Source organism: Bacteroides sp. 11BF, from assembly GCF_019633765.1.
GTDB lineage: Bacteria > Bacteroidota > Bacteroidia > Bacteroidales > Bacteroidaceae > Bacteroides > Bacteroides hominis.
This window is the reverse complement of record NZ_JAFKPJ010000003.1, coordinates 57,672-173,014: the sequence shown is the minus strand read 5'-3', so window position 1 is coordinate 173,014 and position 115,343 is coordinate 57,672. Positions and strand designations below refer to the sequence as shown.

The following is a 115,343-nucleotide window of genomic DNA, read 5'->3' as shown; positions in this document are numbered from 1 at the left end:
TCAAAGCTACCATAGGCATAACAAAAAATGTAACAAGAACTTCAGTTACCATAACCCAACTGACTCCTTTGTTGCGCATGATGACATTAAACCCATCTCGCATATCATAAAGCACATTCTTAGCAGAAGCATTTTCTTTTTTAGGATTAGGAATATACACAAAAAGTAAAGCTGTACAAGCTATTATGGCTCCAAATACATCCAAAAGCATAACAAGGCTCATATCGAAGGCAAGCAGTAATATAGCCCCGAGAGCCGGTCCACCGATGTTACATACTGACTGAATCGCCTGGTTGATACCCGCAATGCGCATAAGCTCTTTCTCGGGTGCCAGCAATGGCACAGACGATTTCATGGCAGGCGTATGAAATGCACCACCAACAGAGCGCAACATAAGCAAAAAATATATATGCCATAGCTCAACTGTATCAAGATAAAACAACAATGCAATTATACCGGAACAAAGGGCGACGAAGCTATCTGCTCCAATCATAGTCCACTTACGATTCCAACGATCGACAAATACACCGGCAAAAGGACCTAATACCGCCTGTGGCAATAGGGCAGCAATTGTTGCAAATGACAATACTTCTGCAGAACCAGTTTTAAGACTAATCCACAAAACAATAGAGAACTGGGCAATAGAACTACTTAGTATAGAGAATAGCTGCCCGGTCCATATAATAATAAACTTTTTCTTCCAATTATTCATATTAAAGTTGAAATAAGATAAAGAATGAGATCATTCCTCTGTTGCATTTATACAGGAGGAAAGAAGAATGAGATATACCATTACGAGAAAAGGCATATCAAAATAAGGTGAAACCGTAGCTAAGCCAGTTCCAAATAATCGACAAGTATGTCAAACAGATAAGTTGTTTTCATCAATTTTATTCTTTGCGGCGACAAAGATAAGATAATATTTCAAAATGTCACAAAAACAAAAAGGAGATTATTTATAATCTCCTTNAAAACAAAAAGGAGATTATTTATAATCTCCTTTTGTACACCCTCAGGGACTCGAACCCTGGACCCATTGATTAAGAGTCAATTGCTCTACCAGCTGAGCTAAGAGTGCTTGTTTCTCGTTTGCGGTTGCAAAAGTAGGGCTTTTATTTCATATTGCAAAACAAATAGGAAACTTTTTTATTCTTTTTTTCTCACACTTACTCAAATTCATAGAGCTCTGATGGCGTATTTCTCTTTAAAGCAAGCAGTTGCACATCCTTCCCAACAATGACGCCTTTATTCTTTAATTTCCATTCAACCGTTTTATAAGCCAGTTCCGGATGATTATTATCTTTGCTCAGATGACAAAGCCAGATATAACGAAGATGTTCCGTGATATTCTCAGCAAGAAAATCGGCAGTATCTACATTACTCATATGGCCTGTACTACTTGAAATACGTTCTTTCAGATATGTAGGATAAGGTCCCATACGAAGCATTTCTTCATCATAATTAGCTTCAAGAATCAAATAATGGGCTTTACAGATATATCGGGCAGCAGTCGGAGTAATCTCTCCCAAGTCTGTTAGAAAAGAAAAGACTTTACCATCAACTTCTATACAATAACCCACATTGTCTGTTCCGTCATGTGGAACTTCAAAAGACTCAATGCGGAAGTCTTCCAATTGCATAGGCTCTTCTTTCTCCAGATAGCGTACAGAAGCATGCAATTTTTCTGTCATACAATAACTTTTATTAATCCCCGCATGTATACGTGCTGTGGTATATACCGGAATATTCAACTTCTCACCTAAATGCCCCACAGCTTTGATATGATCAGCATGATCATGCGTTATAAACACTGCGCGTATCGAATCCATCGTCACATTTATATCTCTCAACGTTTTTTTTATGGTACGAATTCCGATACCTGCATCAATGAGTATGCCGTATTTTTCGGTACCCAGATAATAACAGTTTCCGCTACTGCCACTTGCCAGGCTTATAAATCTAATCTTCATTATTATTCTCTTCTTTTAAATGCAAATTGCCGTCAACTTTTATGGCAAAGTGACGGCAAATATACATAAAAAAGGAAACAATCAGGTGTTAGCTTTCTTCTTTTTATCGATGAAATCGGTGATTTTTGCAAAAATAAGCAATGCAATTGCTGCAATCAAACCGATTGCTGCAAAGTAATACCAGATGTAATGAGCATTTACACTGGCGGCTTCCCAAGCTTCTCTGGATTCAAACAGGGCAGGATCCGGACAATACTTGGTCAGCAGCACCCCTGCGAGCCCAAAGCCAAAAATAGAAGACAAAAAAGAGTGAAGATGGCTAAAACCTAAGTACATGCCTTCTTCACCTTTAGGAGCTTGTAAAGAGAAATATTCCAGATAACGCGGAGAAATAAAGCATTCTGCCAAGCCTTGTACCACGATGCCGGCAATCATCATCAACGTAATATTACTCATTCCCGAGATAACTTCATTGCCCAAGAGATTACCACATGCCATCAACAGCGCTGATATCGGAATCAGAAACATACCAATATTCATCGAAGTGATAGCACTTCGTCTGGCCATCCAGCGAGTCACAAAGCTCACACAACAAACAACGACAAAAGGATTTACATTGGCAATCCACCCCGGTTTTGCAGTTTCACCAGCCATGCGAATAACATACTTAGGCATTGTAGCATAAAGCTGATGTTGTACCATCCAGAATCCCGTAATAATAAGGATTAAGATCAGCAAACGCCAATTAGTGACAATACGCAAGAAACCTTGTCCGATCTCACGCATACTCTTTCCTTCTCCTACGGTATGAGTCGATTTATACAAAAAGAAAACAGCCAACAAAGCGATGAGAGTCATGACTCCTGAGAAATAGTTAATATAGATATAAGCTTGGTCACCAATAACATTCCGTAGAGGATCGATAACCGTTTTACCGGTAAAGGCACCGATATTAACCATCATATAAAAAATAGAATATCCGCGTGCTCGAGTCGCTTCAGTTGTTTCCTTGGCAACAGAAGCTGAAATAACCGATTTAATAAATGCGCCGCCTATCATAATTATAAATAGAACCGGAACTATCAACCAACGGGAGGCACTATCCGTCAGTCCATCGAAATGAGTGTTTTCTCCATAAGTCACTAATCCGGCGCTTTCAAGTAACGTGGGTAATACTCCCAGGCCCAAGTATCCGGCTGTCAATAATGAAAAAGCAACAAGCATTGATTTGCGAAAACCGATTTTATCGGCATACGCTCCGGTAAAAATAGGAAGCAAGTATAATCCACCGGAAAAAAGGCCGGAAATCATACTTGCTTCAAAATCATTAAAACCTAAAATTGTAGATAGATAAATAGTGAGAACGATAAACACGGCATAGTAAGCCATGCGTTCAAACAGTTCGACTGTGTTGCTGACATAAAAGGCTCTTGTGAAACCTTTAGCAGCAGGCTGAGGGGAATTGTTCATTTATGTTTTTCTTTTTTTAATTGATAATCGAACGCAAAGATAAGATTTTTTGCCAATCCGACCAGCCACTCATGAAATAAAAGCCGGAAAAAGGCTTGGAAAACCAGTTTCCGACTTAATTATAACAGTTAAATAAACAGGTAATTAAAACTGAAAAAAGTTTTTAGCATTAAAATAGCTGATATCTTTAACCATCTGACAGACACGGTCCATCTCAGATGCCGGTATTTCACCGTTTTCCACATCACGCCCCAATAGATTACACAATGTACGGCGGAAGTACTCATGACGAGGGTAGGAGAGGAAAGAACGAGAATCCGTCAGCATTCCTACAAAGCGACTCAACAATCCAAGTAAAGAAAGGGCGTTCAATTGTTTTTCCATTCCATCCTTCTGATCAAGAAACCACCACCCCGATCCAAACTGAATTTTTCCGGGGATACTGCCATCCTGAAAATTACCTATCATAGTAGCAATCATTTCATTTGCACAAGGATTCAGATTATATAGAATTGTTTTGGCCAGTCTACCTTTTGAATTCAGACGGTCCAGAAATTTACTCATTGCTTTAGCGGTCATAAACTCACCAATGGAATCAAACCCAGTATCAGGTCCCAGCAATTTAAACATCCGACTGTTGTTATTGCGAATTGCACCATAGTGAAATTGTTGTGTCCATCCCTTCTCCCAATCCATTTCACCCAGTATAATCAACATAGCCGATTTAAATTTCAGAACCTCCTCTTTTGTTAGTTCAGATCCACCATAAATTTTATTGAAAATAGCTTTAATCTCGCCATCCGTATACTCTTCAGCATAAAATTCTTCGATTCCATGATCAGACAGCTTACATCCCTGATCGGCAAAGTAATCGTGGCGTTTACGCAAGGCTGTTATCATATCGTCAAAATCAGAAATATCGACCTCACTTATTTCCGATAGTTTTTCAACATAAGCACGAAAGTCTGATGGTATTTCTACAGCCATCACTTTATCCGGCCGCCAAGTGGGTAACATCTTTATTTCAAATCCACTTTCACGTGTTTTAATGTGATACTCCAATGAATCGATAGGATCATCGGTCGTACAAACGACTTCCACATGATAGCGACGCATCATTCCACGGGCAGAATATTCTGGAGAAGCCAGTTTATCGTTACATTCATCATAAATTTCACGTGCTGTTTTGGGGTTCAATATTTTATCAATACCAAATGCTGTTTTCAATTCCAGATGAGTCCAGTGATATAAAGGATTACGTAAGGTATATGGAACTGTTTCCGCCCATTTCTCAAATTTTTCCCAATCTGATGTGTCTTTTCCTGTACAAAAACGCTCCTCCACACCATTTGAGCGCATGGCACGCCATTTATAATGATCACCACCGAGCCAGATTTCGGTTATAGATTTAAACTGGTAATCGTCCGCTACCATCTGGGGAACTAAATGACAGTGATAATCAATAATCGGCATCTTAGATGCATGTTCGTGATATAATTCCTGAGCCGTTTCTGTTTGCAGCAGGAAGTTCTTACCCATAAATTTTTTCATTTCTTTGTGTTTTTATTGTACAGAATAGTTATTTGTATTAAAGCCAAGGTATATTGTTGATTATAAATACAATATATTCTATTTATATTTCGATTTTATTTATCGTTATCGAACACAAAATTAAAAAAATTACTTAGAGATGCAAAGACAAACCAGATATTTATGAATTTAAACTTTAAAATAATATGGGAAAAACACTCTTTTAAAGGGAGGGGTAAGATATTAACTTCATAAAGGATAGAAAGTTAATATCTTGTTTGCAAGAAGTTAACTTCCTGCCTTTACGATATTAACTTCCTAAAAATACTGTTTTTCAGATTATTAGCATGAAAAGTATATCACTGTTCATACTCTATTGAGAATTCAGATTTCCTCTCTTTTTCTTGCGGAACGGAGAATAATAGTAGTAGCTCCAATAGTAATGATAGCTCCGTCTTCAATACGAATACGGTCTTTATCACCCAAAATTTCGTTCATAAGAAAAGTACCTGTCAGACTCGGGGCATCACGTAAAGTATAAACTAATTCCCCCTGCTTGTTACGTTTTACATTGATAATGCAGTGACGTCTGTCCATACTCATATCGCCGGTTTCAATCGGAGTATTGATATTTGTACCGATACATCGACGCCCAATGATGTTATCACCTTCCTGCAGGGGTAGAACTTGTTTGAAACCAAATACGTTCTCAATCACGACGATACAGCCATATTCTTCTTTATATACCTCCTCGTCCAATTTCTCTTCCTTACGGGAAGCTTTTATTTTGCTCTTTCCCAGTCGGATACTAAACTGTTTACCACAATGTTCACATACAAAAACCAATGATTGGCCTTCGCTATATTTGGTTTCATCAAAAGAAAGGTAATTTTCACACTTAGGGCAAAGAATTCTTTTCATTATAAAAATATTTATTTAGCCAGCATCCAGGCATTCTTATAAGCCTCGTTCTCTCTTAATTTCAACAATTGACGGTTAGCGTCTTCACGATTGGCACATGACATTATGCTAACACGAATTTTGCCGTCACCTGTCAATACACTGGCACCTGCATAACCTTTAGTTTTCAATTCGGCAGCCATTAACTCAGCATCCTTGGTATTAGCTACACTGGCTATGATTATATGATATGGAAAAGAAGCTTCTGTAACCTTTGCATCAGCTGTTTTCATTGGCTTTTCCGGATGGGCAACTTTTACTTCTTTTACTGCAACCGGTTTTGTTACAGACGCTTTATAGACAGTCGTCGTTTTCTTCTTTGTAGTTACCGGTTTAGCTTGTGGAGTAGCAACGTTTGCTTTCAGCATAACCGGAGTCATTGCTACCGATTGTTTTTCTATCTTCTCAAACAGATCAGTAGGAAGCAATCGAGCATAATTACCCTTTTCTACATATGTATTTTGGACAGGAGTAGACATTAGAAAAAACAATGCAACCGCAGCAATCATTGCTACTGCATTTCTTAAAAATGCCCAGTTTACGCTGATTTCACGATTTTTCTTTTCTTTAGGAATGAGCGGAAGAATTTTCTCTCTTTCCGGACGTCGTAAAGACGTTAACTCTTTTATCTCAAACGAATCGAGTCCGTAAAGATAAGGAGTAGTAATTTTATTGTCGTATGGAATAAACTCGTAAGTGTTATGAATAGTATAACGGATTTCTCCAATATTAGGTAAATCAGTTTTTCCTTCTTCATGGAGAACGGCAATAAGCTCTGCCACTTCTCTTTCCACCATTTTTGTGGCATCCGAGAAATTGGTATCATACACAGCCATATATGATTGCACTAATACTCCGTCATTCAACCTCAATTGGGGATTGAAACCGATAACACGGGTAGGAGGGAGAAATATATTTTCTTCAGCCACTCTCATAGCAGGAGCGTAGTGAGCGATAAATCCACCAAATCCGGGAACAATTACACAATCATTCTCCAATAATAATACTTCAATATGCTGTGCCAATTCAATCATGTGTGCAAAATTAACAGATTAATTCAAGATATGCCATAAAACTGCACATTTTATTATTAACAAATGCTAAACTCAACCTTCCTTTCTTATCTATCTATACCTGTCATATTAGAAAAAATGCCTACTTTTGCGCTACTTAATAATATCATCAGAAACGAATGAATTATATACAAACAGAAATAGATGGTGTGTGGATCATTGAGCCGAAGGTTTTTTCTGATCCGCGCGGATATTTCATGGAAGCATTTAAGCAGCAAGAGTTTGATGCTACTATCGGGCAGATAAATTTTATACAGGATAATGAATCCAAATCTTCATTCGGCACGTTGCGCGGACTCCATTATCAGAAAGGAGACTATTGCCAGGCTAAACTGGTACGCGTCATTAAAGGCGAAGTTTTGGATGTAGCTGTTGATTTAAGAAAATCGTCTCCCACGTTCGGAAAACATATCAGCGTATTGCTAAGTGATGACAATAAGCGCCAGCTTTTTATTCCTCGTGGTTTTGCTCATGGATTTCTGGTGAAAAGCGAAGAGGCCGTTTTTACTTATAAAGTAGATAATATATATGCTCCTCAGGCGGAAGCCTCCATAATATACAATGATCCGGCATTGGGCATCGACTGGCCTATTGCCGATTCACAACTCGTCATGTCGGAAAAAGACCGGCAGGCAGGAAATTTCCGAGCAGCAGAGTATTTTGAATAGAAACCCTCAATAATCAAAAGAATATGAAAATTGCAATTGTCGGAACCGGATACGTAGGTTTGGTCACAGGAACCTGTTTTGCAGAAATAGGTGTGGATGTCACTTGTGTTGACACGAACAACGAAAAAATAGAAGCACTTAAAAAAGGTATTATTCCCATTTATGAAAATGGGTTGGAAGAAATGGTTATCCGTAATACCAGAGCTGGAAGACTGAAGTTTACAACTTCATTGGAAAGCTGCCTGGATGATGTAGAAGTGGTGTTTTCCGCTGTTGGAACCCCTCCCGATGAAGACGGAAGTGCCGACTTGAGTTACGTACTTGCAGTAGCACGCACTATCGGACAGAACATGAAAAAATATAAACTGGTAGTTACCAAGAGTACCGTACCCGTAGGTACAGCCTGTAAAGTTCGTACTGCCATTCAGGAAGAACTGGACAAACGGGGAGCCAAAATAGAATTTGATGTGGCTTCGAATCCTGAATTCCTGAAAGAAGGTAATGCTGTTAATGATTTTATGAGTCCTGACCGTGTTGTCATTGGCGTCGAGTCGGAACGTGCAGAGAAACTAATGACCAAGCTTTACAAACCGTTTATGCTAAATAACTTTCGTGTGATATTCATGGACATTCCTTCTGCTGAGATGACTAAATATGCTGCCAACTCAATGTTAGCTACCCGGATCAGTTTCATGAACGACATTGCGAACTTGTGTGAATTGGTAGGGGCCGACGTCAATATGGTACGCAGTGGTATCGGTTCGGATACCCGTATCGGACGTAAATTCCTCTATCCGGGCATCGGTTATGGCGGATCATGTTTTCCAAAAGATGTAAAGGCTTTGATTAAAACGGCTGAACAGAATGGATATCAAATGCGGGTATTACGGGCTGTAGAGGATGTGAATGAAGCTCAAAAAAGCCTGTTATTCGATAAGTTAGTAAAACAGTTCAATGGAAACCTGAAAGGCAAAATCATTGCATTATGGGGACTGGCATTCAAACCCGAAACAGATGACATGCGTGAAGCACCTGCACTGGTATTAATTGATAAGTTGCTTAAGGCAGGATGTCACGTACGTGCTTATGATCCGGCAGCGGCAGATGAGTGTAAAAGGCGGATTGGCGACTCCATATATTATGCACGCGACATGTACGATGCCGTTTTGGATGCCGATGCGCTGATGCTGGTTACCGAATGGAAAGAATTCCGTCTGCCTTCATGGGCTGTTGTGAGAAAGACAATGTCACAACAGGTAGTCATGGACGGTCGTAACATTTATGATAAAAAAGAAATGGAGGAACAAGGCTTTATATACCACTGCATCGGTAAATAATATCCAATATCCATATCCTCAAAAAAGTAATAACGGAGCTGAAAAGTCAGGAGTTTTTTTGTAATCCCCGACTTACTTTTCAGCTCCTTTTTATATCTTTATCGATATAAATGAGTAATTTTGCACAAAATTAAACAGATGATAAAGTACATTGCAACATTGTTACTGATGGTCTTATTCGTAGCATGCAATAATGGCAAAGGACAACAGCCCTCTGAAGACAATGAAGACCCCAAAGCTAAAGAAATCCTCCAAGGCATTTGGCTTGATGATGAAACAGAAACTCCCCTGATGCGCATAATCGGAGATACTATATATTATGCCGACACTCAGAGCACTCCGGTTTACTTCAAGGTTTTAAAAGATACTCTTTATACATATGGCAAAGATATAACCCGATACCAGATTGACAAACAGAGTGAATACTCTTTTTGGTTTCATTCTCTGGCTGACAACATTGTCAAGTTGCATAAATCAGAAGATCCGAATGATACATTGGTATTCTCTCGCAAATCTGCAGAAGTTATCCCAACTTATACGGAAGTTACTAAAAAAGATAGTGTAGTAATATACGATGGTGTCCGTTACAGAGCCTACGTATACATTAATCCGTCACAAATGAAAGTAGTGAAAACAACATATTCAGACGATGGTATCAGTATGGACAACATTTACTATGATAACGTGATGCATATATGTGTGTATGAAGGCAAAAAGAGTCTATATGCCAAAGATATCACCAAACAAATGTTTGTTGATGTGATTCCTGCGGACTTTTTGCAACAAGCCATTTTGTCCGATATGAATTTTACAGGAATTGATCGCAAAGGTTATCATTACCAAGCCTTAGTTTGCATTCCGGAAAGTCCGGTATGCAATCTTGTGAATTTGACCATTAGCTTTAATGGACAATTGAATATAGCAGCTGCTAAATACAAATAAGCATCTGATTGTAAAAGATATCAAAGAGACATATTTTAGAAAAAAAGGGTAGGGGGCAGAAAGCATACGCTTATCTTCTGCCCGATCTGGGTGATGCAGAGCGTCCCCCATTACTGTTTCTTCTACCTCCATTCCGAAAGTTTCTTCCTCCTCTTCCACCACTATTATTCGAACGAGGGTTATATTGGGGTGCTTCTCCTAATTCTGGAGGTACAGGAATCTTATAAATTTCCTTCTCAAGAAAGTTCTCGATATTTTTAAAGTTTGTCTGTTCTTTTTCATTAACAAACGTAAGAGCGACTCCATCATTATTTGCACGCGCAGTACGCCCAATGCGGTGTACATAATCCTCACTGTCATGCGGTACGTCGAAATTGATGACTAAACGGATATCATCAATATCAATACCTCTGGATACGATGTCCGTAGCAACCAGAATATTAATACGTCCCGATTTGAACTCATGCATAATAAACTCACGTTGTGCCTGCTCAAGATCCGAATGCATCTCTCCGACATTCAATTTCATCATTTTCAAGGCTTTTGCAACCTCCTTTACCTTTAATTTGGAAGATGCAAAGATGATCACTCTTTCAGGAACTTCCTCCGCAAAGAGACTTCGTACAATGCCTAATTTCTGATTCTCGTAACAAACATAGGCAGCCTGAACGATTTTTTCAGCCGGTTTTGATACTGCCAGTTTGACCTCCGCCGGATTATTAAGAATAGTATTGGCCAATTGCTGTATCTTGGAGGGCATGGTAGCAGAAAACATAATGGTCTGACGTTCCTTAGGCAAGTATTTTACAATCTGCATTATATCTTCATAAAAGCCCATATCAAGCATGCGATCCGCTTCATCCAGAATAAAATAAGAAACTCGGGATAAATCAACGTAACCCAAACTCAGATGTGCAATCAAGCGTCCCGGTGTAGCTATAACCACATCAGCCCCGAGCATCAAGCCTTTCTTCTGTTGTTCGAAAAGTATTCCGTCATTTCCACCATAGACAGCTACACTTGAAACAGGCATAAAATAAGAAAATCCTTCCATTTGCTGGTCTATTTGCTGAGCCAGTTCACGAGTAGGGGACATGATCACACAGTTAATAGCATCCTCCGGGTGTCCGCCTTCGGACAATCTATTCAATATAGGCAACAAAAAGGCAGCCGTCTTTCCGGTTCCCGTTTGCGCTACTGCTATTAAATCTCTACCTTCAAGTATTACAGGAATCGCTTGTTCTTGTATGGGAGTACATTCCTCAAAACGCATAGCGTCGAGTGCTTCAAGTACATTGTCATTTAATTGTAATTCGGAAAACTTCATCGTTTCTTTTTATTTGCTCGCAAAGATAGAAAATTCACTACGTAGTACAAATTTTTCGGGTTCTTTTATTATTCCCACTCTTACATATTCAGATATGAGTCTTTAAAGCCCAGAAAATAGAGTACCCCATCAAGCCCAATTGTATTAATAGACTGCTTGGCATTGGCTACTACTTTAGGTTTTGCATGAAAGGCTATGCCAAGACCTGCAATCCCCAACATTGGCAAATCATTGGCTCCGTCACCCACGGCAATGGTTTGAGCAATATCCACTTTTTCTACCTGAGCAATCAGCCGGAGCAATTCCGCCTTACGCTTTCCGTCCACTACATCTCCCAGATAACGGCCTGTCAGTTTGCCATCGACTACTTCAAGTTCATTAGCATATACATAATCAACACCATATTTTTTCTGCAAGTATTGTCCGAAATAGGTAAAGCCTCCCGAAAGAATAGCAATTTTATAACCATATTTCTTCAGTACATACATCAGACGATCGACTCCTTCGGTAATTGGTAAACTCTCGGCAATCTCTTGCATAACAGACTCGTCCAGCCCCTTCAACAATGCAACCCGTTCGCGAAAGCTTTCCGTAAAGTCAATCTCCCCGCGCATGGCACGTTCGGTAATTGCTTTTACTTCGGCCCCTACACCTGCACGCATAGCCAGTTCGTCAATCACTTCGGTTTCTATTAAGGTAGAATCCATATCAAAACAGATTAGACGACGCATACGACGATACATATTGTCGAGCTGGAAAGAGAAGTCCATTTCAAGTTCACTGGCCAACTTCATCAATTGTCCCTGCATAGCTTCTTTATCCCGAGGGGTACCACGAACTGAAAACTCAATGCAAGCACGAGTGTGCATTTTCCTTTCGTCCAATGGAATACGTCCGGTCAGACGTTTGATAGCATCAATATTCATGTCCTGTTCAGCTAAGATACGGGTTACCGCTGCAATCTGACGAGCAGTGAGCTTACGTCCCAACAAAGTAAGAATATAACGGTTCTTACCCTGCAGATTTACCCAGCTTTCGTATTCTTCCGCAGAAATTGGATAGAAACGAATAGTCACTCCCAAAGAAGATGCTTTGAATAGTAACTCTTTCATCATAAATCCCGAAAGTTGCTCCTCAGTCATACAAAGAATACCCAACGAAAGAGTATTATGAATGTCTGCCTGACCAATATCCAAAATAGTAGCATCGTATTTTGCCAATATTTCTGTTACGGAAGCTGTGAGTCCCGGACGATCTTCACCGGTGATACGGATCAGAATTAGTTCTGTTTTTGATGGTTGCATAGCGGATTGTTCATTAAGTATCCTGCAAAAGTAGGAGAAAATTCCCAGTATTTATGCTAAATAACATAAAAAACTACACCTAAAAAGTGAGAAATTTACTTGTTTATTTGGAAGTTGAAATAATATTTACTTACCTTTGCACCCGGTTTCTGAATTAAAGGCCTTGACAGTCAACAGATTCCTCTCTGTTGTGCCTAAAAAGACGATGTTTCGGGGAGAGACCACTGTTTAGAGGACAGTCCCGGATAGTATTAACTAAAACCGAATTACATGAGGCATGTAAAATGGATTTTTGTTGTATTACTAATTAGTTCCTTGACTTCTTTCGTAGAAAAAGACAAACCCACCGGAGGTTTGAACGTGGGTGACGTAGCCCCTGATTTCAGAATCGAAACTACGTCAGATGTACAGCACAATCTTGATTTAACCGATTTGAAAGGTAAATATGTGCTGCTTAGTTTCTGGGCAAGTTATGATGCGCAGTCCCGGATGCAAAACGCAAGTTTAAGCAATGCGCTTCGATCAACTTCTCAAGATGTGGAAATGGTTTCCGTTTCGTTTGACGAGTACCAGTCGGTATTTAAAGAAACCATTCGTAAGGACCAAATAGTTACGCCCACTTGTTTCGTGGAAACTAAAGGCGAAAGCTCCGGCTTATTTAAGAAATACCGTTTGAACCGGGGTTTCACTAACTATTTATTGGATGGAAATGGTGTGATTATAGCCAAAAACATCTCTGCTGCAGAACTTTCTGCTTATGCAAACAAAATCAAAGGTTGATTTTAAGGCGTAAGAAGAGAGTGGGGGTTCCCTACAGGACTTCGGTCTTGGGAACGAGACAAAAGAGGAAATGAATACAACAAAAAATTCCGCCCGCACTTGTGATTTCACAGGAGCAGGCGGAAATTCTTATTTTTAGACCTTTCATATTCAGATGCACTCCATTATTTGGGAGCCTTTCTATATAAGTAAAATGCAATCAGTGCATATAGTAAGTTAGGGATCCACATTGCGATCACCGGAGGCATATTTCCATTCACTGCGAAAGTGGATGCTACGGTCTGGAACAGGATGTATGAGAAACTCAAACCAAGCCCGATTCCCAAATGTAACCCCATTCCCCCTTTTGTTTTTCTTGAAGAAAGAGATACTCCGATTACAGTCAGGATAAACGATGCAAATGACATGGCGATCCGCTTATGATACTCGATCTCGAACTCTTTGATATTAGCGATGCCTCTTTGGCGCTGTTTATCAATATAAGCGCTTAATTGCGGACTGGTCAGCATTTCCTGTTGATTACGCATGATCATAAAATCGGCAGGTTCCATCGGTATGATGGAGTCCAGTTTATCCCCACGGATAATTGTCTCCTTCAATCCGTCCAAATTACGAATCATATAATCCTTGATCGTCCATTTATTAACAGCTGTAGTGTCATAAGTTATACTGCGGGCGGTCAAATGAGACACCAGCTTCTTATCCACAAACTTATCCAGCGAAAAGCGGTTTCCCGTTTTGTTATAATCCTGATAATTATCAATATAAGCAATCACGCCTGTGTCGATCTCCAACTGTATGTTATGTACATAAGTAGTCTTTTTTTTCTTTACGTATTTATCTTCAAAATCCAAACGCGTCACACTTCCCCTCGGGATAACATACGATCCTAATATAAAGGTAGAGATCGCGATGATACCGGCCGATATCATATAAGGACGTAGCATGCGTTTAAAACTCATACCGGTAGAGAACATCGCGATAATCTCAGAGTTCTCGGCCAACTTTGAAGTAAAGAATATGACAGCAATAAATACGAACAACGGACTGAACAGATTTGCGAAATAAGGAATGAAGTTCATGTAGTAATCGAAGATGATAGCCGACCACGGCGCACTTCGCTCCATAAACTTATCCATTTTCTCGTTAAAGTCGAATACTACTGCAATAGAAATAATCAATGCAATAGCAAACACGTATGTCCCCAAGAATTTCTTGATGATATACAAGTCCAGGCGTTTAATAAACCGATTGCTTCTCATAAGTTTATAGTCTTGTTGACACTCTTTTCACCATCATAGGTTTCCAGGTTGAAAAGTCCCCTGCAATAATGTGCTTGCGTGCTTCTCCCACCAACCACAAATAAAACGCCAGATTATGGATAGATGCTATCTGCATGGCCAACAGTTCCTGAGCATGAAACAAATGGCGCAGATATGCTTTACTGTACAAGGTGTCCACATACGAAGCACCATCAGCCTCAATAGGAGAGAAGTCTGCTTCCCATTTTTTATTACGCATATTCATGATACCATCTTTCGTAAACAGCATTCCATTTCGCCCGTTACGGGTAGGCATTACACAGTCGAACATATCAACTCCACGTTCAATGCCCTCAAGAATATTAACCGGCGTGCCCACACCCATCAGATAACGAGGTTTGTCCTTCGGAAGTATTTCATTCACTAACTCTATCATCTCGTACATCTTGTCTACAGGCTCGCCTACAGCGAGTCCGCCTATGGCATTGCCATCTGCACCTTTAGAAGCTATATACTCTGCGGATTGTTTACGTAAATCAGGATATACGCATCCTTGCACAATTGGAAACAAAGACTGATTGTAGCCATATTTAGGTTCCGTCTCGTTGAACCGTTGAATACAACGGTCAAGCCAGCGATGCGTTAATCCCAATGACTTTTTGGCATATTCATAATCCGAATCTCCCGGCGGACACTCATCAAATGCCATCATAATGTCGGCACCGATAATACGTTCGATGTCCATTACTTTTTCGGGAGTGAAGATATGCTTACTTCCATCGATATGTGAACGGAATTCAGCTCCTTCTTCACGCAATTTACGAATTCCGGATAAAGAAAACACCTGAAAACCACCGCTATCGGTCAGCATCGGACGATCAAATCCATTGAACTTATGCAACCCACCGGCCTTCTCGAGCACGTCCAGTCCCGGACGCAAATAAAGGTGATACGTATTTCCCAGAATAATCTGAGCTTGAATATCCTCTTTCAATTCAGTCTGATGTACTCCTTTCACACTGCCGATTGTACCTACCGGCATAAATATAGGGGTTTGTATTTGCCCGTGGGCTGTCGTGATCAGACCAGCACGGGCATTACTTTTTACGTCTGTATATTGTAGTTCGAATGTCATTCCTGGCTGGCTTTCTTTACGGATAAATCAATGGCATCGGCAACCTTCTCCTGGGTCAACGCAATAGCAAAAACTTCTTTTACATCATTCACATAATGGAAAGTCAGTCCTTTCAGATATATATCCTGTATTTCGTCAATATTCTTTTTATTTTCGGCACTCATGATGATCTCTTTGATACCGGCACGTTTAGCAGCCAGAATCTTCTCTTTAATACCACCCACCGGAAGCACCTTACCACGTAAGGTAATCTCGCCAGTCATAGCCAGGTTAGCCTTTACTTTACGCTGTGTCAAAGCAGAAGCCAATGAAGTAGCCATTGTGATACCTGCCGAAGGACCGTCTTTGGGAATAGCTCCTTCGGGAACATGGACATGAATATTCCAGTTATCAAAGATTTCTTCATTCAGATTCAGAAGTGAAGCGTGTGCTTTGATATATTCAAGTGCCAACATTGCAGACTCTTTCATTACTTCACCCAAATTTCCGGTTAAAGTAAGACGACCGCCTTTGCCACGGCTCAAGCTGGTTTCGACAAACAAGATCTCACCTCCTACAGCTGTCCATGCCAAACCTGTCACCACACCGGCATAATCGTTGCCCTGATATTTATCACGTGTATATTCCGGAGCCCCCAGGAAGTCGTACAAATCAGCCGGTTTAATTTCGGTTTTGGAAAAGAAACCATCCGTAGCATATTGACGGGCGGACTTACGAAGGATCTTACCGATCTTCTTTTCCAGTTCGCGCACGCCGCTTTCACGTGTATATGATTCGATAATAGCCTCCAAGGTGTCTTTTGGAATCTTGATATCGGTTTTCTTCATACCGTTTGCTTCCAATTCTTTCGGCACTAAATGTTTCCGTGCGATCTCCACTTTTTCCTCGGTGATATAACCACTGACTTCGATTAACTCCATACGGTCGAGCAATGGTCCCGGGATAGTATTTAAATTGTTTGCCGTAGCGATAAACATCACTTTAGACAAGTCATAATCCACATCCAGAAAATTATCATGGAAAGCCGTATTCTGCTCCGGATCAAGCACTTCAAGCAAAGCAGAAGAAGGATCTCCCTGACGATCGGCACTTACTTTATCAATCTCGTCCAAAATAAACACCGGATTAGAAGATCCGGCTTTTATCAGGTTTTTGATGATACGTCCCGGCATTGCACCGATATAAGTTTTACGATGTCCGCGGATTTCCGCTTCATCGTGCACACCTCCCAATGACATACGGATATATTTCCGTTTCAATGCAGCGGCAATGGATTTACCCAATGACGTCTTACCGACTCCCGGAGGACCATATAAACAGATAATAGGAGACTTCATGTCACCTTTCAACTTCAGTACCGCCAAATGTTCCAGAATACGCTCTTTCACCTTTTCCAGACCGTAATGATCTTTATTAAGAGTCTTTTCCGCATTCTTCAGATTCAGATTGTCAGTGGTATATACTCCCCACGGAAGATTAAGCATCGTCTGCAGATAATTTAACTGCACACTGTAATCAGGTGACTGAGGATGAGTACGTTCCAGTTTAGCCAATTCTTTCAGAAAAGTCTCATGCACCTCGGAACTCCACTTCATGTGTTCTGCTTTCTGACGCATTTCCTCTATTTCTTGTTCCTGGCCTCCGCCACCCAATTCGTCCTGAATGGTTTTTATCTGCTGTTGCAGGAAATATTCACGTTGTTGCTGGTCAATATCTTCACGAGCACGCATCTGGATAGATGCTTTAATTTCGGCCAGTTGTACCTCGCGGTTCAAAATTTCAAGTAACCGATAGGTACGTTCGCGCAAAGAATCGATGCGTAACAATTCTATTTTCTCGTCCTTCTTTAATGGAAGGTTCGTGCAGATAAAATCTACCAGGAACATGTGATTCGTCAGGTTCTTGATGGCAAACGCCGATTCCTGATGTAAAGAGTCCGATGACTTAATATATCGTATTGTTAGGTCTTTGCAGGTTTCTACCAATGCCTGGAACTCCTTATCGTCTTTCGAAGGTATCTCTTCGTCGATAATGTTCACTTCTCCCTTCAGGTATGGATGTGTTTCTGTAATGTTCTTCAACTCCAGGCGTTTCATCCCTTGGATAATGACTGTTGTCGTCTGGTCAGGCATTTCAAGCACACGTACAATCTTACCTATCGTTCCGATTGGATGCAAATCTTCGAATGCCGGTTCGTCTGTTTCTGCCATTTTCTGGCAAACTACTGCAATATAGGATTTTTTCTTATCAGCTTCCCTCACTAATCTCAAAGATGATTTTCTACCTACAGAAACAGGCATAAATACTCCGGGAAACAATACCATATTACGGAGGGGGAGAACCGGAAGAGTTTCACCAACCTTAATATCAAACACTTGATCTTCATTTCCGTCAAAATCGGCAATCAATGAAAATGCGTTATCATTCTGGTCATCCATCTCTCTTAAATATCTTTCTTTCTTCATTTCGTATAAATTAGTTTATGTCATATCAGCGAGCATAAAACGTTCGCAAAGTTAATCGATTCTTCATTAAGAATAAAACATCTGTTCGATAAAAACACAAAAACAATGCCAAATAATAATACGGACGGAATGTCATATCACAATATTTACCTATTTTTGGCGAACTTAATTATTTATTAGCTAAATGAGCCAACCTTATTTTCAGTTTAAACAGTTTACCGTTTGGCACGATAAATGTGCCATGAAGGTAGGTACAGACGGCGTCCTGCTCGGGGCATGGACTCCCGTAAAATCCTCGGTCCGCATTCTCGACATTGGTACCGGCACAGGACTGGTGGCACTTATGTTAGCCCAGCGCAGTACAGCTTCCATTACAGCCCTTGAGATCGATGAAGCCGCTGCTGCCCAAGCAACAGAAAACATAAACCGCTCGCCCTGGAAAAATAGGATAGAGGTAATCCAACAAGATTTTAAACATTATAGCAGTAAAAATGGTATTTCTAAATTTGATACAATAGTTTCCAATCCTCCTTACTTTAACGCTTCATTAAAGTGTTCTGACGAACAACGTAATAAAGCCCGTCACAACGACAGCCTGACATATGAAGAATTATTAGCAGGTGTATCCGGACTACTTTCGCAAGAGGGAACATTCACTATAGTGATACCAATGGATGTCGGTGAGCAAATTAAAACACTTGCTCATAAATATGGGCTATATCCTTCACGTCAACTCTTTATCATAACCAAGCCCGGCGGAGCTCCCAAACGAACTCTAATTTCATTTAGATTCACCAAACAGACATGCGAAACAGAAGAATTACTGACTGAAACCTCCCGTCATCAATATAGTGAAAAGTATATAGAACTCACCCGGGATTTTTATCTGAAAATGTGAAAAAACTAACACAAGTTCCATCTATAAAGCCGTGCAAGCGTTCTGTCACAGATGGTATTCTTGGTATTATACGATGTACATCAACAATTACATAACCAATTCACCATTGAACCGCAAGAAACCATCAACAAGAGCACTATTACGGAGTTTGGCAATAATTCTACAAATTATTCCCTTCTTGTATCCCATTTTAGAAGAGAAAGAAGGCATTTAAGTTTATCAGTGTAAATTGCTGCATGTACGATATGCTAATTTTCAATGGGAGCTTCTCATCTTTCTGTTTCACAGGTTGGCATAAGTAGAATTATATGGATAACATTTTAAAATTTGCGTTTTTTGCAGTATTTTCATTCTTGAAGAATCATAAATCCTGGTTCTTCTTCAAATTTGGTGCTAAATTCTTTATTTCTTTATTTTCAAGTTGATAATTGTCCTTTTTGCTTGCTTCAATAAGAAAAAGTAGACACCGGCTGAATAAGATAACTCGAGTTTCGGAAATGAATTTGCGCCGTCTGAACCGGTATCTTCATCCTTATACCTTTCTTTAATTAACATTGTTAACGCCTTTTGCAAGTTGTCAGGTTCTTGTGCGCAAATAACAAGTCTTTTGCATTTAAAGAACTTGTTATTCACATCCAAAGAACAAGCTTTAACTCTGTGTTAAAACAAGCTTTTGAGAACAGAAATCTTACTTTTTAAAGATATTGATTTTCAGATGGTTTATCCTAAAATTCGCTTCTTCACCTCACGGATGGACTCTTCGGGAAAAAACCGGGATACTTGCTTTTTTGTCAACTATAAGCGAGGGCTTACACTTCCGAAAAATGAATTAGATTCCATGAGTAAAAGAAAACTTACCACCTAATTTAAAGAAGAACCTAAATCCTTTTTTTAATCCTTTTAATACCCATCTGATAAATAAAAAACACTGATAGTTAAGTTGCAAACTTAATTACCAGTGTTTTTTTATTGTCGGGGTAGCGGGATTCGAACCCACGACCCCCTGCTCCCAAAGCAGGTGCGCTAACCGGACTGCGCTACACCCCGAAAACTTTTAATAGAGAACTTCCTTTGACTTCGTCGGGGTAGCGGGATTCGAACCCACGACCCCCTGCTCCCAAAGCAGGTGCGCTAACCGGACTGCGCTACACCCCGAAAACTTTTAATAGAGAACTTCCTTTGACTTCGTCGGGGTAGCGGGATTCGAACCCACGACCCCCTGCTCCCAAAGCAGGTGCGCTAACCGGACTGCGCTACACCCCGAAAACTTTTAATAGAGAACTTCCTTTGACTTCGTCGGGGTAGCGGGATTCGAACCCACGACCCCCTGCTCCCAAAGCAGGTGCGCTAACCGGACTGCGCTACACCCCGTTCTTACAGGGAAGTTCCTTTCAAAAGCGGTGCAAAGATAGGGACTATTTTTAAATATGCAATAGTGAAAGAAGTATTTTTTCATATTTATTTTTTAACATCCTATCAGTCACATATTTGGATATATAAGAAAAATAGAAGCTATTAACCTAAAAAGTCCCGATTCCGTCAGAATCAGGACTTTTATGCTAAACACACGACAGAGACAAATTATTCAAGATCCTCTTTGATAACTTCATCTATTTCCTTGATCTTCTTTTCTCTTATCTTTTTGCTTTGGGCAGGCTTTTTTTGGGTATCATCATACACATTGTCTGCACGATCCACCATCTCTTCACTCCAGTCATCATACATGTTCGATGCCGGCTGACCGGTCAAGGTGGTATTTTCTTCTGCGATAGGTACATCCCTATTAATTACTTTAGCCATATGTTCTACGTTTTATTGTTATGCTATAATGACAATAAAACATAGAAAAAGTTCTCTCTGTTAATGAAGTTTGATACTATTAGATAGATTTTAAACGGTACTTTCCGGCAATATTTCCGAAAGCAGTGAACTAAATCCCGTTTCAAACGTATAATACAGAAACATCACTATAAAAACAAATATCATGAAATTTAGAATTCCTAAACCTATGTATTTCATTGCTTTTGCCGGTATGGCTTTGTTTATAGGCGGCTGTGCCAAAAATACCACCATTATTTATGGCAACGGAGAAGATAACCTTCCCGAAACTCCACAAAAGGAGACGACACTCGTCACTTTCAATGCTTCTGTCGAAAGCCGAAATCTGACCCGTGCCATGTCTCCTATGAAAAAAGGAATCAAAAGCACTTTGTACGCTTATCAAGAGACACAGAGTACCACCAATCAGGAAACTCTGTTTGCCGAAGGATTGTACATCACTTCCTCACCGGGGGTATTATCCGGAAAAGACGGGTATAAAATGTATCTTGCGAACGGTATCTATAATTTTTACGCCGTATCCGACAACTTCTCAACCATACCGCCTTCTTTTACCGGACAAGAGTCAGAACCTTTATTCAATGGCATCGATTATCTTTGGTGGGGTAGTACCGACCAGGATGTAAGCAGTGCACAGATCAATATTCCCATTGTATTCCAGCATGCCTGTACACAAGTTGTTGTTGAAGTTTCTGCCGGAGATGGTATTCAATTAAGCAGGCTACTATCAGCTACTATCACTCCGCCGGTTCCAGGAGCAAACATGACACTCTCCACCGGAGTTATTCCTCCCGCAACATCATATGACAAACCCGATAAAATGGGCATTAATGGATTTCTGGCGCAATATATCATGCTTCCACTGCAGACCAATGATCCGATGACACTTACGCTTGAAGTGGAAACAGATGGAAACAACAATTCGAAAACTTATAGCGTTCAGATCTCTGTCCCAAGCGGAGAGCTGAAAGCCGGAGATTCTTACTTATTCAGTGCTGTGATCAATGGCAGTTCCGTTTCTATTCCTTCCGTCAGTGTAAAGGATTGGACGGAAGTAGACGAGACAGGTAACCCGCTTTATCCATCACAAAAATAACAACTTTTATGCTTACACAATTTTTAAGTCTACTGGCTACTATTATCAGTGTCATCAGCTTGCTGATTGTCACTTATGGGGCGCTGATTGCTATCCTCTCTTTTATCCTCAATGAACTGAAGAGGATAACCGGCACCTATACCCCAACTAATATACGGAAGTTGAGAGCCGTATTCGGAACCTATTTATTATTGGGGTTAGAATTTTTGATTGCTTCGGACATCCTGAAAACTGTATTGGAGCCTACAATGAACGAACTGATTATTTTAGGCGGTATCGTTGTCGTAAGAACCATATTATCGGTATTCCTGAACAAAGAAATCAAAGAATTAGAAACAGAAAATAACTAAAATGTAATGAACCATCCATCTGTGGGGGTGTTTACATTATTATTAACTAAATAAAGGAGATCGGACTTATGAATACTGAAAAAGAGAAAACTTCATCGGAAGAACAGAAGAAGGCTGAAAAGGTACTTAAAGACAAAGTACCCGTACAGCAAACCGGAACTTACAGCGAAGCCACCAAAAAAGAAGTGCGCGATGCAGTAAAAGAACTCAATCCGGACATGAGCGGATTGGATAGGGGTTAACAGCCCCTATCTTCCCGGAAACATCAGTGTAAAACAGCTGCCTTTACTTATCTCTGAGGAAACAGTAATAGTGCCCCCATGCAGATTCATAATCTGTTTACACAAACTGAGTCCGATGCCGGACCCCGAAGGTTTCGTCGTAAAAAACGGAACGAATATTTTATCCATCACTTCCGGAAGAATCCCCTCACCGTTATCACGGACCGTCAAACTGCAGACTTTTCCGGGTATTTGTTCCAATTCCACTTCAATCTGCGGAGCAGTACTTTGTCCACAGGCTTCTTTTGCGTTTTTAATCAGATTAATCAATACCTGTTCTATCTGTGCACGATCGATGTAGAGAGTAGCACCTCTATGTGTCGCCGCAAAATGGATAAACGCATCCGGAAATAGTTTCCTCAGATCAGAAAAGAGTTCGTCTACTATCACCAACGCACAGACAGGAGTAGGAATACGGGTCAGCCGACGATAGTTTTCCACAAACCCGAGCAGTCCCTTGCTTCTCCGATGAATGGTCTGCATAGCCTGCAACATGACACCGTATTCTTTCTCGCTAAGCCGTTCGGGTATTCCACGTTCACTCAATGTTTCAGACAGAGAAATAATAGGAGTAATAGAGTTCATAATCTCATGAGTCAATACTCGTATCAATTTTTGCCAGGCCTCCATCTCGTTACGCTCCAATACCGAATGGATATTTTTCAGACTAACCAATAACCTTTCCTTGTTTTGTGCAGCAAACAGGGTGCAGGACACAGCCATTTCGACAGAAGTTCCCTGCTGCCGGATGCGTACTACTTGCGTCTCGTTCCAGGAAGCGGTAAGCCACTCCTGAGGCAATTGGGCTTCTTGCCCGACCAAAGCCACAGCCGCATGGTTCATCCATTCTACCCGGCCTGAGCGATCGGTCACCATCACAGCCGTATCTACCTTACTTAACAGATTCTCATAATATTGATGCTTTACTTCTTCCTCAAGCAGTCTGCCTCGGAACAATTTCAGCGTTTGCGAGAGTTCATCCGCCAGTTCAATCATCATCCTGCTTTTAAACGGCGGCTGAAAACTTTGCGTCATATCATTGAAGCGGATGCTATCCGTCAGTCGCCGCATCATGCCTGCCAATCTCATCTGAATGGAATAGAGGTGCACTCCTGTGGCAATCAGCAAGAGTGTCACAATCAAAGTGCTAAACCACAATTCGTAATGGAAGAGCAGATATCCTCCGATGGAGAGTACTACCAACAAAAGGATGTGCAGCACTACACTGATAGAATAGCGTTTCATAAGCCGAGTTTTTCGAGTTTACGATAAAGAGCAAAACGGGTGATTCCCAGATATTCGGCCGCCCGGGTGATATTGCCTTCGCTCAGGCGCATGGCTTTATCTACGGCTTGCCGTTCCAACTGTTCCAGATTGAGTACTTCCTCTTCTTTTTTCTGCCGTACAGAAGAGTGGAAAAGGAAATTCTCCGGCTTCAGCAGAGAGCCGTCGCCCAGAATCACAGCACGCTCTATGGTGTGTTGCAACTCGCGCACATTGCCGGGCCAGTTATATTTCAACAATTTATTCTTCGCCTCACGCGTCAGCCCATGCATATCCTTTTTATACTTGCGGGCATAACGTTCCAGAAAGAACTCGGCCAGCAAGATGACGTCATTACCACGTTCACGCAGGGGAGGAATATGGATTTCTATCGTATTGATGCGGTAAAGTAAGTCCTGACGGAAGTTTCCTTCATCCACCATTGCCCGGATATCCGCATTGGTTGCACATACCAGACGTACATCGATAGGCACCGACTGAGTGGAACCCAACCGACTGATTTGCCTCTTCTCAATCGCAGTCAGTAACTTCGATTGCATTGGAAGTGAAAGATTACCTATTTCATCCAGAAACAAAGTTCCGCCCGTAGCCACTTCCATCCGCCCGGCTTTCGCTTTCCGGGCATCGGTGAAAGCACCCTTCTCATAACCAAACAATTCACTTTCAAACAATTGTTCGGGGATGCTGCCCAGATCAATTGTCACAAAGGGCTTTCCGTAACGGGGAGAACAACGATAGAGCAAACGGGCAATCACATCCTTTCCGGTACCATTCTCGCCCAAGATCAGGATATTCGCATCCGTTTCACTCAATTTATTAATGGTAGCAAACACTTCTTGCATGGCTGCCGACTCACCGATGATCTCGTTCTCTGATCCTCCCTGTCCGCTCAATACTTCCACCTGTTCCTTCAGCATATTCACTTCGTGACGTGACTGTCGGAGTTTCATACCCGAAGACAAGGTTGCCAGAAGTTTCTCTTTCTCCCATGGCTTGGGAATAAAATCTGTTGCACCTGCCTTGATGGCCCGTACAGCTTTGTCCGTATCGGCATATGCCGTCATAAAAATCACGATTGCCTGCGGGTCAATCTTCAGAATCTGTTGCAGGCTCTCAAATCCTTCCTGCCCACTGATGGCGTCACGGCTAAAATTCATATCGAGCAGAATGATGTCCGGGCCGAAAGTAGTCATAAAATATTCAATGCGATCGGGGGTAGTAGCCACTTTAATCTTTTCGGTATAAGGTTCGAGCAAAAGATTGAGGGCAAACAATACATCTTCATTATCATCTACAATTAATATCTTTCCAAGCTGTTCCATATTATATTATGAGCTAATTTATGTTCCTTTAAAAGATAAGATATACCAGTTATACAACTCGTCATATCCGGGTTATACATCTCGTACATCTTATCTCATTATGCAATGATACCAATATAAGCCAGATACAACTGCTTACCTTTAGGCTGAGGGCAAAGATACAGATTATATTCATGCATTGTGTGTGCTAATTCGCACTATTTTTGTGCGTATATGCACACGAAAGCAAGGAAGCATTCACATATAAATCGCTATTAAAAAGCAACTTACATCCATGGCACACCTTTTGAATGATTTATATAAAAAGTAAATACACAATGAATCTGAAAACGATATTTATTATTGCCGGATGCAGTTGCATCTCATTGGTCGCCGCACAGGAACACACGATGGAGCTCTCTTTGGACGAAACCGTGAAGCTTGCCAAGCTTCAGTCGCCGGACGCACAAACGGCACGCCATAGTTTCCGTTCGGCTTACTGGAATTACAAATATTATAAAGCAAACTATTTGCCTGCTTTGAGCCTGACTTCGGATCCCAATTTAAACCGGGCCATCAACAAAGTAACACTGGGAGACGGAACTGTAAAGTTCGTAGAACAGAATATGCTCAGCACAGACCTCACCCTAAGCCTGACTCAGAATATTCCTTGGACCGGAGGTTCACTTTTCATAGAGACGGCAGCGCAACGCATGGATCTCTTCAGTGATCATACAACGGCTTGGCAGACTTCACCTATTAATATAGGTTACCGCCAGTCGCTCTTCGGATACAACAGTTTGAAATGGGACCGCCGCATTGAACCGGTACGTTACCGGGAAGCAAAAAAATCGTATGTAGAAACACTCGAATTGGTAGCTGCACGGGCTACACAGAAGTTCTTTAACCTTGCCACCGCACAAAGCAATTACGAAACCGCCACCACCAATTATGCCAACGCAGACACACTCTATCAATATGCCCAGGGGCGCTATAACATCGGTACCATTACCGAAAACGAAATGCTGCAACTGGAACTGAACAAACTAACCGAAGAAACCAACCGGATGAATGCCCGTATCGAGATGGACAACTGCATGCAGGAGCTACGCTCGTATCTGGGCATTCAAAGTGATGAAGAACTAAAAGTGAAAGTCAATGACCATGTGCCGGACTTCAGTGTAGAATTGCACGAAGCGTTGTTGCTGGCCAACGAGAACAGCCCGGAGATACAGAACATGATGCGCCGGAAACTGGAAAGTGAAAGCAATGTGTCGTATGCCCGAGCCAATGCCGGACTGAAAGCGGATATTTATCTGCGTTTCGGATTGACACAGACAGCCGATAAACTGGGGAGTGCATACAAACGACCTTTAGACCAGCAATACGTCAGTTTGGGCATTGCGCTTCCCATTCTCGACTGGGGACGCGGCAAAGGCAAGGTGCGTGTGGCACGTTCCAATCGCGATCTTGTATACACACAGGTGGAACAGGACAAAACCGACTTCGAACTAAATGTGCGCAAACTGGTGAAACAATTCAACCTTCAGGCGCAGCGGGTACGGATAGCCGCACGTACCGACGAAACTGCCCAACGGCGTAGCGACGTGGCACGCAAGCTCTATCTGCTCGGTAAGTCGACCATTCTCGACCTGAATGCTTCCATCACAGAGAAAGACCAGGCACGCCGTAATTATATAACAGCCCTTTATAACTACTGGAGTTTGTATTACACCTTACGCAGCCTCACTCTCTTCGACTTTGAAGGAAAGGCACCACTCACCGAGAATTATGATCTGTTGATAGACTGATCCGAAACAAAAATCGTTAATCGAAAAAAATAAAAATAATATGGATATTAAAATTGAAAAGAAACCCTGGTACATCCGCTATAAATTCTACATAGCCGGAGGCATTGCATTCGCCGCTTTCCTTGTTTACGTCATTACTTTGTCGGTCGGTCCGCGCAAGCTCCGCATCGAATCGGAAAACATACAGATAGCCGAGGTCAAAGACGGTAAGTTTATGGAATATGTAGATGTGGAAGGACTGATCCAGCCAATTCTCACTATCAAAGTGAACACCCGCGAAGCCGGCAGCGTAGAGCGTATCATCGCTGAGGAAGGAAGCCTGCTCCAAAAGGGAGATACGATCCTTACCCTTTCTAATCCGGATTTGTTGCGCAGCATCGAGGACCAACGGGACGATTGGGAGAAGCAGCGCATCACTTACCAGGAAAAAGAGATCGAAATGGAACAGAAAAGCCTGAACCTAAAACAACAAACGTTGGAAACCAATTATGAACTGGCGCGGCTCAAAAAGAGCTTTGCGCTGGATAAAGAAGAATTTCGTATGGGCATCAAGAGCAAGGCACAACTTGAAGTATCGGAAGACGAATATAACTATAAGATAAAAAATGCCGAACTACAACGTGAAAGTCTGCGCCACGACTCGGCTGTGACCATCATCCGTAAAGATCTGATACGTACAGATATGGAACGCGAACGCAAGAAATATGAGCGAGCCACAGAGCGTCTGGGCAATCTGGTAGTGAAGGCACCCCTCGGCGGACAACTCAGTTTCGTCAAAGTGACACCGGGACAGCAGGTAAGTTCAGGTGAGAGCATTGCCGAAATCAAGGTACTTGATCAGTACAAGATTCACACTTCATTAAGCGAGTATTATATTGACCGCATCACCACCGGACTACCTGCTACCGTCAACTATCAAGGCAAGAGGTATCCGCTTCGCATTACTAAAGTCGTACCCGAAGTGAAAGACCGCATGTTCGATGTCGATCTGGTTTTCACCGGTGAAATGCCCGATAATGTACGTGTAGGCAAGAGTTTCCGTGTACAGATCGAGCTGGGGCAACCAGAACAGGCCATTGTCATCCCACGCGGTAATTTCTATCAGGCTACCGGAGGACAATGGATCTACAAAACCAATGCATCAAAAACAAAGGCAGTACGTACGCCCATCACCATCGGACGCCAAAATCCTCAGCAATATGAAATCACCGGAGGATTAGAGCCCGGAGATTATGTCGTTACGACAGGATATGATACCTTTGGGGAGGCGGAAGAATTAATACTGAAGTAATATAAAAAATGGATCAAACTCACCACAGAGTAGCACAGAGATAGTTTTCTTTTAATATCCTATAAACAAGAGATTAAAACTCTGTGAGACTCTGTGGTGCTCTGTGGTGAAATCAAACTCAAAACCATTACAAACATGAAAACTATAAAGCTGGCCTGGAAAGCCTTGGCACGTTTCAGGACATATACATTTATCAATATACTGGGCCTCGCCTTGAGTCTGGCTTGTGTACTTATCATCCTACGGTATATCCATCAAGAGGTTACTGTAAACCATTTCTGCAAAGACCTTGAAAACACCTATCTGCTATATTGCGAGTATGAAGATGGAACGCGGACAATAAGCAGCAATGAAGATAGAAATAACGACCCCAACTTTATCGATCCGCTGAAAGATCCGTCTGTTCTGAAAAGTACCCGGTGGATTAATTTCTCGGAAGACAGAATTACAGTCGGGAAACAGATATATAATGTGAAAACCGTGGTGACAGACAGTGCATTTCTGCAAATACTGCCATATCCGTCTGTATCCGGTATCTCCTCTCTGAAATCTCCGAATGATGCCATCATCACCCGGCGATTGGCTGAAAAACTGTTCAAAGGAGAGAATCCGATTGGGAAAACAATGACTTACAGCACAGGAGACATCATCACGATTACGGGAGTAATAGGGGAGCCGCCTACGAAAAGCTTTTTAGATTTCGACCTGATTGTATCCGAACAATTGCAACATTCATGGTCGCGTTCAAGCTATAGCTTGATACAACTGATGCCCGGAACGGACTTTAAGAAGCTGAACGTCAAGAACGAAAAGTTTATGAAGTTAAGGTGCTATATGGACACACCGACTCGCCTGCAATTTTTTCCATTAAAAGATTTCTATTTCGACAAGACCATTCGTATCTATGATAACGGTAAGAGTAATTTCCAAAGAGGCAATTATAATAATATCTTAGTACTTGCTGTTGTCACCATTGCTTTGTTGATAATCGGTTTGTTCAATTTCATCAATATCTATACGGTAATGATGCTCAAACGCGCCAGAGAGTTTGGAGTTAAAAAGGTATACGGTGCCGGTACAAAGGATGTATTCGCACAGATTTTCACTGAAAACTTTATCCTGACAGGCATGGCTCTATGTATATCCTGGTGCATCATCGAAATAACCGGTGGTATGATGGAACATGTGCTCCGGATACCGCAAATCTCCAATACGGAATTCAGTGCCATACTTTCTGTCGGAGTATTGATTCTGTTGCCATTATTGACTTCTATTTATCCATTCATCAGATACAATTACGTTTCGCCTTCCGTATCTATCCGTTCGGTGAATGCAGGAGGACATTCCATCGTATCCCGTGTGCTATTTTTATTCGTTCAGTACCTCATCACCTTTGTGCTTATTATTGTTTCTCTCTTTTTTACAAAGCAAGTGCGTTTCATGTTGGCTGCCGATTTGAACTATACTACCAAGGACATCATTCAGTGTCAGTTATATGCCGAACGTTCTTCATATGATCTAAATATGTCGAACGAAGAGTGGGAGAGACGTAAACAAAGAGAGAAAAGTAATCTGGCTTACATCAAAGAAGAAATGGACCATTCTCCGCTCTTTATCCGTTGGGAGTATGGAGAGAACCCGAATCAATTGGACGGTAATTATAATAATGTGCGGAATGTGCAGCGGGACGAGTTCAAGCCAGTTATTTATAGCAGTCTAAGCAACAAATATATTGAACTGTTCGGCTTTCAGCTAAAAGAGGGGCGCCTGTGGAATGACTCTGTTGATCAATGGAGTGATTATAAAATGATCATTAATGAATCGGCCAAATCACTCTTAGAAATAGATAATATAGAAACGGCCCTGATTCAACCCGAAAGAAGATTGTGGTGGTCTTCTTCAAAATCCGAAGAAATGGAGAAGAATCCTCCATATCAGGTTATCGGAGTGATCAAAGACTTCAAGATCGGTCACTTATCGAAAACCACTCCTCCGCTCTTCATTGTTTACGAAGATCCGCGGGGCAGTTATAGAGATCGACTGATGGCACAAATCATTCCCGGAAAAAAGCAAGAAGCCATTGCCTTCCTGAAAAAGCTGCATGATGAAATACTGGGCGAAGGTGAGTTTGAATACAGCTTTTTAGAAGACGAGATAGCGACCATGTATCAAGAAGATAAGCGAACTGCTGAGATATACTCCTTGTTCAGTGTCATTGCCATTCTTATATCTTGCCTGGGGTTATTCGGATTATCTATGTTCGACATCCGTCAGCGATATCGTGAAATTGCACTACGTAAAGTGAACGGAGCCACCCTAAAGGAGATCTATCCGCTCCTGTTAAAGAAATACTCGATTATTCTGGGAGTGGCATTTGTCATCTCAGCACCTCTATCCTGGTATATCATCTCAAAATATCTGGAAGGATTTGCCAACAAAGCTCCTATATCCTGGTGGCTGTTTGCTGTTGCCGCCATAGTGACTTCCTTCATTTCGCTGGCCACTCTGATATGGCAAATACGAAAAGCTGCCAATATCAATCCGGCCAAAGTGTTGAAAGGAGAGTAGTAAATTTGTATTTTTGTGCGCATGCGCACTATGATCGTGCAAATTCACACGGTGTATCTATACATCATAAGCACATAAACAATAGTGTTTCAACAAGTTGCTTCTTTGGCATACTTCTTGAAACACTATTTGTAAAAACAAGAACCAAATGATACGACACTATTTTAAAATCGCATTCCGAAATCTGCAGAAATATAAAACTCAGAGTATCATCAGTGTTATCGGATTGGCTGTAGGAATCACCTGCTTCACGCTTGCTACCTTATGGATACGCTATGAAATGACATACGATACTTTTCATAGAAAGGCCGACAATATCTATATGGTTAGAGCACAGCTCAAATCGGCAACCGGTGTACTAAGCAATTCACTGCCATATCCTGCCATAGAATATCTGAAAAAGAATTTACCCGAGATAGAAGACATCTGCGGAATCTCTCCCATGAAACGGAAACTTCAGTTCAATGACAGGAGTGAGAATCTGCTGACTGTCGAAGTAGACTCTGCCTTTATCAACATGTTCGATGTACGTCTCCTAAAGGGAAATGTCAACTTTCTTAAAGAAAGAGGAAAAGAAATAGCCATCACCGAATCGCTTGCTAAAAGTTGGTTCGGAGAAGAAGACCCTTTAGGAAAAGAGGTTGAGTTGGGAGGGCGTTTTTGCCGGATATGTGCAGTCGTCAGCGATTGGTCACAACACTCCAATCTGGCATACAGTATCTTGCTACCCATCCGCCATTACCCCGACTGGTTAAGTGAAACGGAACAAATATTTATTCGCATACGTTCCAATACGGACATTGAGAGCTTTCAAAAAAGAGTATCTGCTATCAACCTCTCTAAACAAGAAAAAGAGAGCAGTTTGGGCCAATTGACCATAACGCCGATTACCTCACTCCGCTATTCAGATTACTTAAATAGAGACGAAATCGTTATTTCGTTTAATTATATCCGTTATTTTGCCATAGCAGGGGCTCTGGTCATCCTATGCTCGCTATTCAATTACCTGACTCTCTTTATCAGTCGTCTTCGCATGCGTGGCCGTGAAATGGGACTTCGCAAAGTTTGTGGTGCCACAGACCGTTCACTGTTCACACTATTCTCCATCGAATACCTGTTAGTATTGATTGCCGGATCTGCAACAGGAATGGTCCTTATAGAGTTATGTTTATCACGATTTATAGAACTGGCACAAATATCAGAAACAACATCACTATATTCAGAAGCAATGATATACATCATTGCGGTAATTATCCTGTCATTTATCATTTCACAAATCCCTCTGTATTACTTCAGAAAACGGACTTTACAAAATAATATCCAAAACAAAAAAGAGACCGCCCAACGGGGGATATTTCGCAAATCCGGATTGGTCATGCAGTTAATTATCAGCTTAGGCTTCATTTTCTGCACAGCTGTCATGATGAAACAACTTTATTATCTGAAAAACACAGATCTGGGTATGGAACGACACAACTTAGCCAACGTTGCCATCTGGATGAAGGGAGGTGATATCAATGAATGGAATACTAAAATTGCCAGTTTGCCCATGGTTACAGAAACCTTGCCCCCACACTATTTCCCGATCATTCCCACAGGGCCAATGATGTATACAGAGATCAACGGATGGGATGGTCAGAACAAAACAAATGATGAAACATATTCGGTAGGTATCATGCCTTCGGGCGAAGATTTCTTCAAATACTACGGATTGCATTTGTCGGAAGGAGAATGGTTATCTGATAAGAGTATTACAAATGATGTTATCATCAATGAAACCGCCGCATTAAAATTCGAGTGGAAAAGTGCCGTCGGAAAGAAATTCTACTCAGAATACGACGGACAGAAAACATTCTATCATGTGATAGGAGTTGTGAAAGACTTTAGCCATCTTCCCCCTACGGTTGCTCCGCAACCTCTCGCCTTTGTCCGTGCCGAAGAGCAGCAATATTTGTGGGGACGTGCCAGTATCCTATTCAAGTTTAAAGAAGGAAGCTGGAAAGCTTGTCTGGACACAATTCAAAAAATGCAGAACGAAGATTTCCCGTCTTCTTTCATGAGACTGTATAACGAAGAGGAGGAATACAACAAATATCTGCGCTCCGAAGATGCACTTATGACCTTATTGGGAATTGTTTCTTTGGTCTGTGTCATTATCTCCATTTTTGGCATTTTCTCTCAAGTGACTTTGTCATGCGAACAACGACGTAAAGAAATAGCTATCCGCAAAGTGAACGGAGCTACCATAAAGAACATCTTGCAGATGTTCTTTAAAGAGTATTTCATTCTTTTGTTTATAGCCGCCATCATTGCGTTTCCAATCAGCCACATCATCATGCAAACATGGATTGAAAGTTACATCCGGCAAACGACTATTCCGGCCTGGATGTACGTCGCCATCTTTATAGGCATAGCGGGAGTTATTGTCATCAGTATTTTCTCAAGAGTATGGAGTGCTGCCCGGCAAAACCCGGCAGAGGTAGTAAAAACAGAATAAAAGAGGAAAAGTATGATACGACACTATTTTAAGATTGCTTTCAGAAACTTATTGAAATATAAGGGCCAAACTATAATTAGTATAATCGGACTGGCTATGGGATTCACCTGTTTCGCTCTTACCGTTTTATGGATTCGCTATGAAATGACATACGACACTTTTCACGAAGGAGCCGACCGAATCCATCTAATATACAAGAAATCCATACTGGATGCTACAGGATTTGATAAAACGGTGCCATATCCGGTTTCAACTTCTTTAAAAAGAATGCTCCCTGAAATAGAGGATGCATGTGCTTTTGAATTTTATAAATCGGATATAACTGTCAATGACGGTGCCACACAACAGCTATACCGGATCAATGCTGACTCTTGTTTCATGAATATGTTTCGGATACGGGTTCTTGAGGGAAACCTTGACTTTTTAGAATCAGCCAATAAGATAGCCTTGACGGACAAAGCTGCCAACCGTCTTTTTGGAACAGAAAACCCTATCGGTAAAGAAATCAAAGTCTATGGAGACCCCAAAACAGTTTGTGCCATTGTCAACAGTTGGAGCGAACATACTAATTTACCATTCTCCATATTAGGAGGCGGAATACGGCAATGGCAGGACGTCTGGTACAATAATGGATTCTATGTTTTTATTAAACTTCATCAAGGAGTAGATACCAAGGTACTAAGTAATAAACTGAAGCAAACAGAAATAAAGACAAATAAAAACGAGGGGGCTATCAAGGAGTTATTAATGATGCCTGTCAGTAAATGCCATTATACGATATTGGCAGACAATAATGCCATTCAGTTCAACTATATTATTCTCTTCGCTGTGATTGGAGGTTTGGTGATCCTTTGTTCGTTGATCAACTATCTGTCACTGTTTATCAGCCGCCTATGGATGCGGGCCAAGGAGCTTGCATTACGCAAAGTTTGCGGTTCGTCCAATCGGAACCTGTTTGCTTTACTGACCATCGAGTTCCTGGTTATCCTGATTTCGGCCGGATTGATAGGCATGGCATTAATAGAATTAGTATTGTCGGAGTTTAAGGAACTTTCGGGAGTGACAGACGGAAATATATATTGGGAATCATCTCTGTATTTTATGATTATTATTGGATGTTCTCTTTGCCTCTTCATGCCCGTCACTCTCTATTTCAACCGACAGACCCTGCACACCAACATACAGAAGAGTAACACAAACAGACATCGATATTTCATTCGTAAGGCAAGTATCCTGTTTCAGTTATCAATCAGTATAGGATTCATTTTCTGTATCTGCATTATAATGAAACAACTCTATTTCCTAAGTACTACAGATATCGGCATAGAACGTAAAAACATTGCTACCTTAAGCTTGTATCCGCAAGACAATCTACCTCCCGCAGCAGATAAAATAGAGCAGATGCCTTCTGTTACCCAAATACTGAAAGGACATTTCTCTTTGCTCCCGAGAACAGTGTCTATGTCTATGGCTTTCAAGGACTGGGATGGCAAACAACCTTCGGACCCCGATATGAACATGGAAGTACTGATGGAAAGTGAGGAATTGGCCCAATTCTATGGCATCCGGCTTTTAAAAGGGAAAATGCTGAAAGAAGGAGAAAGTGACGCAAGCACTATTGTTATCAACGAAACGGCTGCAAAAGCTTTGGGCTGGAGCGATCCGATTGGCAAGAAATTAATCAGGCCTAACGGAACAGCCACCACTGTCATCGGTTTGGTCAAAGACTTCCACACTACTTCGCCCACTGTTCCTGTAAAACCAATAGCATTCATAGCCAAAGGGTTTTCCGGTTTCTATCTTGGCAAAGGAGATATTCTGATAAAATACAGGGAAGGGGAGTGGCCTAAACTGAAACAGGCTGTTGAAGATCTTTGCCGAAAAGAATATCCGGACACAAAAATCGTATTATCCAACATGGAAGATGTTTATAACGATTATTTAAAATCTGAACATGCACTCTTGAAATTATTAAGCTGTGTAGCAATAGTTTGCATTTTGATCGCAATTTTTGGAATATTTTCGTTAATAACACTGGCTTGCGAACAACGTCGCAAAGAGATAGCTATTCGAAAGGTGAACGGAGCAACACTTAAAAATATACTCTCTATTTTTGCAAAAGAGTACCTCATATTGATACTGCTCTCTTCTCTTCTGGCATTTCCACTCGGTTATGTCGTCATGAAGTCATGGTTACAGAGCTATGTGGAACAAACCTATATAAATGCTTGGATTTACATCGTTATCTTGGCAGGAACTACTATTGTCATAAGCCTTTGTATTGGTTGGAGAGTGTGGAAAGCCGCCCGGCAAAATCCGGCGGAAGTAGTAAAAACAGAATAAAAAAATAGCATGATACGATCTTATTTAAAAATAACATGTAGGAATCTTCTGAAGTATAAAGCTCAGAACATACTCAGCATTATTGGACTCTCCATCGGTTTTATAGCCTTTCTGTTAGGTGGCTACTGGTACTACTGGGAGCACCATTTTGACAGTTTTCATCCACAAAGTGAACATACTTATGCCTTGACGACTACCGGAATATTTAAAACAGCCGATGGGTTGGAAGGAGAACTGAACCAAATACACCAGCTGGCGGAGAAAGAGATAATAGCATTCCCTGAAATAGCTAAGGTATGCCATGTCAGCGATGTGAAATATGAAGCAGATGGTAAAGAAAGAAGTTGGATAGGAATGGCAGTAGACTCCACTTTTTTTGATATCTTCCAATGCCGGATGATCGAAGGAAATTATCATAAAACGCCTTATAACGCAAACTTTGTAATTCTGACCCGGAAAATGGCAAAACATCTTTATGGAGACAGCAGCTGTATAGGGAAAGAAGTGAAAATTAATAAAGAAATATCTTACACCGTTGCGGGAGTAATGGAGAATTATCCGCAGAACAGTGATTTTAAGTTTGAGTATCTCATTCTGAATACCCCCCAAGCCAATATTGTGAAGCGTAGTACCACTTATGTATTATTACACTCCAGTGCCAATGCATCACATCTGAATAAGAAAATAACATCTTTCCGGATTAAAGAGGCAGACACTCAAAGGGATACTTATTCCGAATGGCATTTCCACTTACGTTCATTGCCCGAGGTTCATGTCTACTGTTCTCCGGAACTCAAGGGAAGATTTCAACATATCGGCATTTTGGCAACAGCAGGTTTACTGGCTTTTGTCAGTGCGTTAATGAATCTGCTCGTATTGTTCATCGGACAACAGCAACGAAAAGCACGGTATAATTCAACTTTTTCAACTCTCGGAGCTTCTACCCTGAGCTTGGTAGGTAAAAACCTGCTTGAGCTCATTATACCTTTATTCATCGCTTTTTTGATATCAATGGGAGTTTGTGAGTTCTTATTTCCATATTATAAAGATTATACCAGTCTGGTGGCAGAGAGTAGCAGTTATTATTTTGGCACGATTCAAAGTATCACCAAACAGGAAATATTTGGAACAGCTCTTTGGATTTATCCGTTATGTTGTGTTGTTTTCCTTGTCATAAGTCTGCTTCCCATCATCGGATTGCTGAAACGAAGCAGTCATGGGACTTCAACGTCCTTACGAAACGGATTAATCATCGGACAAATATTTATTGGTGCTTTATTTCTTTTCACTTCATGTATGTTCTACAGTCAATATAGCTTCATGACACACACAGATAAAGGGCTCGTTACAGACCATATATGGCAAATCGATTTAGGATATGATGCGACTTATAATAAAGACTGCAGTCCTTTTATAGCAGCATTAAAAGAAAGCTCTGCTATCGAAGGAGTGACAGCTTTAACACAGCCGATCCTTGTTTTCAGAGGGGAATGGTATTGTACTTTCATTACCAATTTCCCTATTGAAGGACGGAATTCTGATGAATCTGAGGAGGATAACTGCGTCATCGTACAAAAGAATTTTCTCCCATTCTTTGGGATGAAGATGAAAGAAGGAGAATGGATACAAAATCAAGGAACAGAAGATATCGTTGTCAATGAAACCGGGGCACGCCAACTTAATATCCCTTCCTTAACAGGTCGTCCTATTATCAATAATACAGGAACCGATGCAAAGTCTTATAGAATCAGTGGTATTTTACGCGACTTTTACTATTGTCCGATGCAATATCCTCTGTCGAAGACCTTCTTTATGTATAAAAGCAATGCCGATGCTGCGAAAGCTTACAACGGTTTCCGGTACTTCTATATAAAGGTACGTCCGGGAAAAGAAAAGCAAGCATTGGAACATGTCCGGCAGATTTATCCGGAATATAGCAAAGGAGAGATTACCGAAGATGCACAGATCATTCAGCTCTCTACATTGATGGAATTGTTCAACCGGCCGGAAAAGATGATGTTCCGTATTTTCCTGCTATTGGCTATCCTTTGCATTCTCATTTCTTCATTCGGAGTATATTTCCTGGTTTCGCTCTCTACTGAGCAACGCAAGAAAGAAATAGCCATTCGGAAAGTAAACGGTGCACGATTCTCTGATATTTTATGCCTGTTTTTTAAAGAGTATTTATGGCTAACTTTAACCGGTAATGCGATTGCTCTTCCGTTAGGATATATCTTTATCCGCCGCTGGCTGGAAACCTACGCATACCACACAGGCTTCCACGGATGGCTGTTTATATGTGTGTTTCTTTTTACCTGTATTATTGTTATCCTTTCCGTTATAAAACAAGTAATAATAGCAGCTAAAATAAATCCGGCGGAATGTATGAAAAGTGAATAAGCCGTCAGAGTGCGTATTCGCACCGGAATCGTGCAATATCACACACTGTTTTTGAATGAGCAATAGATGTAATATACATGAATACAGTACTATACAAGTTTGGCACATTTATTGAATCTATAATAACAATAAAAGACATAAAAACAAATAATGCAAACGAATTATGATATTACATTATATAAAAGCTACATTCAGGCAATTGATAAAACACAAAACGCAGACTATCATTTCTATATTGGGAATCACTTGCGGATTGCTTTGCTTCAGTGTTTGCAATTATTATAATCGTATTTTCAGTACTGGCAATAAAGATTTAGCAACTTATGAACGTCAGGCTGAAATATGGATAGAGGGAAATGCATACCAAGTAAATATTCCAATACAAGACTTTGAAAAAAAAATCGGAAAAGAAAACTTTGAAGCAGTTGCTTTTTATTTCAACGCTAATGCCAAGATTACTTTGGATGAAACCATTTATTATAAGATAAGCAAAACTGAATGCAATGCCGATTATTTCAAAGTATTTCCTGCCAAGTGTGTGAACGGGTCATTACAACAGTTTGGAATATCATATAATGAGGCAGTAGTAACTACTGATTTTGTGAGAGAATTTTGTGGTAATAAATCTCCGTTGGGAAAGAGCATACTAACTGAAAATGGAAGAAACTATACGATTATTGCCGTCATAGAGCCTTATCCGGCAGGGATGAACAACTACCACAATCAGTATGATGTTTTTCTCCCGTTAGCAGAAAACGCTTCATTTGGAGCACACAAAATCTTATTAAAACATGCAGAAGATGCCGAACGGCTCTCTCAATATCTACAAAAGTTAGAACTTTTTCCAAAATTCCCGGAATGGGTACCTCAAATAGTATTAGAAAGCAAAATGGAGCACAAGTCCGGTGCCGAATTATGGATTGCATTTCTTGGGATATTGGTTCTATTGGTAGGTATGATCAACTATTTCTCGTTCAGCATAGGAACATTTGCCAATCGCTGCAAAGAAATCAGTCTACGTAGTACATTAGGAGCTACTTATTCAGGACAATTCATGCTACTTTTCCTTGAACAAGCTGTCGTTATCCTGATTAGTGGAATAATCACCTTAGCTGTCACCGAAAGTTTCCTACCCTGGTTTATAAGTACGTTTTCGTATGAGATGCAAAAAGAATTGTATATTGATACCTATCGGCTCTGGAAATACGAATGCCAATACTTGATTGGGATACTGTCAATCAGTGCCTTAGTCTCTCTTCTTTCATCATGGTATATTACGCGTAAAACCGCGGCGCAAGGTTTAAAGGGGGGAACTGCTACTGGTCAGCGTCACATCATAAGAAACTCTTTATTGGGTTTCCAACTTTTCTTCTCCCTTTTATTCGTCATTGGAACAGTCAGTATTTGGATGCAGATGCAGGAGTATAACCGAATAGCCAATCCGTACTTGAATGCTAAAGAAAAGAAAGAAATCATGGTATTGGATATTAGAGGATATAACCGTATCGAAGAGAACCGGCAGGAACTTATAAGTTTTCTCCGTTCACGCCACTGGAACGAAAAAATGGCATATAGTAACAGAGATTATGCTCAGGATTATGGGTTCACAGAACTTATTTACGTTTCAGACGAATATTTTGAATTGATGAATATAGATTGTAAACACCAGGCAGGGGAACCATTTTGTTATGTAAACGAACAGCTATATCAGACTTTACAGACAGATTCTACTCCGGAAATCTATCGTTATCAAAACAAAATATATCCAGTGAAAGGTTTGGTACATATAGGTTGTGACTCACCAAGCGCAAAGCTACTCGCTATTCTGCCCATTTCTGCAATGAACAATGAAATTGGAAAAATTTATATCCAGTTAGCCTCCAATGTTTCTCACAAAGATATAGAAGCAGAGATGGCCGGAAAGATAAATCAATATTTGCCGCAAAACGAACCTTTTGAGTTCATCAGCTTATATAAAGAACAAATCGGTCTGAGGAGTATCTCACTTATATGGCTATTCATTGTTTGCTCCTCTATTTGCCTACTGATTACGATGTTAGGAATTTATGGTGCAATCAGTATTGACACCGTACGCAGACAAAAAGAGGTGGCTATCCGTAAAATTAATGGTGCACGCCTGTTGAATATTTATTGGTTATTTGGGAAAACCTACCTGATTTTATTCTTAATATCTTCTATTTTAGGGAGTTTGAGCAGTTTGTTTATCATGATTACAGGTAGCCAACATAAAATCATTCTATTTGATTATGCTAACCCATGGCTCTGGATATATTCTCTTTTGCTTTTGATAATAATTATAGCAGGTACTGTTAGCTGGCAAATATACCATATTGCACGAACTAACCCGGCAGAAGTTATTAAAAACGAATAAAAACAAATTACACAATACACCATTATGATACTACATCATTTAAAAATAGCCATTCGCAGTCTCTTGAAGTACAAGACTCACTGCTTGATCTCAGCTATTTGCCTTTCGGTAGGTATGACCTGTTTCTGTATTGTACATTTCTACATTAATGAAATAGATGGCGCCACTCGTCGTCTGCCCAATTTTGAACAGAGAATCGGACTCCGGATCATGAACCCCAACAATAAGGAAGACAGGGCATGGGGATGGTTTCTCACCCCTTCCCAAATCAAAACATTAACAGATCATCCTATACCCGGAATCAAACAGCTCAGCTGCCGATCCTTTGAAAGTCAATCTGAAGTCGTCTTTATCAATCAAGAACAGGAGGAAAAGCCCTATATTATATCCTATATAAGCACAGACCCCAACTTCTTCCCGCATTATCAAGCGTCATTCTTATACGGGAATACACTTCCTGTTGAACCAGACGAGGTTGTGTTATCCGAAAGTTGTGCCCGCAAAGTTTATGGAGAAAAGAATCCGGTCGGTACTCTGCTGAAAATAGTACAATTCAAAGAAGAAGAAAAGAAAAAAGACATTTATTACAAAGTCGTTAACGTAATAAAAGAGTTGCCGAAAGTACTCCGTGTACAAGCCGACATCTATTTCTCTTATCGCAGAGACGATGCCCAGCAAAATGGATTTATTATGGAAGGAGTGTTAAACACTCCTGACGGACTTGATAAAGCAAATGAAAGCTTAAAAGGAGTCCCTTTTCTGCATCGTGGAGAAATGACATATCTTGTTGCCTCCAAAGAAGCCGATTCATATCAAGAGCCACAACGCCTCATTGCTATGGCATTCATCACTTTCTTATCTTCCTTAATTTTGTTATCAGGCATGATTAACTTTTTAAAGTTTATCATACAATCTTTCTATAACCGAAACCGTGAACTGGCATTGCGCAAAAGTATGGGAGCAACTGCCCGAAGTTTGTTCGGACTATTGTTTACGGAAGTTTTCTGGATGCTTACCTTCTCTTTACTTCTTTCTTTGGTATTGTCTGAATGTGTAAGTGGTCTTCTTGTATATTACATTCCGCCAAAAGAAATGATTCCAATAGATATACAAACGTTATACTCTATCCAATTCCAAGTATATTTAGGTTTACTCATAATTTGTGCAATCATTATTCTCTTTCCAGTCAGACGACTTCAAAGATCCGGACTTGCAAGCAATATTACGGGGAAAAGTCATAAACATATTTTCCGCAATATCATGATGTGCATACAACTATGTGTGTGTATTTTCTTCTTGGGAACAGCCATTGCCGTTCATTTATTCAATAAGGAGGATAACCGTCTATACCTTCCTTTATCCGACCAAGAAACAGACCGTACTTTCTGTCTTCAAATGAATAGCGTTACACTCTATAAAAACAAAGATGCTATCCTCTCACAAATAAAGATGTTACCCGGAGTGGAAGAAACAAGCGCAGCTTTGATGACCGGCTCATTCAACTCTTTCTTGACCAGCAGCTATGAGTCTGCGGATCATCGTACACTTACCATCAATGTCCGGCAAGGTGATCCCAGCTATTTCCAGTTCTTCCGGATTCCATTTCAAGGAGAAACTGTTGATGCTGATGCAAGTAAAGTGGTCTATATCAGCGAAGCTTTCCGGCAACAACTGGACAAAGATTCTATCAGCGGAAACGTGAAATTAGGAGAGGAGAGCTACCGGATTTTAGGAATCTATAAAGCCTGCTACGGGGAAAATCTTTCCGAATATAACCAATACCACATATCCGTATTTTTCCCCACCAACGAAATATCAGTCATATACATTCGTTTTCGAAATGACATTGCCTTTTCTAAAGCGAAAGCACAAATAGAGAAGGTATGCCGTAACTATGTACCAGAATCACTGGCATTAGACATAGAGCCCTTGGACGTAAGAAAAAGTACGACTCAGGGAATTAGGGACATGATGGGTGATATTTCACTGTTACTTGCTATCATTAGTATATTGCTCGTGGTGTTAAGTGTGTATTCTGCGATCTCCATGGATACCGTTAGTCGGCAAAAAGAAGTAGCCATTCGTAAAATTAACGGTGCTACACCTAAAGTGATCGCTTTCATGTTTGGAAGAGTCTACATCATCCAATTCATACTGGCCTATATGATCACTTATCCATTGTTACGGCTACTGATCATTGATATGACCAAAAGTTCTCCAATCAGCAGTGTCAGCGGATTTGCCTGGGGCATTTACCTGTTCATTGTAATAGGTTTGCTTATCTTTGTAACAACGGCATACAAAATATACAGAGTGATGCACCTCAACCCGGCCGATATCATTAAAAATGAATAATATAAACCAATAAAAAATTACCATTATGATTAAAACAGTAAACTTACAGAAAATCTTCAAAACCGAAGAAGTAGAAACCTGGGCGTTAAACAATGTCAGTGTAGAAGTGAAAGAAGGCGAGTTTGTAGCCATTATGGGACCATCCGGTTGCGGAAAATCCACTTTGCTCAATATTTTAGGTCTGCTTGATAATCCTACAGGAGGCGAATATTATCTGAATGGAAAAGAAGTATCCAAGTATACGGAATCGCAACGTACCAATCTCCGCAAAGGAGTTATCGGTTTCGTATTCCAGAGTTTCAATCTGATCGACGAGCTGAATGTATACGAGAATATTGAACTGCCATTACTTTACATGGGTATTCCCGCTTCTGAACGTAAACAACGGGTGGAAAAAGCAATGGAACGCATGGCCATCACTCACCGCAGCAAACATTTCCCCCAACAACTCTCAGGAGGTCAGCAACAACGTGTTGCCATAGCACGTGCAGTCGTTGCTAACCCGAAGTTGATTCTTGCCGATGAACCTACCGGTAACCTTGACTCCAAGAATGGTAAAGAAGTGATGGGACTGCTGAATGAACTTAATAAAGAAGGAACTACCATCGTCATGGTGACACACTCCCAACATGATGCAGGATTTGCTGACCGAGTGATTAATCTATTTGATGGTCAGGTAGTAACAGAAGTAAGTATTTAACTTTAAACAGAATGCAATATCCGGTTATACTGAAACTTATTTTAAGGAGTTGGTGGCGAAATAAACTATTCGCCTCCATCTCCTTATTGAGCTTAGCGATTGGCATTACATGCACTATCTTGCTGATATCATTCGTTACTTATGAGTACACTATAGAATCTTCCAATCCAAGAAAAGAAGATATTTTCCGGCTAACACAAAATGTTCCGGTTATGCAAAAGCAGAAACAAGGGACCTTTGTTTATGGAGGCAGTGTTCCAGACATTGTATCCCAATTCCCGGAAATTGAAAGCTATCTGCGAATGAATGAACTTCAAACGTCAGGTATTCGGGTCGGAAATGAAAAATTCGACAAACAAACAATAGTTAAAGCAGATAGTTCACTACTTCATTTTTTCCCTTTTGAAACAGTATATGGTAATTTGCCTGAAGTATTATCTCACCCCGGTCAAGTAGCCATCAGCGAGAAATTAGCTCGTCTTTATTTCGGAAATGAGAATTATGAAAATCGTACGATTACACTGGAATTGCCCGATACCATTTATACGGTACAAGTAACTGCGATATTCAGACATTATCCACAAGCCATGTTACAAGCTGATATCCTTACCTCGTTGCCAGATCCCGAGCAGGGAAGCTCTTGTATGATTCTCCTGAAAAAAGAAGTCCAGTCAGCCTCATTTCGTCAACGATTTGAAGAAACAGGACTGCCTACTTTGATGGGAAAAGGAAATTATCAGTTGTTAGGTTTGCAAGATTCTTATTTCAATACAGACCTCTCTGATACTTCCCAAACTATGGAACATAGAGAAATTACATTACTCAGCATAGGGTTGTTATCTGCTTTGTTAATATTATCCATAGCCTGTTTTAATTATGTCAATCTTAGTTTTTCACGATTGCTGAAACAGGTTAGAATGCTCCATGTAGAAACATTAATGGGAGCTACCCGTCAATATATACACAAGCAACTATTTGCCGATACTTTTTTGACTGTCATGCTTGCGTTCTTGCTGTCTGTACTGTTGATAAATGATCTTTTACCGGCATTCAACTCTCTTGTAGCAGCGCATTTAACATTCGGTTTCATATTTTCGGGGAAGGTATTGCCATTATTAGCTTTGTTTATTATAATCTTATCTGTCATTCCCGCACTTTACATGAGCAGGAAGATGTATTCTCTGTCAGAAAGTAATTACCGCCTGTTCTTTATTGGTAAAAAAAAGAAGCGCATAGTCTCTATACTGATTATACTCCAGTTCATAATATCTATTGCCTTAATGACAACTTTCTTAATTATACGTTCACAATTAAATATGATAGAGAATGAAGGAAAGCGTTATGAAAATATAATTGAACTTGGAGATAGACAGCAACTATCATTACTCCCAATATATAATGATTTAAAAAGTCTACCTGGAATAAAAAGTGCGATTACTACCCGCGGGAACATTTTTGAACCCTGGAGCATGGCAGTACCTGTGAGCCAGGAAGGAGAGGAAGAAACACTGGTCATGGTTAATTTGTACAATGAAAGCCCGAAGTTTCAGGAACTATATGACATGACTTTACTTCATCCGGAACGTACTAAAGAACTAATAGCCCAAACCGCTATACCGGTTATTGTCAATGAATCCTTCCAACATCATTTTGTACCCGCAGGAGAAGACCCCATTAGTCAGCCACTGAACAAATACAACAAGAATAATACTCAGCAAGGAGCTATTATTGTAGGAGTAATCAAAGACTTTAAACTGACCTCTTTTAATCAACCGGTAGCCCCATTGCAAATGATCTTGCAAGAAGTCCCCGAGAACCAATGTTATTATATATCTTTAAAAATCGATCCGGACCAACGAATTGAAACCTTACAAAAGATACGACAACTATGGGAGACACATTTCCCTAATCGTTCTTTTACCGGTACAGATTTGTACATGAAATACTTGTCATTCAATCAAGAAGTAACTAATTTCTCTCAATTATTATTGGTATACTCAATCATAAGCTTATTCTTGACAGCTTTTGGTCTGTTCGGCATAGCATGGTACGCATCCGAACAACGCACTCGGGAGATAGGAATTCGTAAAGTGAACGGTGCTTCCACCTGGCAAATCGTTTGGTTACTTAATCGTCCATTCTTATGTTATATCTTAATTGCATTTATCATCGCAACTCCCATTGTATATACACTAATGTTGCACTGGATAGAGCAATTCGCTTATAGAGCCCCCATTGGATTAAAAGTTTTTATCCTTCCTCTATTGATAACTTTAGTCATGACAATATGCACTGTTAGCTTTAACAGTTGGCGGGTTGCAAAGTCCAATCCAATAGATGCAATTAAAGAATAGATAATGTCATGGGATACCCCTGATAAGGATAAGGTTATTGATAACGTAAACTATAAATGGAAACAAAGGAGCCTTAAATGAAAAAGGGATTATGTTGTTTGACATAATCCCTTTCGTATATTTATTCCTTATCTTATTTATAAAAGATCAAGTGCCTTGAAACATTTCACCAACTTACCGATAGCAAAGTCAATCTGTTCTTTGGAATGTGTAGCCATTAATGAGAAACGAATCAACGTATCGTTCGGAGAACATGCGGGAGGAACTACCGGATTTACAAATACGCCCTCATCAAATAACATTTTGGTTACCATAAATGTCTTCTCCATATCACGTACATATAGCGGAATAATAGGAGTGGAGGTGTGCCCGATTTCGAAACCAAGCTCACGGAAACACTTTAAAGAGTAATTGGTAATGTCCCATAAGTGTTCGATGCGTTCTGGTTCGTTTTTCATAATCTGGAGTGCGGCACGAGCAGCGGCAGTGGCAGCAGGCGTATTACTTGCACTGAAGATATACGAACGGGAATTATGACGCAAATAATTAATAATGGATTCATCAGCAGCTATAAAACCACCGATAGCAGCCAATGACTTACTGAATGTACCCATGATAAGATCCACTTCTTTAGTCAACCCGAAATGATCACAAGTACCACGTCCGTTATTGCCCAGAACTCCCAAGCCGTGTGCTTCGTCTACCATGATATTGGCATCATATTTCTTAGACAAACGAACGATCTCAGGCAAATTGGCTATATCACCTTCCATACTGAATACTCCATCTACTACAATCAGTTTCACTGCATCCGGACGACACTTCTGCAACTCCTTCTCAAGAGATTCCATGTCGTTGTGCTTAAACTTAAGGATGGTAGAAAAAGAGAGGCGACGCCCTTCAACAATAGAAGCGTGGTCAAGTTCGTCACAGATCACATAATCTTCACGACCTGTCACACACGAAACTACACCCAAATTTACCTGAAATCCTGTGGAATAAATGATAGCATCTTCTTTACCAACAAATTCGGCCAGTTCTTTCTCCAATTGAAGATGAAGGTCAAGTGTACCGTTCAGAAAACGCGATCCGGCACAACCCGTACCGTATTTGCGGGTAGCTTCAACAGCAGCCTCAATTACTTTCGGATGATTAGTCAGGCCTAAGTATGAGTTCGAGCCAAACATTAACACCTTTCTGCCACTCATTATCACCTCTGTGTTCTGTTCACTTTCGATACAACGAAAGTATGGATATACGCCTTTAGCCTTTATCTGCTGAGGGAGGTCGTATTTAGCTAACTTCTCTTGTAATAATCCCATGAATAGTTATTTATATAATTCGCTTATTGACTATCTTATTTATAATAGTCTAAATCCTTTTTCCTTAACAAGTGTTTAAAACAGGGGGCAAAGATAACAAAATATGTTTTTAGCTGTTCTTTTTCTATGAAAAAATATACTCTTTATAGTTTTAGAAAGCTGGGAAAGGGCAAAAATTAAGATATTTATATTACTTTTGTCGACCACAACATATAAATGATGGAACCAACTTGCATGATCGAAAATAAGAAAAAAATAATATTCATCGTTAATCCAATTTCGGGTACACAAAGTAAGGAACTTGTTCTGAGTCTACTGGATGAGAAGATAGATAAGGATAAGTATACTTGGGAAATTGTGTATACCGAAAGAGCCGGACATGCAATCGAAATAGCAGCAGATGCGGCAGATAGCCACACAGATATAGTAGTGGCTGTAGGAGGCGATGGAACAATCAATGAGATTGCCCGTTCGCTGGTACATACTAATACGGCACTGGGCATCATTCCTTGCGGCTCCGGAAACGGATTGGCACGACATCTTCAAATTTCGATGGATCCGCGTAAAGCACTTGAGATTTTGAATGATGGATTAGTTGATATTATAGATTATGGAAAAATAAATGGTACAGACTTTTTTTGCACCTGTGGAGTAGGATTTGACGCTTTTGTCAGTCTGAAATTTGCCAATGCGGGTAAACGCGGACTCCTGACTTATCTGGAGAAAACTCTGCAAGAAAGCCTGAAGTATCAACCAGAAACCTATGAACTGGAAACAGAAGACGGTACTTCCAGATACAAAGCCTTCCTGATAGCTTGCGGCAATGCTTCACAATATGGGAATAATGCTTATATAGCTCCGCAAGCTACGTTGACAGACGGTTTGTTAGACGTAACCATTCTTGAACCATTTACCGTACTGGATGTTCCGGCACTGGCTTTCCAACTCTTCAATAAAACAATTGACCAGAACAGCCGAATTAAAACCTTCCGTTGCAAGAAATTATGCATCCACCGCAGTTCACCGGGAGTAGTCCATTTTGACGGCGATCCGATGCAGGCTGATGAAGATATCAAGATAGAGCTGATTCAGAAAGGATTACGAGTTGTTGTGCCTACCGATAAAAAAAAAGATAATTCCAACGTACTGCAAAAAGCACAAGAATATGTGAATGGTATCAAGCTGATGAATGAAGCCATCGTAGAAGACATAGCACATAAAAACAAAGTTATTTTGAAAAAAAATAAGCAGCTGATACAAAAGCTTACTAAAAAATAGCCCTTTAGAAATAGTACAGAATCCGAATTAATATGTACTTTTGCAGACTACTTTAACAAAAATATAAAAATAATATATTAAATATGTTCAGAACGCACACGTGCGGAGAATTAAGAATCTCCGATGTTAATAAACAAGTCAAGCTGTCGGGATGGGTACAGCGCAGCCGTAAAATGGGAGGTATGACTTTTGTTGACCTTCGTGATCGCTACGGTATCACTCAATTAGTATTTAATGAAGAAATAGACGCTGAGCTTTGCGAACGTGCCAACAAGCTGGGTCGTGAATTCGTTATTCAGATTGTCGGAACCGTCAACGAACGCTTTAGTAAGAACGGAAATATTCCGACCGGTGATATTGAAATTATTGTTTCGGAACTGAATATCTTGAACTCAGCCATTACTCCTCCTTTTACCATTGAAGATAACACAGATGGTGGTGACGATATCCGCATGAAATACCGTTATCTGGACTTACGTCGTAACGCTGTCCGTTCAAATCTGGAGTTACGTCATAAAATGACAATCGAAGTGCGTAGTTATCTTGATAAACTGGGCTTTCTGGAAGTAGAAACTCCGGTATTGATCGGTTCAACACCGGAAGGAGCCCGTGATTTTGTTGTACCTTCCCGCATGAATCCGGGACAATTCTACGCATTGCCACAATCTCCACAAACCTTGAAACAATTGTTGATGGTTTCCGGTTTCGATCGTTATTTCCAGATTGCCAAATGTTTCCGTGATGAAGACCTGCGTGCCGACCGACAGCCGGAGTTCACTCAAATAGACTGTGAAATGAGCTTCGTAGAACAAGAAGATGTAATCGTTACATTTGAAGGAATGGCTAAACACCTGTTTAAGGTTATTCGTAATATTGAACTGACAGAACCATTCCCGCGCATGCCTTGGAGTGAAGCAATGAAACTGTATGGTAGCGACAAACCGGATATTCGTTTCGGTATGGAATTCGTTGAATTAATGGATATCCTGAAAGGACACGGTTTCTCTGTATTTGATAATGCTACATATATTGGTGGTATTTGTGCCGAAGGTGCAGCCAGCTATACTCGTAAACAACTGGATGCCTTGACTGAATTTGTGAAAAAACCGCAAATTGGTGCAAAAGGCATGGTATACGCCCGTATTGAAGCCGACGGTACTGTAAAATCAAGTGTAGATAAATTCTATACGCAAGAAGTATTACAGCAATTGAAAGAAGCTTTTGGCGCTAAACCAGGCGATTTAATTCTGATTTTATCGGGAGATGATGCCATGAAAACTCGTAAGCAACTCTGTGAACTGCGTCTGGAAATGGGTAATCAATTGGGATTACGTGATAAAAACACATTCGCGTGCTTATGGGTAGTAGACTTTCCTCTATTCGAATGGAGTGAAGAAGAAGGTCGTCTAATGGCCATGCATCATCCGTTTACTTCGCCCAAACCGGAAGATATCCATCTGTTGGATACAGATCCTGCAGCTGTACGCGCCAATGCTTACGATATGGTAATCAACGGTGTAGAAGTAGGAGGAGGATCAATCCGTATCCACGACAGCCAGTTACAGAATAAAATGTTCGAACTACTCGGATTTACTCCGGAACGTGCACAAGAACAATTTGGCTTCTTGATGAACGCCTTCAAATTCGGTGCGCCTCCTCACGGTGGTTTGGCTTACGGATTGGACCGTTGGGTATCTCTTTTTGCCGGACTCGACTCAATCCGTGATTGCATCGCATTCCCGAAAAATAATTCAGGCCGTGATGTTATGTTGGATGCTCCTGCAGCACTTGATCCGTCACAACTGGAAGAACTGAATCTGATTGTAGATATTAAGGAGTAAGTGAAAGAGTCAGTACGCATTTTTCGATTTGCCGTAATTGGTACGCTCAATGCATTAATCACAGCCTTTGTTATTTGGCTGATGATGGATGAATTGTCATACGATTACATTCCGGCTAACATTACAGCGTACATAGTAGCCCAGATACATAATTTTATCTGGAGCAAATATTGGATCTTTCCGATTGAAGATAAAAAGAATAATATCTGGAAGCAAATATTATTCTTTTGTTCAGCTTTCGGATTGGCATATAGTGCCCAGTTCCTGTTTTTAGTTACATTGGTAGAGTGTGGGGATGTAAATGAGTATCTGGCACAATTCCTGGGATTATTTATCTACGGAACAGTAAACTTCATCGTCAATAAGAAACTTACATTTAGATAAAAACTATTTTAAAATATTTAATAAAAAGTCCCGCAGATTGTAGACTCTGCGGGACTTTTTATATTTACAGAAACGCAAGACTTCAATCGATAAAACGTTTCGTCAGGTTACCATATTCATCTATACGTCGGTCACGAAGGAAAGGCCACCAGCGACGTACATTTTCCGAGCGTTCAAGATCTACTTCAACAACTATATTTTCGGGACGTTCATTTCCTGCCTGCGCCAGATATTCACCTTGAGGACCAACAACAAAACTATTCCCCCAAAACAAAATACCATTGGTCTGCCCTGACGGATCGGATTCGTGGCCTACACGATTTACAGAAATCACCGGAAGGCCATTGGCCACCGCATGTGCGCGCTGAGAAATAATCCAAGCATTGAGCTGACGGACTTTCTCATCATCCGTATCTGAACTTTCCCAACCGATAGCAGTAGGATAAATCAAGATTTCAGCTCCTTTCAATGCCATCAGACGGGCAGCTTCGGGATACCATTGATCCCAGCAAACCAATATTCCCAATTTACCCAAAGAAGTCTGTATCGGTTCAAAACCAATATCTCCCGGAGTAAAATAAAACTTTTCGTAATAGGCCGGATCATCAGGTATATGCATTTTACGATATTTCCCGGCAATGCTTCCATCCCGATCGAAAACAACGGCTGTATTATGATATAATCCCGGAGCACGTTTCTCAAATAAAGAAGTAACAAGCACTATCCGGTTAGTTGCCGCCAGTTCGGAATAGAATCCTGTAGAAGGTCCCGGAATCGGTTCCGCCAATTCAAATAGATCAGTATTTTCAGTTTGGCAAAAATACAATGAATTATGAAGTTCCTGAAGAACGACGAGTTGTGCGCCATGAGCGGCACAAGCTTCAATGCTTTTAGCCAGATTCATCAGATTCATCCTAATATCTGACGTATTGGCCTGTTGAATGATTCCTACTTTTATTTTTCTCATACTCAAATTTTATTATTTAATGACTCCCATCGGATATTGCATTGTTACGCAATGTAATGACCCGTGTTGTTTAATGAGTGCACGACAATCAATGCCCACCACTTCATATGCCGGGAAAGCTTCACGAAGCACTGTTCTTGCCAGTTCATCATTTTCCGGCTGATTATAAGTGGGATAGAGCACAGAATCGTTCAAAATCAGAAAATTAGCATACGTTGCAGGCAGTCTTTCTCCAGATACTTCTATTTTATCCGCCATAGGTAATGCCATTAAACGATAAGGATCACCAGATGCCGTACGGAATGTTTTCAACTGTTCTTCCATTTTATAAAGCTCCTCATAATGTTCATCTTTGGGATCGGAACACTTCACATATGCAATTGTATCCGGAGAACAAAACCTGGCTAATGTGTCTATATGACTATCCGTATCATCTCCGACCAGATAACCATGATCCAACCACAACACCCTTTGCAAATGAAATACTCTGCAAAGGTGTTCCTCTATGTCAACCCGATTCATCGGTGCATTACGATGCGGAGACAATAAACATTCGGAAGTAGTTAGCAATGTCCCCATACCATCACTTTCAATAGAACCACCTTCAAGCACAAAGTCCAGACAATCTTTATATTGCCCTTTCAAAACTCCAGCCTCTACAGCCTTACGGGTTATCTGATTATCTAAACCGGCTTCGAACTTTTTTCCCCAACCATTGAAAGTAAAGTCCAGCAAACATGCTCCATTCGTATCCATCAGAGTGATGGCCCCATGATCACGTGCCCAAGTGTCATTCGTTTCGCACTCCAGAAAGCGTACATTGTTCATATTCACTACTCCGGCTATCTGATTCTTTACCACCTCCGGACAGGGAGTAACAATAAGCAAAAGCTCACGTTTTGCAATTTCACGAGCTATGTTGATAAAACATTCCTGAACCTCAGAAAGCATATATGCCCAGTCTGTTTCAGCATGCGGCCATGTTAATTGCACACCACTTTGCAAAAACCATTCCGCAGGCAGAAAAGGAGCCAACATCTCTACCTGATCATCGACAGTTAAACCAAAGTTCAGTTGCAAATCTTTCTCTGAACCTCCTGAAGTAGGAAGACCGACTATTATTCCCATTATATTTTAGTTTTTGAAGAATAGGATACGGATAACAAGTGGATACATCTTTGAATGCCACTTGCTATCTATGTTATTTATTAGATTTACGATCAAAAAATGGATTCTTGGAAGAAGCACTAACCGGAATAGCCATTACTTGGCGACACCCCTTCAACCAGTCGAGACGTTGGGCAGCCAATCCGGCCGAAAACATTACACGGGTGTCTACCCGCAGATCAGCAGCTGTAGCACATGCCGAACCAATAGCAATACCCACATCAATACTATTCAATGCACAAGGCACACCTTCGGCACGCCCCGCACAAGTAGCATAACCGCAATGCCCACAATTCAGTCCCTGTGCTTGCTCCCGTGTACCTATTAACAGAATACATTCAGCCTGGAGAATATTATCTGCATCCCGCAAGAAAAATTTCATTCCCATCTCTTCGAACATAACTTTCAATGTGTCCGAAAGTAACTGTATTTCTTTACCGGTGACAACTGCAGTTTCTATGATATCAATTCCTTTCCCTTTAGGGGCGGTACGGGCAGCAGTCATCATCTGCCGTGCCACATTCAATATATGCTCGTGGCGACTATCTCGTTCGTTCAGTATCATATCTTGTCCATTAATTAGTGATACAAAGATAAAAGAAATCCCGCACATATTATGAATTTTCACTAACTTTGCAAGATAGATTTAAAGATACACAATGTTACAAATAGACAATGCATGCATTGCTTTCGGGGAGGATATACTTTTTTCTGAATTTTGTATGCAGCTTAAAAAAGGCGAAACAGCTTGTATAACAGGAGAATCCGGACGTGGAAAGACTTCTCTGCTCAACGCAATCATGGGGTTCGTTCCTCTACGGAAAGGTCGAATCAAAGTAGGGAATATTTTACTTGAACCTGCCACCATTGATATTATACGCCAACATATAGCTTGGATTCCACAAGAGTTAGCGCTTCCCTCCGAGTGGGTAAAAGAAATGATAGCACTACCTTTTGCACTAAAAGCCAACCGACATATCTCTTTTTCTGAAGAAAAACTCTTCACTTATTTTGATGAATTAGGCCTGGACAAGGACTTATACCAGAAGCGGGTAGGAGAAATATCCGGTGGACAACGCCAACGCATTATGATAGCAGCGGCAGCTATGCTGGAAAAGCCTTTGATTATTGTAGACGAACCGACATCTGCATTGGATTCCGGTTCTACAGATAAAGTTTTAGCTTTTCTACGTGACCAGACAACAAAAGGAACAGCTATACTTGCCGTTTCACATGACCGGGCATTCGCCTACGGATGTAACCAGCTAATCACATTATAGTTATATGGGAACTATCGATATATCTTATTTCAACCTACTCGTAGGACTACTACTATTGGCAATCCCACTTTTCTATCTGTGGAAATTCAAGACCGGATTACTGAAAGCCACTCTGATAGGGACGGGGCGCATGATTATACAGCTCTTCCTGATAGGCATGTACCTCAAATACCTGTTCCTGTGGAACAATCCATGGATTAATTTTCTTTGGATTATCATCATGATTTTTGTAGCCGGACAAACCGCCTTAATGCGCACCGGGCTAAAACGTGAAGTTCTTTTGATCCCTATATCCATTGGATTTCTGTGTAGTGTTGTTCTGGTTGGCATGTATTTCATAGGCATTGTATTGCAACTGGACAACGTCTTCAGCGCTCAATATTTCATACCCATCTTCGGGATCTTAATGGGAAATATGTTATCGAGCAATGTCATTGCATTGAATACATATTACAGCGGATTGAAACGGGAGCAACAATTGTATTGTTATCTGCTCGGCAATGGCGCCACCCGCCAGGAAGCACAGGCACCATTTATACGGCAAGCTATTATAAAATCCTTCAGTCCACTGATTGCCAACATCTCAGTAATGGGATTAGTAGCACTCCCAGGTACTATGATCGGACAGATTCTGGGAGGAAGCAGCCCGAATGTCGCCATCAAATACCAAATGATGATTATGGTCATTACTTTTACGGCTTCCATGCTATCACTAATGATCACCATCTCACTGGCCTCCCGTAAATCATTCGATGAATATGGCCGTATGTTACAAATAACCAAAGAATCCCTTAAATAAGTAACTATGACACTGACCGACTCCGTTTTACAATTAATAAGCGAAATACATATCCCGGGATTCTTCATTACCACAGATTTTCTGCAAACTGGAGAATTTCTCCCCCAAGGAATAGATTTTTTTTTAAAAGAAAAGCATGCGAAGATAATTCAAGGTGCCAACGGAAGAAAATTCATTTATCAACAATCCGGCTGGCGCATAGCATTCACATTCTATCCAACCGATCGGGTAGTCGATGAAAAATATGCAATGAAAAACAAAATGATAAAGAAACGATATGATTATTGATGTAAATCAAATCATTACTATCAATATTTGCCTATATTTGCGAACATTAATAATTAAACAATACTACAAAGAATATGCACATCAGTCACATTGCTATCTGGAGTACCCATTTAGAAGAGCTAAAAAATTTCTATATTACTTATTTCAACGGAACAAGCCATGAAAAGTATATCAATCCTAAAAAGGGATTTGAATCTTATTTTGTCAGTTTTGACCAAGGATTTGCTTCCCTGGAAATTATGCAACGACAAGACATTACTACCCCAGCATTAAAAGATAGCCTTGGATTGGCCCATTTCTCCTTTTCTGCCGGTAGTAAAGAAGCTGTATTGGAACTCACCGAACGTCTACGCAAGGATGGCTTTACGATCGCAAGTGAGCCACGGACTACAGGAGACGGCTATTTCGAAAGTGCAATCCTGGATCCTGAAGGAAATATTGTAGAAATCACTATTTGACACGCTTAGCAAGTGCAGGTATGTAGCGAAGTTGCACATATTGCTCGCCAGGATTAATATACCGATTGTCCATCAGTATCTTCTTATCTTTAAAATCTTTCAGCCGGTAACGGATATATCGTTGTGCATTTGCAGGCTGTACTTCCACAAAGGACTGAAGGGCAATCGTCCCATCAGTCCGAATAATAACTTTAGCCTTGGCCGTACGAAAAGAAAGAGCATCGTCCTTTTTCATTTCTTTCATATGGTATTTATCGATCCAGAAAATAGCCGTTGCCTTGGAAAGGCTATCTACTGTTTCTTGCAATCCATTTTCCTCTTCAGTAGCAGATATAGGAGTTTCTTTATGCTCTTGACATGAAATGATAAAAAAGAGAGAAAATAATAATAATAATAGAATTGCCTTCATCGGTTTGTGCTTTTATAAATTTGGAGGTAAATATATTAAAAAATCAATAAAAGCAAGGTAAAGTATTGGCTTTTTCTTATCTTTGCAACAAATTTTCTACTGATAATGAAAATTAAAGAAATTGTAAGCGCCCTTGAACGGTTCGCGCCTCTGCCATTGCAAGACGGATTTGATAATGCCGGCCTGCAAATCGGACTGACAGATGCGGAAACAACAGGGGCTTTGTTGTGTCTTGACGTTACCGAAGCTGTGCTTGACGAAGCTATCGCGTCCGGCTGCAATCTTGTTATATCCCATCATCCCCTTATTTTTAAAGGTTATAAATCGATTACCGGTAAAGATTATGTTGAACGTTGCATCTTAAAAGCAATCAAAAACGACATCGTCATTTATTCGGCCCATACCAATCTTGACAATGCTCCGGGGGGAGTGAACTATAAAATAGCTGAGAAAATAGGATTAAAAAATGTACGCATACTTGAACCAAAAGAAAACTGCCTGATAAAGTTAGTCACATTCGTCCCGACCGCACAAGCCGAAGAGGTCCGTAATGCTTTATTCACTGCTGGATGTGGATATATAGGCGACTATGACTCATGCAGCTACAACACAGAAGGCGAGGGAACTTTCCGTGCACAGGAAGGAAGTAAACCTTTTTGTGGAAATATAGGAGAACTTCATCATGAAGCGGAAGTACGGATTGAAACCATCCTGCCGGAATATAAGAAAAGAGAGGTTATCCGTACGTTACTATTGACACATCCCTATGAAGAACCGGCATACGACTTATATCCTCTTTACAATAGTTGGGCACAGGTCGGAGCAGGAATCATCGGAGAGCTGAAAGAAGCTGAATCGGAGCTTGAATTCCTGAAGCGTATAAAGAAGACATTTGAAGTAGGGTGTTTGAAACATAACAAACTAACAGGCCGCCTGATTCAGAAAGTTGCCCTCTGTGGAGGGGCAGGCGCTTTCCTTATTCCACAAGCTATAGGTAGCGGAGCTGATGTTTTTATCACAGGTGAAATTAAATATCATGACTACTTTGGTCGTGAAACAGACATTTTACTTGCAGAAATAGGACATTACGAAAGCGAACAATACACAAAAGAAATTTTTTATTCCATAATACGGGATTTATTTCCTAATTTTGCACTCCAATTTAGTAAGGTTAACACGAATCCCATTAAATATTTATAAGTAAAATGGCAAGAGAAGCTAAAAATGAACCGAAAGAGTTGACAGTGGAACAAAAGTTGAAAGCTTTGTTTCAGCTGCAAACAACATTATCTAAAATTGACGAAATTAAAACGTTAAGAGGTGAACTTCCATTGGAAGTGCAAGACCTTGAGGACGAAATTGCCGGTCTGAGTACACGTATCGATAAGATCAAGGCGGAAGTAGACGAACTCAAATCAGCTATCGCCGGTAAGAGAGTGGAAATTGAAGCAGCCAAAGCTTCGGTTGAGAAATATAAATCACAGCAAGACAATGTTCGTAACAACCGCGAATATGACTTCCTGACAAAAGAAATCGAATTCCAGTCCCTGGAAATAGAGCTTTGCGAAAAAAGAATCAAAGAATTCACTGCAGAAGAGCAGGAAAAATCTGAAGAAATAGAGAAAAATACCAAAGCACTGGAGGAACGCCAGAAAGACCTTGACCAGAAAAAGAATGAACTGGACGAAATCATCGAGGAAACTAAACAAGAGGAAGAAAAATTGAGAGATAAAGCTAAAGATCTTGAAACAAAAATAGAGCCTCGCTTACTCCAGTCTTTCAAACGTATCCGCAAGAATTCACGTAACGGATTGGGTATTGTTTACGTACAGCGTGATGCATGCGGTGGTTGTTTTAATAAAATTCCGCCTCAGAGACAGTTGGATATCCGTTCACGTAAGAAAATTATCGTTTGCGAATATTGCGGACGCATCATGATCGACCCGGAACTGGCAGGTGTGGAGATAGAGCACAAAGTAGAAGAAGCACCCGTTACAACCAAAAGAGCTATCAGAAGAAAAGCTGAATAAAGCCTTGCATTGATATTCTGATGGTCCGATTTTAAAAGTTCGGAATTCATTATATTTAAAACCCGTAATTTTACTATAGCCCGATTGTGAGCATAGTAAAGTTACGGGTTTATTCATTAATATCCGTTTCTTCAATAAAAAAAAGTATATTCCCTTTAAGCATAGTGATTCTCTTATAGACAGGATAAACAAATATTTCTTTTCGTTGTTATGTTTTCATTTCTAAATAACCTAAACTTATGAAACTACGAATAGGAAATATCATGTTCTTGCTGTTTCTTTCGTCCGTAGCCTTTCCACAGGCTACGAACCGCTATCTGGACAAACCTTTGCCACAAGAATGGGAAGAAGATGCACAAATTTTTCAGCAAGTATTGCCGGTGGATGACCAATGGTGGAAAGCTTTTCAGGATCCGGTCCTCGATTCTCTTATTTCTGTTGCGGTCAAACAAAACTACTCGATACTGACCGCTATTGACCGTATCAATATGGCAAAAGCCAACCTGAGGATGGAACGTGGAAACTTTTTTCCAACGATCGGACTGAATGCCGGATGGACTCGTCAACAAAGTAGTGGCAATACCAGTGAATTGCCTCAATCCACTCAGCATTATTACGATGCCTCGCTGAATATGAGTTGGGAATTAGACCTCTTCGGAAGCATCCGTAACCGTGTAAAAGCTCAGAAAGAAAATTTTGCTGCCAGCAAAGAAGAGTACACCGGCACAATGGTATCACTCTGCGCCCAAGTAGCTTCAGCATATATCAACCTGCGGGAGCTGCAACAAGAATTGGCAGTAATACAAAAGAACTGCGCATCGCAGGAAGCCGTATTGAAAATCACAGAAGTGAGATACAATACCGGACTCGTTTCTAAATTGGACGTAGCACAAGCTAAATCTGTGTTTTTCAGCACAAAAGCCTCTATCCCCCAAATTGAATCGGGTATCAATCAATACATTACTACCCTTGCTATACTATTAGGCACTTATCCTCAGGAGATACGTCCCACGTTAGAGTCTCCAGGAATATTGCCTGACTATATGGAACCAATTGGAGTAGGACTTCCGGCCGACTTACTGCTTCGTCGTCCGGACATCCGTAGTGCAGAACGAAGTGTGAATGCTCAAGCGGCTTTAGTGGGGGCATCCAAATCGGACTGGCTGCCTCAGATTTTTCTAAAAGGTTCGCTTGGTTATGCTGCTAAGGACCTGAAAGATCTGACCCATCATAAGAGCATGACCTATGAAATAGCACCGGCATTAAGCTGGACACTTTTTAAAGGGACTCAATTGGTAAATGCCACCAAACTGGCTAAAGCACAATTAGACGAGGCTATCAACCAGTTTAATCAGACTGTATTGACTGCCGTACAAGAGACAGACAATGCCATGAATGCTTACCGAAACTCCATCAAGCAAATAGTAGCTCTACGCGAAGTGCGTAATCAAGGACAAGAAACCTTGACACTCTCACTGGAACTCTATAAACAAGGATTAACCCCATTCCAGAATGTACTGGATGCACAACGCTCGCTGCTCAGCTATGAGAACCAACTGGTCCAAGCAAGAGGATATTCCTTGCTCCAGCTGATAGCCATGTACCAAGCCCTGGGAGGCGGATGGTCCGGAAACCTAAATGATTAACTATAAAGACCTATCATAATGAAAAAACTAATGTATATTTTTCTCATCTTTCCTTTGGTAATGACCGGATGTAAAGGAAAAAAAGAAGCCGGAAGAGGAGAGATGCCTACTCCGGAAATCAGTGTGGCATATCCACTCGTACAAAACATTACCCTAACAAAAGATTATCCGGGATATCTGACTACCGAACAAACCGTGAATCTGGTAGCCCGAGTCAACGGCACCCTGCAATCCGCCTCATTCACACCGGGAACTCGTGTAAAGCAGGGGCAACTCTTATTCGTTATCGAACCTACTATCTACAAAGATAATGTAACACAGGCTGAAGCGCAATTGAAAACTGCGCTTGCACAACTGGAATATGCCCGCAATAACTATACCCGAATGAAAGAAGCTTTGAAAAGTGATGCAGTCAGTCGTATACAGGTTTTACAGGCAGAATCAAACGTTGCCGAAGCCACCGCTGCTGTTAGCAATGCTGAAGCCACCCTGAATACTGCACGTACCAATCTGGGATACTGCTACATCCGTGCTCCTTTCAATGGAACAATCAGCCGCTCGCTTTACGATGTAGGAAGCTATATCAGCGGAGCCGGACAACCTGTCACTTTGGCCACGATCTATAAAGACGACCGAATGTACACCTACTTTAATGTAGCAGACAACCAATGGCTATCCATGCTACTTTCACAAACCGGTAAGGAGAAAGAACTTCCCAAAAATGTTATCGTACGCTTGGGAGAAAACGGTACACAAAACTATCCGGCTACACTGGATTACTTATCGCCCAATGTGGACTTGGGTACAGGAACACTTAACGTACGCGCCAACCTCGATAATCCGAAAGGGGTTCTGAAAAGCGGACTATACGTCAGCATTACATTGCCATATGCCGAAGCGAAGCAAGCATTGCTCGTACCAGAAGCCTCTATTGGAACAGACCAGTTAGGAAAATACCTATATATTGTAAATGATTCGAATGTTGTACGCTATCGCCACATCGAGCCGGGACAGCTGGTTAACGATACGTTACGTCAAATTAAAAGCGGGCTTTCGGCTAAAGAACAATACGTCACAACGGCATTAATGAAAGTGCGTGACGGCATGAAAATCAAGCCAATATCAGTCAATCACGAGTCACAAACCTCTAATCATTAAGTGCATGTTTTCAAAGTTCTTTATCAATCGGCCTATATTTGCCACGGTACTGGCATTGATTATCGTGGTGGCGGGATTGGTAACATTAAATATATTGCCTGTCGCACAGTTTCCGGAGATCACTCCACCTACAGTACAGGTGTCTGCTTTCTATCCGGGAGCAAATGCTGAAACTGTAGCTCAAACTGTCGGCATCCCCATTGAACAGCAAGTGAACGGAGTAGACGGTATGCTTTACATGAGTTCCACCGCATCCAGTTCGGGTGCCTATTCACTGACTATAACCTTTGCCGTAGGCACAGATATCGACATGGCTACCGTACAGGTACAGAACCGGGTAAGTGTAGCGCAATCTTCACTGCCGGAACCAGTTGTAGTCCAGGGAGTAACTGTACAGAAACAATCGTCCAACATTGTGATGTTTCTCACAATGCAGGCAAAAGACTCTGTATACGACGGACTATATCTTACGAATTATGCACAACTAAATCTGGTAGATCAATTAACACGAGTACCGGGTGTAGGAGCTGTCAATGTAATGGGGGCAGGAAACTACAGTATGCGTGTCTGGCTCGATCCGGAAGCAATGCGTATCCGTAATCTCTCTCCTGCGCAAGTTTATCAAGCTATCCAGTCACAAAACATTGAAGTCAGTGCCGGCTATATCGGACAACCTATTGGAAAAAATAATAATAACGCCTACCAGTATACGTTGAATGTACAGGGACGGCTGACATCTCCCGAAGAGTTCGGTAACATCATTATCCGAACCGGAGAAGGAGGGAAAATGCTCCGACTAAAAGATATAGCACGCATCGACCTTGGCAGTTCCTCGTACAATGTTGTCTCTAAACTAAAAGGACATCCCACTGCTGCCATTGCTATTTATCAACAACCGGGTTCAAACTCGCTTGATGTTTCCAAAGGAGTCAAAGCTAAGATGCAGGAGCTTGCACAAAACTTCCCGGCAGGCGTCAGCTATAATGTGACATTGGATACAACCGATGTCATCAATGCATCTATCGATGAAGTATTGGTAACTTTCCTGGAAACCACCTTACTGGTAGTACTTGTTATTTTCCTGTTCCTGCAAAACTGGCGGGCTGTTATCATCCCATGTATCACCATCCCTGTATCACTGATTGGTACTTTGGCAGTAATGGCTGCTCTTGGATTCTCAATCAATACTTTAACTCTGTTTGGATTAATACTTGCCGTAGCGATAGTGGTAGACGATGCAATAGTAGTGGTAGAAAATGCTTCCCGATTATTGGAAACGGGACAGTATTCTCCTAAAGATGCCGTCACCAAAGCAATGGGAGAGATCACCGGCCCAATTGTCGGGGTTGTACTGGTATTGCTGGCTGTTTTCATACCAACTACATTGATCAGTGGCATCTCCGGACAGCTTTACAAACAGTTTGCCTTGACCATTGCCGCTTCTACCGTATTGAGTGGCATTAACTCGTTGACAATGACCCCTGCATTATGTGCCTTGTTTTTGGAACATAACAAGCCATCCAATTTTTTCATATACAAAGGATTCAACAAAGTATATGACAAGACACAGAATCTCTATGACCGCATTGTAAAAGGATTACTCATTCGTCCGGGACTTGCACTGATCTCTTATGGGATCATTACAGCGATAGCTGTCATTCTGTTCATGAAATGGCCTTCAACTTTCGTGCCCGATGAAGATGACGGGTACTTTATCGCTGTCATCCAATTACCACCGGCATCCAGCCTCGAACGCACACAAGCTGTCGGACAAAAAGTAAACCGAATTTTAGACAGTTATCCGGAAGTAAAAGACTACATTGGTATCAGTGGCTTTTCTATTATGGGAGGTGGCGAACAATCAAATACAGGTACCTATTTTGTTGTACTGAAAAACTGGGATGAACGGAAAGGAAAGGGACACACTGCTGCAGCTGTAGTACAGCGTTTCAATGAAATGGCTTACGGCATTCAGGAAGCGCAGATATTTGCGATGGTGCCTCCGGCCATTCCCGGCTTAGGAGCCTCGGGAGGTCTACAGTTACAACTGGAAGATCGTAACAATCTGGGACCGACAGAAATGCAGAGAGCTATCGAAACTTTGATGGCTACCTATCACACACAACCGGCCCTTGCATCCATATCCAGTATGTACCAGGCCAATGTGCCACAATACTTCCTGAATATTGACCGTGATAAAGTCCAATTTATGGGTATCCAGTTGGACAATGTATTCTCTACGCTAAGTTATTACATGGGGGCAGCCTATGTCAACGACTTTGTTCAGTTCGGACGCATCTATCAGGTAAAAATAGAAGCCGGGGAACAGGCACAGAAAGTGATCGATGATGTATTGAAGCTCAGTGTCCCCAACGCCGCGGGAAATATGGTACCATTTTCTTCTTTTACAAAAGTTGAAGAACGTCTGGGTATGGACCAGATAAGCCGCTACAATATGTATTCAACAGCTTCCATAACCTGCAACGTAGCCTCAGGAAGTAGTTCAGGTGAGGGAATACAACAGATGGAGAATCTCATAAAAGAGCAACTGGGCAATGAATTCGGTTACGAATGGACTTCAGTAGCTTACCAGGAAACGCAGGCAGGAAACACAACGACCATTGTATTCATTATGGCACTATTGGTAGCATTTCTGGTGTTGGCAGCCCAATACGAAAGCTGGACAAGCCCGTTATCAGCTATCATGGGACTACCAATGGCTCTGTTGGGCGCCATGATAGGCTGCTTTGTCATGGGTACCCCAGTGAGCATCTACACTCAGATTGGAATTATTTTGCTGATTGCCCTTTCAGCTAAAAATGGAATTCTGATTGTAGAATTCGCACGCGATTTCCGTGCCGAAGGCAACTCCATACGTGACGCTGCCTATGAAGCCGGACACGTTCGTTTACGCCCGATCCTTATGACTTCTTTCGCCTTTGTGTTAGGAGTAATGCCATTGCTGTTCGCTACCGGAGCCGGGGCACAAAGCCGCATTGCTCTTGGGGCAGCTGTTGTCTTTGGTATGGCACTGAATACATTGCTGGCAACCGTATATATCCCCAATTTTTATGAATTGATGCAGAAATTCCAAGAAAACGTCTTGGATCGGAAGAAAAAGAAATAGTTCTCTATATCACTATCTCTATTGTAAAAAACGTCCTTTTCATTTCACAGTCTATTGTCACCGAGCCGAATCTCGGATGACAATAGACTTTTTCTTATACTTATCACAAAAACAATTAAGTGCTTTCATGCTTATTCCATAAAAATAGGAATATGTTGAGTTATTAGGTAATAGTTCTGATTATAAACAATTTATGAAGACAACAATCTGTCATTACGAAGTTAACTTTAACAGTGTGTTAAAGTTAACTTCGTAATGATAAACAATTAGCTTTTTACATTTACGATATTAACTTCCTAAAGATAAATCAATAAAGGCCCGAATTCACTGTTAACATTGTTAATTTTACAAGATAGCATAATCCGGAATATCAGCCAGAAATGAATAACTTTGAGTATCATAATTCATCCGGCAGCAATAGTGTTGCATACCATTACTGACAACCAGATAATCAACCTTCAAAACCATATTATAACGAGTAATCTGATCAAAAACAGCTTGTGTGATCTCAATGTGGGGAGCTTTATATTCAACAATCATTCTGGCAGTAAGATCACGCTTATAAAGCACTGTGTCACATCGTTTCTTGGTTCCATTTAGGTTCAACAGCACCTCATTGGCCATCAGAGACGACGGATATCCTTTATAGACAATAAGAAAGTGTACAAAGTGCTGACGGACCCATTCCTCGGGGGTCAACGCGACATAACGACGGCGAATCACATCGAAAATAACATTTTTTCCATTTCGAGTGGCGATTTTAGTGTCAAATACTGGTAGGTTTAACGATAACATTTACTATTTTTGTAAGTTAAATAATGGCTTCCTGTTATTGGAAGCACAAATTTAATGGAATCTTATGAAAACAAAGCAAGAAATCGTAGCTAATTGGCTGCCCCGTTACACCAAACGTAATCTGGAAGACTTTGGAGAGTATATCCTGTTGACTAACTTCAACAAGTATGTAGAAATATTTGCGGAAAAATTTAATGTTCCTATCTTTGGCAGAGATGCCAATATGATATCTGCCAGTGCAGAAGGGATTACAATCATCAACTTCGGCATGGGAAGTCCCAATGCAGCCATTATCATGGATCTGTTAAGCGCCATTTCTCCCAAAGCTTGTCTGTTTCTGGGCAAATGTGGAGGAATTGATAAAAAGAACAAAATAGGTGATCTGATCCTGCCAATTGCCGCTATCCGGGGAGAAGGTACCTCAAACGACTATTTTCCACCCGAAGTTCCATCGTTACCGGCATTTATGTTACAACGTGCCGTATCATCGGCCATCCGCGACTATGCACGCGATTACTGGACAGGAACCGTCTACACAACCAACCGCCGTATATGGGAACATGATGACGCCTTTAAGGAATACCTGAAGAAAACTCGTGCAATGGCAGTCGATATGGAAACAGCAACCTTATTCAGTTGTGGTTTTGCCAATCATATTCCTACCGGTGCTTTACTGCTTGTATCCGACCAGCCTATGATTCCGGAAGGAGTGAAAACCGATAAAAGCGATAATATAGTTACTAAAAACTATGTAGAGGAACATGTAGAGATAGGTATTGCTTCATTACGAATGATTATTGACGAAAAGAAAACTGTAAAACACTTGAAATTCGACTGGTAACGCCACACCAACATTTATATGGCAAAACAAGAACTTACTTGCGACGATATCCTCAAAGAATTGAGGGCCAAACAATATCGCCCCATCTATTATTTGATGGGAGAAGAATCTTATTATATCGACTTGATAGCCGATTATATCACCGACAATGTATTGACAGATACAGAGAAAGAGTTTAACCTTACTGTGGTTTATGGTGCGGATGTGGATGTAGCAACCGTAATTAATGCCGCTAAACGTTATCCGATGATGTCCGAACATCAGGTTGTAATAGTAAAAGAAGCACAAGCTATACGCAATATAGAAGAGCTATCTTATTATCTGCAAAAGCCATTAAATTCAACTATCTTAGTCATTTGTCATAAGCATGGCACTCTGGATCGTAGAAAGAAATTAGCTGCAGAAGTTGAAAAAGCAGGTGTCCTATTCGAATCTAAAAAGATAAAAGAAGCGCAACTACCTGCATTTATCAGTTCGTACATGAAACGTAAAGGCATAGATATGGAACCCAAAGCCACTGCGATGTTGGCCGATTTTGTAGGGACTGATCTCAGCCGTCTAACAGGCGAACTGGAAAAGCTAATTATTACATTACCCAGTGGTCAAAAACGTGTCACACCTGAACAGATAGAGAAAAACATAGGAATTAGCAAAGACTATAATAACTTTGAATTGCGTAGTGCACTAGTTGAGAAAGATATACTCAAAGCTAATAAAATAATAAAATACTTTGAGGAAAATCCTAAAACAAACCCGATACAAATGACACTTTCTTTACTATTTAATTTCTACTCAAATCTTATGTTAGCGTACTATGCACCGGATAAATCAGAGCAAGGAGTAGCCACAATGTTAGGACTAAAAGCCCCATGGCAAGCTCGCGATTATCTGGCAGCAATGCGAAAATACAGTGGAGTAAAAACAATGCAAATTGTAGGAGAAATACGATATGCAGATGCTAAATCGAAAGGTGTGGGCAATGGTTCAATTAGTGATGGAGACATCCTTCGCGAGTTGGTCTTCAAGATTCTTCATTAAAAACAATCCACTTTAAATCTACTCCCTATATGCATATATTTTGCCGGTATAAAATATGTGTATGGGGAGTAAATATATCCTCATAATCCGAAATATACTTTCCTATAATTATCCACTTTATTCTTCACATCAATTTTACACTCTTTTCCCTGTCTCTACCATACATATAAAACTTAAATATAGTATTCTGTTTCTTCTAAAAGAAAACAGATTTTGCATGGGGCGAATAAGTATACTCCCAATAGAACAATATAAAAATCAACAAAAAGAAGATAACATATCCCATATAATAAAATTGTGATTATACTGATTCCTATCAATCATCTATATGGATGTGATATGGTGCTAATGCTTCATCATAATGCTATCTAAAGTACTATAAATTATATCATAATGCTATTTCTCTATGTATAGATTCATTTTTCTAGAATATAAAAAATATATATATCAAAAAACAAGCATATTCTTCTATATATCAAATAATTAGGTAATATTTGACTTCCTCAGAATCGAATAATTTCATTTGGATAACCAACCATACGGAAATAACGCAAAAATTTGGCATTATAGCCTAAATGTAAGGTATGATGACACGCTATTCTTTATATCTATATCCAATAGGCATAAAGACAAAAGCAACTCCCATGCTATTTGTTGCATATATAACGATACAATATGACAATTGTAAATAATGACTATAGCCCTTATATAGATTTACAAAAGTAATAATATCATTTTTGTATAGTAAATAGATGTAACACAAATGTAAATAGACGACATTACAGATGTGTATTTACATTTGTAGATGTAATAGGAGAGTAGTTAACATTTCCTTTTTTACATGCTAATGATAGAATAATCAATAAGAAAAAAAATATATATCAATCAAATATTCAACTAATGCATGAAAATATGGACACATTTGTAATAAACAAGCAACACGAGATAAAATACATAGATAGATATTACAATAAATCAGCATATTACGATCGTTATATAAATCAACACTTTATATAATATTACAACCATATAGGCAATACAAACAGAATTAAAGAGGAAGCCCTATCTTACATTTACAATAGTAAAATATGAATTATATATTTGTAATTTGCTTTTGTGATTTTTATTTTTTACTTTTGTGCATTAGTAAACATCACATTTACTTTTGTGAATTAATATATAAGTCATACATTTGTAAAACCTTCAAAGGATATGGAAATAAAAGATAGGATTAAAATGATCATGGAAAAAGAGAATATGGCTTCCGGTGCTTTCGCTGAAAGCATAGGTATCCAACAATCTACTCTCTCGCACATTTTGAATGGCCGCAACAATCCCAGTTTAGATGTTATCATGAAAGTACATCAGAAATATAATTATGTAAATCTGGAATGGTTATTATATGGGCAAGGCAATATGTCGGAAGAAACCATTCAACCGACCTCCGATTTTCAGCCTTCTTTATTTGCTGAGAATACTATAATTCCGTCCAATGTGACGATGGCTCCAGAAAATCGCAGAGAAATAGCGTTAGAAAGCCCCGAAACATCCCATAAAGAGATTGTAAAACAGGAAATTAGATATATAGAAAAGCCTTCCAGAAAAATCACTGAAATAAGAATTTTCTTCGATGATAATACATACGAGACATTCAGAGGAGAAAAATAAGACAGATAAATCACTGTTTGCACAATTTCCCGTATCTTTGCAACACGAATACGAATTTACTCACAATACATGAAAAAATTTATTTTAAATCTGACAGTAACTGAGAATCTCAGATTGCATTCTAATTATGTTCTGCTGAAATTGACATCTCAGTCCGTCCTCCCGGATATGCTACCGGGACAGTTTGCGGAAATTCGGGTGGATGGTTCACCTACCACCTTCCTGCGCCGCCCTATCTCTATTAACTATGTAGACAGACAACGTAACGAAGTATGGTTTCTGATTCAACTCATCGGTGATGGAACAAAACGCCTTGCACAAGCCACTCAAGGAGATATAATAAATGTAGTACTCCCGCTTGGAAGCAGTTTCACAATGCCTAAAGCACCTTCTGACAAGTTACTATTAGTAGGTGGAGGTGTAGGGACAGCTCCTATGCTTTATTTAGGCGAGCAGCTCTTCAAAAGCGGTAGCAAACCAACATTCCTTTTAGGAGCACGTAGCGACAAAGATCTGCTCCAACTGGAAGAGTTTACCGCTTACGGAGAGGTTTACACCACAACAGAAGATGGTAGTTATGGCGAAAAAGGATATGTCACTCAACATTCTATATTAAATAAAATAAACTTCGAACAGATATATACATGCGGTCCCAAGCCCATGATGATGGCAGTAGCCAAATATGCCAAAGCTAATCATATCAATTGTGAAGTATCATTGGAAAATACAATGGCATGTGGCATAGGTGCATGTCTTTGTTGTGTTGAGAATACTACAGAAGGGCATTTGTGCGTTTGTAAAGAAGGTCCGGTTTTTAATATAAATAAACTATTATGGCAGATTTAAGTGTAAATATTAGTAAACTACAAATGAAGAACCCCGTAATGACAGCATCGGGTACATTTGGATATGGTGAAGAGTTTGCAGATTTTATTGATATAACGCGAATAGGCGGTATCATTGTGAAGGGTACTACTCTTCACAAGCGTGAAGGTAACCCATATCCGCGCATGGCTGAAACTCCTTCCGGAATGTTAAACGCTGTAGGACTGCAAAATAAGGGTGTGAAATATTTTTCTGATCACATATATCCCCGTATTAAGGACATTCAAACCCATATGATTGTGAATGTTTCCGGATCGGCTATTGAAGACTATGTAAAAACGGCAGAGATTATTAATGAACTTGACAAAATTCCTGCTATCGAACTAAACATCTCATGTCCTAATGTAAAACAAGGAGGTATGGCTTTTGGAGTAACAACTAAAGGAGTATCAGAAGTTGTTCAGGCAGTTCGTTCTGCTTACAAAAAGACACTTATCGTTAAGCTTTCCCCCAATGTTACCGATATAGCCGAAATGGCACGGGCAGCTGAAGCTAATGGTGCCGATAGTGTATCATTAATTAATACATTACTGGGAATGGCTATTGATGCTGAACGCAGACGTCCCATACTTTCAACCGTAACCGGAGGTATGTCGGGAGCAGCTGTAAAACCAATAGCATTACGGATGGTATGGCAGGTTGCTAAAGCGGTAAATATTCCAGTCATAGGATTAGGAGGTATCATGAACTGGAAAGATGCCGTCGAGTTCATGCTTGCAGGGGCTTCAGCTGTACAGATTGGTACAGCAAATTTCATAGATCCGGCTATCACCATCAAAGTAATAGATGGTATAAATGATTACCTGGAAAGACATGGATGCAAGTCCGTTTCTGAAATTATAGGTGCACTTGAGGTATAGTAACAAACAGATAATAGCCCTTCGTCACAATTAGCCATAAAAAAGTTATTCAAACATGGATATTCCTTTCTCTGTTAATCCCGAAATAAGTTAGACAAATTCTAGTATTAAATAGAGAAGTTCCATGAAAACAAATTCCATTATTAATAGTATAGTTTCATAAAAAAAGAATGTCTTGCTAAAAGACAAGACATTCTTTTTTACATACAATAAGAATTAGTCTTCCAATAAATCGGGGCGAAGTCTTTTGGTGCGCTCCAACGATTGTTGAAGTTCCCACTCTTTAATTTTGGCTTCATGCCCTGAAAGCAAAATTTCAGGCACCTTCCAACCATTATACTCTGCCGGACGGGTATAAACAGGAGCTGCCAACAAATTATCCTGAAAAGAATCAGAAAGAGCAGACTGTTCATCAGAAATTACTCCCGGAATAATCCGCACTATAGCATCCGCCATCACGGCAGCAGCCAATTCACCACCAGTCAGAACATAATCTCCAATACTAATTTCTTTCGTTATCAGATGCTCCCGAATACGATAATCAATACCTTTAAAATGCCCGCATAAGATAATAAGGTTACCAGATAATGATAAACTGTTGGCCATCCTCTGATCAAACTGCTCTCCATCCGGAGTAGTAAATATCACTTCATCATAATCGCGTTCTGCTTTCAAAGCATTAATGCATCGTTCAATAGGTTCTATCTTCATCACCATACCGGCAAATCCACCAAAAGGATAGTCATCTACCCGACGATACTTATCTTCTGTATAATCACGCAAATTATGAATATAAATCTCAGCAAGCCCTTTGTCTTGAGCCCGTTTCATAATAGAACAATTGAAGAAACCCTCAATCATTTCGGGCAATACTGTTATAATATCGATACGCATAATCTTTAATTTTTCGCAAAAGTACAAATATTCGAAGAGAAACCCGTATTTTTGCCTAAAACAATCCAAAGAATATATGACTGTAAAAGAAAAAATAGATCAGCTTCGAATCCAACTCCACCAACATAATTACAACTATTATGTGCTGAATGCTCCGGAAATCTCCGACAAAGAATTTGATGACTTAATGAGAGAACTCCAGACTCTGGAACAGGAACATCCAGAATATAAAGATGAAAACTCACCTACTATGCGTGTAGGTAGCGATATCAATAAAAACTTTACTCAAGTAGCTCATAAATACCCAATGCTTTCATTGTCAAACACCTATTCTGAGAATGAAGTAACCGATTTCTATGACAGAGTACGAAAAGCATTGAATGAAGATTTTGAGATCTGTTGCGAGATGAAGTATGACGGTACCTCGATCTCTTTGACCTACGAAAATGGTAAACTTATTCGTGCCGTAACCCGTGGCGATGGCGAAAAAGGAGACGATGTAACAGACAACGTAAAAACCATTCGGAGTATCCCTCTTGTCCTGCATGGAAATAATTATCCGGATGTTTTCGAAATCCGTGGAGAAATCCTAATGCCATGGGAAGTTTTCGAAGAACTAAACCGGGAAAAAGAGGCCCGTGAAGAACCTCTTTTCGCTAATCCCAGAAATGCCGCTTCAGGAACTTTGAAATTACAAAACTCTGCAATCGTGGCTTCCCGAAAACTGGATGCCTACCTCTACTACTTGCTTGGTGATAATTTGCCTACTGACGGACATTATGAAAACTTGCAAGAAGCGGCTAAATGGGGCTTCAAGATCTCTCCTCTAATGCGTAAATGCCAAACATTACAGGAGGTATTTGATTTTATTAATTATTGGAACGTAGAACGCAAAAACTTAAATGTTGCTACAGACGGAATCGTACTGAAAGTTAACAGTCTCAAACAACAAAAAAATCTTGGATTCACTGCCAAATCTCCACGCTGGGCAATAGCCTATAAATTTCAGGCTGAACGGGCACTCACTCGCCTAAATACAGTATCTTACCAGGTAGGAAGAACCGGAGCTGTTACACCTGTAGCCAACCTTGATCCGGTACAGCTTTCCGGAACAGTCGTAAAACGCGCATCTCTACACAATGCAGATATCATCGAAGGACTCGATCTACATATAGGTGATATGGTTTATGTAGAGAAAGGAGGAGAAATCATTCCTAAAATCACAGGTGTAGATGTTGCTGCCCGTTTTATGATTGGTGAAAAAGTAAAATTCATCACTCATTGTCCGGAATGTGGCAGCAAGTTAATAAGATATGAAGGAGAAGCTGCCCACTATTGCCCGAACGAAACTGCCTGTCCACCGCAGATCAAAGGAAAAATAGAACATTTCATCAGCCGGAAAGCAATGAATATAGACGGATTAGGCCCTGAAACTGTTGATATGTTCTATCGTTTAGATCTAATTCATGATACAGCCGATCTTTATCAATTGACGACTGATGACATTAAGAATCTCGATCGTATGGGAGACAAATCTGCGGAAAACATCGTCAGAGGAATTATGCAAAGTAAGGAAATTCCTTTTGAAAGAGTTATTTTTGCATTAGGCATTCGTTTTGTAGGTGAGACAGTAGCTAAAAAAATAGCTAAATCATTCAAAGACATAGTAGAATTGGAAAATGCAGATTTGGAAACTTTAGTCAGCATCGATGAAATCGGCGAAAAAATTGCCCAGAGTATTCTTAACTATTTTGCAAACGATTCAAACCGTAAATTAATTGACCGATTGAAAATAGCAGGATTACAGTTATACAGACCGGAAGAAGATCTAAGTGAGCATACTGACAAATTGGCCGGGCAATCCATCGTTATTAGTGGTGTATTTACCCATCATTCAAGAGACGAATACAAAGATCTTATTGAAAAGCATGGAGGAAAAAATGTGGGAAGTATTTCCGCCAAAACCAGTTTTATCTTGGCTGGAGATAATATGGGACCTGCTAAATTAGAAAAAGCCAATAAACTGGGGATTAAAATTATGAACGAAGAGGAATTTCTAAAGCTTATATTGTAACATTTTTCTGCTATATTCTTATTTTATATATTATTATTGCTGTAAAAAAAGAAAATATTCGTACTTTTGCGAGCAAATTATTTAGAGATTATTATTAATACTCATGATACAGACTAGATTGAAAGGAATGGGGGTAGCGCTGATTACTCCTTTCAAAGAGGATGAAAGCGTTGATTACGATGCATTAATGCGATTAGTAGACTATCTGCTTCAAAATAATGCAGATTTTCTGTGTGTGCTGGGAACGACAGCCGAAACTCCAACTCTGAGCGAAGACGAGAAAAAGAAAATCAAAAAAATGGTAATCGACCGTGTCAACGGAAGAATTCCCATTCTATTAGGAGTCGGTGGAAACAATACACGAGCTATCGTAGAAACACTCAAAAATGATGATTTCACCGGAGTGGATGCCATCTTATCCGTGGTTCCTTACTATAACAAGCCCTCACAGGAAGGAATCTATCAACATTATAAGGCAATAGCAGGCGCTACAGAGCTTCCAATTGTATTGTATAATGTTCCCGGTCGGACAGGGGTTAATATGACCGCAGAAACGACTTTACGCATTGCTAAAGACTTCAAAAATGTCATAGCAATTAAAGAAGCATCAGGCAATATCACTCAGATGGACGATATTATCAAAAACAAACCGGCCAATTTTGATGTTATTTCCGGAGATGATGGCATTACTTTCCCTTTAATCACATTAGGAGCTGTAGGGGTTATTTCAGTTATCGGAAATGCTTTTCCACGTGAATTCAGCAGGATGACACGCCTGGCATTGCAAGGTGACTTTGCCAACGCCCTGACCATACACCATAAATTTACAGAGTTATTTAACCTGTTATTCGTAGACGGAAACCCTGCCGGAGTAAAATCAATGTTGAATGCAATGGGAATGATCGAGAATAAACTTCGTTTGCCACTGGTACCAACACGTATCACAACATTTGAAGCCATTCGAAACGTACTTAACGAGTTAAATATAAAATGCTAATAACTAAATCATTATAAGAAAGCAAAGAGTAAAGTTACATAAAAATTGACTTTACTCTTTTTTTGTATATCCAGACCTTTCCTCTGTCACACAGCCCTCTTCGTATTGATGTTTGTCTTGAAGAGAAAGACAGTCCATCAACTTACGTTGATCCCGGTATGATCCTAATGGGGGCATAACAAAAAAAGAAGGTATCCTTTTAAGACACCTTCTTTTGTGATCGCGACAGGATTCAAACCTGTAACCGGCTGATCCGTAGTCAGCTACTCTATTCAGTTGAGCTACGCGACCGTTTGTTATTTTTAGAGTGACCGCGACAGGATTCAAACCTGTAACCGGCTGATCCGTAGTCAGCTACTCTATTCAGTTGAGCTACGCGACCGTTTGTTATTTTTAGAGTGACCGCGACAGGATTCAAACCTGTAACCGGCTGATCCGTAGTCAGCTACTCTATTCAGTTGAGCTACGCGGCCATTAGTTAAACCTTAAAGTGATCGCGACAGGATTCAAACCTGTAACCGGCTGATCCGTAGTCAGCTACTCTATTCAGTTGAGCTACGCGGCCATTAGTTAAACCTTAAAGTGATCGCGACAGGATTCAAACCTGTAACCGGCTGATCCGTAGTCAGCTACTCTATTCAGTTGAGCTACGCGACCATTGTTTTTGTTTAACGGGTGCAAAGATACGGACTTTTCTTGAATTTGCAAGCTTTCAGCAAACTTTTTTGCAAATAAATTATTCGATGAAACGATAGTTAAACAATTGCCAACCGAGCGTCAAACCGACATTCCACTCCCTTTTCGGTGAGCTATAATGATTTACATATGCCGAGATTGCACCAAACGGCAACTGACATACCACTGAAACTTCTCCCAAATATTCGAAACGAGAGAAAGCTTTTCCATAGTAAGCCTTATTAATTGGATTTCTTTCTATAGGAAAAATCGGCAAAAAGCCATAAAACTCTCCACGAACGTGAAACATCTGATTTAAACGATAAATAGGCCGTATCCCGGCTGCCAGATATTGATTGGCACGAAAAGCTTCATTATATGTTAATTTACTATGTGCAGTAGGTGCAAATTCACTGGCCTGCATCATTGTAGCTGTATAATTCTCTGAGAAGTTTTTAGACGCATATAATGCATCCAGATACCATCCTAATGTCCAATTTGCTCCCATTTTATGGTATTTCTCCTTCATATAGGATAACTGCAACCATGAATGTTTCTCTTCGGTAGATTTCCTGCTCTCAGAATTCACCCCAGGGCGAAAGCGTTCCTTCCCTGTAAATATCTGTGCAACGAGTGCCTCTCGTGCTCCTTGAGTAGGAAATTGTCTAAAATTCAATGTACTACCATTAAAACTTACTGAACCGCCAAACAAACGATATTCACTTTTATCATATTTGTCTTTATCGAAGTCGATTACATTATTTTGGAAATACCGGTCTTCTATTTGTGCAATTCCAAACCCAAGCTCCACTCGTTTACTTGAAAGAAAAGGAAGAGCAACTTTGAGTTTCAGAAAACGCTCATCTTTTTGATTAAAAGCCGGTTTATCATTTTTAGAGAAAAGTTTATCCTTCTTAAAATAATCGAAAGTACTGATCGAAGCAATAAAGCGATAAGAAGTAGGAATAGTAGTGGCAAAGTCTACTTTTGCCATAAACTGAGCATTATTATATATTTTTCCCAACTGTCCATCGAATGTAAATTCCTTCGAATAATAGTTAAGATTCTGATATGTAAGTCCCAGATAAATTTGGTTAGAACTGGTAGTGGACACATTTCCACCCAAACGAACAGAAAATTCATTTTCCATCTTTATCTTCAAATGCAAATCGTAAGTATCATCTTCGGGGTTGAAAACTGCATGAGGAATAATCTCTGAGATCATATTATCAGATAATAGACGAAAATATCCCCGTTTCAAATCCTCATAGGTAAACTCTTTATCATCTGAAGTATGGAATTCTTTCTTTATGTAAACCTGTTGATGAGAATTAGCACCATCGATATATATATTTTTGAAACGGAGTTCCGGATAATTACTTTTATAAACCAACCGCCTCAGTCGTATATTATCCATATTTACTCTACGATGAACACGACTTTTGATAGAATCCATTAAGCCCATGGTCCGATCATATCCTATTTTCACCAGTTCATCCATTCGTTGAAAATCCATCAGATTAACATCGTTGTACTTAAATGTCATCAATATTCCAGCCGAATCCGGAAGAGAATAATCAGTCTTTTGCATTACCATATTCTCAATCTGACTCATCAAATCATTTTCTTTCGGTTTTCCCGGGTTGGTAGAAACAACACTACCTATAATTATATCCGGATGAAAATCCTCTCGCATGACATCTGTAGGAAAGTTATTATAAATTCCACCGTCATATGCCAATAAACTATCTATTTCAATGGGCTTAAACATAAAAGGAAAACTCATAGAGGCTCGTACTGCATCTCCAAGATCACCACGCTTTAAGACAAGTTGTTTTTTATTATACACATCGGAAGCTATACATCGAAAAGGCACAAACAACTTATCAAAATCGCCTTCACAAGTAGCAGTCGCCCGTGCGTAAAGATCGATAAAGACAAGGTTCATCTGAATTGGATTAACCACACTGGTTGGCAAAAACTGTGGCTTTAAATTAAGTGAATCTTTGAACGAAAAGCGTATATTGAAAAGTTCAGGAGTCGGAAGATTCTTTTTGAAATAATACATATATTTTTCTTCCACTTCACCAGAATACCAACGTTTAAAGTCATCTGACTTCAGCAATGTCTCCATATCATCAGGTGAATATCCCATGGCATAAAGAGACCCTATAATAGCTCCCATAGAAGTACCTGTAATATAATCAATTGGGATATTATTCTCTTCCAGGGCACGAATTATTCCTATGTGTGTCAGCCCCTTTGCACCGCCACCACTCAATACTAACCCAACTTTCTGAGCGTGGACAAGCATTGGTAAGAACTGTAAAAAGAGAAATAACAATAAAAAAACTTTCTTCATAAGGCTCAACAAAACATCGTATAAATTGGTTGATTTAACGTTCAAATATATACAATAGTTTCTAATCTATCGACTCTGACCGCACATTTATTAATAAAAAAAGAGCATTACGGACACTTTTATCGTGCGCAATGCTCTTTTAATTTATGTTATATGAATTAAATGTGATAGACTAAATCAACTCAATACTTCTTTTTACAAAATTATTCAAGGCTTCACCTTTCAGCATGTTGTTCTGTAATAATGCCAGGTCAATCAGCTGACGAACAACCTTATTCTTACCTGCGTATCCTGCAAATATCGATTCTTTTTGTTGTTTCAAATTATCCCATTTCTTATCCAAATCGTTAAGTTCATCTTTTTCAGCAACAGGAATATCTTCGTCTTTTTTACCTTCTTGTTTTTTCTTGAGTGCATCACGGCGTTTTGTCACTTCATCCAATTCAGCTTGTACCGGTGCAATAGCTGCGCTACATTCTTTCTCCTCGTCAGACAGCACTTCTTTTACCAGTTTGTGATCAGAATTCAATACCAGATTAAACATATCCGGCATTTCGCCATAAAAACTCATTCCAGCCTGAATATTTGCCATCTCCTTCATGCGACGCATATATTCACTTTGCGTAATCATTACAGGAGTACCATTTTCGCCTAATGCCTGAGTCATCACATTAAACTCAACCTTTTCCATCTTTGGTAACTGGCTCTTGAAAGCTGCAGTCAGAGCTTCTTGCTTAGTGGCTTCAAGCACTTCGCTTTTCTTATCTTCTTTCACAATCAGATTGTCAATAACATCACTGTCTACACGAGTAAAGCGAGATTTCTCCAGTTTTTGTTCGAGCATGCTCACCATTGCCACATCCAACTGCCCATCCATCAACAACACATTATATCCTTTATTTTTGGCAGCTTCAATATAAGCAAACTGTTCATCTTTATTATTGGCATATAAATAAACCAGATTCTTATCTTTATCTGTCTGATTATCTTTAATAAGAGCCTGATATTCTTCGAAAGTGTAATGCTTTCCATCCGTATCTGTGAATAGGGCAAATTTCTGTGCTTTATCATAGAAATCTTCTTGGGTAAGCATTCCATAATTAATAAAGATCTTTAAATCATTCCACTTTTCTTCAAACTGTGCACGATCATTCTTAAAGATAGACTGCAAACGATCTGAAACTTTTTTTGAAATATAAGTCGAGATCTTCTTTACATTTGAATCACTTTGTAAATATGAACGGGACACATTCAACGGAATATCCGGTGAATCAAGTACTCCATGAAGTAAAGTAAGGAAATCCGGAACAATACCTTCTACCGAATCGGTCACATAAACCTGGTTGCTATATAACTGAATCTTATTCTTATTTAAGTCAATATTGCTTTTTACTTTCGGGAAATAGAGGATACCTGTCAGATGGAACGGATAATCCACATTCAAATGAATCCAAAACAATGGTTCATCAGACATTGGGTACAACTCACGATAGAACTTCTTATAATCTTCATCAGAAAGTTCACTCGGTTTTTTAGTCCACAAAGGAGTAGTATCGTTGATTACATTATCTTCAGTGGTTTCAACCTGCTTACCATCTTTCCACTCTTTTTTCTTACCAAAAGCAATAGGGACAGGTAAGAAACTACAATATTTTTTCAAGAGTGCAGAGATACGAGCTTCTTCAAGGAACTCTTTGCAATCATCATCGATATACAATACAATATCTGTTCCACGATCGGCCTTTTCTATCTCTTCAAGAGTAAATTCCGGGCTACCATCACAAGTCCATTTTACCGCTTGTGCACCTTCTTTATAAGATTTGGTAATGATTTCTACCTTTTTAGAAACCATAAAGGCGGAATAGAAACCTAAACCGAAATGCCCGATAATGGCATTAGCATCATTTTTATACTTTTCCAGAAAGTCATTTGCCCCCGAGAAAGCAATTTGGTTGATATATTTATCAATCTCCTCAGCTGTCAAACCGATGCCTCGATCGGAAATGGTAATAGTATCCTTGCCCAATGAAACATGTACGGTCAAATCACCCAATTCACCTTTGAACTCACTGATAGAAGCCAGTGTATTCAACTTCTGTGTAGCATCAACAGCATTGGAGACTAATTCCCGAAGGAAAATCTCATGATCACTGTACAAAAACTTTTTAATGATAGGGAAAATGTTCTCTGTTGTAACTCCAATATTACCTTTTTGCATAATAACGTGTATTTTTTAATTATCTGGTTATTAAATCGAATTATTTTTTGTAGAGATACAGACAAAAAAAATGCCAGACCCGAAGGTCTGACATTTTGACGTATACTCAAAGGAAATAACTTAGCTATTCAGTCGTTTTGGCTTCATGATTCATTTCCAACTCTCCTTTTTCTTCGTTCAAAGAAACAGTTATTGTATCTCCTTCTTTCAAAGCAGCCGAAATGATCAGTTCAGATAAACCATCTTCCAGATAAGCCTGAATTGCGCGCTTCAACGGACGGGCGCCATATTGTACATCGTAGCCCTTAGAAGCAATGAATTGCTTAGCCTTATCCTCGATAACAAGCTTATAACCAATCGAATCTATTCTATCATATAAGCCTTTCAACTCGATATCGATAATCTTCGTAATAGCTTCTAATGATAACTGATCGAAGGTGATAATTTCATCCACTCGGTTTAAGAATTCAGGTGCGAATGATTTATTCAAAGCCTTCTGAATTACACTTCGCGAGAATTCTTTATCGTCTAAGCGACTTTGTGTAGCAAATCCGACTCCACGGCCAAACTCCTTTAGTTGACGAGTACCAACGTTTGATGTCATGATGATTACCGTATTCTTAAAATCAACCATTCTGCCATAACTGTCAGTCAAACGTCCTTCATCCATTACCTGAAGCAGGAGATTAAACACATCAGGATGTGCCTTTTCTATCTCATCAAGCAAAACAATGGAATAGGGCTTACGACGTACTTTCTCAGTGAGCTGACCGCCTTCCTCGTATCCTACATATCCCGGAGGAGCACCAACTAAACGCGAAACTGTGAATTTCTCCATATATTCACTCATATCAATGCGAATCAACGCATCCGAAGAGCCAAACATATATTTAGCCAATTCTTTAGCTAAGTGGGTTTTACCGACACCTGTCGGTCCCAGAAACATAAAAGTACCAATTGGTTTATTGGGATCTTTCAGTCCGACGCGGCTACGCAAAATAGCTCTTACCAACTTCTCGATAGCAGCATCTTGAGCAATCACTTTCGACTGTAAGTCTTCTTTCATACCGGCCAATTTTATACCTTCAGCCTGCGCCATCCTCTGTACAGGTATGCCCGACATCATAGATACAACATTAGCAATTTCTTCTGCATCAACTGTTTCGCGATTATCTTTCAAACGCTCTTCCCACTCTTTTTTCATCACATCCAATTGAGTGGTAAGTTCTTTCTCTTTATCCCGGAAACTGGCAGCTAACTCAAAGTTCTGCGATTTCACTGCATCATTTTTCTTGTTCTTAGCTTCCTCAATCAGTTTCTCCTGATCTTCAATCTCTTTCGGAACACTGACATTTGTAAGATGTACACGTGAACCGGCTTCATCCAATGCATCAATAGCCTTATCAGGGAAGTTACGATCAGTTATATAACGATCTGTCAACTTGACACAAGCTTCCAGTGCAGCATCTGTATAATTTACATTGTGGTGATCTTCGTATTTATCTTTAATATTACGAAGAATCTGCAAAGTTTCCTCAGCCGTAGTAGGTTCTACCATCACTTTTTGAAAACGACGCTCTAAAGCACCATCCTTTTCTATATTTTTCCGGTACTCATCAAGAGTAGTAGCTCCGATGCATTGTATCTCACCACGTGCCAAAGCTGGTTTCAACATATTGGCAGCATCCATCGATCCGGCAGCTGATCCGGCTCCGACAATAGTATGGATTTCATCTATAAACAAAATCACATTCGGATTCTTCTGCAATTCATTCAAAATAGAACGTATTCGCTCTTCAAACTGCCCACGGTATTTAGTTCCGGCCACAACAGCAGTCATGTCAAGCGCTACCACACGTTTATCAAACAAAATGCGGGACACTTTTTTTTGAATAATACGAAGCGCCAATCCTTCTACAATAGCCGATTTACCAACACCCGGCTCACCAATCAGAATGGGATTATTCTTTTTACGACGACTAAGTATCTGTGCTAAACGTTCTATTTCACGTTCACGTCCTACAACAGGATCTAATCGACCTTCTTCGGCCGCTTTAGTCATATCCGTACCGAAGTTGTCAAGCACAGGAGTATCATTTGTCGGCTTTCTGGAAGCTGTCTGTGCTTGTTGCTGATGTTCACCCGCTCCATGAGCGGACCGAGACTGATTCATCTCATCCTCATCGTCATCATCCTCTGTGAATCCCATACCTGCACTGATATCAGGTTGTAACGACAATTGTTCAAACACCTGCTGATAGTCTACATGGTTGGCTTCAAGAACTGTAGCTGCCAAATTATCCTTATCTTTAAGAATAGCCAGCAAAACATGTTCTGTATCTGCAACTTGACTTTTCATCACACGTGCTTCTAAAATACATAGTTTTAATATCTTTGCAGCCCCATTTGACAATGGAACGTCAGCATCAGGCAGCAGCATGTCATCTGCATGTTCTTTCAGTATGGCCTCAATCTGCTTCTTTATGTCGGTCAGGTTTGTTTTGAGCTTAGACAATATCTCGATTGCTTTTCCCTCACCATCGCGAAGCATGCCGAGCAATAAGTGCTCTGGGCCTATATAGCTACTTCTCAGGCGGTTGGCCTCTTCCTTGCTATATACGATAATATCGGAAACTTTTTGTGAGAATTGATTATTCATACTTTTCTTCCTTCTTCTAAGAGATTATTTACTTGCAAATATACGCATTTCATATCGTTTGCTTATGCATCATTTGCTTTATTTGTTATATAACAAATGTCGTGCCATTATTTCTTTCATTTCTATACATTATAATATAATAGAGCAATAAAACACACAAAAACTACTAAAGAAAAGAAGTTGATACAGCCGGTATACAAGCATCATCATATTATAAGAACTAACTTCGGACCCTTTTAAAAAGCCTAAAAACTTTCTTCGTTAAAACTTTCGTATATCAAGGAAAAGTAGTACTTTAGCGTGGTTTTTCATAAGCCACAAATGTATAATTAATAATCTTTTTAAATGCTTGAACAAGACAGAATTATAAAGATTAACATTGAGGAGGAAATGAAGTCATCGTACATTGACTACTCCATGTCGGTCATCGTTTCACGTGCCCTTCCTGATGTTAGAGATGGATTTAAGCCCGTTCACCGTAGAATTCTTTACGGAATGATGGAACTGGGAAATACGTCAGATAAACCTTATAAAAAATCAGCTAGAATCGTAGGTGAAGTACTTGGTAAATATCACCCGCATGGAGATTCTTCCGTATATTTTGCTATGGTACGTATGGCTCAAGAATGGGCAATGCGTTATCCGTTGGTAGACGGACAAGGAAACTTCGGTTCTGTAGACGGTGACAGTCCTGCTGCCATGCGTTATACTGAAGCACGCTTGAATAAATTAGGTGAAGAAATGATGCAGGACCTCTACAAAGAAACTGTAGACTTTGAGCCTAATTTTGACAACACACTGATGGAACCCAAAGTGATGCCAACGCGCATTCCTAACTTACTGGTCAACGGTGCTTCGGGTATCGCTGTAGGTATGGCCACGAACATGCCACCTCATAATCTGTCTGAAGTCATCGATGCCTGTGAAGCTTATCTTGACAATAAAGATGTTACTGTAGAGGAATTGATGGAATACGTAAAGGCACCCGATTTTCCGACAGGAGGATATATATATGGTATAAGTGGTGTACGTGAAGCCTACCTTACAGGACGTGGGCGTGTTGTCATGCGTGCAAAAGCCGAAATAGAGTCTGGACAAACACATGACAAGATCGTTGTTACAGAGATTCCGTACAACGTTAATAAGGCAGAATTGATCAAAGCAATTGCTGACCTTGTTAATGAAAAGAGGATAGAAGGCATCTCCAATGCTAATGACGAGTCCGACCGTGAAGGTATGCGTATTGTTATCGATATCAAGCGTGATGCTAACGCAAGTGTAGTGCTGAACAAACTTTATAAAATGACAGCATTGCAGACTTCGTTTGGTGTAAACAACGTAGCATTAGTCAACGGACGTCCTAAGATGCTGAATTTACGTGACTTAATCGTATATTTTGTAGAGCATAGACACGATGTGGTCATTCGCCGTACCCAGTTTGATCTACGTAAGGCTAAAGAACGTGCACACATATTAGAGGGGTTAATTATTGCTTCGGATAATATTGATGAAGTAATCCGTATTATTCGTGCAGCAAAAACACCTAACGACGCAATCTCCGGGCTGATGGAACGTTTCAAGCTGAGCGAAATTCAAGCACGTGCTATTGTTGAAATGCGTCTGCGCCAGTTAACCGGCTTGATGCAGGATCAGCTTCATGCTGAATACGAGGAGGTTATGAAGCAAATAGCTTATTTGGAAAGTATCTTGGCTGATGATGAAGTATGCCGTAAGGTGATTAAAGATGAACTATTGGAAGTAAGAGCTAAATACGGTGATGAACGACGTTCTGAAATCGTATATTCTTCAGAAGAATTTAATCCGGAAGACTTCTATGCAGACGACCAAATGATCATCACCATTTCGCATATGGGATATATCAAACGTACGCCATTAACTGAGTTCCGTGCCCAGAACCGTGGCGGAGTAGGCTCCAAGGGCACTGAAACCCGTGACGAAGACTTTATTGAGCATATTTATCCGGCAACAATGCACAACACTATGATGTTCTTCACTCAAAAAGGTAAGTGCTATTGGTTAAAAGTATACGAAATTCCCGAAGGTACCAAAAACTCAAAAGGACGTGCAATACAGAATTTACTGAACATAGATTCAGACGATGCTGTTAATGCATATCTGCGTGTAAAGAGCTTGAATGATCAGGAATATATTAATAGTCATTACGTACTGTTCTGTACCAAGAATGGTGTTATAAAGAAAACATCATTAGAACAATATTCGCGTCCACGTCAGAATGGTGTAAATGCCATAACTATTCGTGAAGACGACCGTGTAATTGAAGTACGTATGACAAACGGAAACAATGAGATCATTATTGCTAATCGTAATGGACGTGCAATACGCTTCCATGAAGCAGCAGTACGCGTTATGGGACGTACAGCGACTGGAGTTCGAGGAATCACATTGGATGATGACGGGCAGGACGAAGTGATAGGTATGATTTGCATCAAGGATCTTGAAACAGAATCTGTAATGGTTGTTTCGGAACAAGGATATGGTAAACGTTCCGATATTGAAGACTATCGCAAAACGAATCGTGGTGGTAAAGGTGTAAAAACAATGAATATCACCGAAAAAACAGGTAAATTGGTTACAATTAAGTCTGTAACAGATGACAATGACTTGATGATTATCAATAAGTCAGGTATCACGATTCGTCTGAAAGTAGCTGATGTTCGTATTATGGGACGTGCAACTCAAGGAGTTCGTCTGATAAATCTTGAGAAACGTAATGACCAGATTGGCTCGGTATGTAAAGTAACGTCAGAGAGTTTGGAAGATGAAATTCCTGCAGAAGAGGGAGAGGGAAATATTCCAAGTAATCCAGAAACTGACACGTTGGTAAATGAAACAGAAGAATAGACATAATATTAATAATTAATCAAACAACAATCATGAAAAGAGTATTATTTTCAATGGTCTTACTGATGGCTGTAAGTTTTGCTTTCGCTCAAGAAAAGAATGTGAAAGAAGCGAAAAGTATTGCCGGTGAAGTAAAACCTGACTTCGCAAAAGCTGAACAGCTGATTAATGAAGCACTAACCAATCCTGAAACAAAGGATAATGCAGCTACTTGGGATGTAGCTGGTTATATCCAAAAAAGAATCAATGAAAAGGAGATGGAAAATGCTTATCTGAGAAAACCCTATGATACATTGAAGGTATACAACAGTGTACTGAATATGTATAATTATTTTGTTAAATGTGACGAATTGGCACAGATTCCCAATGAAAAGGGTAAGATTAAAAACAAATATAGAAGTGCCAACTCAAAAACAATCCTGGCAGAACGTCCCAATTTAATTAATGGTGGCATTCAGTATTTTAACCTAAACCAAAACGAAGAAGCATTAAAATTCTTTGCTGCTTACGTAGATGCAGCTACACTGCCTATGTTAGAAAAAGAAAATCTACTGGAAAAAGACACTATCTTACCGCAAGTAGCATATTATGCTACTTTGGCTGCCGATAGAGTAGGCGATAAGGATGCTGTCATGAAATATGCTCAATATGCCTTGAAAGATAAAGAAAATGGCCAATTCGCAATGCAGTTGTTAACAGACGCTTATAAAGCTAAAGGCGATACTGCCAAATGGGTAGAGAAGTTGCAGGAAGGTATCGTTAAATTCCCTGAAAATCAATATTTCTTTGCTAATCTGGTTGATTATTATAGTAGCTCTAACCAGAATGACAAAGCAATGCAGTTTGCTGATGACATGTTGGCTAAAGACCCTAACAACAAATTATATTTGTATGTAAAAGCGTATTTGTATCATAATATGAAAGATTATGAGAAAGCAATTGAATTCTATAAGAAGACTCTTGATGTAGACCCTACATATGCAGAAGCATGCTCAAATTTAGGATTAGTATATCTGCTACAGGCTCAAGACTATGCTGATAAAGCACCAACAGATATTAATGATCCGAATTATGCTACAGCACAAGCCAATATCAAAAAATTCTACGAGGAAGCTAAACCGTATTACGAAAAAGCAAGAGAACTAAAACCTGATCAGAAAGATTTGTGGCTGCAAGGTCTTTATAGAGTTTATTATAACTTAAATATGGGACCGGAATTTGAAGCTATAGAGAAACTGATGAATTAATCTCACTGATGGATTAATCAGAGATATAAATTACAAAACTGTCTTTAAAAAGAGGTATCACAAGTTAAAGTGATACCTCTTTATTTTTCCAGAAAAATATAAGAAATTAGTGTATTTATCATTATCAAAAAGGCAACTTACTTAAGTATAGTAAGTTGCCTTTTTCTATTAAACATAATGGTTATTATTCCATTATTTTAAATCGTGCATTTTGAGAGCTTGATCATCCATTAATAACTAAGAGCGGTGTATCAGAATGAAATATCATCTTACGAGCTATGCCTGGATTAAATAAACGAGAAAATATATTCCGCTTATAAGAAGTTAATGTAATAATATCAATCTGATTTGTTTTAATGTAGTTTTCTAAACTATTCAGAAAATCATTACTCATTACCACATCATAATGAATTTCAAGATCCGGGTATTGCTTCTGGAAATAGTCTTTAATGCCTGCCAGTTTTATCTCATTCCATGTATCTTTTACATCTGATAAGTGAATAAGAGAAACAGAAAAATGAAATGGATCAAGTCCATTGATAAATGAATCAAAAGCAATCAAATCACGCTGATCAAAGTTTGTCATAAAAGCTATCCGTTTCACTTCATTAAAACTATTAAATGGAGTATTCTCAGGGATAGCCAATACTGTAGTATGACTACGTTCTATCACTTCAGCGGTTACACTACCAATAAGATCAATATCTTTTTGATTTTTACCACGTGTACCCATTATAATGATTCTAGGACGATGTTCTTTATTATACCGTAATATTTCTTCCTCAGGAATGCCTTCTCGTAACACACAGGTATATTTCACATCAGGGAATTCGCCTGACGCTACCTTTTGTTTTATTTTCTCTGATAAAGCATTCAAATCATCATGAACTTTATGCAACACATTCTTTACGGTCTCTTCATCGCTAATCTGATAATTAAATACATCACCATATGGCAGTGATGAAGCATAAATTGGTGTAAAGTAAACATGTAATAGTATTACCTCCGCATCATAAGATTTCGCGAAATTAAAGCCAAATTCACAAGCCTTCATCGAATAATTAGAGAAATCGACTGGAATAAGTACCTTTTTAGTACGGTGTTCTACTTTAGGCGCCTTCTCTCCCACTATACTTTCAGCAAGCCAAGCTGAACTTTCTGTGATTTTTAAAGCACGAGGCAAGTCGCTTTCTTTAATACGCAAACGCACACCAGATGACACAACCGGTTGTATTTGGTTAACATTGTGAATATACGTCTCTATACCCTCATTTTCAAGAACATTCTTCAATATCTGAGCTTTTGTATAAGTCAGAATAGCTAAAGTTACTAATTTGTCTTCCATAATTCGTTTGTTTTATTGAATTTAACAAATAAGAAATCCCAATTGTTTTTGCCAATTGGGATTCTGACTTTATCTTTTATTTAAGCCTGCATAGCTTCGGTAGCTTCTTCTTTTCTCATATTCAATTCATCCAATATCCTTAATGCCCGATCAAGCACAGTGGTATCATCAATCATAACCAATCCACCATCCGGACCAGGCTCAAGATGTATTCCGACACTTTTCCCCTCCTTAAAGTTATGACCACCAAAAAAATTTCTCACCGTGTCGACGTTTAAATTTAGTTCGTCGGCTATTCTATGCATGCTACCGCTAGGCAATGAATCTTTAATTTTACGAAGTTCATTAAATGTTATTGTTCTCATGTCTCATAAATTTAATGGTTAATACTACGTGACTATATTATCACGCTATAAACTTAAGGAAAAAAAAAGATAAAACAAAAAAAAAGTGCTTCTTTTTTCGCTAAAACAATCTAAATCAATAGTAACTTCTTATAATACAATAAAGTCCCTCTTCAATAGATCCAATACTATTAAAGAGGGACTTTGATAAAATATTTATAGATTCTATTCTCAAATAATTTCAATCGAACTAACCGGTACCCATCCTACCTTTCCATCTTCAAGACGAATTTCTTTCCAGTCTTTCATAGAGCTATCTTTAATATCAACTTTATGCCCTTCATGAAGAATAAACAAACTAGTACCATTCTCACTGGGTGTACTCCTAACCGTAACACTTGGATTCATTATGATTGCACTATCCCGATGCAATAATTCTTCTTTTTGCTTAGAAGCAAAAACATTGGCCATTACAACAACTATTAGAAAGACTATGCCTGTAATAAATCCCACTTTCTTCAACACCACTTGTTTTGAGAATATAAAGAAATAGAGAGATACGATTAGCAACAGGAAGCTCACAATACCCCATACAGCCCATGCATCTACGCTCATACTATTAATCAATGCTTTGGTCCACGTCACAAAGAACACCTCGGGCACAGCTTCCACCTTGTCAACAGTCTTACCACGAGCTATCTCTAAATTAGCACGAATATCTCCGTTACCAGGTTGAAGTAATAATGCTCTTTCATAATTTAAGATAGCCTTTGCTATCTCATTGACTTTATAATAGCTATTTCCAAGATTATAATATACATCAGCTGCATCTCCTTTACGTAATAGTGATTCATAAATTTGAATTGCAGATGCAAAATCATTTCTTATATAAGCACTGTCGCCTTCAGATTTCGTAGCATCCTCTAATTTAGAACTGGAAAACTCTGTATTACGAATATTGACAGAATCTCCTTCCATCCTCTGAGTAGAATCTGTTACTAATGAATCCTGCCCGAAAGAAGTCACTGCCACTAACAAGCCCAAAGTAAAAAACAATATTTTTTTCATGACTTTATCTTCTCTAATTTAGCGTTTTATTGAATTCTCCATCTTACTAACCACTTCCAACGATGATGAATAAACCTTATCCATAGCTTGGCTTTCATCTCCCGGCGCAAAACGTGCAAACTCACACTCATTCAGAGCAGCCAAGAAATCTTTTATCAACTCGTCACTGACTCCATGATTTCTAAGTTTATCTTCCACATTATCTTTTGACAAACGAGAAACCGGAATATTAAGTTTATCACTAATATACCCCCACAAAGCTTTGAGTACTTCATCATAAAATGCTTCTTTCTTATTCTCTGCAAGCAATTTTCCAGCCAACTTCATTCGTCTTGCAGCTACTTTATTAGCTTTCTTTGTACGCATCTTAGCTACATTTGCATTTTCTGCAGCTTGCTTACGGTAAACTATGAAGAATATGATAAATACAACAGCAGGAATAATGTAAAATAGCCAATAAATTAAAGAACCGAATAAAAGACTATCTTTTGGCTGAAGCTTAACATCATTCAATTTTATATAGCGAATGTCTTCACCTAATATTTTCAGATCCTCTTTATTAGTAAAGTTTGCAATAACCTGATCTGCATTTCCTGCCCCTTTTTCCACTTTGACTTCATAATCTTCAGTACTCAGTGTTTTATAAGACTTTGACTTTATATCAAAATAACTGAAAGAAACTCCCGGAATCTTATAAACTCCAGCATGTCTCGGAATGGCAAGATATTCAATAACCTTACTTCCTGAAAGTCCTTCTTGGGTCAAACGAACTTTACTGTCCATCTTCGGTTCATATACATCAAAATCCTCCGGGAATTTTATTTCCGGGTTGGCTATTAATTTCAAGTTACCAGTTCCTGAAATTACCAGCTTTACCGTTATAGCATCATTCGTCTTCACTTCTTTAGAATTAATAGAAGAAGTGATGCTAAACTCCCCTACTCCTCCAGAAAAGTTAGCGGGTTTACCAGCAGGCAACGGAGTTACATTAATTGTGATTTTGGGTGTCACGATTACCTTACTCACATTTACATAATTGCTACCACCATTAAAAAAAGCATCAAATGGATCATCAGATTGTACAGCTTTCGCGATAGTAGCATCAAAACGTGCAGGTTCAATCGTCAGCTTTCCGGATTGTTGAGGAAATAATACAAATTGACGATATACAGTCGTAAAATAATTCCTTCCCTTATAATGTTCCTGTGACCATTTAGCATTAGCCGGCATTTCTATTTCTTGAGAATGGAATCCCTTAAAATCAGGTAGTTTCACATTCTCAAATCGAAGTTGGGACTCACGAGTATAAATTTTAAAAGTTAAAAGGAAAGCCTCCTGCTCATATACATTAGTCTTATTGGCTGTAGCAGTAATAAGCAGATCCTGATTGGAAGCGGAAGAGGATGTCCCAGTTGGGCTACTTGATGACGAAGCGCTACTACCGCCAGTATTTCCTCCAGCTTTATCGGGAGGAAGAACCTTTATTTTTACCGAATTAGAAACCATCTGATTTCCATCTGCCGTAATCGTAGCACCCGGAATAGAATATTCTCCTTCAGCCGTAGCCATCAGAATATAAGTAAAAGTAATACTATTATTGGTAACCCCATTAATCGATTGCATACGTTGCGAACGATTAGGTCCCATTAATACATCAAACCCTTTTATAGAAGGCACACGAAAATCCCTTACTTTTATCGTATTTACTGTATACGATAACCTAAACTGGTCACCCACTACTACAGCATCAGGTGCAGATGCAGTAAATACTACCTTCCCATCAGCCCACGCCTGTGTAGTCACCGCTACCAGTGTAATCAATAAGAAAATCAATTTTCTCATTTCCTCTGAAGTTTTTATCATCAATTATTTTATTATTACCAATCCTTCTCTAAACGTCTTCCCTGAAGAGTCTGCTGCTTCTTCACTTTATCTTGAACACCTTTTTCATCTTGCATTACAGAATTAAGCAACTGCTCTGCATTTTCCTTAGACATTTCATTGTCGTTTTTCTCAGATTTAGGAGGTTGCTGTTGCTGTTTATCCTTATTTTGATCATTTTGCTTATTCTGATCTTTATTATCTTGTTGCTTTTGCTGATCATCTTTATTCTGATCCTGATTTTGGTCTTGGTTCTGTTGATTTTGCTGTTGATCTTTCAACAACTTTTGAGCCAATGCCAAGTTATAACGGGTTTCATCATCTTTCGGATTATTTCTCAAAGACATCTTATATGCTTCAACCGCTTTCTGATAATCTTTACCAGACTGGAATAATACTCCCATATTATGATAAATCTGTCCCAACTTGGCCTTATCTTTTTCTATTTGAGTTGCAGCTACATATTGCTCCATCGCATCTTTAAACTTTTGCTGTTGCGACAACGTATTACCCAAATTATACATAGAAACAATTGATTTGGGATTCACCTCTAATGCTTTTCGGTAATTAACCTCAGCATCCACAAAAACACTGTCCTTAAAAAGACGATTGCCTTTACGGATATAATCACGCTCAGCCTTTTGTGCAAATGTACCCAGAGAGAGGGATAGCAACAGAGCGAATAATATATATTTACTTCTTGACATACACATTATTACTTATTAGAAAACAACCGAATGTTTTTAAATAATGGATTTTTACGATCTAAAATCAACATCTCTACCAATAATAAAAGCAATATCATCCAAGCAATTACTTGGAATTGTTCATTATATTCTGTATAAACCTTAGACTCAACATCTGATTTAGCCATCTTATTAATTTCTTGATTAATAGCCTTTTGCGCAGAATTTGAGTTATCTACACGAACATAAATCCCATTCCCGACCTTTGCAATTTCCTGACACATAGCCTCATTCAAACGGGTCACAATTACATTGCCTTCACGATCACGGCGAAAATCGTTACTACCTTCAATTGGAATAGGAGCACCATCGGGCAAACCAACTCCCAAAACGTTCACTTGAATACCTTTTTTGGCAGCTTCTTTAGCAGCTTCAACAGCCCCACCTTCATGGTTCTCACCATCGGTAATCACTACAATAGCACGTCCTACTCCTTCTTGTGGAGTAAAGCTGCGAGCTGCCAGACTGATCGCTGCACCAATAGCTGTACCTTGTTTAGATATTAACGAAGGATTAATAGATTCCAGAAACATCTTAGCGGAAATATAATCACTCGTTATTGGCAACTGAGTAAAAGCATCTCCCGCAAATACAATCATACCCACTTTGTCATTCTCCATACCATCCACTAATTTAGATATAAGCCTCTTAGCTTTTTCCAAACGACTTGGCTGAACATCTTGTGCAAGCATAGAGTTAGAAATGTCCAATGCAATCATAACCTCTACTCCTTTACGCTTTACAGTTTCAAGTTTAGAGCCGAATTGTGGACGGGCTAACAATACCGCAAACAGACCTATGGCGGTAAATACCAACCAGAACTTTACATCGGGACGATATTTAGATACATCAGGCATCAGTTGTGCCATCAATACCGGATCCCCGAATTTACGAATAGCTTTCCTCCTTCTATAGTTAGAAAAAAGATAGAAGGCTACCAACAATGGTAGCAACAACAACAAATATAAATATGCAGGTTCTTCAAATCGAAACATCTTTCTATCTATTTTATGGTATCTTCTTCAATATTGAGTTACGTAACAGTAGTTCAAGCAGTACACATAAGAAAGCGGCCAGCGCAAACCAACGATATTCTTCCTGACGCTTACTATACTCTTTCACGTTCAATTTCGTTTTCTCCAATTTATCAATCTCTTCATAAACCTCTTTCAATTTCGAATTGCTGGTAGCACGAAAATAGTTCCCATCCGTAATACCTGCTATTTGAGTAAGGGTTTTTTCATCAATTTCAACCGGCGTATTAATATACTGTACTGTTCCCCCAACCGGTACCGGATAAGGAGCCATACCATTTGTTCCCACACCAATAGTATAAACACGTATACCAAAACTTTTTGCTATTTCAGCAGCTGTCAATGGAGAAATATCTCCTTTATTATTTGTACCATCTGTCAGCAAAATAATCACTTTTGATTTTGCTTTACTATCTTTCAGCCTAGTTACTGCATTAGCAATTCCCATTCCCACTGCTGTCCCATCCTCAATAATATCGCACTTAATACCTTGAAATAGATTCAGTAATACAGCATGATCTACCGTTAAAGGACACTGAGTAAAACTTTCACCGGCAAAAAGCGTAATACCTATATTATCATTCGGACGGCCATTAATAAATTCCGCAGCTACATCTTTAGCAGCCTCCAATCTATTAGGCTTCAAGTCTTCTGCCAACATACTGGTAGATACATCGATAGCTAACATAATATCAATACCTTCGATTTCGCTGTTTTGCCAGCTATTGGTTGTTTGAGGGCGTGCCAAAACCAAGATGATCAATATTAGAGTAATGATGCGCAAACCAAAAGGTACATGCAGCAAATAGTTCCTATAACTTTTCGGTGCATGTGCATATACACGTGCATCAGAAATCTGAAGAGTCGGCTCCGTCTTCTTCCGTTTCATTATATACCACACAATATATGGTATAAGCAACAGCAGCAAAAACAAATATTCAATATTGGCAAAAACCATTCTATTTACAATTTACTATTTCTTATTTTATATGATAAAAGTAAAAACCTATTACGCAAACAGATTATAGAGTTGTAACCCTATATATACAAAGGTTCCAATAAGAGCAGCCGACAAAAATACAATACCACATATCAGTAATATCTTTGTACGCAAAGACCTTTTCTCTATAATGGTGATTTCAGTAGGCTGTGGCTTCAGGTTCTCTTCTTCCGGTTGTTTGGTTTCATTAATAAAATCAATTGCATTAATTAAATTCGCATCATTTTCGTTCATTTGCGGATCATGCTTAGCGAATTTAACCAAATCGGCTGTCTGGAATAAATATTTTAAATCTGATATAGCTTCTTTATCATTAAATTCAAGCAATTTATCTATAATTTCAGATGAAGTCATTTCCAATGCATTAAAACCAAATCGATTCTTAATATATGTGCGAAGAGCATCTGTCAATTCCGTATAATATTCCTTCGGTTGTCCCTTTTGCCATATCTTCTCTGTCTTAATACGCTCTATCTCTTTCATTGCCAGTTGATGTGGAGGCAACTTAGGCTCAACCTTTATTTTACGAATAATAGGCTTATTATCACGGATGCGAACAATCAAATAAATGAGCAATCCTAACAGTGGTAATGCTAAAAAAGAGCAACTAATCAAGCCATACCAATCTTCCCATGCAAAAGGAGCCTTCATAACGGTCTTCTGACCAAAAAACTGATCAGGATGCAAAGTATCCACAGGCATTGAGTACACTTTCAATGCCAATGCTTTCGATTTATACTCTTTATTATCGATCTTCACACCCATAGGAGGAATATAATATAAAGCTGAATCAAAAGAAGTTACCGTATACTCCTGGGTAATTAACATTCTCTGGCGATCATTTAAATACTGTGTATCAGGTTTAGCAGTTTCCACAATTTCCACCCCACGTACCAGCGTATCTGTAAATACCGGAAAAACAGCTTTCTGCTTCACATCCATCGCTACTTGTAACTGCACTTTTGCCTGTTCTCCTATTAGAATTTGCAAAGAGTCTATTTTAGCATCGACAGTCACAGACTGTGCAGCAATTCTGCCAGAAACCAGAAATAACAATACTATCAGAAATATATTTTTATTCATCTTTCCTGTTAATTTCGTTTAGCAAATAAATTCAGTAACGCTTTCACGTAATCCTGATCAGTACGTACCGAAACAGAATCAACATTACTTTTGGTAAACGTTTCGTCTAACTCAGTTTGTTTATTTACCCACCATTCATGATGCGCCTTACGCACTCCGGCCGAAGATGTGTCTATCCACTGTTCATGTCCGGTTTCCGCATCTTTAATCCGCATCAAACCTACTGCCGGTAACTCAGCTACTCTCCTGTCATATACTTGAATAGCGACAACATCATGTTTCCTATTGGCTATGGTCATTGCATTCTTAAAGCTTTCCTGATCTATAAAATCGGATAAAATGAAAGCTGTACAACGTCTTTTCATGACATTCGTCAGATATTCCAGAGCAAGGCGAATATTTGTACGACGACTTTCGGGCTTAAAATCAATCAGTTCACGAATAATGTACAGAATGTGTTTACGCCCTTTCTTGGGAGGAATAAATTTTTCTATTCTGTCTGAAAAGAAAATAACTCCGATCTTATCGTTATTCTGAATAGCAGAAAATGCGAGAGTAGCTGCAATTTCTGTTACCATATCCTTCTTCAGCTGTTTTACGGTGCCAAATTCCAAACTACCGGAAACATCCACCATCAACATCACCGTCAGTTCGCGCTCTTCCTCAAACACCTTCACAAAAGGTTTGTTAAAACGCGCTGTCACATTCCAGTCAATGTCACGTATATCATCACCAAACTGATATTCACGCACCTCAGAAAAAGCCATACCTCTACCTTTGAAGGCCGAATGGTACTGTCCTGCAAAAATATTGTTCGACAATCCACGCGTCTTTATTTCAATCCGACGAACTTTTTTTAGAATTTCACTTGTTTCCATCTATTTAATTGAGAATTGAAAGTTGGTAATTGAGGATTATTCATTCTCAATTAAAATTAAGGCACTTCTATCTTATTCAATATTTTACTTACAATTTCATCAGAAGTTACATTGCTGGCTTCCGCTTCATATGTCAATCCGATACGATGCCGGAGGACATCATGTGCAACAGCACGTACATCTTCCGGAATCACATAGCCACGACGTTTAATAAATGCATAAGTACGTGCAGCCAAAGCCAGATTAATGGAAGCACGAGGTGAACCACCGAATCCAATCATATCTTTCAGCTCTTTCAAATCATATTTTTCGGGATAACGTGTAGCAAATACGATGTCTACAATATAACGTTCAATCTTTTCATCCAGATAAACCTGGCGTACTACTTTACGGGCTTCAATTATTTCTTCTGCCTTCAAAATAGGTTTCACATTGAATTTCTCTCCATTAATGTTTTGGCGAATAATTAATTTCTCCTCTTCCTGCTTCGGATAATCAATAATCACCTTAAGCATAAAACGGTCTACCTGAGCTTCCGGAAGCGGATATGTACCTTCCTGCTCAATCGGGTTCTGTGTAGCTAACACAAGGAATGGCTCAGGCAACAAGAATGTCTCTTTACCAATGGTCACCTGACGTTCCTGCATTGCTTCAAGCAGGGCACTCTGCACTTTGGCAGGCGCACGGTTTATTTCATCGGCCAATACAAAATTAGCAAAAATCGGACCTTTTTTCACTTGAAAGGTTTCATCTTTCTGACTGTAAACCATAGTACCTACAACATCGGCAGGCAACAAATCAGGCGTAAACTGTATGCGGCTGTATTTTGCATCGATCAACGAAGCCAATGTCTTGATTGCCAATGTTTTTGCCAATCCTGGTACACCCTCAAGCAATACATGCCCGTCAGAAAGTAGCCCGATTAACAGTGACTCTACCAAATGTTTCTGACCCACAATGATCTGGTCCATGCCTGTTGTAAGATTGGTAACGAAAGCACTCTGTCTTTCAATCCGCTCGTTCAATTCGCGGATGTCAATTGATTCAGCCATAAATACTAATTATTTTATTGTTTAATTTCTTACTTATAATATAAATGAAACCTATGTTGTAAGGCTTTTTAATTTCGATTCCAAAAGTACACTATATCTTTAACCATTCCAACTAATTTTTATTAAAAAACAATGCGAAGTCTTTAGATTAAGGTACTTTCATACGCTTTTGTATTTGTATAACATAAACACGGCACCCGGATGTATACAAGTTTATACACCCGGGTGCCATACAAAGCCGTTACTTTTTAACAAGTTCCGGTATTTTAAGTACAGTACCATATGGCACACTATTCGGATTCTTAATCACTCCCTGATTATGCTTAACAATATAAGGCCACAAATCTTTTGTACCATAGAAGCGTAAAGAGACCTTGGTTAAAGTCTCCCCCTCTTTCATCATATAGGTAGTCTTAGTACCGGTAATTATGTAATTTACAGAATCCGGCTTAACAGGTATTGACACCACCTTCTTAGTAACCTTTTCCTGAGAAACCGATTTACTCTCCGATACTTTATCCGTTTTCACCGACACAGGTTTAGGATTCACTACCTGTTGTTTATCCTGCATTTTTACCACCACTTCGGCTATAGTATCTGTTTTCATAACAGTATCTAACGGGACTTCCTTTATAGGCTCTTTTTTCTCCACCGCTTCAATTACGGTTGATTGCATTTCTTCTTTAGAAAACAAATCCGGATAATAAACAAAAACCAGAGCCGCACCACAAAGCAGCATAACAACCGCTATGATAGTTACCAAATAAGGGACAGGAGACTTCTCTTTTTTGAATTTAATTTCTTTTTGGGGGTGCCTCTCCTTTCTCATAGGAACAATCGGAACTTCTGTTTTCTGAATCTCCCGAGCAATTATTTCTTCTGCAGTCAGTTTAGGAGCCTCGCCTTCTTCTATTTCTTTTTCCGCCTGCTCTTGTTCTTCCTCGAATCCTTCGTCAGTCTTATCTGGTTTAATGTCTTCCGATACTTCATCAACAGATAATCCTTCTATTTCTATAATAGTCTTTGTGCCCGTATCCTTGCAGGTTTCCTTTTCAACTTCTTCTGGCACATCAACCATTCGACCTCCAATTTCTATATTTTCCGTTTTTTTCGTATCCTCCTCAATATCCCCAGTAGTAGTCTCAGCATTCTCAGTGCTTTGCTCCGGCATACCCTCCGATTCTACTGTTTCTATCTGCTCTGCTGCCTCTATAGGCTCTGTTTCAATCTGCTTTTTCCCTGAGACATCCTCCATAAACTGTACCCCTTCTACTCCAGACACATCCACCGGATCTCCCTCCAATTCCTCTATCGGCGTATCTTCCAATACAGTATTCTCATTCAGTACAACCGTCTCAAAATGAGAAAAAGGCCTATTAATAATATCCCGCAAAGAAGGATCAGGAGTAAAAGAAATCTTTGTATGTCCTTCTATCTTAATTCGTTCGCCTGTATTGATATTTACACTTTCACGGCTATTAACCCCTATCAGTTTAAATGTTCCCAGCCCCTTGATTTTCACGTACTGATCATTCTCCAGAGCCTGTTCTATCAACAGAAAAAACTCCCGAACAAAAACATCGGCATCTTTTTGAGGGACCCCATGCCTGCTAACCAGTAAATCAACAAGATTCTGTATAGTCAACCTTTCATTCATACGGAAATGCTTCTTTAAACTTATCCTTTAAGATTGGACTTGGCTTGAATGCCAACACCAGTTTGGGTGGAACCAACAAGCGTAGTCTGGTGACAGGATTGATGACAATACGCTCAGCCTTCTTTTTTACTTCAAAAGCACCAAATCCCTGTATTCCTATAGCATTACCTTCCTGCAGCTCCTGAATGATGTCAGACAGCAGAGTAGTTATCAAGTCAGAAGTATCTTTTGTATTATATCCTAACCTGCGCGAAAGTTCTGAAGTAAATTCTTTGTTATTCAAAATACTACAATTTTAAAAGTGTGTTGCTATATTAGTCAATCCGAATGAAAAAAACAAATTCTTAGGGAAATATCTTTAGATAACTTTCGCAAAAAGATCGAATTCATCGGAATCAATCACCTCTATTTGATAAAAGTTACCAACCCTCAGACTATCTCCCTCGCACTTTATTAATACCTCAGGATCTACTTCCGGAGAATCAAATTCAGTGCGCCCAACATAATAATCACCCTCTATACGATCAATGATAACTTTCATTTGCCACCCCACCTTAGATGCACTAAGTTCAGCAGAAATCCCCTGTTGAATATCCATCAGTTCATCCAAGCGGGCCTGTTTCACTTCTTGAGGAATAGAATCTTCATAATTAGCTGCCGCATACGTGCCCTCTTCCTCTGAATAAGCAAAAGCTCCCATTCTATCGAAACGGACTTTACGAACAAACTCTTTCAATTCCTCAAAATCCTCTTCTGTTTCACCCGGATGCCCCACCATCAACGTTGTACGTAAATGAATACCGGGAACTTCTTTACGAAACTGTTCAATTAACCGATAGGTGTCTTCTTTGGTCACATGACGCTGCATACGTTGCAACATGTTATCACTAATATGTTGCAATGCTATATCCATGTATTTGCATACATTATCCCGTTCACGCATCACTCTAAACAAGTCTTCAGGAAAATGTGCCGGGTATGCATAGTGTAAACGTATCCATTCCACACCCGGAATCTCAGAAACACGCTCAATCAATTCCGGGAGCATTTGTTTCTTGTATAAATCGACTCCATAGTAAGTCAACTCCTGGGCAATCACCTGAAACTCTTTCACACCATTGGAAACCAAGTATCTCACTTCGTCCAAGATCTCTTCCATGGGACGAGACACATGACGTCCTGTAATGATTGGTATAGCGCAATAAGAACATTTACGGTCACACCCCTCTGATATTTTCAGATAAGCATAATGTTTAGGGGTAGTTAGCGTACGTTCAATATGAAGTTCGTCATGGTAGGCTTTTCCCAAGTCCTGCAACAACTCTTTCCAGTTGAATTTACCATAAAACTTATCAACCTGAGGAATTTCAATCGCCAATTCTTTTAAATAGCGTTCCGAAAGACAGCCCATAACAAAAAGTTTTTCCAGATTTCCTTCTTCTTTTTCCTGGGCAAATTCCAGAATCATATTAATTGATTCTTCTTTCGCATCACCGATGAAACCGCAGGTATTGATAACTGCTATTTCTCCTGTCGGTTTTTCCGAGTCATGGGTAACATCATATCCGGCTTCTTCCAACTGACGCATCAACTGTTCCGAATCCACCAAATTCTTAGAGCACCCTAATGTTATAATATCTATAGTTTTTCTTTTCATGCATTCTCTCCAAATAAGGAGTCTACAAATTCTTTCTTGCGGAAAACCTGCAGGTCTTCCATACCTTCACCCAATCCAATATATTTCACCGGAATCTTAAACTGATCTGAAATTCCGATAACAACGCCTCCCTTTGCCGTTCCGTCCAGTTTTGTTATAGCCATGGCAGTCACCTCTGTAGCCAACGTGAATTGTTTAGCCTGCTCAAAGGCATTCTGCCCGGTTGAACCATCAAGCACCAGCAACACCTCATTCGGAGCATCAGGTACCACCTTCTTCATTACATTCTTAATCTTCGTCAGTTCATTCATCAAACCGACCTTATTGTGTAGGCGTCCTGCTGTATCTATAATCACAACATCCGCATCATTAGCAACGGCCGAGCTTAATGTATCAAATGCAACCGAAGCGGGATCAGCACCCATTTTTTGTTTTATTACCGGTACCCCTACTCTATCTCCCCAAATTACAAGCTGTTCTACAGCTGCTGCACGAAATGTATCGGCCGCACCCAAGTAAACAGATTTACCAGCTTTCTTGAATTGATAAGCAAGTTTACCAATGGTAGTTGTTTTACCAACCCCATTCACACCCACTACCATAATGACATAAGGCTTTTTCTCTACCGGAACATCGAAATCAGCAACATCATCCGAATTATTCTCAGTCAACAATGCTGCAATTTCTTCACGCAGAATTGAGTTTAGCTCTTGTGTATTTACATATTTATCTTCTGCCGCACGTTTTTCAATACGTTTAATGATATTAAGAGTAGTCTCTACTCCCACATCCGATGTGATAAGCACCTCTTCCAGATTATCCAGCACTTCATCATCCACCTTCGACTTGCCGGCTACCGCACGGGCAATCTTGCTGAATACACTTTCTTTGGTTTTAGATAATCCTTTATCTAAAGTTTCCTTCTTTTCCTTTGAGAAAAAACTAAAAAATCCCATGATTACAATTATTTGTATAATACATTATGCTACAAAGATATAATAAAACTGGCGTAAAGTAAAAATTGAAGCGAATAAAATTGGCAAAAAAAATCCCCTCAATGAATATCAGTGAGAGGATTTTTCAGGTTGCAATCTAATGCAACCGGCTTATTTCTTAAAAAAGTCTTGTACTTTTTCGTTAGGAACCATTTGTTCATCAAAAATGTAAGCTCCAGTCTTCGGAGATTTAACCATTTTGATAACCTTAGTATAAGCACGACCTTCTTTAGATCCTTCGTGCAAACTTGCTACTGTTTTCTTTGCCATGGGTTATACTCTTTCTTTTTTATTTAATTTCTTTGTGTACTGTTACTCTCTTCAGAATCGGGTTGTATTTTTTCAACTCAAGTCTTTCTGTAGTATTCTTTCTGTTCTTAGTTGTGATATAACGAGATGTTCCCGGCATACCGCTATCTTTGTGTTCTGTGCATTCCAGAATCACCTGAACTCTATTACCTTTTGCTTTCTTTGCCATAATCAGTTTCTCCTCTTACGTTTTAGCCAATAACTTTAATGGTTTTCCAATCACAATACCCTTTGGCAACTGCATCATTCAGAGCAGCGTCCAAACCTTTCTTATTAATAATACGCAAACCAGCAGCGCAGAGGCTCAGGCTGATCCAGCAGTCCTGTTCTACATAGTAGAACTTTTTGTTAAACAAGTTCAAATCAAAGGTTCTCTTAGTTCTTCTCTTTGAGTGTGAAACATTGTTGCCAATCATGGCTTTCTTTCCGGTAATTTGACAAATCTTCGACATTTCTATCTTATTTTTATAGTTTTAATCTATACTTCTTTCAAACAGAGCGCAAAGTAAGCACTTTTATAGATATAAAACAAGCATTTCTTAAATAAATTCATTATTCAGCAGTAATTTTTCTTCATTTCACCAATTTTCGAAGTAACAGAAGAGCATTATTACCTGCTCTCTCCACATTCATTTCTCTTCCGCGGTCAGTTTCCTGCTTCATAGTGCAAATTTCATTTTTATAGGCAGCAGCAATCCAGACTGTACCAACAGGCTTCTGCTTAGTACCTCCGCCAGGACCTGCAATACCCGAAGTGGCGACTGCACAATCAGTTTTCAGCGCTTCCATCGCACCTTTTACCATCTCAATTACGGTTTCCTCGCTTACAGCACCTTTCTTTTCAAGCGTTTCCATCGATACCCCCAGCAATTTCATCTTTACTTCATTAGAGTACGCCACTACACTTCCTTTAAAATATTCCGAACTTCCGGCAACCGAAGTAACACGGGCTGCAATACTTCCACCGGTGCAGCTTTCTGCGGTGGAAAGGGTCAATTTCTTCTTTTTCAGAAGTTCCCCAATCAGAATCTCAATCGGTGTATCTTCTTCATCCAAAATATCTTCACCTAAAATGGCTTCCAATTTGGCGCTCTCAACATTTAAGTATGTCTCTACTTCCTGACGATCTTGTCCACGTCCTGTCAATCTCAAGCGAATCAAACCGGGTTTAGGCAAGTAAGCAAGTTTAATACAAGACGGCAGCGCCACCTCCCAAGCCTCCAGTTTTTCAGCCAGCACTGATTCCGGATAATTTTGCACAGTAAAAGTACGATGTACAATGGCATCTGTATGAAACTTTGCGCACAAACGAGGAATCACTTCTTCACTCATTACCGTAGTCATCTCCTGAGGAACACCGGGCATGGAAACAAGCACTTTACTATCCTTTTCAAACCAACTGACAGAGGCACTTCCCACCCGATTATTAATGACCGTACAATTCTCTGGCACCATCGCCTGACTCTTATTCAACGCATTCATCGGTATTTTTCCAGCTAATACCCGCTTCACATTTTCAAATACAGCCTCACTAAAAATCAGTTTGGTACCAAAATATTCACAAAGGGTTTGTTTGGTGATATCATCCTTAGTAGGACCCAAACCACCTGTCATCAATACAATATCCGCCCTTTTCATCGAGGCATCCACTGCTTCGGTTATCTCTTCTGCACGATCACGTACAGACACTACACGAATAACTTCGATACCGACTTTATTTAATTCGCGTCCCATCCATGCCGAATTAGTGTCAGTCACCTGACCTATCAGCAACTCATCACCGATGGTTATTATCTCTGCAAACATGATTTTTTTTATTTAACTTTCTCAATATTATAGATAGAAGAAGAAAGATCTACCCTCTTTTCTTTTATAAAGTCACACGTGAATAAGCCGGCAATTCCATAGGACAGAAGTCTTTATCCTGATATTTAAAATATCCCGTAATAGCGATCATTGCAGCATTGTCCGTGGTATAGCTAAACTTTGGAATAAAAATCTTCCAGCCATACTTCTCCGCATGCTCACGGAAAGCATTACGCAAACCGTTATTGGCGGACACACCACCTGCTACAGCTACCTCGTTAATTTTATACTGTTTGGCTGCTTTACGGAGTTTATCCATCAATATATCTACAACAGTCGCTTCAAGAGAAGCGGCTAAATCAGTCTTATGATGTTCGATGAAATCGGGATCTTCTTTCATCCAATCACGCAACGAGTAAAGAAACGATGTCTTCAATCCACTAAAACTATAGTCCAACCCCGGGATGTGGGGTTTGCTGAATGTATAAGCCTTCGGATTGCCCTGACGTGCCAAACGGTCAATAATAGGACCGCCCGGGTAACCAAGCCCCATCACTTTTGAACATTTGTCAATAGCTTCTCCGGCAGCATCATCAATTGTCTGTCCCAAAATCTCCATATCATTGTATGCCTTCACCAGTACGATTTGAGAATTACCTCCGGACACCAACAAGCAAAGGAATGGGAAAGTGGGTTGTTCATTCTCTTCACCCTCTTCTTTAATGAAATGTGCTAATACATGTCCTGTCAGATGATTAACATCGATCATGGGAATGTTTAATGAGCGGGCAAACCCTTTCGCAAAAGATACTCCCACCAGCAACGATCCCATCAGTCCGGGACCTCTCGTAAAAGCTACCGCACTCAATTCCTCTTTCGTCACCCCTGCACGTTTCAATGCTTCATGCACCACAGGTACTATATTTTGCTGATGCGCACGTGATGCTAATTCGGGTACTACACCACCGTAAGCTTCATGCACCGCCTGACTGGACACTACATTCGACAACAGAAAACCATCTTTTATTACCGCAGCCGACGTATCGTCACAGGAAGACTCAATTCCTAATATAATTGTACTCATACGCTTTTTGATATTTAAACGATGCAAAAGTAATGATAAAAGTAGGATTCATAACGAACTATTTTATATTTTTGTTCGCAAAATAAAAACAACCGCTTATCAGAACGCTGAAGAAGACTGTACGCTGGGTTATCGGTATTATATTAGGTATATATATCGGAACTATCATTTTGCTGAATATTCCTTTTATTCAGCGAAACATGACCACGTTTGTCGCAAAAGAACTATCCCGGACATTAGGTACTGAACTGACTATCGGTAAGATAGATATCGGACTATTGAATCGTATCATCATAGACGATGTGCTGCTCGACGACCAATCGGGCAAAGAGATGCTTAAAATTACTCGTCTTTCCGCCAAGTTTGATATTATCCCCCTATTCAACGGAAAAATCGCAATCAGCAGTGTACAATTGTTCGGCTTTAACATCAACCTGAACAAACCTACTCCGAATACGGACCCTAATTTCAAATTTGTCCTTGACGCATTTGCCTCTAAAGACACAGTAAAAACAGACAAGAGCCTCGACTTGCGTATCAACTCTATATTGATACGCCGTGGTAAGTTGGCTTACGATGTACTGTCGGAAAAAGAAACTCCCGGAAAGTTCAACCCCCAGCATGTCAAATTGCATAATATCATTGCCAACATCTCTCTCAAAGCACTTCAAGGCGATTCGATCAATGCGGCCATCAAACGGCTAAGCGTGGATGAACAATCGGGCTTTGAGCTGAGAAAGTTGAGCCTGAAAGTCATAGCTAATGACAGAGGCATGAAAATAGAGAATTTTGCTATAGAAATGCCGGGTACCGAAATGAAAATGGATACCATTCGGATGGAATATGACAGTTTGGGAGCACTCAATCATTTTGCCGATGAAGTCCGTTTCTCTTTCCGTACTCTGCCATCCTACGTGACCCTGAATGATATTTCAGCTTTTGTTCCGGCACTATCCAACTTTAAAGAAAAGCTGGATCTGGGCATCGATGTAGAAGGTACACTCAACCAGTTGAACTGCAAAACGCTGGAAATTAATGCAGGCGATAAATTCCGACTGAAGGGAGATGTCTCTTTACAGGATCTATCACGCCCGCAAGATGCCTATGTATACGGGCATCTTGCCAATCTATCTGCCAATAACGATGGAATCGGATTCCTGGTACGCAACCTGAGTCCGCATTACAATGGGGTTCCTCCTATTCTGCAGCGTTTAGGAAATGCTTCCTTTCACGGTGAAATATCGGGGTATTTCACAGATTTGGTCATGTACGGTCTGTTTCGTACCAACATTGGTTCTGTCCAAACTGACTTAAAGCTCAGTTCCGATAAAGCCAAAGCCTTGTTTTCTTATTCGGGAGGTGTAAAGACCACCGACTTCGAGCTGGGACAGTTGCTGGATAACAAGCAACTGGGCAAAATTACCTTTAATCTGAATGTTCAAGGCAGCCACTACCGTAACCAGTACCCCGCCATCACGCTAAAAGGCCTGATAGCTGCCCTCGAATACAGTAATTATAAATATGAGAATATCACACTCGACGGAGAGTTCGAACGTGGCGGCTTCGACGGAAAGGTGGCACTGGATGATGAAAACGGTTCGATACATTTAAATGGTAACATCAATGTAGTCGAGAAAATCCCGACTTTCAACTTCAATGCTGTAATAGATAAAGTACGCCCGCACGACTTGAACCTGACCAAGGATTATCCGGACGCAGAATTCTCTCTGAAGCTGAAAGCTAACTTCCGTGGCGGTTCCATCGATGAAATGATAGGTGAAATCAACATAGACAGTCTACAATTCACTGCACCCGAAAAGAATTACTTTCTGGATAATATCAACATCATAGCCACTCGACAAGACAAACAAAACCAACTGAAACTGACCTCCAGTTTCCTGAAAGCAAGTATTGAAGGTAATTATCTGTATCACACACTTCCGGCAAGCGTAATGAATATTATGCGGCGATACATTCCTTCATTGATCCAGCCGGATAAGAAGCCGATTGAAACGAATAACAACTTCAGTTTCGATGTCCACATATTCAATACAGAACTGCTGTCTACCGTATTCGACATCCCATTGAAGATATATACGCACTCGACTGTAAAGGGTTACTTCAATGACCAGGCACAGCGGCTGCGAGTAGAGGGCTATTTCCCCCGGCTACAATATCAAAACACGTTTATCGAGTCCGGACTGGTGCTCTGTGAAAATCCTACTGACCAATTCAAGGCCAAGATACGGTTCAATAACCTGAAAAAAGAGAGTGCCGTAAGCATCTCACTGGATGCGCAAGCCCAAAATGATACCATAAGTGCCAACATCAATTGGGGCAATAATACCATCAATACTTATAGCGGACGATTATCCGCTGCTGCCAGCTTCTTCCGCAAGGCCGAAGAAAAGTCGGCACTGAAAACAGTCGTAGACATCAAGCAGACAGACATTATCCTGAACGACACTTTGTGGCAGATTCATCCGTCACAAGTAGTAGTAGATTCGGGCAAAGTAGATGTAAACGATTTCTATTTCTCGCATAAAGACCGTCACATCCGCATCGACGGACGCATCTCGGAACATGCCGAAGATACACTGAAGGTAGACCTGAAGGACATCAATGTGGGTTACGTATTCGATGTGGTAGATTTTGACGATGTGGACTTTAAAGGAGATGCCACCGGAACGGCATATGCCAGTGGCATTTTGAAGGAGCCGGTCATGAATACCCGCTTACATTTTAAAAACTTCACTTTCAATGATGCTTCTTTGGGAGCAATGGATATTTACGGAGCATGGGAGAACGACAAACGTGCCATCTTCCTGGATGCTCACATGGAAGAAGAAGGGCTATCGAAAACGCACGTCATCGGGCACGTCTATCCGTTAAAGCCGGAAAGTAAACTGGATTTGAATATAGAAACGGAGCATACAAACATTCAGTTCCTCCAATATTTCATGCGCTCCATTGTCGAAGACCTGCATGGACGTACCAGCGGCAAAGCTCATTTCTATGGAAAATTCAAGGAACTCAACATCGAAGGGGATCTGATGACAGATGCGTCGTTGAAGATAGGAATACTAAACACATCATTTGCCGTAAAAGACACTATCCGTCTGTCCACCACCGGTATCACTTTCGACAATATACATATCGCAGATATGGAAGGGCACCAGGGCACGATGAACGGCAAACTGAATTTCAGGCATTTCAGGGATTTGAGCTATCACTTCGAATTCAACGTGAACAACATGTTGCTGATGGACACGAAAGAAAGTTCTGATATCAACTTCTACGGAAAAGTGTATGGAACCGGCAATGCGATGCTGGTTGGCAATCCGCAGGAACTGCAAGTCAATGCAGCCGTCACGACCAACCGCAATACCAATTTTGTCTACATAACCAATGCCACTGCTTCAGCAGCCAGCAACCAGTTCATTAAGTTTATCGACAAAACTCCGCGCAGATTCGTTCAGGATTCCATCAATGTAATATCAGAATATGAGCGGCTGCAGCAGGAGATGGAGGAGGAAGAGACAAAAACGGATATCCGCCTGAATCTGTTGATAGATGCTACTCCGGACGCTACTATGAAAATTATCATGGACCCCATTGCCGGAGACTACATCAGCGGTAAAGGTTCCGGCAACATACGGACAGAGTTCTTTAATAAAGGAGATGTGAAAATGTTCGGAAACTACCGCATCAGCCAGGGTATTTATAAGTTCAGCTTGCAGGAAGTCATCCGCAAGGACTTTATCATAAAAGACGGAAGCAGTATCACTTTCAACGGTCCCCCGTTGGATGCGACGCTCGATATACAAGCCAGTTATACGGTGAACTCTGCTTCGCTGAATGACCTGATCCCCGATGCTGCAGACCCGATCACCCAGCAACCCAATGTAAAGGTGAATTGCATCATGAACCTGACCGGAATTCTCTGGCGCCCCAATATTAAATTAGGTATCGAACTCCCCAACGAACGGGACGAGATACAAACGCTGGTACGCAATTACATCAGTACGGAAGAGCAGATGAACATACAGATACTCTATCTGCTGGGTATCGGCAAGTTCTATCCACAGGAGAGTACCGGAGGCACCCAAAACTCTAATATGACATCGTCAGCCCTATTCTCTACTCTGTCCGGACAGTTAAACAATCTGTTATCGCAGGTATTCGATAACAACAACTGGAACATCGGAACGAATCTCAGTACCGGTGACAAAGGCTGGACGGACATGGAAATAGAAGGTATCCTGTCCGGACAGTTATTGAACAACCGTCTGATTATTAATGGTAATTTCGGCTACCGGGATAATCCGTTAGCTAATACCAATTTCATCGGAGACTTTGAAGCGGAATGGCTGCTCAACCGCTCAGGAGACATACGTCTGAAGGCGTATAATGAAACGAACGACCGTTATTATACACGGACCAACCTGACTACCCAAGGAATCGGTATCATGTACAAAAAAGATTTTAATAAATGGAGTGAACTTCTCTTCTGGAATAAATGGAAGTTGAGAAACCTGAGAAAGAAACAGGCTACCGCACGGGACAGCATCCCGAATGACACGGTAAAGGACATCACCAAAGCTAAATCGGAAATGAAAAGAGAGCATCCGATGTGACGCTCTCTTTTCTTCAGTCTTTATTTTCGTATGTCTCTCTTACAAAGAAAGAATACAAAAACGGAAAGTGTATGAATACCGAAAAGGGATGTGAAGAAGATAGAACGATTAAAAGCCCTTATCGACAATAACCTTTCCGAAGGGAGTCAGAGCCAGTCCGGCAAGTTTGAAGTGTTGTCTCCCGAATGGTATACCAATGATTGTGATACAAAGCAGAATCCCCCATCCCAGGTGAGAAAGGCTGATCCAAATTCCACCAAGAAACAGCCAGACTATATTCATTATTATACTGAGGCAACCTCCCGAATCGGGGGTGCTCCTCACCTCTTTGCCGAACGGCCATAAAGCAAGCCCGGCCAGTTTCAGAGTCTGAAAGCCAAATGGAATACCAATAATGGTAACCATCATCAAGAGACTTGCAATAAGATACTCTATCGCAGTAAAAATGCCGCCGCACAGCAGCCAAATAAGATTCAAGAATGGATTCATAGGCTATTAGAATAACGATAGTAAAGAAAAAGGTTGGAAGTTCATTTCGGTACCTCCAACCTTTTTTCCTTATACCTTATATTAATTATTAATAAGAACGAGCAAATATCACACGGCAAGCAGAAGGTTTGCCGGTTACCATACACTTACCGGGCTCTTTGTCACCTTCAACAAACGAATCGAACGGGATACAACGAATAGTAGCTTTTGTCTCTTCCTTGATCTTCTCTTCTGTTTCCGTAGTTCCGTCCCAATGAGCCAGAATGAAACCGCCCTCTTCGATTTTTTCCTTGAATTCATCGTAGCTGTCTACCTTAGTGATACGTGAATCGCGATAAGTACGCGCTTTCTTGTAGATGTTGGCCTGAATCTCTTCCAACAGATTTTGAACATATGTCTCGATATCATCGCAAGTAACGGTCTCTTTCTCCAATGTATCGCGACGCATCACCTCCATCGTATTGTTTTCCAGGTCGCGTCCGCCCATTACCAGACGAACCGGTACACCCTTCAGTTCATAATCGGCAAATTTGAAGCCCGGTCGTTTGTTATCGGCATTATCATATTTGACCGAAATGCCCAATGCCTTCAGCTTCGCTACAATACCTTCTACCTTGGCATCAATCTGTTTCAGCTGCTCGTCATTCTTATATATAGGAACGATCACTACCTGAATCGGAGCCAGATGCGGAGGTAATACCAGACCGTTGTCATCCGAGTGGGTCATGATCAATGCACCCATCAGACGGGTAGAAACACCCCATGAAGTAGCCCATACGTACTCAAGCTTATTTTCTTTATTAACAAACTGCACATCAAACGCTTTCGCGAAGTTCTGTCCCAGGAAGTGAGACGTACCACTCTGTAACGCCTTGCCGTCCTGCATCATCGCTTCAATGGTATAGGTGTCGAGCGCACCGGCAAAACGTTCATTGGCCGACTTCACCCCTTTCACCACCGGAACCGCCATGTATTTCTCTGCAAAGTCAGCATATACATTCAGCATGCGGATTGCTTCTTCTTCTGCCTCCTCACGTGTTGCATGTGCCGTATGGCCTTCCTGCCACAGGAATTCTGCTGTACGGAGAAACAGTCGTGTACGCATCTCCCAACGGAAAACGTTTGCCCACTGGTTGCATAAGATAGGCAGGTCACGATAAGACTGAATCCAGTTTTTATAAGTATTCCAGATGATTGTTTCGGAAGTCGGACGGATAATCAGTTCTTCTTCCAACTTTGCAGCAGGGTCAACCACCACACCCGAACCATCTTCGGCATTCTTCAGGCGGTAGTGAGTAACTACGGCACACTCTTTGGCAAAGCCTTCCACATGCTCAGCTTCACGACTCAAGAATGATTTTGGAATCAGCAACGGGAAATAAGCATTCACATGTCCGGTTTCCTTAAACATATCGTCCAGCTGACGTTGCATTTTCTCCCAAATAGCGTATCCGTAAGGCTTAATCACCATACATCCGCGTACAGCCGATTGCTCTGCCAAATCGGCTTTCACTACCAAATCATTATACCACTGCGAATAGTTTTCGCTGCGTTTGGTCAGGTCTTTCAGTTCTTTTGCCATTATATTTTTCTTCTTTTAAAGTTTTCTATCTTCAAAACAGGATGCAAAAATACTAAAAATGGGTGAACTGTGATCATTCTTTATCTATAATTTTAAGAGGGAACCCGGCAGGGCAGTTCATAAACAAGCCAGTTTATCGATTGACAACCGGCTTATTTATGATTTTTCAGAAAGCAGAATCACCACTTCTTGCCTTTTTCTTCCAACGGAAGTCCGTCGCTGAATCCCATGGAAGCATGTGTACCGTCGCAAAACGGTTTATTGGACGACTGTCCGCAACGGCACAAAGTCACCCTGTTTCTGATTGTATAGCTTTTGCCATCCGCACTCTCTATGCGGATACCGCCTTTTACCCAAATAGGTCCGCTCACTCTGATTCCGGGATCCTCAATAATACCGATAGAGGGCTCAAAAGGCGGTTCGAAGACTTTTTGCGTCTCTTTGTCCCAAACGACGAGCCGCCCGGCAGGACAATGGCTGGCCTCGCGACGGACAAGTTCACGCTCTTCTTCCGTTTCAGCGAGTTGTACCAGATTCCAGATTCGGCCGCGTGCATCGCAGAAACGGGCAAAAGCACAATACTTTTCGTTATCGGCAAGCACCATGGCGGGGCCTTCCAATTCCTCGGCTTCTTCAAGTAACGGACGTTTGTTATTGGTTTCATTAGAGTCCCAATCGGTGGCACGCTTATGAGAACCGTCACAGAAGGGTTTATGGCGGGAATGCCCGCAACGGCACAGAGCTACCGGAGTGGCCGAACTGTCGAAACTCAGCCCGCGTTGATACACCCACGAAGAACCTTCTTCATTGGGAAGAATAATTTCCTGGTCAATGGGAGGATTACCATAAACAAGATAAGGGCCGTCAGGAGTTATTTTGATATAATACTTCTCGGGTGCTTGCCGACTGCCCTCTTCTACTAAAACTTCTTCTTTCTTAGTCATAATTTTACGCCATAAGGAGGTTTAACATATCCTTTATCGCTTAAAGAACAGATAGTCAAGCTAAAAAGTTTCTTATAACACCGTCTAACTTTTTACGGATTCGTTGATACCAAACCCGAAAAGTGCAAAGTCTCCCTTCACCGGATCATCCGGCCATATCTCCCGCAATGCATCGGTAATACAACGCGCAGTCTTCAGACATTTACGTGCATCGGTCAGTCCAAGATCGACTGAAATGCGATGCACATGCGTGTCGAGAGGAATAATCAGATCCGAAGGATCAAAACTCCGCCAGATACCCAGATCCACAGGAGAATCCCGACGAATCATCCAGCGCAGGAACATACACATCTTTTTCGCTTCGGAAGCACTTGCCAAAGCAGGCATCCCATTGATATGTCCGAACACGGATTGCAGTCTTTCCAACGGAGTACCCGAAGAAAGCGAATGGCACAAATGCGACTCCAGGTCTTCATGTTCTTGATAGGCCGCATACAAAGCCTGACAAAGTAAATAGAAATCATTCCAGGAATAATAACGATAGAAGCTGGTTTTTACTCCTCGATATTTCTTCCACTCCTCACTAAGTATATACCGGTAAGGAGCATTCGAGAACAGTTCACGGTCAATCCGGTCGCCGCTTTTGATAATAGCCTTCCGGTTTCCGGTAGCAATCCAAGAGGCTACCAGGGCAGAGATCTCAATATCGGCCTTGCCGGTATAGCGATGTGGAAACTGTATAGGGTCGTCCATAATAAATTCGGCTACCTCGTATTTATCTGCCAAAAATGCAAGTTTATTCTTTAGTTCTTGTTTCATAAACGTTAGAAGGTATGTATCAAAAAGAAACACCACAGATTACGCGATTCTATACATGACACTGATAATGAGTCTGTAAAAGTACGTGGAATCTGTGGTGAAAACCTCTTACTGCAATCTCAGTAAGTTTTTTATTTGCTAAAATCTCTCGGAGCAGGTACCGGAGCCAATGGTTTACGGTCCTGAAGCTGTTTCATAACCTCTTCGATGGCTCTGTTCAGCTGCTGATCCTCTCCATTCCACTCTTTCACCGGATCATTATCGATCAGGATATCCGGGTCCACACCATGGTTTTCGATAATCCATTGTCCCGTCTTCGGGTCATAACTGGTAAAGAACGGAACACGTATGTCTGTTCCATCCATATATGGCAATGAACCACTAATGCCAACAATACCTCCCCAGGTACGCGTACCTATCAACTTACCCAATCCAAGTGCGCGGAAGCCCCACGGGAACAGGTCGCCATCAGAAGCGGAGTATTTATTAATCAAACAAACCTTCGGTCCCACCTGTACAGCATCAGGCACTGTTCCCACATGGCTGGTACCTCTACCCATAGTCAGGCGATAAGGTTCACGGGAAAGACGTTCCAGGATCATTGGTGAAACATTACCTCCACCATTGGCACGATCATCGATAATCAACCCTTCTTTATCAAGTTGCGGATAGAAATAGCGGGCAAACTCGTTCAAGCCTTCCGGTCCCATATCCGGAATATAAATATATCCGATACGTCCGTTGGAAGCCTGGTCCACTTTCTTTATATTATCCTGTACCCAATTGTAATGTATCAAAGGATATTCATTGGCAAGCGGACTGACCACAACCTTACGTGCTCCGGAAAGCTGAGGTTTGGCATTCAACGAAATTTCAGTAGGTATCTCTGCTTTACCCACCAGTAAAGAATACATATCTTTAACTGTATTGGTCGGCACACCGTCAATAGCTACGATGTACTCTCCTGCTTTCACATCAACCCCCGGTTCCGTAAGCGGAGAGCGTAGCTCTTTGCTCCAAGATGCTCCGGGGAATATCTTCTCCAGACGGAAAAAGCCACTCTTGTCGCGGGTAATCTCCGCACCAAGCAAACCGGTATTGATCCGTTTGGGCTGTTCCGTTTCTCCCGGATTGACATAAGCATGCCCACAGTTCAATTCACCTATCATCTCACCGATAATGTAATTCAGGTCTAAACGAGTTTTAACGTAAGGCAGCAAGACCGCATATTTTTCTTTAATTGCTTTCCAATCTACACCGTGCATGCTCTCCTGATAGAATCCGTCACGATAGGCACGCCAAGCTTCATCAAAGATTTGTGCCCACTCTTTCGGATAATCCACAGCAATCTTCATATTGCTTAAATTGACCGGAGTGGTCAGTTCTGTCTTACCCGAAGGAAGATTGGTCACATAAATCTGACGGCCTTTAAAGAAAAGTGCCTTCTTACCATCGTAAGTAACATCCATCGAAGCTCCATCGGCAATCGATTCCTCTTTCTGACTTGCCAAGTCATACATTTTCGTACCACCGCGTCCCCAGTAGTACACCTTGTTGCCATCCGAATAGAAGTTACCATAATAAGACGGAGACAAGGGCAATCGAACAATGCGATCGGTAATGCCATCCGGATCGAACTTCACCAACGAAGCATCAGCCACTTCCTTTTTATCTACCGGTTTCTTATCCCCGCTTTTGGGTGTAGCATTAGATGCAGCCACTTCCGCATCTTTCTGCATGAAAGGAGACGATGTATCTTTAGACAGCAAAGCGATGTACACACCATACATATTATTATATACATGGTTCCATTCCAATGATCCGTAAGTCGGATTAAAATCACGGGCAGAAGAGAATATCAGATACTTTCCGTCGGCACTGAACACCGGAGAAGAAGAGTTATACCATTTGTCGGTCACCGGATATTCTTTCTTTTCCGCAATATTGTAGACATATACGACATTGATTTCATTTTTACCCATCCGTGTATAAGTCAACCACTCACTGTCCGGAGAGAAAGTAACTCCACCCGGCACTCCCATCGGATCTTGCAATAATAATGAAACTTTCCCGGAAGCCACATCCAGCAGATTAACTCGGTTCTTACGATCCATATACACTATCTTCTTAGAATCCGGACTCCATTTAAAGCCACGGATATATGTATCGTTCTTATGGGTTAACTGCATCGGTTCGCCACCTGCTGCATTCTGCAGATAAAGTTCGGTTTCGCCTGTAGCATCAGAGATATAAGCAATCTGTGTTCCGTCAGGCGACCACTGTGCGTCACGGTCGTGAGCTCCCGGCGAACGAGTTATATTTTTTGTAACCCCTTTTTCTACCGGCAGATTGAATACTTCACCCCGGCTTGTCACTACCATTCGTGCTCCATCCGGCGACAGACTGGCCGCAGTCACATAATTCGCTCCGTCTTTCAAATCGGTACGGGCATAGATGTTATCCGAAGCCAGTGTAATGTTTACCTTTTCAGCCTTCCGGGTAGCGGCATCCATCTTATAAATATATCCACCGTTCTCAAAGACAATGGTATTTCCACTGGCACTTGGGAACTTCACATCATACTCAGTAAAATCAGTTACCTTGGCAGTCTGTTTAGTCTTCGTATTGTATACAAAGATATTCATGATGCGGTCACGATCGGAAAGGAAAAAGATTTCATCGCCAATCCACATCGGAAAA

At 40.3% G+C, this 115,343-nt stretch carries 89 protein-coding genes and 10 tRNA genes (2 of these 99 cut by a window edge); 40 read left to right on the top strand and 59 right to left on the bottom strand.

The features are described 5' to 3' along the window. The 7 genes from JZY04_RS04085 to JZY04_RS04055 form a co-directional block, all read right to left on the bottom strand. Positions 1 to 712 carry the 5' portion of an MFS transporter gene (locus JZY04_RS04085; protein WP_032530007.1) on the bottom strand. Its footprint begins 500 nt before the window's first position, so the window shows 712 of its 1,212 coding nt (coding positions 1–712); it begins with the start codon at positions 710 to 712; the stop codon falls past the left edge of the window. Positions 713 to 1,005: 293 nt separating this feature from the next. Then, positions 1,006 to 1,078, bottom strand: a tRNA-Lys gene (locus JZY04_RS04080). Positions 1,079 to 1,166: 88 nt separating this feature from the next. Beyond that, on the bottom strand, positions 1,167 to 1,970 hold the full coding sequence (locus JZY04_RS04075) for an MBL fold metallo-hydrolase (protein WP_005777763.1): 804 nt from the start codon (positions 1,968 to 1,970) through the stop codon (positions 1,167 to 1,169). Between the two features lie 81 nt (positions 1,971 to 2,051). Continuing rightward, a complete protein-coding gene (locus JZY04_RS04070) occupies positions 2,052 to 3,440 on the bottom strand; it encodes an MFS transporter (RefSeq protein ID WP_005820255.1) in 1,389 nt (462 codons plus the stop codon). Positions 3,441 to 3,584: 144 nt separating this feature from the next. Continuing rightward, the gene (gene uxaC, locus JZY04_RS04065) at positions 3,585 to 4,991 is read right to left on the bottom strand and encodes a glucuronate isomerase (RefSeq protein ID WP_122142104.1); all 1,407 of its coding nucleotides are present in this window, start codon (positions 4,989 to 4,991) and stop codon (positions 3,585 to 3,587) included. A gap of 363 nt (positions 4,992 to 5,354) precedes the next feature. Beyond that, positions 5,355 to 5,891, bottom strand: a complete 537-nt coding sequence (locus tag JZY04_RS04060; protein WP_005777770.1) for an FHA domain-containing protein — start codon at positions 5,889 to 5,891, stop codon at positions 5,355 to 5,357. Positions 5,892 to 5,902: 11 nt separating this feature from the next. Beyond that, positions 5,903 to 6,964: an SPOR domain-containing protein gene (locus JZY04_RS04055; RefSeq protein ID WP_005777772.1), complete on the bottom strand. Its 1,062-nt coding sequence runs from the start codon at positions 6,962 to 6,964 to the stop codon at positions 5,903 to 5,905. Positions 6,965 to 7,122: 158 nt separating this feature from the next. Between JZY04_RS04055 and rfbC the strand changes: the two genes are divergently transcribed. The 3 genes from rfbC (at position 7,123) to JZY04_RS04040 (ending at position 9,950) form a co-directional block, all read left to right on the top strand. Further along, the gene (rfbC, locus tag JZY04_RS04050) at positions 7,123 to 7,671 is read left to right on the top strand and encodes a dTDP-4-dehydrorhamnose 3,5-epimerase (protein ID WP_005777775.1); all 549 of its coding nucleotides are present in this window, start codon (positions 7,123 to 7,125) and stop codon (positions 7,669 to 7,671) included. A gap of 23 nt (positions 7,672 to 7,694) precedes the next feature. Beyond that, a complete protein-coding gene (locus JZY04_RS04045; protein WP_122142105.1) occupies positions 7,695 to 9,008 on the top strand; it encodes a UDP-glucose/GDP-mannose dehydrogenase family protein in 1,314 nt (437 codons plus the stop codon). A gap of 138 nt (positions 9,009 to 9,146) precedes the next feature. Beyond that, complete coding sequence (locus tag JZY04_RS04040) at positions 9,147 to 9,950, top strand: DUF4738 domain-containing protein (protein WP_122142106.1); 804 nt, start codon at positions 9,147 to 9,149, stop codon at positions 9,948 to 9,950. 70 nt (positions 9,951 to 10,020) lie between these two features. Here JZY04_RS04040 and JZY04_RS04035 read toward each other — a convergent pair whose 3' ends face one another. Continuing rightward, positions 10,021 to 11,277, bottom strand: a complete 1,257-nt coding sequence (locus JZY04_RS04035) for a DEAD/DEAH box helicase (protein ID WP_122142107.1) — start codon at positions 11,275 to 11,277, stop codon at positions 10,021 to 10,023. Positions 11,278 to 11,357: 80 nt separating this feature from the next. Next, the gene (gene serB / locus JZY04_RS04030) at positions 11,358 to 12,581 is read right to left on the bottom strand and encodes a phosphoserine phosphatase SerB (RefSeq protein ID WP_122142108.1); all 1,224 of its coding nucleotides are present in this window, start codon (positions 12,579 to 12,581) and stop codon (positions 11,358 to 11,360) included. Positions 12,582 to 12,851: 270 nt separating this feature from the next. Between serB and JZY04_RS04025 the strand changes: the two genes are divergently transcribed. Then, a complete protein-coding gene (locus JZY04_RS04025; protein ID WP_005777789.1) occupies positions 12,852 to 13,361 on the top strand; it encodes a thioredoxin family protein in 510 nt (169 codons plus the stop codon). A gap of 164 nt (positions 13,362 to 13,525) precedes the next feature. On the opposite strand, the gene JZY04_RS04020 is transcribed toward JZY04_RS04025, so the two are convergent. Genes JZY04_RS04020 through lon form a run of 3 tightly spaced genes read right to left on the bottom strand, consistent with a single transcriptional unit; the run spans position 13,526 to position 18,223 of the window. Beyond that, positions 13,526 to 14,623 (bottom strand): LptF/LptG family permease, encoded by a 1,098-nt coding sequence (locus tag JZY04_RS04020; RefSeq protein ID WP_005777794.1) that lies wholly within the window; start codon positions 14,621 to 14,623, stop codon positions 13,526 to 13,528. A gap of 4 nt (positions 14,624 to 14,627) precedes the next feature. Beyond that, the gene (gene tgt, locus JZY04_RS04015) at positions 14,628 to 15,758 is read right to left on the bottom strand and encodes a tRNA guanosine(34) transglycosylase Tgt (protein ID WP_122142109.1); all 1,131 of its coding nucleotides are present in this window, start codon (positions 15,756 to 15,758) and stop codon (positions 14,628 to 14,630) included. Continuing rightward, positions 15,755 to 18,223 carry an endopeptidase La gene (lon, locus tag JZY04_RS04010; RefSeq protein WP_032530004.1) on the bottom strand — a complete coding sequence of 823 codons (2,469 nt, stop codon included), beginning with the start codon at positions 18,221 to 18,223 and terminating at the stop codon, positions 15,755 to 15,757. Before lon ends, tgt begins: the two co-directional genes overlap by 4 nt. A 184-nt stretch (positions 18,224 to 18,407) precedes the next feature. Between lon and JZY04_RS04005 the strand changes: the two genes are divergently transcribed. Then, positions 18,408 to 19,121 (top strand): tRNA1(Val) (adenine(37)-N6)-methyltransferase, encoded by a 714-nt coding sequence (locus tag JZY04_RS04005; protein WP_122142110.1) that lies wholly within the window; start codon positions 18,408 to 18,410, stop codon positions 19,119 to 19,121. Between the two features lie 402 nt (positions 19,122 to 19,523). Here the strand turns inward: JZY04_RS04005 and JZY04_RS21200 are convergent, their stop codons facing one another. From JZY04_RS21200 to JZY04_RS03980, 6 genes are all read right to left on the bottom strand, one after another. Beyond that, on the bottom strand, positions 19,524 to 19,754 hold the full coding sequence (locus tag JZY04_RS21200) for a hypothetical protein (RefSeq protein WP_122142202.1): 231 nt from the start codon (positions 19,752 to 19,754) through the stop codon (positions 19,524 to 19,526). A gap of 339 nt (positions 19,755 to 20,093) precedes the next feature. Next, positions 20,094 to 20,168: transfer RNA gene (locus tag JZY04_RS04000), tRNA-Pro, on the bottom strand. A 33-nt stretch (positions 20,169 to 20,201) separates the two neighbouring features. Further along, positions 20,202 to 20,276: transfer RNA gene (locus tag JZY04_RS03995), tRNA-Pro, on the bottom strand. A gap of 33 nt (positions 20,277 to 20,309) precedes the next feature. After that, positions 20,310 to 20,384, bottom strand: a tRNA-Pro gene (locus JZY04_RS03990). A gap of 33 nt (positions 20,385 to 20,417) precedes the next feature. Continuing rightward, positions 20,418 to 20,492: transfer RNA gene (locus JZY04_RS03985), tRNA-Pro, on the bottom strand. 210 nt (positions 20,493 to 20,702) lie between these two features. After that, complete coding sequence (locus tag JZY04_RS03980) at positions 20,703 to 20,921, bottom strand: hypothetical protein (RefSeq protein WP_122142111.1); 219 nt, start codon at positions 20,919 to 20,921, stop codon at positions 20,703 to 20,705. A gap of 184 nt (positions 20,922 to 21,105) precedes the next feature. Between JZY04_RS03980 and JZY04_RS03975 the strand changes: the two genes are divergently transcribed. From JZY04_RS03975 to JZY04_RS03965, 3 genes are all read left to right on the top strand, one after another. Then, the gene (locus JZY04_RS03975) at positions 21,106 to 22,056 is read left to right on the top strand and encodes a fimbrillin family protein (protein ID WP_122142113.1); all 951 of its coding nucleotides are present in this window, start codon (positions 21,106 to 21,108) and stop codon (positions 22,054 to 22,056) included. 8 nt (positions 22,057 to 22,064) lie between these two features. After that, positions 22,065 to 22,406, top strand: a complete 342-nt coding sequence (locus tag JZY04_RS03970; RefSeq protein ID WP_005777808.1) for a DUF1622 domain-containing protein — start codon at positions 22,065 to 22,067, stop codon at positions 22,404 to 22,406. Between the two features lie 68 nt (positions 22,407 to 22,474). Further along, positions 22,475 to 22,648 (top strand): hypothetical protein, encoded by a 174-nt coding sequence (locus tag JZY04_RS03965; RefSeq protein WP_005777810.1) that lies wholly within the window; start codon positions 22,475 to 22,477, stop codon positions 22,646 to 22,648. A 6-nt stretch (positions 22,649 to 22,654) separates the two neighbouring features. Here JZY04_RS03965 and JZY04_RS03960 read toward each other — a convergent pair whose 3' ends face one another. Together JZY04_RS03960 and JZY04_RS03955 are read right to left on the bottom strand one after the other, a co-directional pair. Then, positions 22,655 to 23,932, bottom strand: coding sequence for a PAS domain-containing sensor histidine kinase (locus tag JZY04_RS03960; RefSeq protein ID WP_122142114.1), 1,278 nt, complete (start codon positions 23,930 to 23,932; stop codon positions 22,655 to 22,657). Further along, a complete protein-coding gene (locus tag JZY04_RS03955) occupies positions 23,929 to 25,293 on the bottom strand; it encodes a sigma-54 dependent transcriptional regulator (RefSeq protein WP_005820276.1) in 1,365 nt (454 codons plus the stop codon). The genes JZY04_RS03960 and JZY04_RS03955 overlap by 4 nt, the downstream gene beginning before the upstream one ends. A 317-nt stretch (positions 25,294 to 25,610) precedes the next feature. Between JZY04_RS03955 and JZY04_RS03950 the strand changes: the two genes are divergently transcribed. The 10 genes from JZY04_RS03950 to JZY04_RS03905 all read left to right on the top strand — a co-directional run bounded on the left by JZY04_RS03950 (position 25,611) and on the right by JZY04_RS03905 (position 45,983). Continuing rightward, the gene (locus tag JZY04_RS03950) at positions 25,611 to 27,083 is read left to right on the top strand and encodes a TolC family protein (RefSeq protein WP_122142204.1); all 1,473 of its coding nucleotides are present in this window, start codon (positions 25,611 to 25,613) and stop codon (positions 27,081 to 27,083) included. Positions 27,084 to 27,123: 40 nt separating this feature from the next. Next, complete coding sequence (locus JZY04_RS03945; protein WP_122142115.1) at positions 27,124 to 28,374, top strand: efflux RND transporter periplasmic adaptor subunit; 1,251 nt, start codon at positions 27,124 to 27,126, stop codon at positions 28,372 to 28,374. A 135-nt stretch (positions 28,375 to 28,509) separates the two neighbouring features. Further along, on the top strand, positions 28,510 to 30,942 hold the full coding sequence (locus JZY04_RS03940; protein WP_122142116.1) for an ABC transporter permease: 2,433 nt from the start codon (positions 28,510 to 28,512) through the stop codon (positions 30,940 to 30,942). 148 nt (positions 30,943 to 31,090) lie between these two features. Then, a complete protein-coding gene (locus JZY04_RS03935; RefSeq protein WP_122142117.1) occupies positions 31,091 to 33,439 on the top strand; it encodes an ABC transporter permease in 2,349 nt (782 codons plus the stop codon). A 12-nt stretch (positions 33,440 to 33,451) separates the two neighbouring features. Further along, complete coding sequence (locus JZY04_RS03930; protein WP_122142118.1) at positions 33,452 to 35,782, top strand: ABC transporter permease; 2,331 nt, start codon at positions 33,452 to 33,454, stop codon at positions 35,780 to 35,782. A 9-nt stretch (positions 35,783 to 35,791) separates the two neighbouring features. Beyond that, positions 35,792 to 38,182, top strand: coding sequence for an ABC transporter permease (locus JZY04_RS03925; RefSeq protein ID WP_122142119.1), 2,391 nt, complete (start codon positions 35,792 to 35,794; stop codon positions 38,180 to 38,182). Between the two features lie 163 nt (positions 38,183 to 38,345). Further along, on the top strand, positions 38,346 to 40,574 hold the full coding sequence (locus tag JZY04_RS03920; RefSeq protein ID WP_122142120.1) for an ABC transporter permease: 2,229 nt from the start codon (positions 38,346 to 38,348) through the stop codon (positions 40,572 to 40,574). Between the two features lie 24 nt (positions 40,575 to 40,598). Next, the gene (locus JZY04_RS03915; RefSeq protein ID WP_122142121.1) at positions 40,599 to 42,929 is read left to right on the top strand and encodes an ABC transporter permease; all 2,331 of its coding nucleotides are present in this window, start codon (positions 40,599 to 40,601) and stop codon (positions 42,927 to 42,929) included. A gap of 25 nt (positions 42,930 to 42,954) precedes the next feature. Next, entirely contained in the window at positions 42,955 to 43,629 is a 675-nt protein-coding gene (locus JZY04_RS03910; protein ID WP_005777825.1) for an ABC transporter ATP-binding protein, read from the top strand. A gap of 11 nt (positions 43,630 to 43,640) precedes the next feature. After that, on the top strand, positions 43,641 to 45,983 hold the full coding sequence (locus JZY04_RS03905) for an ABC transporter permease (RefSeq protein ID WP_122142122.1): 2,343 nt from the start codon (positions 43,641 to 43,643) through the stop codon (positions 45,981 to 45,983). 137 nt (positions 45,984 to 46,120) lie between these two features. On the opposite strand, the gene JZY04_RS03900 is transcribed toward JZY04_RS03905, so the two are convergent. Continuing rightward, positions 46,121 to 47,305, bottom strand: coding sequence for an aminotransferase class I/II-fold pyridoxal phosphate-dependent enzyme (locus tag JZY04_RS03900; RefSeq protein WP_005777827.1), 1,185 nt, complete (start codon positions 47,303 to 47,305; stop codon positions 46,121 to 46,123). A gap of 219 nt (positions 47,306 to 47,524) precedes the next feature. Here JZY04_RS03900 and JZY04_RS03895 point away from each other — a divergent pair, with 219 nt between their 5' ends. The 3 genes from JZY04_RS03895 to JZY04_RS03885 all read left to right on the top strand — a co-directional run bounded on the left by JZY04_RS03895 (position 47,525) and on the right by JZY04_RS03885 (position 50,808). Further along, positions 47,525 to 48,583, top strand: coding sequence for a diacylglycerol kinase family protein (locus JZY04_RS03895; protein ID WP_005806223.1), 1,059 nt, complete (start codon positions 47,525 to 47,527; stop codon positions 48,581 to 48,583). An 83-nt stretch (positions 48,584 to 48,666) separates the two neighbouring features. Further along, positions 48,667 to 50,424 (top strand): aspartate--tRNA ligase, encoded by a 1,758-nt coding sequence (aspS, locus tag JZY04_RS03890; protein WP_032539278.1) that lies wholly within the window; start codon positions 48,667 to 48,669, stop codon positions 50,422 to 50,424. Continuing rightward, on the top strand, positions 50,425 to 50,808 hold the full coding sequence (locus tag JZY04_RS03885; protein ID WP_122142123.1) for a GtrA family protein: 384 nt from the start codon (positions 50,425 to 50,427) through the stop codon (positions 50,806 to 50,808). A gap of 82 nt (positions 50,809 to 50,890) precedes the next feature. On the opposite strand, the gene JZY04_RS03880 is transcribed toward JZY04_RS03885, so the two are convergent. The 3 genes from JZY04_RS03880 to JZY04_RS03870 all read right to left on the bottom strand — a co-directional run bounded on the left by JZY04_RS03880 (position 50,891) and on the right by JZY04_RS03870 (position 53,507). Continuing rightward, positions 50,891 to 51,775, bottom strand: a complete 885-nt coding sequence (locus JZY04_RS03880) for a carbon-nitrogen hydrolase (RefSeq protein WP_044299425.1) — start codon at positions 51,773 to 51,775, stop codon at positions 50,891 to 50,893. A gap of 12 nt (positions 51,776 to 51,787) precedes the next feature. Then, positions 51,788 to 52,903 carry an agmatine deiminase family protein gene (locus JZY04_RS03875; protein ID WP_122142124.1) on the bottom strand — a complete coding sequence of 372 codons (1,116 nt, stop codon included), beginning with the start codon at positions 52,901 to 52,903 and terminating at the stop codon, positions 51,788 to 51,790. Between the two features lie 73 nt (positions 52,904 to 52,976). Continuing rightward, on the bottom strand, positions 52,977 to 53,507 hold the full coding sequence (locus JZY04_RS03870; protein ID WP_005806227.1) for a ferredoxin domain-containing protein: 531 nt from the start codon (positions 53,505 to 53,507) through the stop codon (positions 52,977 to 52,979). A gap of 94 nt (positions 53,508 to 53,601) precedes the next feature. Between JZY04_RS03870 and JZY04_RS03865 the strand changes: the two genes are divergently transcribed. The 4 genes from JZY04_RS03865 (at position 53,602) to JZY04_RS03850 (ending at position 55,767) form a co-directional block, all read left to right on the top strand. Beyond that, positions 53,602 to 54,222: an ATP-binding cassette domain-containing protein gene (locus JZY04_RS03865; protein ID WP_122142125.1), complete on the top strand. Its 621-nt coding sequence runs from the start codon at positions 53,602 to 53,604 to the stop codon at positions 54,220 to 54,222. Positions 54,223 to 54,226: 4 nt separating this feature from the next. Further along, positions 54,227 to 55,021: an ABC transporter permease gene (locus tag JZY04_RS03860; RefSeq protein WP_122142126.1), complete on the top strand. Its 795-nt coding sequence runs from the start codon at positions 54,227 to 54,229 to the stop codon at positions 55,019 to 55,021. 6 nt (positions 55,022 to 55,027) lie between these two features. Beyond that, a complete protein-coding gene (locus JZY04_RS03855; RefSeq protein ID WP_005777836.1) occupies positions 55,028 to 55,309 on the top strand; it encodes a hypothetical protein in 282 nt (93 codons plus the stop codon). 74 nt (positions 55,310 to 55,383) lie between these two features. Continuing rightward, on the top strand, positions 55,384 to 55,767 hold the full coding sequence (locus JZY04_RS03850) for a VOC family protein (RefSeq protein WP_005820330.1): 384 nt from the start codon (positions 55,384 to 55,386) through the stop codon (positions 55,765 to 55,767). Here JZY04_RS03850 and JZY04_RS03845 read toward each other — a convergent pair. Then, entirely contained in the window at positions 55,760 to 56,176 is a 417-nt protein-coding gene (locus tag JZY04_RS03845; protein WP_122142127.1) for a DUF4891 domain-containing protein, read from the bottom strand. The genes JZY04_RS03850 and JZY04_RS03845 overlap by 8 nt on opposite strands. A 105-nt stretch (positions 56,177 to 56,281) precedes the next feature. On the opposite strand from JZY04_RS03845, the gene JZY04_RS03840 reads away from it, so the two are divergent. The 5 genes from JZY04_RS03840 (at position 56,282) to JZY04_RS03820 (ending at position 64,137) form a co-directional block, all read left to right on the top strand. After that, the gene (locus tag JZY04_RS03840) at positions 56,282 to 57,376 is read left to right on the top strand and encodes a Nif3-like dinuclear metal center hexameric protein (RefSeq protein ID WP_122142128.1); all 1,095 of its coding nucleotides are present in this window, start codon (positions 56,282 to 56,284) and stop codon (positions 57,374 to 57,376) included. Between the two features lie 5 nt (positions 57,377 to 57,381). Beyond that, entirely contained in the window at positions 57,382 to 58,206 is an 825-nt protein-coding gene (locus JZY04_RS03835; protein WP_005777840.1) for a zinc ribbon domain-containing protein, read from the top strand. Between the two features lie 239 nt (positions 58,207 to 58,445). Beyond that, complete coding sequence (locus JZY04_RS03830; RefSeq protein WP_005777841.1) at positions 58,446 to 59,852, top strand: efflux transporter outer membrane subunit; 1,407 nt, start codon at positions 58,446 to 58,448, stop codon at positions 59,850 to 59,852. An 18-nt stretch (positions 59,853 to 59,870) separates the two neighbouring features. Further along, positions 59,871 to 61,010 carry an efflux RND transporter periplasmic adaptor subunit gene (locus JZY04_RS03825; protein ID WP_005820339.1) on the top strand — a complete coding sequence of 380 codons (1,140 nt, stop codon included), beginning with the start codon at positions 59,871 to 59,873 and terminating at the stop codon, positions 61,008 to 61,010. Positions 61,011 to 61,014: 4 nt separating this feature from the next. Beyond that, positions 61,015 to 64,137 carry an efflux RND transporter permease subunit gene (locus JZY04_RS03820; RefSeq protein WP_122142129.1) on the top strand — a complete coding sequence of 1,041 codons (3,123 nt, stop codon included), beginning with the start codon at positions 61,015 to 61,017 and terminating at the stop codon, positions 64,135 to 64,137. A 345-nt stretch (positions 64,138 to 64,482) separates the two neighbouring features. On the opposite strand, the gene JZY04_RS03815 is transcribed toward JZY04_RS03820, so the two are convergent. Next, on the bottom strand, positions 64,483 to 64,932 hold the full coding sequence (locus JZY04_RS03815; protein WP_005777844.1) for a type I restriction enzyme HsdR N-terminal domain-containing protein: 450 nt from the start codon (positions 64,930 to 64,932) through the stop codon (positions 64,483 to 64,485). Between the two features lie 64 nt (positions 64,933 to 64,996). Here JZY04_RS03815 and JZY04_RS03810 point away from each other — a divergent pair, with 64 nt between their 5' ends. From JZY04_RS03810 to JZY04_RS03790, 5 genes are all read left to right on the top strand, one after another. Continuing rightward, positions 64,997 to 65,773, top strand: a complete 777-nt coding sequence (locus tag JZY04_RS03810) for an AMP nucleosidase (RefSeq protein ID WP_032544117.1) — start codon at positions 64,997 to 64,999, stop codon at positions 65,771 to 65,773. Positions 65,774 to 65,791: 18 nt separating this feature from the next. Then, positions 65,792 to 66,811: a DNA polymerase III subunit delta gene (gene holA / locus JZY04_RS03805; RefSeq protein ID WP_122142130.1), complete on the top strand. Its 1,020-nt coding sequence runs from the start codon at positions 65,792 to 65,794 to the stop codon at positions 66,809 to 66,811. 1,212 nt (positions 66,812 to 68,023) lie between these two features. Further along, a complete protein-coding gene (locus JZY04_RS03800; protein WP_122142131.1) occupies positions 68,024 to 68,479 on the top strand; it encodes a helix-turn-helix domain-containing protein in 456 nt (151 codons plus the stop codon). Positions 68,480 to 68,548: 69 nt separating this feature from the next. After that, positions 68,549 to 69,325 carry a dihydroorotate dehydrogenase electron transfer subunit gene (locus JZY04_RS03795; protein ID WP_122142132.1) on the top strand — a complete coding sequence of 259 codons (777 nt, stop codon included), beginning with the start codon at positions 68,549 to 68,551 and terminating at the stop codon, positions 69,323 to 69,325. After that, positions 69,313 to 70,224, top strand: coding sequence for a dihydroorotate dehydrogenase (locus JZY04_RS03790; protein ID WP_122142133.1), 912 nt, complete (start codon positions 69,313 to 69,315; stop codon positions 70,222 to 70,224). The genes JZY04_RS03795 and JZY04_RS03790 overlap by 13 nt, the downstream gene beginning before the upstream one ends. A 216-nt stretch (positions 70,225 to 70,440) precedes the next feature. Here the strand turns inward: JZY04_RS03790 and trmD are convergent, their stop codons facing one another. Further along, the gene (trmD, locus tag JZY04_RS03785) at positions 70,441 to 71,118 is read right to left on the bottom strand and encodes a tRNA (guanosine(37)-N1)-methyltransferase TrmD (protein WP_005777857.1); all 678 of its coding nucleotides are present in this window, start codon (positions 71,116 to 71,118) and stop codon (positions 70,441 to 70,443) included. Positions 71,119 to 71,194: 76 nt separating this feature from the next. On the opposite strand from trmD, the gene ligA reads away from it, so the two are divergent. Both ligA and dapA read left to right on the top strand, forming a co-directional pair. Further along, positions 71,195 to 73,192, top strand: a complete 1,998-nt coding sequence (gene ligA, locus JZY04_RS03780; protein WP_122142134.1) for an NAD-dependent DNA ligase LigA — start codon at positions 71,195 to 71,197, stop codon at positions 73,190 to 73,192. A 103-nt stretch (positions 73,193 to 73,295) separates the two neighbouring features. Continuing rightward, positions 73,296 to 74,189: a 4-hydroxy-tetrahydrodipicolinate synthase gene (dapA, locus tag JZY04_RS03775; protein WP_005806263.1), complete on the top strand. Its 894-nt coding sequence runs from the start codon at positions 73,296 to 73,298 to the stop codon at positions 74,187 to 74,189. Between the two features lie 217 nt (positions 74,190 to 74,406). Here dapA and JZY04_RS03770 read toward each other — a convergent pair. The 8 genes from JZY04_RS03770 to JZY04_RS03735 form a co-directional block, all read right to left on the bottom strand. Beyond that, positions 74,407 to 74,480: transfer RNA gene (locus JZY04_RS03770), tRNA-Arg, on the bottom strand. A 17-nt stretch (positions 74,481 to 74,497) separates the two neighbouring features. Next, positions 74,498 to 74,571 (bottom strand) — tRNA-Arg (locus JZY04_RS03765). A gap of 17 nt (positions 74,572 to 74,588) precedes the next feature. Further along, positions 74,589 to 74,662: transfer RNA gene (locus tag JZY04_RS03760), tRNA-Arg, on the bottom strand. Between the two features lie 18 nt (positions 74,663 to 74,680). Then, positions 74,681 to 74,754, bottom strand: a tRNA-Arg gene (locus JZY04_RS03755). Positions 74,755 to 74,772: 18 nt separating this feature from the next. After that, a tRNA-Arg gene (locus JZY04_RS03750) sits at positions 74,773 to 74,846 on the bottom strand. A gap of 79 nt (positions 74,847 to 74,925) precedes the next feature. Then, complete coding sequence (locus tag JZY04_RS03745; RefSeq protein WP_181996325.1) at positions 74,926 to 77,178, bottom strand: patatin-like phospholipase family protein; 2,253 nt, start codon at positions 77,176 to 77,178, stop codon at positions 74,926 to 74,928. Positions 77,179 to 77,398: 220 nt separating this feature from the next. Continuing rightward, positions 77,399 to 79,444 (bottom strand): molecular chaperone HtpG, encoded by a 2,046-nt coding sequence (htpG, locus tag JZY04_RS03740; protein ID WP_122142136.1) that lies wholly within the window; start codon positions 79,442 to 79,444, stop codon positions 77,399 to 77,401. A gap of 124 nt (positions 79,445 to 79,568) precedes the next feature. After that, positions 79,569 to 82,103, bottom strand: a complete 2,535-nt coding sequence (locus tag JZY04_RS03735) for an ATP-dependent Clp protease ATP-binding subunit (RefSeq protein WP_032530164.1) — start codon at positions 82,101 to 82,103, stop codon at positions 79,569 to 79,571. A 345-nt stretch (positions 82,104 to 82,448) separates the two neighbouring features. On the opposite strand from JZY04_RS03735, the gene gyrA reads away from it, so the two are divergent. Further along, a complete protein-coding gene (gene gyrA / locus JZY04_RS03730) occupies positions 82,449 to 84,986 on the top strand; it encodes a DNA gyrase subunit A (RefSeq protein WP_122142137.1) in 2,538 nt (845 codons plus the stop codon). A gap of 32 nt (positions 84,987 to 85,018) precedes the next feature. Beyond that, positions 85,019 to 86,233 carry a tetratricopeptide repeat protein gene (locus JZY04_RS03725; RefSeq protein ID WP_122142138.1) on the top strand — a complete coding sequence of 405 codons (1,215 nt, stop codon included), beginning with the start codon at positions 85,019 to 85,021 and terminating at the stop codon, positions 86,231 to 86,233. 223 nt (positions 86,234 to 86,456) lie between these two features. Here the strand turns inward: JZY04_RS03725 and JZY04_RS03720 are convergent, their stop codons facing one another. From JZY04_RS03720 to tsaD, 19 genes are all read right to left on the bottom strand, one after another. Next, positions 86,457 to 87,578 carry a universal stress protein gene (locus tag JZY04_RS03720; RefSeq protein ID WP_022011368.1) on the bottom strand — a complete coding sequence of 374 codons (1,122 nt, stop codon included), beginning with the start codon at positions 87,576 to 87,578 and terminating at the stop codon, positions 86,457 to 86,459. 80 nt (positions 87,579 to 87,658) lie between these two features. Next, positions 87,659 to 87,943 carry a hypothetical protein gene (locus JZY04_RS03715; RefSeq protein WP_005777873.1) on the bottom strand — a complete coding sequence of 95 codons (285 nt, stop codon included), beginning with the start codon at positions 87,941 to 87,943 and terminating at the stop codon, positions 87,659 to 87,661. Between the two features lie 210 nt (positions 87,944 to 88,153). Beyond that, complete coding sequence (locus tag JZY04_RS03710) at positions 88,154 to 88,990, bottom strand: tetratricopeptide repeat protein (RefSeq protein ID WP_122142139.1); 837 nt, start codon at positions 88,988 to 88,990, stop codon at positions 88,154 to 88,156. A gap of 18 nt (positions 88,991 to 89,008) precedes the next feature. After that, positions 89,009 to 90,832 (bottom strand): BatD family protein, encoded by a 1,824-nt coding sequence (locus JZY04_RS03705; protein WP_181996312.1) that lies wholly within the window; start codon positions 90,830 to 90,832, stop codon positions 89,009 to 89,011. Between the two features lie 35 nt (positions 90,833 to 90,867). Beyond that, on the bottom strand, positions 90,868 to 91,578 hold the full coding sequence (locus tag JZY04_RS03700; RefSeq protein ID WP_005806280.1) for a tetratricopeptide repeat protein: 711 nt from the start codon (positions 91,576 to 91,578) through the stop codon (positions 90,868 to 90,870). Between the two features lie 8 nt (positions 91,579 to 91,586). After that, positions 91,587 to 92,612, bottom strand: a complete 1,026-nt coding sequence (locus tag JZY04_RS03695) for a VWA domain-containing protein (RefSeq protein WP_005777880.1) — start codon at positions 92,610 to 92,612, stop codon at positions 91,587 to 91,589. A 13-nt stretch (positions 92,613 to 92,625) separates the two neighbouring features. After that, on the bottom strand, positions 92,626 to 93,609 hold the full coding sequence (locus tag JZY04_RS03690; protein WP_005820348.1) for a VWA domain-containing protein: 984 nt from the start codon (positions 93,607 to 93,609) through the stop codon (positions 92,626 to 92,628). Between the two features lie 51 nt (positions 93,610 to 93,660). Further along, complete coding sequence (locus JZY04_RS03685; RefSeq protein ID WP_122142142.1) at positions 93,661 to 94,734, bottom strand: hypothetical protein; 1,074 nt, start codon at positions 94,732 to 94,734, stop codon at positions 93,661 to 93,663. 8 nt (positions 94,735 to 94,742) lie between these two features. Further along, positions 94,743 to 95,612 (bottom strand): DUF58 domain-containing protein, encoded by an 870-nt coding sequence (locus JZY04_RS03680; RefSeq protein WP_005806284.1) that lies wholly within the window; start codon positions 95,610 to 95,612, stop codon positions 94,743 to 94,745. Between the two features lie 56 nt (positions 95,613 to 95,668). Next, on the bottom strand, positions 95,669 to 96,664 hold the full coding sequence (locus JZY04_RS03675; protein ID WP_005777888.1) for a MoxR family ATPase: 996 nt from the start codon (positions 96,662 to 96,664) through the stop codon (positions 95,669 to 95,671). A gap of 241 nt (positions 96,665 to 96,905) precedes the next feature. Then, a complete protein-coding gene (locus JZY04_RS03670) occupies positions 96,906 to 98,321 on the bottom strand; it encodes an HU family DNA-binding protein (protein WP_122142143.1) in 1,416 nt (471 codons plus the stop codon). Continuing rightward, on the bottom strand, positions 98,314 to 98,604 hold the full coding sequence (locus tag JZY04_RS03665) for an HU family DNA-binding protein (protein ID WP_005777892.1): 291 nt from the start codon (positions 98,602 to 98,604) through the stop codon (positions 98,314 to 98,316). Before JZY04_RS03665 ends, JZY04_RS03670 begins: the two co-directional genes overlap by 8 nt. Positions 98,605 to 98,679: 75 nt before the next feature. Next, on the bottom strand, positions 98,680 to 99,978 hold the full coding sequence (rimO, locus tag JZY04_RS03660) for a 30S ribosomal protein S12 methylthiotransferase RimO (RefSeq protein ID WP_122142144.1): 1,299 nt from the start codon (positions 99,976 to 99,978) through the stop codon (positions 98,680 to 98,682). After that, positions 99,975 to 100,934 (bottom strand): signal recognition particle-docking protein FtsY, encoded by a 960-nt coding sequence (gene ftsY / locus JZY04_RS03655; RefSeq protein WP_022011375.1) that lies wholly within the window; start codon positions 100,932 to 100,934, stop codon positions 99,975 to 99,977. Before ftsY ends, rimO begins: the two co-directional genes overlap by 4 nt. A gap of 150 nt (positions 100,935 to 101,084) precedes the next feature. Continuing rightward, positions 101,085 to 101,243: a DUF4295 domain-containing protein gene (locus tag JZY04_RS03650; RefSeq protein ID WP_005777897.1), complete on the bottom strand. Its 159-nt coding sequence runs from the start codon at positions 101,241 to 101,243 to the stop codon at positions 101,085 to 101,087. Between the two features lie 19 nt (positions 101,244 to 101,262). Beyond that, positions 101,263 to 101,451: a 50S ribosomal protein L33 gene (gene rpmG / locus JZY04_RS03645; protein WP_002560155.1), complete on the bottom strand. Its 189-nt coding sequence runs from the start codon at positions 101,449 to 101,451 to the stop codon at positions 101,263 to 101,265. A 22-nt stretch (positions 101,452 to 101,473) separates the two neighbouring features. Beyond that, the gene (rpmB, locus tag JZY04_RS03640; protein WP_002560154.1) at positions 101,474 to 101,734 is read right to left on the bottom strand and encodes a 50S ribosomal protein L28; all 261 of its coding nucleotides are present in this window, start codon (positions 101,732 to 101,734) and stop codon (positions 101,474 to 101,476) included. A gap of 121 nt (positions 101,735 to 101,855) precedes the next feature. Continuing rightward, positions 101,856 to 103,088, bottom strand: coding sequence for a CinA family nicotinamide mononucleotide deamidase-related protein (locus JZY04_RS03635; protein ID WP_122142145.1), 1,233 nt, complete (start codon positions 103,086 to 103,088; stop codon positions 101,856 to 101,858). A gap of 64 nt (positions 103,089 to 103,152) precedes the next feature. Next, the gene (gene tsaD / locus JZY04_RS03630) at positions 103,153 to 104,172 is read right to left on the bottom strand and encodes a tRNA (adenosine(37)-N6)-threonylcarbamoyltransferase complex transferase subunit TsaD (protein ID WP_005806292.1); all 1,020 of its coding nucleotides are present in this window, start codon (positions 104,170 to 104,172) and stop codon (positions 103,153 to 103,155) included. Between the two features lie 200 nt (positions 104,173 to 104,372). Here tsaD and JZY04_RS03625 point away from each other — a divergent pair, with 200 nt between their 5' ends. After that, on the top strand, positions 104,373 to 108,809 hold the full coding sequence (locus tag JZY04_RS03625; protein WP_122142146.1) for a translocation/assembly module TamB domain-containing protein: 4,437 nt from the start codon (positions 104,373 to 104,375) through the stop codon (positions 108,807 to 108,809). A gap of 108 nt (positions 108,810 to 108,917) precedes the next feature. On the opposite strand, the gene JZY04_RS03620 is transcribed toward JZY04_RS03625, so the two are convergent. From JZY04_RS03620 to JZY04_RS03600, 5 genes are all read right to left on the bottom strand, one after another. Beyond that, the gene (locus tag JZY04_RS03620; RefSeq protein WP_005820355.1) at positions 108,918 to 109,298 is read right to left on the bottom strand and encodes a YccF domain-containing protein; all 381 of its coding nucleotides are present in this window, start codon (positions 109,296 to 109,298) and stop codon (positions 108,918 to 108,920) included. Positions 109,299 to 109,386: 88 nt separating this feature from the next. Beyond that, positions 109,387 to 110,880, bottom strand: coding sequence for a proline--tRNA ligase (proS, locus tag JZY04_RS03615; RefSeq protein WP_122142147.1), 1,494 nt, complete (start codon positions 110,878 to 110,880; stop codon positions 109,387 to 109,389). Positions 110,881 to 111,059: 179 nt separating this feature from the next. After that, positions 111,060 to 111,824, bottom strand: coding sequence for a CDGSH iron-sulfur domain-containing protein (locus JZY04_RS03610; protein ID WP_122142148.1), 765 nt, complete (start codon positions 111,822 to 111,824; stop codon positions 111,060 to 111,062). A gap of 84 nt (positions 111,825 to 111,908) precedes the next feature. Further along, the gene (locus tag JZY04_RS03605; protein ID WP_122142149.1) at positions 111,909 to 112,643 is read right to left on the bottom strand and encodes a TIGR02757 family protein; all 735 of its coding nucleotides are present in this window, start codon (positions 112,641 to 112,643) and stop codon (positions 111,909 to 111,911) included. A 131-nt stretch (positions 112,644 to 112,774) separates the two neighbouring features. Beyond that, on the bottom strand, positions 112,775 to 115,343 hold the 3' portion of the coding sequence (locus tag JZY04_RS03600) for a S41 family peptidase (RefSeq protein ID WP_122142150.1). Its footprint extends 665 nt past the window's final position; 2,569 of the gene's 3,234 nt are visible here — the last part of the coding sequence; its start codon lies off the right edge, out of view; the stop codon is at positions 112,775 to 112,777.

Excerpts from the sequence above, each read along its gene's own strand:
- dapA (WP_005806263.1), top strand. The coding sequence starts at position 73,296 with ATGATACAGACTAGATTGAAAGGAATGGGGGTAGCGCTGATTACTCCT.
- JZY04_RS03925 (WP_122142119.1), top strand. The coding sequence starts at position 35,792 with ATGATACGATCTTATTTAAAAATAACATGTAGGAATCTTCTGAAGTAT.
- JZY04_RS03920 (WP_122142120.1), top strand. The coding sequence starts at position 38,346 with ATGATATTACATTATATAAAAGCTACATTCAGGCAATTGATAAAACAC.
- rfbC (WP_005777775.1), top strand. The coding sequence starts at position 7,123 with ATGAATTATATACAAACAGAAATAGATGGTGTGTGGATCATTGAGCCG.
- JZY04_RS03875 (WP_122142124.1), bottom strand. The coding sequence starts at position 52,903 with ATGGGAATAATAGTCGGTCTTCCTACTTCAGGAGGTTCAGAGAAAGAT.
- JZY04_RS04045 (WP_122142105.1), top strand. The coding sequence starts at position 7,695 with ATGAAAATTGCAATTGTCGGAACCGGATACGTAGGTTTGGTCACAGGA.
- trmD (WP_005777857.1), bottom strand. The coding sequence starts at position 71,118 with ATGCGTATCGATATTATAACAGTATTGCCCGAAATGATTGAGGGTTTC.
- JZY04_RS03940 (WP_122142116.1), top strand. The coding sequence starts at position 28,510 with ATGAAAACTATAAAGCTGGCCTGGAAAGCCTTGGCACGTTTCAGGACA.
- htpG (WP_122142136.1), bottom strand. The coding sequence starts at position 79,444 with ATGCAAAAAGGTAATATTGGAGTTACAACAGAGAACATTTTCCCTATC.
- JZY04_RS03900 (WP_005777827.1), bottom strand. The coding sequence starts at position 47,305 with ATGGGATTATTACAAGAGAAGTTAGCTAAATACGACCTCCCTCAGCAG.
- JZY04_RS03705 (WP_181996312.1), bottom strand. The coding sequence starts at position 90,832 with ATGAGAAAATTGATTTTCTTATTGATTACACTGGTAGCGGTGACTACA.
- gyrA (WP_122142137.1), top strand. The coding sequence starts at position 82,449 with ATGCTTGAACAAGACAGAATTATAAAGATTAACATTGAGGAGGAAATG.
- rpmG (WP_002560155.1), bottom strand. The coding sequence starts at position 101,451 with ATGGCAAAGAAAGCAAAAGGTAATAGAGTTCAGGTGATTCTGGAATGC.
- JZY04_RS03935 (WP_122142117.1), top strand. The coding sequence starts at position 31,091 with ATGATACGACACTATTTTAAAATCGCATTCCGAAATCTGCAGAAATAT.
- JZY04_RS03825 (WP_005820339.1), top strand. The coding sequence starts at position 59,871 with ATGAAAAAACTAATGTATATTTTTCTCATCTTTCCTTTGGTAATGACC.
- JZY04_RS03605 (WP_122142149.1), bottom strand. The coding sequence starts at position 112,643 with ATGAAACAAGAACTAAAGAATAAACTTGCATTTTTGGCAGATAAATAC.
- JZY04_RS03880 (WP_044299425.1), bottom strand. The coding sequence starts at position 51,775 with ATGAGAAAAATAAAAGTAGGAATCATTCAACAGGCCAATACGTCAGAT.
- uxaC (WP_122142104.1), bottom strand. The coding sequence starts at position 4,991 with ATGAAAAAATTTATGGGTAAGAACTTCCTGCTGCAAACAGAAACGGCT.
- JZY04_RS03610 (WP_122142148.1), bottom strand. The coding sequence starts at position 111,824 with ATGACTAAGAAAGAAGAAGTTTTAGTAGAAGAGGGCAGTCGGCAAGCA.
- JZY04_RS04070 (WP_005820255.1), bottom strand. The coding sequence starts at position 3,440 with ATGAACAATTCCCCTCAGCCTGCTGCTAAAGGTTTCACAAGAGCCTTT.
- JZY04_RS03790 (WP_122142133.1), top strand. The coding sequence starts at position 69,313 with ATGGCAGATTTAAGTGTAAATATTAGTAAACTACAAATGAAGAACCCC.
- JZY04_RS03975 (WP_122142113.1), top strand. The coding sequence starts at position 21,106 with ATGAAATTTAGAATTCCTAAACCTATGTATTTCATTGCTTTTGCCGGT.
- JZY04_RS03905 (WP_122142122.1), top strand. The coding sequence starts at position 43,641 with ATGCAATATCCGGTTATACTGAAACTTATTTTAAGGAGTTGGTGGCGA.
- JZY04_RS03700 (WP_005806280.1), bottom strand. The coding sequence starts at position 91,578 with ATGTCAAGAAGTAAATATATATTATTCGCTCTGTTGCTATCCCTCTCT.
- rimO (WP_122142144.1), bottom strand. The coding sequence starts at position 99,978 with ATGAAAAGAAAAACTATAGATATTATAACATTAGGGTGCTCTAAGAAT.
- JZY04_RS03680 (WP_005806284.1), bottom strand. The coding sequence starts at position 95,612 with ATGGAAACAAGTGAAATTCTAAAAAAAGTTCGTCGGATTGAAATAAAG.
- JZY04_RS03810 (WP_032544117.1), top strand. The coding sequence starts at position 64,997 with ATGAAAACAAAGCAAGAAATCGTAGCTAATTGGCTGCCCCGTTACACC.
- JZY04_RS04035 (WP_122142107.1), bottom strand. The coding sequence starts at position 11,277 with ATGAAGTTTTCCGAATTACAATTAAATGACAATGTACTTGAAGCACTC.
- JZY04_RS03670 (WP_122142143.1), bottom strand. The coding sequence starts at position 98,321 with ATGAATGAAAGGTTGACTATACAGAATCTTGTTGATTTACTGGTTAGC.
- JZY04_RS03720 (WP_022011368.1), bottom strand. The coding sequence starts at position 87,578 with ATGGAAGACAAATTAGTAACTTTAGCTATTCTGACTTATACAAAAGCT.
- JZY04_RS03830 (WP_005777841.1), top strand. The coding sequence starts at position 58,446 with ATGAAACTACGAATAGGAAATATCATGTTCTTGCTGTTTCTTTCGTCC.
- JZY04_RS03945 (WP_122142115.1), top strand. The coding sequence starts at position 27,124 with ATGGATATTAAAATTGAAAAGAAACCCTGGTACATCCGCTATAAATTC.
- JZY04_RS04025 (WP_005777789.1), top strand. The coding sequence starts at position 12,852 with ATGAGGCATGTAAAATGGATTTTTGTTGTATTACTAATTAGTTCCTTG.
- lon (WP_032530004.1), bottom strand. The coding sequence starts at position 18,223 with ATGAAGAAAGAAAGATATTTAAGAGAGATGGATGACCAGAATGATAAC.
- JZY04_RS03960 (WP_122142114.1), bottom strand. The coding sequence starts at position 23,932 with ATGAAACGCTATTCTATCAGTGTAGTGCTGCACATCCTTTTGTTGGTA.
- JZY04_RS03620 (WP_005820355.1), bottom strand. The coding sequence starts at position 109,298 with ATGAATCCATTCTTGAATCTTATTTGGCTGCTGTGCGGCGGCATTTTT.
- JZY04_RS03870 (WP_005806227.1), bottom strand. The coding sequence starts at position 53,507 with ATGATACTGAACGAACGAGATAGTCGCCACGAGCATATATTGAATGTG.
- ligA (WP_122142134.1), top strand. The coding sequence starts at position 71,195 with ATGACTGTAAAAGAAAAAATAGATCAGCTTCGAATCCAACTCCACCAA.
- JZY04_RS03725 (WP_122142138.1), top strand. The coding sequence starts at position 85,019 with ATGAAAAGAGTATTATTTTCAATGGTCTTACTGATGGCTGTAAGTTTT.
- JZY04_RS03745 (WP_181996325.1), bottom strand. The coding sequence starts at position 77,178 with ATGCTTGTCCACGCTCAGAAAGTTGGGTTAGTATTGAGTGGTGGCGGT.
- JZY04_RS03865 (WP_122142125.1), top strand. The coding sequence starts at position 53,602 with ATGTTACAAATAGACAATGCATGCATTGCTTTCGGGGAGGATATACTT.
- JZY04_RS03930 (WP_122142118.1), top strand. The coding sequence starts at position 33,452 with ATGATACGACACTATTTTAAGATTGCTTTCAGAAACTTATTGAAATAT.
- JZY04_RS03675 (WP_005777888.1), bottom strand. The coding sequence starts at position 96,664 with ATGGCTGAATCAATTGACATCCGCGAATTGAACGAGCGGATTGAAAGA.
- JZY04_RS03850 (WP_005820330.1), top strand. The coding sequence starts at position 55,384 with ATGCACATCAGTCACATTGCTATCTGGAGTACCCATTTAGAAGAGCTA.
- JZY04_RS03915 (WP_122142121.1), top strand. The coding sequence starts at position 40,599 with ATGATACTACATCATTTAAAAATAGCCATTCGCAGTCTCTTGAAGTAC.
- proS (WP_122142147.1), bottom strand. The coding sequence starts at position 110,880 with ATGGCAAAAGAACTGAAAGACCTGACCAAACGCAGCGAAAACTATTCG.
- JZY04_RS03625 (WP_122142146.1), top strand. The coding sequence starts at position 104,373 with ATGACCACGTTTGTCGCAAAAGAACTATCCCGGACATTAGGTACTGAA.
- JZY04_RS03710 (WP_122142139.1), bottom strand. The coding sequence starts at position 88,990 with ATGAAAAAAATATTGTTTTTTACTTTGGGCTTGTTAGTGGCAGTGACT.
- JZY04_RS03980 (WP_122142111.1), bottom strand. The coding sequence starts at position 20,921 with ATGGCTAAAGTAATTAATAGGGATGTACCTATCGCAGAAGAAAATACC.
- JZY04_RS03895 (WP_005806223.1), top strand. The coding sequence starts at position 47,525 with ATGGAACCAACTTGCATGATCGAAAATAAGAAAAAAATAATATTCATC.
- JZY04_RS03860 (WP_122142126.1), top strand. The coding sequence starts at position 54,227 with ATGGGAACTATCGATATATCTTATTTCAACCTACTCGTAGGACTACTA.
- JZY04_RS04020 (WP_005777794.1), bottom strand. The coding sequence starts at position 14,623 with ATGAGAAGCAATCGGTTTATTAAACGCCTGGACTTGTATATCATCAAG.
- JZY04_RS03715 (WP_005777873.1), bottom strand. The coding sequence starts at position 87,943 with ATGAGAACAATAACATTTAATGAACTTCGTAAAATTAAAGATTCATTG.
- ftsY (WP_022011375.1), bottom strand. The coding sequence starts at position 100,934 with ATGGGATTTTTTAGTTTTTTCTCAAAGGAAAAGAAGGAAACTTTAGAT.
- JZY04_RS03690 (WP_005820348.1), bottom strand. The coding sequence starts at position 93,609 with ATGGTTTTTGCCAATATTGAATATTTGTTTTTGCTGCTGTTGCTTATA.
- JZY04_RS03950 (WP_122142204.1), top strand. The coding sequence starts at position 25,611 with ATGAATCTGAAAACGATATTTATTATTGCCGGATGCAGTTGCATCTCA.
- JZY04_RS03820 (WP_122142129.1), top strand. The coding sequence starts at position 61,015 with ATGTTTTCAAAGTTCTTTATCAATCGGCCTATATTTGCCACGGTACTG.
- JZY04_RS04060 (WP_005777770.1), bottom strand. The coding sequence starts at position 5,891 with ATGAAAAGAATTCTTTGCCCTAAGTGTGAAAATTACCTTTCTTTTGAT.
- JZY04_RS03910 (WP_005777825.1), top strand. The coding sequence starts at position 42,955 with ATGATTAAAACAGTAAACTTACAGAAAATCTTCAAAACCGAAGAAGTA.
- holA (WP_122142130.1), top strand. The coding sequence starts at position 65,792 with ATGGCAAAACAAGAACTTACTTGCGACGATATCCTCAAAGAATTGAGG.
- JZY04_RS03635 (WP_122142145.1), bottom strand. The coding sequence starts at position 103,088 with ATGTTTGCAGAGATAATAACCATCGGTGATGAGTTGCTGATAGGTCAG.
- JZY04_RS03970 (WP_005777808.1), top strand. The coding sequence starts at position 22,065 with ATGCTTACACAATTTTTAAGTCTACTGGCTACTATTATCAGTGTCATC.
- JZY04_RS03855 (WP_005777836.1), top strand. The coding sequence starts at position 55,028 with ATGACACTGACCGACTCCGTTTTACAATTAATAAGCGAAATACATATC.
- JZY04_RS03845 (WP_122142127.1), bottom strand. The coding sequence starts at position 56,176 with ATGAAGGCAATTCTATTATTATTATTATTTTCTCTCTTTTTTATCATT.
- serB (WP_122142108.1), bottom strand. The coding sequence starts at position 12,581 with ATGCAACCATCAAAAACAGAACTAATTCTGATCCGTATCACCGGTGAA.
- JZY04_RS03840 (WP_122142128.1), top strand. The coding sequence starts at position 56,282 with ATGAAAATTAAAGAAATTGTAAGCGCCCTTGAACGGTTCGCGCCTCTG.
- JZY04_RS03800 (WP_122142131.1), top strand. The coding sequence starts at position 68,024 with ATGGAAATAAAAGATAGGATTAAAATGATCATGGAAAAAGAGAATATG.
- JZY04_RS03695 (WP_005777880.1), bottom strand. The coding sequence starts at position 92,612 with ATGTTTCGATTTGAAGAACCTGCATATTTATATTTGTTGTTGTTGCTA.
- rpmB (WP_002560154.1), bottom strand. The coding sequence starts at position 101,734 with ATGTCGAAGATTTGTCAAATTACCGGAAAGAAAGCCATGATTGGCAAC.
- JZY04_RS03795 (WP_122142132.1), top strand. The coding sequence starts at position 68,549 with ATGAAAAAATTTATTTTAAATCTGACAGTAACTGAGAATCTCAGATTG.
- JZY04_RS03815 (WP_005777844.1), bottom strand. The coding sequence starts at position 64,932 with ATGTTATCGTTAAACCTACCAGTATTTGACACTAAAATCGCCACTCGA.
- JZY04_RS03735 (WP_032530164.1), bottom strand. The coding sequence starts at position 82,103 with ATGAATAATCAATTCTCACAAAAAGTTTCCGATATTATCGTATATAGC.
- JZY04_RS03685 (WP_122142142.1), bottom strand. The coding sequence starts at position 94,734 with ATGAATAAAAATATATTTCTGATAGTATTGTTATTTCTGGTTTCTGGC.
- aspS (WP_032539278.1), top strand. The coding sequence starts at position 48,667 with ATGTTCAGAACGCACACGTGCGGAGAATTAAGAATCTCCGATGTTAAT.
- JZY04_RS04005 (WP_122142110.1), top strand. The coding sequence starts at position 18,408 with ATGAGCCAACCTTATTTTCAGTTTAAACAGTTTACCGTTTGGCACGAT.
- tgt (WP_122142109.1), bottom strand. The coding sequence starts at position 15,758 with ATGACATTCGAACTACAATATACAGACGTAAAAAGTAATGCCCGTGCT.
- JZY04_RS03965 (WP_005777810.1), top strand. The coding sequence starts at position 22,475 with ATGAATACTGAAAAAGAGAAAACTTCATCGGAAGAACAGAAGAAGGCT.
- tsaD (WP_005806292.1), bottom strand. The coding sequence starts at position 104,172 with ATGAGTACAATTATATTAGGAATTGAGTCTTCCTGTGACGATACGTCG.
- JZY04_RS03835 (WP_005777840.1), top strand. The coding sequence starts at position 57,382 with ATGGCAAGAGAAGCTAAAAATGAACCGAAAGAGTTGACAGTGGAACAA.
- JZY04_RS03650 (WP_005777897.1), bottom strand. The coding sequence starts at position 101,243 with ATGGCAAAGAAAACAGTAGCAAGTTTGCACGAAGGATCTAAAGAAGGT.
- JZY04_RS04055 (WP_005777772.1), bottom strand. The coding sequence starts at position 6,964 with ATGATTGAATTGGCACAGCATATTGAAGTATTATTATTGGAGAATGAT.
- JZY04_RS03955 (WP_005820276.1), bottom strand. The coding sequence starts at position 25,293 with ATGGAACAGCTTGGAAAGATATTAATTGTAGATGATAATGAAGATGTA.
- JZY04_RS04040 (WP_122142106.1), top strand. The coding sequence starts at position 9,147 with ATGATAAAGTACATTGCAACATTGTTACTGATGGTCTTATTCGTAGCA.
- JZY04_RS04075 (WP_005777763.1), bottom strand. The coding sequence starts at position 1,970 with ATGAAGATTAGATTTATAAGCCTGGCAAGTGGCAGTAGCGGAAACTGT.